We start from the raw sequence: 111778 nt of genomic DNA, 5'->3' as shown, positions 1-111778 counted from the left end.
CGTCACCATGATCACGTTGCGCCTCACGGCAGCCCGGGCATGCCTGCTGCTGCCGAACTGGCCCGGCCCGTCCCCGGGTCCGGACGACGCGTCCGACCAGGGCCGGCGGCGGCGCCGCCGCCGCCGTCGCTGAGCCCGTCGCTGGGCCGCCGGGTCACTTCCAGGGGAGTCTGCGTCCCTTGTAGACGGGGTACCTGGTCTCCCAGTACTTCCAGCCCTCGAAGCGGGCCGGCACGTTCGCGATGCCCGAAGCGATCTCGACCTCCCGGCACGTGCTCAGCACCGACCACGCCGACCAGCCGATCCGGTAGCCGAACACCCGGTACCACAGGTTGCCGTACATCCCCGGGCTGATCTCGCGGGTGTACTCGTGCCCCGCGAACACCATGTGACGCTCCTCCAGGTGCGGGATGCCGTTCTTGCGCAGCGCGCGGATCACCTCTCCGGGCTCGATCGGGTTGGTGGTCTGGACCCGCTCCTTCTCCGTCTCCAGGAACGCGAGCACCTCGTGCTCCCTCGTCACCGACACCGTCATCTGGCCGCCGGGGCCGTCGGTGAAGCGGGTGCGCGGAAGGAAGAAGTTGCGCGGCGAGAGGTGCCCGCGCTTGAAGAAGATCCGCGGTGTGCACACGCCTTTGTCATGATCGTGGATGTGCTGGGTGCGGCGGCGGTGGTCACGGTTCTCGTCGTCCGTGTCGTCGCCCGCCCACGCCACCGGAGCCAGGGCGACGGCAAGGACGACCGAGAGCGAGCCGCGGACGGCGGTTGTCCGCATAACGCGGCGAAGGTGAATGGGCGCGAGCATATGCCGTTCCTTTCGGAAATACCTGCTGCACGATGCTCGCAGGAGCCGCGAAACACACCCCATCGCCACACCGGAGCCGAATATCCCATACCCGGCAAGAAATGGTGAAGAAGTATTGAACCCGGGCCGGCGGCGCCGTACGGGTACCATGCCTGCATGCCGCCCACCCGCGAACACGCCGAGCTGAAGCTGCGGCCGCTGCCGCAGGCGGGCCGGTCGCTCGCCGAGCAGGTGATCTCCGAGGTGCGCAGGGCGGTGCACACCGGCGCGATGGTCCCGGGCCGGCTCTACTCCGTCTACCAGGTGGCCGAGCAGCTCAACGTCTCCCGCAGCCCGGTGCGCGAGGCCATGCTGCGCCTGGCGGAGGCCGGGCTCGTGCAGGTCGAGCGCAACCGCGGGTTCCGGGTCGTGCTGCCGCACCCGCGCGAGATCGTCGAGATCTTCGGGGTCCGGCTCGCGCTGGAGCTGCCCGCCGTGCGGCGCGCGGCGGGGGCCGGGCCCGCAGGGCTGGGCGCGGCGCTGCGGGAGACGATGCGGCGGATGGCGGCGGCGGTCGAGGCCGCCGACGAGGAGCTGTTCTTCCAGCTCGACCAGGCGCTGCACGACCGCGTCCTCGCCGCGGCGGGCAACGGGCGGGCCCGCGCGATCGTCGGCGACCTGCGCGACACCATGCGCATCCTCGGCACCTCCACCGACGACGCCTCCCGCACGCTGCGGCAGGTGCACGAGGAGCACGAGCCGATCGTGGCGGCGGTGGCCGCGGGCGACGCCGGGGGCGCGGTGCGGGCGATGCGCGCCCACCTGACCAACACCGGGCTCATCCTCGCCGGGCAGGCGGCCCGCGCCCAGGGCGAGCCGGTGGACGTGGCCGCACTGTGGGCCGCCGTGGTCGAGGAGCCCCCGCCCAGCTGACCCCGCCCAGCTGACCCCGCCCGGCTGACTGGGCCCGGCTGACTGGGCCCGGCTGACTGGGCCCGGCTGACTGGGCCCGGCTGACTGGGCCCGGCTAGCTGAGCTCGCCGGGCAGGCCCAGTTCCTCCCGCACGCGGGCCAGCGACTCGGCACGGATCGCGGCGTACAGCTCGTACGGGTCGTGCAGGGTCCGCCCCAGCACCCCGGCCAGCTCGTCGGGCCCGAGGTCGGCGCCGGCCGCCGTGACGTCCTTGGCCCCGTCGGAGGTGAGGTTCGACTGGAAGATGCCGGCCGCCGAACGCGGCAGGAAGTCCTCGTACACGATGGGCCGCGCGCTCACCCAGCCGCCGGCCAGCAGCTCGGCGAGCCCGGCCGGAGGCGGTCCCGAGGGCCGGTCCGCGGCGGTGTGGAAGGTGAAGTACGCGAGGTCCCGCGCCGCCAGCTCCGCCTCGGTGCCCGGCACCCGCGCCTCCCACAGCCCGGCGGCCACGGCGTTGCGTTCCTCCGCGTCCACCCGCCGCCCGGCGAGGGCGTCGTCCAGCGCGGCGGCCAGCTCGTCGTAGAGCGCCCGCCCGGCCGGGGTCACCGCGATCCCCCGCGCCTCGACCTCGCCGAAGCGCACCCGCAGGTCGTCCTCGGCGATCCGGCCGTCGTCCTCGCGGAACAGCCGGGGTTCGGCGAGCGCGCGGAAGGAGGTCTGGCGCAGCAGCAGGTCGGGGCCGGACCAGCGGGGCGGGCCCTGGATGGCGTCGATCATGGTGATGCCGCGCCCGGACATGCGGGCGTAGAGCGCGTCGATGTCGAGCACGCGCGGGGTCAGGTGGTTGACGTGCGTGCTCGGGACGCCGCCGATGTCGGCGGCCACGGAGGAGACCCGTTCCAGCTCGGCGTACCAGCCGCGCGAGACCGGCTCGCGCGACAGCTCGAACGAGCGCGTGGCGAGTGTCAGGAACTCCTCGGCCGCCGCGTCGTCCAGCCCGCCCTCGGCCTCGGCGCGGTCGGCCAGCTCCAGCAGCCGCGGCGGGAACAGCCGCCGGGCGCCGAGGAACGCCTCCAGCCTCCGCCGCAGGTCCTCGCCGAAGAACCGCCGGTCGCCGGTGACCAGCATGGACGTGAAGACACGGAACGGGTTGGCGGCCAGCTCGGCGGCGGTCACGGGCCGGAACGCCGTCGAGACCACCGGCACCGAGCTGCCCGCCGCCTCCCGCAGGTCGTAGAAGCCGACCGGGCGCATCCCCATCGCGCCGAAGATCCGCGCGACCTGGGCCAGCTCGGCGGGGGTGCCGACGCGGATCGCGCCGTGCCGCTCGGCGGTGACCCGGCCGATCGAGCCGAGCCGTTCGGCGTCCGCGCCCGTCCGGGCCAGGACCTCGCGGTTCACCTCCTGGGCGACCTCGACGAGCGTGGTGTAGGCGGGGACCTCGGCGCCGTACATGGCCGACAGGCGCCGGGCGAAGGCCGCCCGCAGCGCGGTCGCGTCCATCATCATGCCGTCCCTTCTCGCGGTCCTGCTGAGCTGGCATGGTACAGGGGTCGCATGTAACATGCTACGCATGGACCGAGCCGCGGCTCTCGCGAGCGACCTGCGCCGGCGCGGCGTCGCCGACGTGCTGACCGACGGCACCACGCGCGCGGTCCACTCCTCCGACGCCTCCCTCTACCGGGTGCCGCCCCTGCTGGTCGCCCGGCCCAGGACCGCCGAGGACGTCCAGGCCGCCGTCGAGCTGTGCGCCCGGCACGAGATCCCGCTGACGGCGCGCGGCGCGGGCACCTCGATCGCCGGCAACGCCGTCGGCCCCGGCCTGGTGCTCGACTTCAGCCGGCACATGGACCGGGTGCTCGCCCTCGATCCCGAGACCCGCACGGCGGTGGTCCAGCCCGGCGTGGTCCAGGCGGCGCTCCAGCGGGCGGCGGCCCCGTACGGGCTGCGCTTCGGCCCCGACCCCTCCAGCCACACCCGCTGCACGATCGGCGGGATGATCGGCAACAACGCCTGCGGCTCGCGCGCCCTCGGCTACGGCCGCACCTCCGACAACGTGACGGCGATCAAGGCCGTCGCCGGCGACGGCACGCCGCTGGACCTGCCCGGCCAGGCCGGACCGGCCGCGCTGCGCGACCTCGTGGCGGCGAACCTGGCGACGATCCGCACCGAGTTCGGCAGGTTCGGCCGCCAGGTGTCCGGCTACGCGCTGGAGCACCTGCTGCCGGAGAACGGCTTCGACGTGACCCGGCTGCTGGTCGGCAGCGAGGGCACGCTCGCCGTGCTCACCGAGGCGACGGTCCGGCTGGTCGCCGATCCCGCGCACCGCGCGCTGGTCGTGCTCGGCCACGCCGACATCGCCGAGGCCGGGGACGCCGCGCCCGGCGTGCTCGCCTTCCTGCCCACCGCGTGCGAGGGCCTCGACGCCCGCATCGTGGACGTGGTCCGCGCCCGCCGCGGCCCCGGCGCGGTGCCGCCGCTGCCGGGCGGGGCCGCCTGGCTGTTCGCCGAGATCGCCGGCGACGACCCGGCCGAGGTGCGCGAACGGGCCGCCCGCCTGGCCGCCGGCCACCCGGACGCGCTCGTCGTCACCGACCCTGCCGAGGCCGCGGCGCTCTGGCGGATCAGGGAGGACGGCGCGGGCCTGTCCGGCCGCAGCCCGGCCGGGCGGCCGGCGCACGCCGGCTGGGAGGACGCCGCGGTGCCGCCCGCGATGCTCGGCCGCTACCTGCGCGACTTCGAGGAGCTGATGGCCGGGCACGGGCTGACCGGCCTGCCGTACGGGCACTTCGGCGACGGCTGCCTGCACATCAGGATCGACCTGCCGCTCGACCGGCCCGGCGGGCGTGAGGTGCTGCGCGAGTTCCTGGTCGCCGCCGCCACGCTCGTCGCCGGCTACGGCGGCTCGCTGTCCGGCGAGCACGGCGACGGCCGCGCCAGGAGCGAGCTGCTGCCGCTCATGTACTCCCCCGCCGCGATCCGCCTGTTCGAGCAGGTGAAGGGCGTCTTCGACCCGGCCGGGACGCTCAATCCCGGCGTGCTCGTCCGGCCCCGCCCGTTCGACGCCGACCTGCGCGTGCCCGCCGCCCGTCCGGCCCCCGGCCCGCTCGCCCTGGCCTACCGGCACGACGGCGGCGACTTCACCCAGGCGGTGCACCGCTGCACCGGCGTGGGCAAGTGCCGGGCCGACAACACCGGGACCGGCGGCGTCATGTGCCCCTCCTACCTGGCGACCAGGGAGGAGAAGGACTCCACCCGGGGCCGGGCGCGCGCCCTCCAGGAGATGCTGAACGGCGGGGACGTCTCGGGCGGCTGGCGTTCGCCCGAGGTGCACGAGGCCCTGGACCTGTGCCTGGCGTGCAAGGGCTGCGCCTCCGACTGCCCGACCGGCGTGGACATGGCGGCGTACAAGGCGGAGGTGCTGCACCAGAGCTACCGGGGGCGGCTGCGCCCGGCCTCGCACTACGCGCTGGGCCGGCTGCCGCTGTGGGCGCGGCTGGCGTCCCGGATGCCGCGCGCGGTCAACGCGGCCCTGCGCGCGCCCGCGCTGCGCCGCCCGGCGCTCGCGCTGGCGGGGGTGGACGCCCGGCGCACGCTGCCCGCGTTCGCGCCGCGCACGTTCCGCTCCTGGTTCGCGCGCCGGCCGCGGCCGGCGGCGGGCGAGTCGGTGCTGCTGTTCGTGGACACCTTCACCGACCACTTCGCGCCCGAGGTCGGCCGGGCCGCCGTCGCCGTGCTGGAGGCGGCCGGCTACGCGCCCCGCGTCACCGCGCGGCGCGGCTGCTGCGCGCTGACCTGGATCTCCACCGGCCAGCTCGACCAGGCCCGGCGTATCCTCGGCCGGACCGTGCGCGACCTCGCGGCGGAGGCCGGGGACGGCGTGCCGATCGTGGGCCTGGAACCGTCCTGCACGGCGGTCCTGCGCTCGGACGCCCTGGAGCTGCTGGACGAGGCCGCCGCCGCGCCGGTCGCCCGCGCCACCAGGACCCTCGCCGAGCTGCTGACCGCCACCCCCGGCTGGCGGCCGCCGCCGCTGGACGACGTGCGCGTGGTGGCGCAGCCGCACTGCCACCACCACGCCGTCATGGGCTGGGAGCCGGACCTGCGGCTGCTGCGGGAGGCGGGCGCCGAGGTGCGCAGGCTCGGCGGCTGCTGCGGTCTCGCCGGCAACTTCGGCGTCGAGAAGGGCCACTACGAGGTGTCGGCGGCGGTCGCCGGGCAGCAGCTCCTGCCCGCGCTGGGAGAGGCCGCGCCCGACGCGGCCGTGCTCGCCGACGGCTTCTCCTGCCGCACCCAGATCGCCGACCTGTCCCCCAGGCGCGGCGTCCACCTGGCTCAGCTCCTGGCCGACCGGCTCACGCCAGAAAGGACCTGATCGATGGGACGAGAACTGCCCCGGCGCGCCTCGGCGGTCGTCATCGGCGGCGGCGTCATGGGGGTCAGCATCGCGTACGAGCTGGCCGCGGCCGGGGTGCGCGACGTGGTGCTGCTCGACAAGGGGCCACTCGGCTCCGGCTCCACCTGCAAGGCGGCCGGAGGCGTGCGGGCGCAGTTCTCCGACCGGGTCAACATCGAGCTGGCCGTGCGCAGCCTGGAGACGTTCGAGCACTTCGCCGAACGCTTCGGGCAGGAGATCGACCTGCACCGCCCCGGCTACCTGTTCCTGCTGGACGCGCCGGAGGCGGTCGCGGAGTTCGAGCGCAACGTCGCCGTCCAGAACGACCTCGGCGTGCCCAGCCGGATGATCTCGGTGCGCGAGGCCGCCGAGCTGTCGCCGCTCATCGCCACCGACGGGCTGCTCGCCGCCGCCTTCTCCCCCAGTGACGGCCACTGCACGCCCGAGTCCGTGGTGCTCGGGTACGCGGGCGCGGCCCGGCGGCTCGGCGCGCGGCTGCTGCCCGGCTGCGCGGCGACCGGCATCGAGCTCGCGGACGGGGCCGTCACGGCGGTGCTGACCGAGGGCGGCAGGATCGAGACCGGCACCGTGATCTGCGCGGCCGGGGCCTGGTCGCGCGAGGTGGGGGCGTGGGCGGGCGTGGACCTGCCGGTGACGCCGCTGCGCCGGCAGATCCTGGTGACCGAGCCGGTGCCCGATCTGCCGCCGACCGCGTTCACCATCGACTTCGGCACCACCTTCTACTTCCACCGGGAGGGGCCGGGGCTGCTGCTCGGCATGTCCGACCCGGACGAGACGCCCGGCTTCAAGCTCGACCGCTCCGACGCCTGGCTGCCGCGCCTCGGCGAGGCCATGGCCCGCCGCGCGCCCGCGCTGATGGAGACCGGCATCGCCACCGGCTGGGCCGGCCTGTACGAGGTGACGCCCGACCACAACGCGCTCATCGGCGTCGCCCCCGGCGTCGAGCGGTTCCTCTACGCGACCGGCTTCTCCGGCCACGGCTTCCTCATGGGCCCGGCGGTCGGCGAGGTGGTGCGCGACCTCTACCTGGGGCGGGAGCCGTTCACGGACGTGTCCGGCTTCGACGCGCGCCGCTTCGCGCGGTCCGCGGCCCGTCCCGAGCTCAACATCGTGTGATTCACGGACAAGAAGGAGCCTTTCCCATGGTGACGACGCTGCCGAGCGCCGCCGAGCTGGCCGCGACCGCGCGGGAGACCGCGAAACGCTGCGGGGTGGACGTGGACGCCCTCGGCGCCGGCGTCACCACGGTCTCGCCGGTCAACGGCGCGCCGCTGGCCCGCGTCGGCTGGGCCGGCCCCGAGGCGGTGAACGAGGCCGTCGCGCGGGCGCGTGCCGCGTTCCTGGCCTGGCGGGTGACGCCCGCGCCGGTGCGCGGCGCGCTGGTGAAGCGGTTCGGCGAGCTGCTGACGGCGCACAAGGCCGACCTGGCGACGCTGGTCAGCCTGGAGGTCGGCAAGATCACCTCCGAGGCGCTGGGCGAGATCCAGGAGATGATCGACATCTGCGACTTCGCCGTGGGCCTGTCCCGCCAGCTCTACGGCCGCACGATCAGCTCGGAACGGCCCGGCCACCGGCTCATGGAGACCTGGCATCCGCTGGGCGTGGTCGGCGTCATCAGCGCCTTCAACTTCCCGGCCGCGGTGTGGTCGTGGAACACCGCCATCGCCCTCGTCTGCGGCGACCCCGTCATCTGGAAGCCGTCCGAGCTGGCGCCGCTGACCGCGCTGGCCTGCTCGGCGCTGCTCGACCGGGCCGCCGCCGAGCAGGGCGCGCCCGCGCACCTCGGCCAGGTCCTGCTCGGCGGGCCCGACCTCGGCGAGGCGCTGGTCGACCATCCCGGGATCGCGCTGGTCAGCGCCACCGGCTCGACCCGGATGGGCCGTGAGGTCGGGCCGCGCGTGGCCGCCAGGTTCGGCCGCGCGCTGCTGGAGCTCGGCGGCAACAACGCCGCCGTGGTGTGCCCGTCGGCGGACCTGGACCTCGCGGTGCGGGGCATCGTGTTCTCGGCGGCGGGCACGGCGGGCCAGCGGTGCACCACGATGCGGCGGGTCATCGCGCACACCTCTGTCGTGGACGCCCTGACCGAGCGGCTGGCGGACGCCTACGCGCGGCTGCCGATCGGCAACCCGCTCGCCGCCGGCACGCTCGTGGGGCCGCTCATCTCGGGGCGGGCGTACGAGGCCATGACGGAGGCGCTGCGGGAGGCGCGCGAGCAGGGCGGCACGCTGGTCGCCGGGGGCGGGCGGCGCCTCGCCGACCAGGCGCCGGACGCCTACTACGCCGAGCCGGCGCTGGTCCGGGTGGGCGGGCAGGTGCCGGTCGTGACGCGCGAGACGTTCGCCCCCATCCTGTACGTGATGCCGTACGAGCAGCTGGAGGAGGCGATCGCGCTCAACAACGCGGTGCCGCAGGGGCTGTCGTCCAGCATCTTCACCCGCGACCAGGGCGAGGCCGAGCTGTTCCTGTCTCCCGAGGGCTCCGACTGCGGCATCGTCAACGTCAACATCGGCACCTCGGGCGCGGAGATCGGCGGCGCGTTCGGCGGCGAGAAGGAGACCGGGGGCGGCCGGGAGTCAGGGTCGGACGCGTGGCGCGGCTACATGCGGCGCGCCACGAACACGATCAACTACTCCGGTGAGCTGCCGCTGGCCCAGGGCGTCGAGTTCACCGTCTGACCGGCCGGAGTGCCGGTCAGGAGGCACGCAGGCGGTCCGGGACCGGAGTCAACGCCTCACGGACGGTAGGGTGCGGGTCATGGCGAGCAGCGAGCCGAAGAAGCGCATGCCCGGCACGGCCCGCCGGGCCCGGATCATCGAGGCCGCTCTTGGCGTCTTCGCCGCGCGCGGCTACCACGCCGGCGCCATGGAGGAGATCGCCTCCGCCGCCGGGGTGACCAGGTCGGTGCTCTACGACCACTTCCCGTCCAAGCGGGTGCTGCTGATCACCGTCCTCCAGGAGCAGAACGCCCGGCTCGTGGCCCACGTCGGCGCCCGCATCACGGGCAGCGGGTCGCCGGGCAGGCGGCTGCGCGCCACGCTGGACGCCTACTTCAGCTTCGCCCAGGACCGCCCGGCCGCCCGCCGGCTGCTGTTCGACCACACCGACGAGGACGACCCCGAGATCAAGGCGGTGCGCTGGGGCATCAGGGAGGCCCGCACCCGCTCGGTGGCCGTCATGCTGGGCCGCGACCTGCGCACCCTCGGCCTCGAACCGGACAGCGAAGTCGCCCAGGCGGTGGTCGAGCTGCTGATCTCCGGCACCGACGGCCTGGCCCAGTGGTGGGAGCGGCACCCGTCGGTGCCGCGCGACCAGCTCGTGGAGGCGGCCATGCTCGTGCTCTGGAACGGCCTGTCCACGCTGCCCAGTCGTGAGGCGCGCTGACCCCTCTCGCCTCGTACCGGCCGTGACCCATATCCATCTCGGCATGTCTTGAGGAACTTGGTCATCCGCGTACGTACCTCCAAACGGCAACTATTCGGTTTCAGGAGGTACGTCATGCACCGCAGAGTCGCCCTGCTCTCCGCCGCCGCGGTCGCCGTGGCCGGCGCCCTCGTCCCGGCGGCCTCGGCCCAGGCGTCCAGCACCACGACCGGCACCACCAGCGGCGCCACCAGCGGCCTCGACCGCAACCCCGTCGGCTGGGCGGGCGCGGACTCGGCGTCGGAGCGCAGGACCGTCCTGTCGTACTGGACGCCCCAGCGCATGCTGGCCGCCCAGCCGTTGGACACGCCCGCGGTCCGCCGCTCCGGCGGATCGGGACCCACCCAGGGAACCCCCTGGGCGACCCGCGGCGCGTCGTTCACCCCGGCGCAGGGCCGCTCGTACGCGGTGCGCCCGGTGTCGGCCCAGCGCCCGGCCGAGGTGCTGCAGAACAGCCCCGGCCTGCGCTGGACCGACGGCGGCGCGGTGATCCGCACCGTCGGCCGGGTCTTCTTCACCACGGCGGACGGCCGCAACTCCGCCTGCTCGGGCACGGCGGTCACCAGCGCCAACGAGAGCGTCGTGATGACCGCGGGGCACTGCGTGAAGCTGAACGGGGCCGCGCACCGCAACTGGGTGTTCGTGCCCGGCTTCGACAACGGCCGCCGCCCGTTCGGGACCTGGGTGGCCACCACGCTGCTGACCACCCAGCAGTGGAACGCGAACGAGAACATCAACTTCGACGTCGCCGCCGCCGTGGTCGCGCCGCTCCAGGGGCGCTCGCTCACGGACGTCGTGGGCGGGCAGGGCGTGGCGTTCAACCAGCCGAGGAGACGGCAGATGTTCTCCTTCGGCTATCCGGCGGCGGCCCCGTTCAACGGCTCGCGGCTCATCTACTGCAGCGGGCGGTCCTTCGACGACACGGTGCAGACCAGGGATCTCGGGCTGCGTTGCGACATGACCGGCGGGTCCAGCGGCGGCCCGTGGTTCGCGGGCTTCGACGGCTCCACCGGGCAGGGCTGGCTCACCTCGGTCAACAGCTTCAAGTACGACTTCGCGCCGAACTTCATGTTCGGCCCGTTCTTCGGCAACGAGGCGATGGCCGTCTACCGCGCGGCGCAGAACGTCGGCGCCCAGTGACCCCCCACCCGGCCACGCCGTGTGGGCCCGGCCGCACGGGGTAGGACCGGGGAGGCCGGCGGGTCAGTCCTGGAGGGCCTTGCGCAGCTTGGCCAGCACGGCGCGCAGGATGCGGGAGACGTGCATCTGCGAGATCCCGAACTCGGCCGCGATCTCGGACTGGGTCATGTTGCCGTAGAAGCGCATCAGCAGGATGTTGCGCTCCCTCTCCGGCAGGGCGTCGATGAGCGGCTTGACCGCGTGCGCGCCCAGCATGTTGTCCAGCGCGTCGTCCTGGGCGGGGATGAAGTCGCCCAGGTCGGCCGCGTCCTCCTCGCCGCCGACCGGCGCGTCCAGCGACAGCGTGTTGTACGCCGACGACGCGTCGAGGGTGAGCAGCACGTCCTCCTCGGAGATGCCCATCTTCGCGGCCAGCTCGGCGACGGTCGGCGAGTGGCCGAGGGTCTGGGTCAGCTCGGCGGTGGCCTTGTTCAGCTCAAGCCGGCGCTCCTGGTAGACGCGCGGCACCCGGATGGCCCAGGTGCGGTCGCGGAAGTGGCGCTTGACCTCGCCGACCATGGTGATCATCGCGTAGCCGCGGAACTCGTGCCCGAGCTCGGGGTCGAAACCGTTGATGGCCTTCATCAGGCCGACGTACGCGGCCTGACGCAGGTCCTCCATGGGCTCACCGCGGTGGTAGTAGCGACGGGTGACCTCGTTGACCAGGCCGCTGTACATGTCCACAAGACGCTCGCGGATCCGCACCTGGTGCAGGTCGGAGGTCTCGGGCCGGTTCATCTCGACCAGAAGCTGCTCGGCCGTCATCTCTTCGAGTGCGATGTCCAGGACTGCCATCTGATACTCCGAGAGTAGATCTGAGGCGCCCCTGCTGACGGCAAAAAAGCCCAGGCAGAGGCACACCACGTTTTTCGCGTGAGCTGAAGCCCTCTGCTGGACTTCGTGAAGGGAGATTCCCAACTAGTTCTGTTTTATCACGGTTCGAGGTAACGAAACCATCACAACCGATCTCGTCCTTGTTGGGACTGAGCCCATCCTACCCCCGGCAGGCCAAGGAAAGGCAAGACCACGGGCGCGGACGTCCCGGCTAGGGGGTGTCCTCGGACGACAGGTCGTGCTGGGTGAACATGTCGATGAGCAGGCGGACCGGCAGGTTGGCCTCGGTCGGATAGCGGAAGGCCAGGTCGAGGTTGAGGCTGTAGTGGTTGCGCCGGCCCACGCGCTCGCGCGCCAGGTAGCCGGCGTCGTGCAGGTCGGACACGATGCCCTGCACCGCCCGCTCGGTGATGCCGATGCTGGCCGCGATGTCACGCAGCCGCGCCTCCGGGTTCCGTGCGATCTCCAGCAGGACCCGGGCGTGATGGGTGAGGAAGGTCCAGGTGGAGGGACGTTCCCGCGAGGCGCTCACCTGATCACATGCTCCCGGCTCGGGCGGTGCCCCAGCCCTGTTCAACGAGACTTGAGGCTCTTCTCCGGAAGATCCTATAACGAACTCTCTTTCCGGTATCAGATCGCGGCCGAGTCTCCTGGGGCCGCCGATGTTTCCGTAGCCGCAGCGCGGTAACACCTTCTTCCGGGACCGAAAGGAGATCCGCATGGAGCGACCGGCGACCGACACGGGCACCAGGCACGTTTCCTGCACCCCCGCTCCGGCCGACCAGCTCTTCGAGATCACCGTGCTCGACCTCGCCGACGGCGACGGCGACGGCCAGGGCGGCTGGCGCACGATCGGCTGGGGCGTCGACCGCCGGCATGCCGACAGCATCGCCGAGTCGTTCGTCACCCGGCCCCTCCGCCCGTACGCGGCCGCGCGCATCCGCCACAACGGCCACCTGGTGGGCGAGCACCGCCGCCCCGGCTAGGTGCGGGGGTCCTGGGCGGACCCCCGCGAGGTCGTCAGGTGCCGTCGATCAGGCGGACGGCGAGGTCCGGGCTGAACTGTCCGGCCGGCGTGCCCGGGGCGATGCCGCAGTTGCCGTCGGAGTCACCGGGGACCTTCACCCACAGCAGCATCTCCGTGCCGCTGTCGCCGCCGAGCTGGGCGGGCGTGCCGAGCTGGCGACCGGCCGGGTTGCACCACTCGCCGTTGGAGCCCTTGCCGTTGCGGCTGGTGTCGATCACCCACTTCGCCCCGCCGCCGAGAGCCGCGTTGACCGAGGACGCGTAGGTGGCCGACTGGGCCGTCGGGTAGTAGTTGGAGACGTTCACGGCGAAGCCGCGGATGTTGCCCACGCCCGCGTTGCCGAGCCGCGTCGCCATCGTCCCGGCCGCGACCCAGCCGGCGTTGCCCGCGTCGAGGTAGGCCCAGGTGTTGGGGGCGCGGTCCCGGAACTGCTCGGTCGCGTACGTCAGCATGCGGTTGCGCGCCTGGACGGCGGCGTCGTCCATGCAGGCGAAGTCGCCCAGGGAGTCGGGCTCGATGATCACGACGGCGGGCCGGTCGCCGATGCCGGACGCGAACGCGGACACCCAGGTCCTGTACTCCGCCTCGCTGCCGGCCCCTCCCCCGGAGTGCCCGCCACAGGCGTCACGGCCGGGAATGTTGTACGCCACCAGGACCGGGAGCTTGTCGGCCGCGTCCGCCGCGGACACGTACGCGGACACGGCCGCGCCGACGTCGCCGCTCCAGCCGCCGATCCAGCGGGCCATCGGCTTGGACGCGATGGACGCCTGGATGCGCGCGGCCCGCGAGTCGCCGGGGTTGGCGCGCACCCAGGCCGCCGGGTTGGAGGCGGGGTCGACGTAGAAGCCGTCGGTCATGGCGACCGGACCCGACGGCGACTGCTCGGTGAGGGAGACGTTGTCGAGGAAGAAGCTGTAGCCGGCGCCGCCGCCGAGCTGGAACGTCACCTGCCCGGCCGGGGTGCCGAGGCCGGAGGTGAAGGGGAAGCTGAAGCGCCTGCTCGTCGTGGAGAGCGAGAGCGACTTGGTGAGCGTGTTGGTGTAGGGGGCGTCACCGAGCTGCACGGTCGTGACCGCGGTGGCCGTGGCCGAGGCCGAGGCGTCGAACGAGAGGGTGTACGACTTGCCCTGGACCAGGGGGATGTCGTTCTGGGCCACCATGGCGTCCCACGGGTTGGCGGTGCCGCCGGTCACGGTGACCCGCAGCCGGCCCGCGTCCACGGCCATCGAGGTGTTCGCCGAGTTCCACCAGGGCGCGGTGCCGGCGGCGAACGTGCCGTTGACCACGAGTTGAGGCGCTGCGGCGGCGGGGGCTGCCGGCAACGCGGTCACGGCCATGGCCACGGCCATCGTCACGGCCGTCACGCGGGTTAACAGTCGCACGAAGTAGTTCCCTTCTGGGCGTCCTGAATGTCGCGATGCCCAATATCACAGAGATCAGCAAATCTCGTGACAAGTCGGGAAAAGTCGCTACGCGCCGGCCCCGGAGGTCATTCTGGGCGGAGCTCCAGAGCCGCGCGCTCGTCCGCCGCCGCGACATAGGCGCCGATCACCGCAACGCGGCCGCACCGCGAGCGGCCGCATAGGCGAGCTGGTCGAGGACGGGCTCCTCGACGACGGCAGGGGCCAGGCCGAGCAGCCACTCGGCCCGCTGCTCCAGCCGGGTCCACAACACGTCGGCGGCGACCCGCCGGCCGGTCCGCGCCTCCTCCACCTCTCCCAGCGGCGCTCCGAGGTCCCCGGCGAGCCCCAGCAACGCCGCCGTCATCGAGGCTCCGTCGGTCGCGCTGACCCACCACACCAGGCAGCCGAGCTCCCGTGCCCGTTCGGCCAGTGCCAGGGCCACCGTCGTCTTGCCCACCCCGCCCAAGCCTGCCAGCACGTGAAAACGGCCGTCCGGCTCTATCAGGCGCTCCTCCAGCTCCGAGAGGAGCTCCTGCCTGCCGTGCAACTGGCCGAGCCTGCCCGTCGGAGCGAGCAGCACCGGCACGGGCTCGCCGGTGGCCACGGCAGGGACATGGTCGATGCGGTCGCGTGGGGTTCGCCGAAGCTGCACCACGGCGACGACCACCGCCGCCACTCCCGCCAGCGTGCCCACCAGGGCCACGGGATCCATGACCACACTGTACGAAGTGACGAGGCCGGATGTCCCTGGGAGCGTCCAGGTCGCAGGCGACGCCTCAGGTCATCGGACGGGAACCCCAGAGGCGGCGGGCACGGGCTTGGTGAGGGTGGCCGTGTCGCGGTCGGAGGACTCCGTGCGGTAGCCCTGGGCCTGGTAGAGGCGGATGTTGCGGCGGCTGCGGGAGCCGGTGGACAGGACGACGCGGCGGCAGCCGGCGTCGGCCGCGGCTTCGGCCTCGCTCAGCAGCCAGCGCCCGACGCCCTGGCCGCGCAGGTCGGGGACGACGCCGAGGCGGCCCACGTGCCAGTCGTCGGCCACGCGGCGGGCGCGCACCATGCCGAGCAGCCGGCCGTCCCGCCACAGGCCCACGGCCTGCCAGGTGGCCAGCCAGTCGCGTACCTGCTCCAGCGACTCCCCCAGTGCGGGGATGGCCAGGGTGTCGTTGGCCAGGGCCTCCTCGACCCAGCAGCAGCGCTGGAGCACCAGGACGTCGGGGGCGTCGTCGGGGGTCAGCGCGCGCACGTACGAGCCAGGCAGCGGCGCGGGCCGCGACGCCGGGCGGGTGCGTTCGCGCATCGGGCGCAGGGCGTGGGCGAGGCGGACGAGTTCGTCGAGCACGCCGACGGCGGTCTCGGCGCGGCGGGCGTCCGGGCGCAGCCGCCCGTCGTCGACCGTGTCGGCGATGCGGAGGGCGAGCGTGGCGCCCAGCGGGACCAGCCGCAGCGTGGTCACCACCTGCTTGGCGTGCTGGACCGAGCGGGTGCCCGCCGAGGTGTTGCCGTAGCTGACGAACCCCATCGGCTTCCACGCCCATTCCCGGCCCAGGTAGTCGAGGGCGTTCTTGAAGGTCGCCGGCATGCCGTAGTTGTACTCGGGGGTGACGGCGATGAAGCCGTCGGCGGCGTCCACCATCGCGCTCCAGCGCTTGGTGTGCTCGTGGCGGTGGACGCCGGAGGCGGGCTCCTCCTCCTCGTCGAGGAACGGCAGGGCGAGGTCGCCGAGGGTCACCGGCTGGAGCTCCACGTCGAGTTCCTTGGCCCGTGGCGTGATCGCGTCGATGAGCCACCGGCCGACGGCCGGGCCGAGGGCGCCGGGACGGGTGCTGCAGACGAGGACGAGGACCCGCACAGGTTTCGTTGACATGTAAACGAACGTAGCTGATATCTTGTTTACATGTCAACGAAGCGATCGGACGAGACCGTGCGCTGGCTCGACGCGAACCAGGAACGCGCCTGGCGCGCCCTGCGCCGCATGATGATCGCGATCCAGACGCGCACCGCCCACGACCTGGCCGCGATCGGCCTGTCCGAGCCCGACTACGAGGTGCTCAGCACGCTCTCGGAACGTCCCGGCCGCACCAGCACGCTGGGCGAGCAGGCCGCCAAGATGGGCTGGTCACGCAGCCGCCTCTCGCGGCACGCCACCCGCATGGAGGCCCGCGGCCTGCTGCGCCGCGAGCCCGACCCCGACGACGGCCGGGGCTGCTACCTGGTCCTGACCGATCACGGGCTGGAGACGCTGGAGGACGCCGCCCCCGCCCACCTGGAGTCGGTCCGCCGCCACGTCATCGACCGGCTCTCGCCCGCCGACCTGTCCGCCCTGGAGGACATCGCCCGCAAACTTGAAGAACCCTCATGAGCAGGTCGCCGGCTAACTGAGCAGACCTCGCCGATAACCCTCGCCGACGGCGGCGGCGCGGTCGCGTACGCCGAGTTTGTCGTAGATGTGCAGCAGGTGGGTCTTGATGCTGGCCTCGCTGATGAAGAGCTTGGCGGCGGCCTGGCGGTTGGAGGCACCGTCGGCGACGAGGGCGAGCACCTGGAGCTCGCGGTCGGTGAGGACGGCCTTGACGACCGGTTTGCGTACCTGGCCCATCAGACGGCCGGCGACCGAGGGAGACAGGACCGGCTCGCCGGCGGCAGCGGCCCGGACCGCGCGCAGGAGCTCCTCGGTGGGGGCGTCCTTGAGGAGGTAGCCCGAGGCGCCGGCCTCGATGGCGGGCAGGACGTCGGAGTCGCCGTCGAAGGTGGTCAGGACGAGGGTCTTGATGTGCGGGTGGGAGCGGCGCAGGGCGGTGATGGCGGTGACGCCGTCCATCTCGGGCATGCGCAGGTCCATGAGGACGATGTCGACCTGGAGCGCGACGGCGCGGTCGATGCCCTCGCGGCCGTTGGCGGCCTCGCCGGCGACGTGGATGTCGGGCTCGGCCTCGAAGGCCGCGTGCAGGCCGTGGCGGACGATGGGATGGTCGTCGACGATGAGGAGGCGGATCATCCGGGGCTTCCCTGGAGCGCGGGGACGGTGGCGCTGACGGCGGTGCCCTCACCGGGCGTGCTCTCGACCTCGAGGGAGCCGCCGACGCCGCGCAGCCGCTGTCTCATGCTGCTGAGGCCGAATCCGCCGCTGCCGGGGTCGTGGATGCCGGTGCCGTCGTCGCGGATGTCGAGCAGGACGACGGCGCCGGTGTAGGAGAGGGTGAGGCCGGCGCGGGTGGCGCCCGCGTGCTTGGCGACGTTGGCGAGGGCCTCCTGGGCGACGCGGAAGAGGGTGACCTCGATGGCGGGGCTGAGGGGGACGCGGTCGCCGGTCACCTCGACGTGCAGCTCGACGCCGGTGGTCTGGGTCCAGTTGCGGGCGAGGGTGGTCATGGCCTCGGGGAGGTGGGCGTCCTCCAGCTGGTGGGGCTGGAGCGCGGCCACGGAGCGGCGGGCCTCGGTCAGGCTGTCCTGGGCGAGGTCGAGCGCGAGTTCGAGGTGGGTGCCCGAGTCCTTGACGCGCTGGGCGGCGCGGAGCTGGGTGATGATGCCGGTGAGACCTTGGGCGAGGGTGTCGTGGATCTCGCGCGCCATGCGCTGGCGTTCGTCGAGGATGCCGGCCTGGTGGGCCTGGGTGAGGAGCTGGGCGTGGAGGTCGGCGTTCTCCTTCAGCGCGGTCTGGAGGTCGCTGACCGCCTTGCGGTATTTGTGCTGCCGGTCCTCGATCCTGATGCCGGCGATGTGGCCGCCGCCGATGGCGACGGTCTGCACGGCGACGATCGCCAGGTGGAAGGCGACGAGCTGGAGGGTGGCCTGGGTCCAGTCGAGCGTCGACCCGTACAGCACGACGGAGGTGGCGGCGACGGCGGCGAAGGTCCACTTGGAGGGGGCGAAGTTGGCGGCGAGGAAGAAGCCGGAGATGCAGTAGATGACGAATATCGGGTTGTGGAGGCTCAGCAGCGCGGCGGTGGCCAGGACGCCGGCGAAGTGAAGGGTGACGACGCCCCTCCTCCGGCGCACGTCAGGCGGGAGGAGGGTGCGGGTGCCGACGATCCAGGCCAGGGCCAGGGCGGTGAGCGCGAGGGTGCGGGGCATCCCGCCCTCGGGCTGGCCGGGCGAGGCCAGGCTGATGACGAGGGAGACGGCGAGGGTGATGTAGGGGACGATCTCGGCGATGCGCTCGAAGCGTCGTTCCCAGGTGGAGGGCGGGAAGGGGTCGTTCATCCGGGGAGTCGCCCCTTCTCTCGGGTACGGATCGGTTTCAGCTGGTGGCGGTAGCCGGCGAGGACGAGCCTAGGCGCATGGGGATGAGGATGGCGTAACCGTACATGAGCAGCCCGAGGGCGATCATGAAGATGATGGTGGGCCATTGCCAGACCGGCGGGAGGTGGAGGGCGAGGAACCACCCGCGGTCCTCGATGCCGACGATCTTCATGACCATGGGGACGAGCCCTTGGGGGAACAGCGGCAGCCAGGCGATGGTCCAGCAGATCGAGACGCCGATGCGGTGCTTGACGGGCAGGTCCGCGGTGGTGGGCTTGTCGGCCTTGGGCGCCGTGCCGTGCTTCATGAGGTTGAGCAGCTCGATGCCGTGGCTCTCCAGCCTGCGGTAGGCGATCCTGCCGAACCCCCAGGCGCTGAGCGCGCCGGTCAGCACCCCGGTGGCGATGCCGGCCCAGGGATCCAGGAGGATGACGCCGGCCGCGGGAAGGGCGATGGCGGGCACCGCGATGAGCACGAGCCAGGCGAGGCTGGTCTCCGCGGTCTCGTCGGCGCCGGTGCTGAGCGGGTTGCCGCCGCGCTTGTGGGGGTCGGTGCCGGGGACGAGCGAGGTGACGGCGAGCATGACGATGAGCCCCGCGCCGCCGCCGAGGAGGGCGGGGAGCAGGCCGAGCACCCACGGCCAGGCCCACGTCTGCCCGCTGACGAAGGTGCCGGCCAGGGAGAGCGCGATGGCGGCAGGGCCGACGACGACGAGCCAGGCGAGCTGCCGGCCGCGTACGTCGGCGCGCTCCGCCCCAGGGGTCATGAGGGTCAGCCACAGAGCGGTCCCGTCGGCGCCGTAGAGGTTGGCCGAGGACGCGGCGGCCATCACGATCGCGACGAGCCCCGCGAAGGGGACCATGACCCAGACGCCGATGGTGACGAGCAGGAGAGGGGTGACGACGCCGTAGGCGAAGGCGGTGGCGAGGAGCTGGATGCGGACGAGGTCGCGCCACCAGGCGCGCAGTTCCTTGGCCGCGGCGACGCGGGCGCCGCTCGTGGCGGGGAAGGGGCGGGGGGCGCCACGGCGGGGCGGCACACCGCCGCGCGCGGCCGACACGACGCGCCGCGACAGCAGGGCGGCCCATGCGGCGAGGAGGAGGGCGATCACGCCGGCGTTGGCGGCGAGGATGGCGAGGGCGAGAGGCCACGGGGCTTCCATTGCTGCCACGCCCCAACCGGAGGGCAGGGCCCGGACGAGGACATGGGACCAGGCGTCGCTGTCGGCGCCCATGGCCACGACGGGCGCCCAGCCGTTGCTGCACAGGGCGATGGCGGTGCCGGTCAGCACGCCGACGGCGGCCGCCGTGGCACGGGACCTGACGAACAGGCCGATGAGCGCCACGATGACGCGGGAGATCATCACCATGGTGACGAGCGTGGCGACCGCCGCGACCAGGCCGATGAGCACGCCGGCCGGGCCGAAGCGCCAGCCGTACACGGGCAGGGACAGCAGGGCGATGAGGTTGACCGCGGGCGCGGGCCCCGCGAAGGCTCCGGCGAGCAGCGCCGCCGCGATCCGGCCCGGCGTCGCCGGGAGCATGGAGAAGTACTCGGGGCGCAGGGCCTCGTTGCCGCCGCCGATGAAGATGGGGCCGAAGATCCAGCCGGAGAGCCACGCGGCCAGGGTGAGGGGCAGGTAGGCGGGCCACAGGACGGCGACGGCGATCGTCCCGAAGGCCAGGATCAGCCCGAGCGAGACGCCGGTGTAGAGGTTGGAGGCGTTGTCGCCGCGCAGGGAGTTGCGCATGAGCGCCAGCCGCATGCGGATCATGTGCCGGGCCAGGACGGCCGGGGCGGGGGTCAGGAGGTCAGCCATGCCAGCCCCTCCGCTCCCCCGGTGCGGGCGCCGACGAGGTCGATGAAGGCGTCCTCCAGGGTTCCGGCGCCGCGTACGTCCTCCAGCGGCCCCGCCGCCACCACGCGGCCGTCGGAGATGACGCCCACGTGGTCGCAGAGCTGCTCGACGAGGGCCATGACGTGACTGGAGATGATCACGGAGCCGCCGTTGGCCGCGAACCTGCGCAGGATGGTCCTGATCGTCGCCGCCGAGACGGGGTCGACGGCCTCGAAGGGCTCGTCCAGGACGAGCAGGCGGGGCGCGTGCAGGAGGGCGACGGCCAGGCCGATCTTCTTGCGCATGCCCGTGGAGTACTCGATGACCAGGGTCCGCTCCGCCGAGTCGAGTTCGAGGATCTGGAGGAGCTCGTCGGTGCGCTCGGCGACGACGGAGGGTTCGAGGCCGCGCAGCAGGCCGAGGTAGGTGAGGACCTCGCGTCCTGTGAGCCGTTCCGGCATGGCGTTGCCGTCGGGCAGCACGCCGATCAGTCCTTTGGCGTGCACGGTGTCGCGCCAGACGTCCACGCCGAAGATCTCGGCGCTGCCGGCGTCGGGGCGGAGCAGGCCGACGGCCATGGCCAGCGTGGTGGTCTTGCCCGCGCCGTTCGGTCCGACGAGGCCGTAGAAGGACCCGGCGGGGACGGTGAGGTCGATGTCGTCGACGGCCAGGTGGTCGCCGAAGGCTTTGCGGAGTCCGGCGGTGCGGAGGGCGGGCTCCCGGTCTGTTGGCATGTCTCCAAGATCCCGTGGGGCGGACGGCGGCGGATCGTCCGGGCGGGGAACGGGATGGTGGATGCCGCATCAACCGATCGGTTGATGCCGGGAGAGGGTGGCCGGCCTGACCGAGGCCGAGCGCGAGGGTGGTGAGCAGCGCGCCGGCCGGGGGCGGCGGCGGCTCTCACGCGGCGTGATCCGGGGACGCCGAGGGGACGGACGAAGGGGTGGCCGAGGGGGTCAGGACCTTGCGGGTGATGCGTTCGGCGATGGCGGCGAGCCGGTCGCCGGAGCGGGCCACCAGGATCACGTCGTGGCCCTGGGCGACGAGCTGGGCGGCGAACTCGGCGCCGAGGCCGGACGACGCTCCGGTGACGAGGGCGGTGCTGTTCATGGTTCCTCCTAGCGGCCGATCTCGACTGGGTGCGCCGGGTCTACTACGCGCTCATCGGGGAGTCCCTGCACGGGAGTGCGGACGGCGCCGACCCGGACGCCCTCGCCGCCCGCATCATCGACACCCTGCTGCACGGCGCCGGCCCGCGCTCCTGGCGGGGGCCTGGTTAAGCCGGCTGCCGGGCGTACGCGACGCTCCTCCCCGGCCGCCAACCGGCCACCAGGACGGCCGCCAGCAGGAGCTCGGCGAGGTCGCCGCCGTAGTACATGATCTCGGCGGCGCCGGTACGCTGCGCGGCCGGCACCGGCAGGTCCACCCAGAGCCCCGCGTACATGAGCTGGGAGAGCCCGGCGTGCGCCGCGACGGCCACGCCCAGCACCACCAGCCGCGCCGGCACCGAAGGGCGGCGCGGCGCGGGATCCGGCCCGGCGATCGCCCACGCGAACAGACATCCCGACACCAGGAAGTGCGCGTGCACCAGCGCGTGCAGCCACGGCGTGACCATGGCGGCGCGGTAGAGCGGCGTGCAGTAGAGCGCGATCATCCCGCCGGTGCTCAGCACGAGCGCGGTGACCGGGTGCGCCAGCAGGTGCGGGACGCGGGCGCGCAGCAGCCGGCCGAGGCGGCGCGCGTACGGGCGGGGCAGCGCGCGCAGAAGCAGGGTCACCGGCGCGCCGAGCACCAGCCCCAGCGGCGCGATCATGGCCACCAGCAGGTGCTGGACCATGTGCCCGCGGAAGTCGGCGGCGGCGTACGCGGCGAGCGGCCCGGTGAGCGCGAACGCGGCCAGCGCCGCCCCGCCGGTGAACGCCGCCGCCCGCCACCGGCTCCAGCCCGGCGTCCGCGCGGCGGCCACGAGGTGGCCGCCGGCGAGCGCCAGGGCGAGCAGCAGCACAGGAACGGCACTTGCGACGGTGGCGGCGTGCTCGTGCTGGTGCGTCACCGCCGGGGGCCGTCCGCCGTGCGCGGCTCGCACAGGTCGACGACCGGCGCCCCGCGCTGCAGGCCCCAGCCGGCGACCACGAGCAGCGCGCCGAACACCAGGAACCCGAGGTCCCAGGCGAGCTGGCCGGGCCCGGTCCGCACGTGGTGGATGCCCAGCAGGTGGTGGTCCACGACGCCCTCCACCAGGTTGAACAGCCCCCACCCCGCGAGGATCCAGCCCCACAGCGCCCGCGAGCGCCACACCCGCCCGCGCGAGGCGGTGACGCGGGAGTACAGCAGCCCGATGCCGGTCAGCACCGCGATCCAGGTGACCGCGTGGAACAGGCCGTCCCAGAGGGTGTTCATCCGGAGCCCGGGCACGGTGGTCACCGGATAGTCGCGCACGCCGATGTTGTCGGTGTCCGTGCTGCTCAGCATGTGGTGCCACTGCAGGATCTGGTGCAGCAGGATCCCGTCGACGAACCCGCCGAGCCCGATCCCGAGCACCACCCCGGGCAGCATGACGCGCCGCCGGTCGTCGCCGGCCCTTCTCTCCTCCGCCATGGCGCCCCGCCTACCCGGCGGGCGGCGGCTCACGCCCCGGAGCGCCCGTCCGGCTCGCCGAACGCGGGGATCCCCGCGAGCCGCATCAGCCGGCCCATCTGGTGGGGGACGTCGCGGACGACCGCGCGGCCCGCCCCGGCGAACGCCGCGAGCGCCCGCACGCCGCTGACGTCGGTGAAGCTGACCCCGCCGACGTCGACGACGAGCTCGTCGTCGATCCGCCGGGCCTGCTCCAGCGTGCGCAGCAGCTCGGCGCCGTTGCTGCGGTCGATCTCGCCGACGATCCGGACCAGCGAGGGGCCGGACCGGACGGCGCAGGTGACGCGGAGGAGGGGATCGACGTGGAGCAGGTGCTCGGCGAGCGTGTCGCCGCTCTCCCGGAGCGGATGCAGCGCCCGCGTCATCACTGCCTCCCTGCCCGCGTCGTAGGACCGGGGGGACCCGGCGGTTCCACGGTAACCGCGAGGAACAATACACGAACGACTTTTCCGTAGAGAAGCTTCGCCGATGCCGTACCCCGGCGCCCCGGCGTAGGGTCTGGGGCGTGATCGATGATCGGACGGCCCCGCTGGCCGGGCTGCGGGTGGTCGAGCTGTCGAGCTTCGTCGCCGCGCCGCTCGGCGGGATGACGCTGGCGCAGCTCGGCGCGGACGTCGTACGGGTGGATCCGATCGGCGGCGGCCCCGACATCGGGCGCTGGCCGCTCGCGCCCTCCGGCCGCAGCCTCTACTGGGCGGGGCTCAACAAGGGCAAGCGCTCGCTCACCGTGGACCTGCGCTCGGCCCGCGGCCGTGAGCTGGTCGCCGGGCTCGCCGCCGCGGCCGGCACGCTGGTGACCAACGCGCCGCCGCGGCCGGGGCTGACGTACGAGGAGCTGCGGGAGCGGCGGCCCGACCTGGTGTACGCGCGGCTGCTCGGGCACCGCGACGGCCGCAGCGCCGTGGACTACACGGTCAACGCCGAGCTGGGTTTCCCGTACGCGACCGGCCCTGAGCGGCACGACGGGCCGGTCAACCACGTGCTGCCCGCCTGGGACGTGGCGTGCGGCCTCTACCTGGCGATCGGCCTGCTGGCGGCCGACCGGCGGCGGGCGGCGACCGGAGAGGGCCGGCACGTCGAGCTCGCCCTGCACGACGTGGCCCTCGCCACCGCGGGCAACCTCGGCTACCTGGCGCAGGCCCAGCTCGGGGAGGCCAGGCCACGCATCGGCAACGACCTGTACGGCGACTTCGGCCGCGACTTCGGCACCGCCGACGGGCGGCGCGTCATGGTCGTCACGCTCACCGCGCGGCACTGGCGCGACCTGGTGGCGGTCACCGGGCTGGGGCGGGTCATGGCGGCGCTGGAGGAGGCGCTGCCGGCCGACTTCGGCCGCGACCGCGACCGCTACACGCACCGGGAGGCGCTGGCCGGGCTGCTCGCACCGTGGTTCGCCGCGCGGACGGCGGCCGAGGCCGGCAAGGCGCTGGCGGGCACGTCGGTGCTGTGGTCGCACTACCGGACGTTCGCGGAGGCGGCGACGGACCTGGCGGGGCAGCCGCTGATGGCCGAGCTGGCGCAGCCGGGCGTCGGCCCGCATCTCGCGCCCGGCTCGCCGCTCGTGCTGGACGGCCGGCAGGCGCCGCCGGAGCCCGCCCCCGAGCTGGGGGGCGACGCGGAGACGGTGCTGGGCGAGCTGCTGGACCTGCCGCCGTCGGAGGTCGCGGCCCTGCGCGCGGACGGCGTGATCGGCTGAGCGCCGCCGAGCCGAGCCGCCGTGCCGAGCGCCGCTGCCGTCAGTCGCGCGGGGTGGCCGCCTCCTCGGTGATCCGCTTGAGGTGCGCGTTGCGGAGCAGGATGAGGCGCGTCAGGTAGCGGCGCAGCACCAGGGCCTCCGCCGCGGCGCCGAGCGGCCCGGCGGGCGCGGCGAAGTCGACGACGTCCCGCATGACCGTGCCCTCCTCGTCGGGCGCGAGAACGAAGTGGTGCGCGTGCCGCCACCGGCGGAACGGGCCCGTCACCTGCTCGTCCATGAAGTACGCGGGCCGGTCGTAGCCGCTGATCAGCGACGTCATCCGCCACGGGACGCCGAAGTGCCTGGCCCGCCAGGTCACCCGGTCGCCGGGGCCGAGCCGGCCGGAGGTGACGCCGGCGACGGCCCGTTCGCGGGAGGCGGTCATGGAGGTGGTGTGGACCTCGACCGACAGCGAGGCGTCGAAGACGAGCTCGGGCGGGGCGTGGATGAGGGTCACGACTTCGAAACACGAAGACACGCCCCCGATGCTACGTTTCGCCCGCTTCGTGGGAGCATCCCGCCGCGGTGCTACGCTCCTCCTCGAACCGATCGGTACCATCGTAGGGAGCACCCGTGGCCGACCCGCTCATCACCGACCCCCTCGACGTGCCCGGCCCGCGCGCGGCCACGGTCCCGCTGACCGTGCACAGCGCGGGCACGCCACTGCCCGGCGTCCTGCACGTGCCCGCCGGGGACGGCCCGCACCCCGTACTGATCCTGCTGCACGGCTTCCCCGGCAACGAGCGCAACTTCGACCTGGCGCACGCCGCCCGCCGGGCCGGGTACGCGTCCCTCGTGTTCCACTACCGCGGCTCGTGGGGCGCCGGCGGATCGTGGTCCTGGGCGCACGTGCTGGAGGACGCAGCGGCGGCCGTGGCGGCGCTCCGCGACCCCGCGACCGCCGCCGCCTGGCGCCTGGACCCCGACCGGCTGGCCGTGGCCGGGCACAGCGCGGGCGGGTTCGCCGCGCTCATGACCGCGGCCGCGCTGCCGGCGGTGGCCGCCGCCGGGTCGATGGCGGGCTTCGACTTCGGGGCGGCCGCCGCCGCCTGCCGCGCCGACCCCGCGCTCGCCGCCTCCTACACCGAGGCGTGGCGGGACGAGCTGCTGCCGCTGGCCGGCACCAGCGCCGAGGACCTGGTGGCCGAGATGCTGGCGGCCGGCGACGCCTACAGCCTGAGGGGCCTCGCCGACCGGCTGGCCGGGCGCCCGGTCCTGCTCGTCGGCGCGGGCCGCGACACCGTCGCCCCGCCCGAGGTCCACCACCTGCCCCTGGTCGAGGCGTACGGGGCCCGGCCCGGCGGCCTGCTCGAACACCTCGTCCTCGACACCGACCACGCCCTCGCCGACCACCGGGTGGCGCTGGCCCGCACCCTGATCGGCTTCCTCGACCGGTGGCTGAGGTGACGCCGCCCCTCCGGCTGATTCAACGCTGGGTGCGCGGGTAGTTGCGGAACGTGATCCCGTGCCGAGAGGGGGCCCCGCGATGCGTTCCATCGCCGTTGCCGTGTCCGTGATGGCCCTGGCGGCCCTGAGCGCCGGATGCACGGTGGCGACCATCGACACCGCGCAGCACGCGCCGCAGAGCGACGGCGCCGACGCCGACGCGAGCCAGACCCTCCACCTGCGCAACATGCTGCTGGTCGGCGCCTCCGACCCGGCCGTGCCCTCCCAGGAGAACCACCTGTACGGAGTGCTCATCAACAACGGGCACAAATCGGCCCAGCTCGAACGCATCACCGTCGAAGGCGGCGGTTCGGTGCAGCTGCCCGGGCCCATCACGGTGCCGCCGAACCAGCCCGTCGGCACCGGCGAGCGGCCCATCGCGACGGTGACCGGGGTGCGCGGCGGCACGGTGGCGATGACGTTCACCTTCACCGGGGCCTCGCCGGTGCGGCTCCAGGTGCCGGTCATGGAGAGGACCGGCACGTACGCCCACCTGACGCCGTCGCCCGGCGTCTCGCCCCCGGGCTCCCCGACCGGCTTCCCTTCCGGCTCGCCCACCGCCTCACCCGCCGCCTCACCCACCGGCACGCTGGGGACCTCGCCGTCGCCCACCTCCTGACCCTCTCGCCGGCCATTGACTTCTCCGGCGAGAGGTCGCAGACTCGGGCGACCAGCCACGGCCCGATCAGCGCCACGCAGGTCGGGACGGCGGCCCGGCGCGAACGTCACCGGGGAGACGGCGGCCGGTCGCAGGGGCAGGTCACGCGAGGCGGGGTGTCCGCGCCGGCTGCGGGGCGCGTCCCCCACCCCGCCGCACCCTGCCCCTGCACCATCACGGAACCACCCCTCGGCGCCGCCCTCTCGGCGCCCGCCTCCTTCACCGTCGCCCGGGCGCCGTCGTGATCCCATCTATACAGTTAACCAAGCGCTTGCTACGCTCCGCCCATGGTGTCCACCGTGATCTGGGGGACCGGCAACGTCGGCCGCGCCGCCATCCGCGCCGTCGAGGCGCATCCCGGCCTTGAGCTGGCCGCCGTCCTCGTCCACGACCCCGCCAAGGCCGGCCGCGACGCCGGACCCCTGAGCGGCCTCGGCCACGATCTCGGCGTGGCGGCGACCACCGACGTGGACGCCGTCCTCGCCGCCCGCCCCCGCGCGGTCGTCTACGCCGCCTCCGGCGACATCCGCCCCGACGACGCGCTGGCCGACGTCCTGCGCGCGGTCCGCGCCGGCGCCGTCGTCGTCACCCCGTCCCTGTACGCCCTGTACGACCAGCGCAACGCCCCGCCCGAGCTGCGCGCGCGGGTGCTGGCCGCGATCGAGGAGGGCGGCGGCTCGCTGTTCGTGTCGGGCGTGGACCCCGGCTGGGGCAACGACGTCCTGCCGCTCCTGATCAGCGGCCTCGGCGCCACCGTGGACGTCGTACGCTGCCAGGAGATCTTCGACTACACCGCCTACGACCAGCCGGACTCCGTCCGCGACCTGGTCGGCATGGGCCGGCCGATGGACTACGAGCCGCCGATGATCGCCCCCACCGTCCCGACCATGGTGTGGGGCGGCCAGGTGCGCCTGATGGCCCGCGCCCCCGGCGGGCGGCGACGGCGCGCACCGGGTGATCATCGAGGGCAGCCCGCGCATCGAGGTGACGGTGGAGGCCACCGACGAGGGCGGCAACCGCGCCGCGGGCGGCAACGCGACCGCCGCCGGCCGCCTGGTCAACGCGATCGACTGGCTGGCGGCGGCCGAGCCCGGCCTGTACGACGCGCTCGACGTGCCGCTCCGCCCCGCGACGGGCCGACTCGGAAGGAAGCGCCCGTGATCGTCGACGTTCCCGAGGGCAAGGACCCGATCGCGTACGTGTGGGGCGAACTGGTCCCCGGCATCGGCCCGGCCGCCGCGGGCTTCTCCCTGGCCGTGTACGCGCACACCACGCTGGGCCTGCGCGAGTTCGAGGCGGCCAGGCTGCGGATCGCCCAGCTCAACGGGTGCGCGTTCTGCCTGGACTGGCGGACCGAGCGGGACGGCGAGAAGGTCGAGGACGGCTTCCTGGACGCGCTGGCCGAGTGGCGCACCACGGACGCCTTCGACGAGCGCACCCGCCTGGCCGCCGAGTACGCCGAGCGCTACGCCCTCGACCACCACGGCCTGGACGAGGAGTTCTGGGCGCGGATGACCGCCCGCTACGGCCAGGCCGAGATCGTCGAGCTGAGCATGTGCATCGGCTCCTGGTGGGCCTTCGGCCGGCTCAACCGGGTGCTCGGCCTGGACACCGCGTGCGTGCTGCCCGGCGCCGGACGGTCCCCCGCCGGCGAGCGTCGTCGAGAGAAGTGAGGCACCCCCATGAGCGACACCTCCTCCTTGCGCCCCTCCTCCGGCGGGCGGCTGTCCCGCCGCGGGTTCATCGCCGGGACCGGCGCCGCGGTCGTCCTGGGCGGGACCGCCCCCGCGCGGGCGTCCGCCGCTGCCGGGCCGATCGCGGACGGGGCGCACGTCCCCGTCCTGGTCATCGGCACCGGCTACGGCGGCGCGGTCGCCGCGCTGCGCCTGGCCCAGGCCGGCGTGGACGTCCACATGGTGGAGATGGGCATGGCCTGGGACACGCCCGGCCCCGACGGCAAGATCTTCTGCAACACGCGTGAGCCCGACTACCGGTCGTACTGGCTGCGCACCCGGACGAAGGCGCCGCTCAACTACTTCCTCGGCTTCCCCATCGACCGGGACATCCCCCGCCACACCGGCGTCCTCGACGCCGAGGAGTTCGCCGGGATCACCGTCTACCAGGGCCGCGGCGTCGGCGGCGGCTCGCTGGTGAACGGCGGCATGGCGGTCACCCCCAAGCGGGAGAACTTCGCCTCCGTGCTCCCCACGGTGAACGCGGCCGAGATGTACGACGTCTACTACCCGCGCGCCAACGCCGCCCTCGGCGTCGGCAGCGTGGACCCGGCCTGGTTCGAGTCGACGCCCTACTACCAGTACGCCCGGGTGGGCAGGAAGCACGCCCAGCGTTCCGGGTTCCCGTTCGTCTTCGTCCCGGACGTCTACGACTGGGACCACATGAAGCAGGAGGAGGCCGGCACCGTCCCCAAGTCGGCGCTGGCCGCCGAGATCCTCTACGGCAACAACCACGGCAAGAAGTCGCTGCAGAAGACGTACCTGGCGCAGGCGAGGGCGACCGGCCGGGTGGCGATCTCGCCGCTGCACCGCGTCACCTCGGTCGCCCCGGCCGGCTCCGGCCGGTACGCGGTGACGATCGAGCAGCTCGGCACGTCCGGCGCGGTCACCGCCACCAAGACGGTCACCGCCGGCCGGGTCTTCTTCGCCGCGGGCAGCGTCGGCACCAGCAAGCTGCTGGTCAAGCTGAAGGCGACCGGCGCGCTGCCGAACCTGAACGGCGAGGTCGGCAAGGGCTGGGGCGACAACGGCAACGTCATGTGCGGCCGGGCGAACCACCTGTGGGACCCGACCGGCGCCCAGCAGTCGGCGATCCCGTGCGCGGGCATCGACAACTGGACGGCCGGGGGCGCGTTCGCCGAGGTCGCGCCGCTGCCGACGGGGATCGAGACGTTCGCCTCCTTCTACCTGTCGATCACCCGCAACCCGCACCGCGCCGAGTTCACCTGGAACGCCGCGGCCGGACGGGTGGACCTGAGCTGGCAGACGGCGTGGAAGCAGCCGTCCATCGACATGGCCAAGACGATCTTCGACAGGATCAACTCCAAGGAGGGGACGATCTACCGGACCGACCTGTTCGGCGTCTACAAGATCTGGGGGGACCACCTGACGTACCATCCGCTGGGCGGCGCGGTCCTCGGCCGGGCCACCGACAACTACGGCCGCCTGTCCGGCCATCCGGGCCTCTACGTCATCGACGGGGCGCTGATCCCCGGCAACACGACCGTCAACCCGTTCGTCACCATCACGGCGCTGGCCGAGCGGAACATCGAGCGCATCATCGCCACCGATCTCTGATCTCGGACAGCCGTCCGTACACCGACCGGACGGAGCCGCCGCCATGACGCCCCCTGCTCGCCGCACCCCGTAACCGCGGCTGGGGCGGGCAGCTCGCCGCCCGCCCCTTCCGCCGCTGTGCGGACAACCCGCCACGACGGTCTAGAGTCGGAGCGGCGGGATCCGAGCAGGGGAGGGCGTTCCATGGCACGTGCTGACACCGGCCCCGACTTCATCGAGGCGCTGGCCCGCGGCCTCGACGTGATCAGGGCCTTCCGTCCTGGCCGGCCGGTCATGTCCCTGACCGAGGTGGCCACCGCGGCCGGCCTCGCCCGGCCCACCGCCCGGCGCATCCTGCTCACCCTCCAGGAGCTCGGCTACGCGCGCGGCGAGGCGGGCGGCTACGCGCTCACACCCCGCGTGCTGGAGCTCGGCGTCTCCTACATCCGGTCGATGGGCCTGTGGGAGGTGGCCAGGCCGCACATGGAGCGGCTGGTGGCGCAGACCCGCGAGTCCTGCTCGATCGCCCAGCTCGACGGCTCCGACATCGTGTACGTCGCCCGCGTCTCCGTCCCCAAGATCGTCACCCTGTCCGTGCAGATCGGCACCCGCTTCCCGGCCCTGCAGACGTCCCTGGGCAAGGTGCTGCTGGCCGCGCTGCCGCCGGACGAGGTCGGCCGGGTGCTGGCCGAGCCGAGCCGGTCCGGCGTCGAGCCGCGCTGGCGGCCCGACGCGGCCGAGCGGGACGCCGCCCTCCGCGAGGTCCGCGCCAAGGGCTGGGCGATCACGGACGAGGAGCTCGCCCTCGGCATCCGCAGCGTGGCCGCGCCGCTGCGCGACGGGCTCGGCAACGTCATCGCGGCGCTCAACGTCAACGCCCACGCCGCCGAGACCTCCGTGGAGCGGCTCGCCGACGAGCACCTGCCGCTGCTGCTGAGGACGGCGAGCGCGATCAGCGCCGACTGGGCGGCGTACGAAACGGTCCCGCACGTCACGGTCCCCTCGTGACGCCGCCCGCGGAGCTGTCGCGGGCCGTGGAGCACTACCTGTCCGTCGCCGACCGCCTGGTTCCCGGGCTGGTCACCGGCTGCTACGTCGTCGGCTCGGCCGCGCTGGGCGACTGGCGGCCGGCCGTGAGCGACATCGACGTGGTCGCCGTCACAGGGCGGGCGGCCGGCGAGCAGGAGCTGCGGCGGTTGTCGCTGCTGCACAAGCTGGGCAACCTGCGGGCCGCCGGGCGGGCGCTCGCGCGCCGGCAGCCGCACCTGCCCGGCACGGTCAACGCCGTCTTCGTCGCCGCCGGCGACCTGGGCCGGCCGGTGACCCGGATCCGGCCGGTGGCCTCGCACAGCGGGCCGAGGTTCCGGCGCGGGCAGGGGTTCGACGTCAACCCGGTGATGTGGAAGGTGCTCGGCGAGCGCGGCATCCCGGTGCGCGGGCCCGCCCCGGCCACGCTGGGGCTCGACCCGGAGCCTTCGCTGCTCCGGCCCTGGACCCTCGGCCAGCTTCGCGGCCACTGGGCCCGCTACGCGGCGCGGGCGCTCTCCGGCCGGCCGCCGCGCAGGCGGTTGCAGTCGCCGCACCGGCTGGCGCTGGCGTACGCGCTGTCGCCGCCCCGGCTGCACCGGACGGTGACGACCGGTGAGGTGATCTCGAAGGAGGCGGCGGGGGCGTACGCGCTGGACACCTTCGGCGCCCGCTGGCACCCGCTCCTCCGGCTCGCCCTCGCCCACCGCCGCGGCGTCCCGGGCCCGGCCCTCGACCCGTCCCGGATCCCCCGCCTGACCGGCGAGTTCATCCAGGAGGTGATCGCCGCCGCCCGCCCGGACGTCAGGGGGTGAGGACCAGGCGGCCGGAGGTCGCGCCGGTGGACTGGCGGTGCCAGGCGGTCGCGGCGTCGGCCAGTGGGACGCGTTCGTGGGTGACGTGGAGACGGCCCTCCAGCGCCAGTGACGCCACGTGGCCCATCGCCGCCGCCCGCTGCTCCCCCGTCAGCTCGTTGTTGGTGTAGCCGAGCACCCGCAGGGACCGGCCGCGCAGGGTCGAGGAGTCGAGCGGGGACGTCTCCCCCGCCGAGCCGCCCAGGTTGACCAGCCGTCCGCCGGCCCGCAGCGTACGGGCGGCGGCCGCGGCCGGGACGCCGTACAGCGGGTCGAGGACCAGGTCCACGGGCCCGTCGCAGGCGGCGGTCAGGCGGGCGGCCAGTCCTGCGACGTCGTCGGCGGCGTCCAGCGCGACGACGGCGTCCGCGCCCGCCTCGGCGGCGCGTTCGCGGGCGGCGGCCGAGCGCGCGGCGGCGACGACCCGGCGGGCGCCGTGCACGCGGGCCAGTTGCACGGCCGCCTGCCCGACCGCGCCCCCGGCGCCCAGGACGAGCACCTGCTCGCCCGCCGCCAGCTCGCCCCGCCAGGTCAGCGCCTGGTACGCGGCCACGGCCGACAGCCCGAGCGCGGCCACCGCGACCGGGTCGGCCCCGGCGGGCAGCTCGACGAGGTCCGCGGCCGGCACGCGGGCCAGCTCCGCCATGCTGCCGTCGCCCGGCGCCATCCCGGCCCGCGTCGGGAACCACACGAGCCGCCCGTCGTCGGCCGTGCCGACGCCCTGGACGCCGGGCACGTACGGCGTCGCGGGCGTCCCGAAGTACGACGTCCCGCTCGCGCACAGCAGGTCGAGCGGGGTGATGGGGGCGGCGAGCACCCGCACCAGCGACTCGCCGGGCCCCGGCTCGGGGTCGGGGCAGTCGGCGACGACGGGCGGCTCGCCGCACGTCACGATCCGCGCGGCACGCATCGCGCATCCTCTCGATCAGGTTGATATGTCCGGATAGGGGAGGCTGTACCCGGACAACCGTTGCCCATACTCCAGCTGGAACCCCAGCGGTTCCGCGTAGTCCCGCTCGAACATCGCGATGAACAGCGTCAACGTCAGGAACGGATGCGCCCCCAGCTCGAACAGCTTCGGGTAGTCGTGCGTGGCCAGCGCCTCCCGTTCGGCGTCGTCGAAGCTCAGCCAGGTCGAGCGCTCGTCGAGGTGCGAGCCGAGGATGCGGCCCGCCTCCTCGGCCTCCCACCACTCGACGGTGGCCCGCGGCTGCTCGCGGTAGCGTTCGACCAGCTCGGGATCGCGATCGACGGTGAACAGGAACTTGTCGAGCAGATACTTGCTCATGCGTGGCCGCCTCCGTCCGGATACCAGGTGAAGTACGCCTCCATGGTGTGGAACAGGTCGTAGGTGTCGGTGTAGTCGGCCTTGCGGCCCTCACCCGCGACCCCCATCATCAGCATGAAGTCCATGAAGCCGTGGGTGGCGTTGCCGGGGTTCCACAGGCTGTCGAGGGTGACCTCCGACAGGCAGCCCTCCAGGTCGCCGGTGGAGATCCACTCGACGGCCTTGCGGTCGAACTCGGGGTCGGGGCCGTGCGGCCCGAACTGGCGCGGCCCGCCGAGCTCCAGCGACAGGTGGCCGGTGCCGATGACGGCGACCCTGCGGTCGTCCGGCCACGACTCGATCAGCTCGCGGATGGCCTGCCCGAGCTGCACGAAGCGCTTGGGCTGCGGCAGCGGCGGGGCGAAGATGTTGGTGTAGACGGGCACGATCGGCAGGTCGTTCTGCGGGCGCAGGGTGATGATCGGGCACGTGATCGAGTGGTCGATCCGCAGCTCGTTGGAGAAGGCCAGGTCGAAGCCGAGGTCGAGGCCGCCGCGCAGGAGGTGGGCCGACAGGTCCTCCTCGCCCTGGCAGGTCATCCGGGGCAGGCCGAACTCGCGTTCCTCGTTGTACCAGTTCGCGTCGTAGAAGGGGGCCTTGCCGACCAGGAACTGCGGCATGTTGTCCAGCCAGAGCTGGTGGAAGTGGTCGGAGCCCACCATGACGAGCACGTCCGGGTTCGCCCTGGTCAGGGTCTCGCGGAAGGCCATGACCTTGCGGACCCACTCGTCGGCGAACGGCGGCCGGTCGGCGCCGGTGGCCGTGGACGCCCGGTAGTAGAAGGGATGGTGGGTGGACGCGATGACCGCGACGATCTCAGCCATGCAGACCTCCGTCGGCGTACGGCTCGGGGGGGATGGACCGGTTGTTGAGGTCCACGGACAGGAAGATGTCGTTGGCCACGGGGTGGCGCAGCTCCTCGGCGAGCTGCCCGATGAGCCCGGCGGTCCGCGCCAGCAGGGCGAAGGCGCGTAGCAGCTCCAGCGGCAGTCCGAGGTCGGCGAGGGCGGCGCCGCACACCCCGGCGCCGTTCAGCGGCAGCGTCCTGCCGAGCACCTGGGGGTGGACCCGGCCGACGGCGGCGAACAGCGACAGGTGCGGGCCGACCAGGCCCTCCTCGGCGGCGATGGCGAACAGCCGGGGCGTGCGCGGGTCGCCGTCCTTGTGCACGTGGTGGCCGAGGCCGGGGATGAGCTCGCGGCGCTCCCTGCGGGCGCGTACGGTCTCCAGGGCGAGCGCGTCCCAGCCGGCGTCGTCGGCCGGCAGCGGCCCTTCGCACGCGCGCAGCACGCCGGCGAGGAACCGGCCGCAGTCCTCGGTGACGCCGAGGAAGCGCGAGCCGCCGCCGAGCAGCCCGGCCGCCAGCGCCCCCTGCACCGAGTCCGGCGCCGACAGGTACGTCAGCCGCGTCACGATCGCGGTCGGCGTGAACCCGTGGTCGGCCAGCGCGGCGAGCACCGCCTCGAACACGCGGGCCTCGCCCGCCGTGGGCCGGCGCTGGGCGGCCAGCCAGAACGCCAGCTCGCCGAAGCCCACGTGGCCCATGACGTCCTCGGCGAGGTCCTGCCCGAGCAGGGTGATCGTCGTCGGGGACGACGCCCCGAGCGCCGTCGGATAGTCGCGCTCGCTCACGCGCTCTCCCCTCCGAGCGGCCGGTCCGGGCCGGCGAGCCACTCGCGCAGCTCCGCGCCGTGCTCGTCGAGCTCGGGCGGCGGCAGCGCGTAGCGCGCGGGCGTGGCGGAGAAGCGGATGGGGTGACGGGTGGTCGGCACCGCCCGCTCGCCCTCGCCCACCTCGACGACCGGGTCCAGCCCGAACCGCTCGGCCATGGCGAAGCCGCCGTCGATGGTCTGGATGGGCCCGCTCGGCACCCCGGCCTCGACCAGCAGCTCGAACCACTCGACCGCGCCCTTGGCGGCCAGCGCCGCCACCAGGATCGGCCGGAGCTCCTCGCGGCGGGCGGTGCGGTCGGCGTTGCGGGCGAAGCGCGGGTCGTCGGCGGTCTCCGGGATGCCGAGCACCTCGCACAGCTTCCTGAACTGGCCGTCGTTGGCGGCGGCGACGATGAGGTCGTCGTCGGCGGTCGGCAGCGGCTCGTACGGGAACACGCTCGGGTGCGCGTTGCCCATCCGGTACGGCACGACGCCGCCCGCCACGTACGCGGAGCTGTGGTTGACCAGCCCGGTGAGCGCCGAGGACAGCAGGTTGACCTCGACGTGCTGCCCCTCCCCCGTGGCCTCGCGGTGGCGGAGCGCGGCCAGGATGCCGATCACCGCGTGGTTGCCCGCCATGACGTCGAAAACGGAGATCCCGGCCCGGTAGGGCGGCCCGCCGGGCTCGCCGGTCAGGCTCATCAGGCCGGACATGGCCTGCACCATGAGGTCGTAGCCGGGCACGCGGGCGCCGGGGCCGGAGCCGAAGCCGCTGATGGAGGCGTACACGACGCCGGGGTTGGCGGCCCGTACGGCGGCGAAGTCGAGGCCGTACTTCGCCAGGCCGCCCGGCCGGAAGTTCTCGATCAGGACGTCGGCGCGCCGGGCCAGCTCGCGGGCCGCGGCGGCGTCGCCGGGGTCGCGCAGGTCGAGCGCGACGGAGCGCTTGCCGCGGTTGACGCCGAGATAGTACGTCGAGACCTCGCCGCGCACGGGCGGCGTCCAGCTCCGGGTGTCGTCGCCCTGGGGGCCCTCGACCTTGACGACGTCGGCGCCCAGGTCGGCCAGCAGCATCGTGGCGTAGGGTCCGGCCAGGACGCGGGAGAAGTCGGCCACCAGCACGCCCTTGAGCGGCCCGCCCCCGTCGTCCACCATGCAGCTCTCCCTCCGTTATACGGACACCTGTCCGCAACCCGGATTCTGGCACATCCCCGGCGACGGGGCATAGGCCCTTGACAGCCGAACGCCCAATCGTAGAGTTACGGCGAACAGCATGACCGTGTAGCGGACAACCGTTCGGAAGATCTAGGAGCCCAGGATGAGCGAGCGGAACGAAGCCGGGGCCGGACGGCCCGTACTGCTGCGCGGCGGCACCGTGCTGCCGATGGAGGGCACCCGCACGGTGCTGGAGGACACCGACGTCCTGGTGACCGGCGACCGCATCGCCGAGGTCGGCCCCGGCCTGCGGGCGCCGGAGGACGCCCTGGTCATCGACGCCACCGGCGGCATCGTGATGCCCGGCATGATCGACACCCACCGGCACATGTGGCAGACCGCGCTGCGCGGCTACGGCGCCGACTGGACGCTCACCCAGTACTTCGTCTGGTTCTACCTGGAGCACGGCAAGCTGTTCCGGCCGCAGGACGTGCACGCGGGCAACGTGCTGGCCGCGATCGAGGCGCTGGACGCCGGCGTCACCACCGTCGTCGACTGGTCGCACGGGCTGCGCACGGTGGAGCACGCCGACGCCGCCGTGGACGCGCTGCGCTCGGTGCCGGGCCGCTACGTGCTCGCCTACGGCAACATCCAGCAGCCGCCCGCCGAGTGGACCACCGCCCCCGAGTTCCGCGACTTCGTCCGCCGCCGGATCACCGGCGACGACCTGCTGGGCTTCCAGCTCGCCTTCGACGTGCTGGGCGACCCGGCCTTCCCGGAGAAGGCCGCCTTCGAGGTGGCCCGCGAGCTCGGCGTCCCGGTCACCACCCACGCCGGGGTGTGGGGCGCGACCAGCGACGAGGGCATCAGGCTCATGCACGAGCACGGCTTCATGACCCCTGAGACGATCTACGTGCACGCGGCCTCGCTGTCGGCCGACTCCTACCACCGCATCGCGGCCACCGGCGGCTCGGTGTCGGTCTCGACGGAGAGCGAGCAGAGCGCCGGCCAGGGGTACCCGCCCACGTGGGCGCTGCGCGCGCACGGCATCCCCGTCTCGCTGTCCATGGACACCAGCGTGTGGTGGAGCGGCGACCTGTTCTCCGCCATGCGCGCCACGCTCGGCGCCGACCGCTCGCGCGAGCACCTGGAGGCGCACACCAAGGGCGAGACCGTCACGCACGCCGGGCTCCGCGCCGACCAGGTCGTGGAGTGGGCGACCAGGGGCGGCGCCCGCGCGCTCGGCCGCGACGACCTCGGCGTGGTGGCCGCGGGCAAGAAGGCCGACCTCGTGCTGATCAAGAACGACCGCTCGCCGGTGTCGTTCCCGGTGCTCAACCCGTTCGGGCACGTGGCGTTCCAGGCGCAGCGCGGCGACGTGCACACCGTCCTGGTGAACGGGCGGGTGGTCAAGCACGAGCACGAGCTGGTCGGCGTCGACCTCGCCGCCGCCCGCCGCCAGGTCGAGGACACCGTCTCCTACCTGCGGGCCGAGATGGGCGAGGAGGCGTGGCGGCAGGGGATGAACCCGGACATCCCGGAGACGAAGATCCTCGACAACCCGTACACGTACACGGACTACCGCAGCGACGCCACCCACCGCCGCTGACCGGACCCTCACGCGTCGGGGCGGTGCAGGGGCAGCAGCACGCGGAACGTCGTCCCCCGCGCGGGCGGACGCCTGGAGCTGCGCGTCGTCGTCCCCCCGAACACGACCGCCACCATCCACCTCCCGCACGACGGCGATGAGGCCGCGCCGATCGTCGCCGGCTCCGGTGAGCACGTCTTCACCTGTGCCTTCCGCGACCCGGCCGACGACCCGGCCCCGCCCGCGCCCCCCGCCCGCGTTCCGTAAAAGCGGCGTCCGCCGCCCGCGCCCATCATGGAAATCTCATGAAGGCCGCCTAGAGTGCGTCCCTGTGTTAACGCAAGAGGTGGCGAGCGGTGCCGCCGCGCGGTCCAGGCCCGTGCGGCGGTGGGCGGGGCGGCTGGCCGTGGCGGTGTCCGTGCTGTTCGCGGCGGGGACGGCCGTGCGGCTCGGCGGCCTGGAGTCCGGGGTGCTATTGGTGCCGCTGGTCTCGTTCACGCCGTACTTCGCGCTCGCCGCGCTGCTGACGCTGGGGCTGGCGGTCGCCGTCAGGAGCAGGGCGGCGACCGCCGTCATGCTGGCCGTGTGCGTCTGCCTGGCCTGGTGCGTCGTCCCGCGCGCCGTCGCGGGCGCCGCGCCCGCGGAGGGGCGGCCGCTCCGGCTGCTGACGGCCAACCTCAACGGCGGCCGGGCCGACGCGGAGACGATCGTCGGCCTGGTCCGCGCCCATGACGTGGACGTGCTGAGCCTCCAGGAGCTCACCTTCTCCGCGCAGGAGCGGCTGCGGGCGGCCGGGCTGGAGAGCCTGCTGCCGCACCACGTGGCCAGGCCGGCGACGTGGGGGCCCGTGGGCAGCGGCCTGTACGCCCGCTACCCGCTGCGCGAGCGCACCGGGCTGTTCCAGCCGGTCGGGCACCACATGCCGGTGGCCGAGGTGGCGCTGCCCGGCGGCCGGGCGGTCGAGGTGGTCGTCGTGCACCCGGTCGCGCCGGTGCCCTCGACGGTCCCCGAGTGGCACGCCGGGGTGGCCACGCTGCCGCCCGCGCCGTCCAGCGGGCCGCCGCGCGTCCTGGCCGGCGACTTCAACGCGACGCTGGACCATGCCGTGTTCCGCGGCCTGCTGGACACCGGCTACACCGACGCCGCGGCGGCCACCGGCCAGGGGCTCGTGCCGACCTGGCCGATGCGCCGGCTCCCACCGCTCGTGGCCATCGACCACGTGCTCACCGACGGCCGCGCGGGGGCGGTCGCCGTACGGATCCACGACCTGCCGGGCTCCGACCACCGGGCGCTCTTCGCGGACCTGCGGGTGCGCGGATGAGCCGCCCGCGCGCCGCCGGGCCGATCGGGGATCCTCGCACGGGCCGTGCCGTGCGATGCTCACAACGACAATTCATCAGAAGCGGGTGGATCTGGGTGGCAGCGAACAGCGGGAAGACAATGTGGAGGCGGCCCGCGGGGGCGTTCGCCGCGGCCGCGCTGGCGATGATCGTGGCCGCGTGCGGCACGGGCGGCACCGGCCCTGACGCCGGGCAGCCCACGTCGGGGGCGAGCCCCGAGTCGAGCGCGGCGCAGCAGGCCGGCGCGTCCAAGCCGCCGGCCGTGGACCCCGGCTGGCCGCGCTGGGGCTTCACCCACACCGGCACCAGCGCCAACAACATCACCCCGCGCTTCGAGCAGACCGTCGCCCGCTCGCTCTCGCAGACCCCCATGCTGCAGAACCAGCACATCATGGGCTTCGGCGCGCTCAACCCGCAGCCCCGCCGCCAGGAGTACTTCTGGGAGGACCTCGACAGCCGGACGGGCTTCATCAAGGCGTCCGGAGGCACCCAGATCATCACCCTCTGCTGCGCCCCCGACTGGATGAAGGGCGGTCCCGAGGGCCCGACCTCCGAGGAGGGCTGGGCCGAGCACCTGGAGGACGCCCCCTACCCCCAGCACTTCGACGACTTCGCCAAGCTGGCCGCCACGGTCGCCGAGCGCTACCGCGACGTCGAGTACTTCATGGTCTGGAACGAGTTCAAGGGCTTCTGGAAGGACCACTCCAAGCCCGCCGACTACAAGGGCTACACGCAGCTCTACAACAAGGTCTACGACGCGGTGAAGGCGGTCCGCCCCGACGCCAAGGTCGGCGGCCCCTACCTCGGCTTCGACAGCAACAAGACCGGCCGCTCCGAGCTGCGCGGCGACTGGGGCGTGATCAACCAGAACGTCCTCGACGCCTTCGACTACTGGTACGAGCACAAGAAGGGCGCCGACTTCATCGTCGTGGACGGCGCCTCCCCCACCGACGCCCACGAGCTGCTGCCCGACGAGTTCGGCGCGCTGAGCAAGTTCGGCGCGGTCACCACCTGGCTGCGCGAGAAGACGGGCGACATGCCGATCTGGTGGTCGGAGTGGTACTTCCAGCCCGAGGACGGCACCACCTGGCCCGAGGGCAAACGCCTGGCCGTGCAGGCCGCCTCGATGATGGAGTTCGCGCGCAGCGGCGCCGCCACCGCCCTCTACTGGAACCCGCAGACCAAGGACGCCGGCTGCAACGGCTGCCTGTGGGACCCGCGCACCGGCGCGCCGACCGCCACGCAGCGGCTCGTCGAGAACTTCGTGAAGTGGTTCCCCGCCGGGGCGAAGCTGGACGAGGTCGGCTCCTCCGACCCGAAGGTCCGGGTGCTGGCCCAGCCGGAGCAGCTGCTGCTGGTCAACACCTCCGACGCGCGGGCGTCCACGGAGGTGGACGGCGAGACGTACGACCTGAAGCCGTACGAGATCAGGTGGAGCTCCCGCTGACGCCGCCGTCCGGCCGCGAGGGGCGCCATTCGACGAGCAGGACCGTCGCGTCGTCCTGGAGCCAGCCGCGCTGGTGGTCGAGGATCGTGTTGACCAGCCGGCGCAGGGTCTCGGGAGCGGACACGCCGCCGGCCTCGCGCTTGATGACGAAGTCGATGAACCGCTGCAGCCCGAACAGCTCCCCTTGCGGGTCCTGGGCCTCGATGACGCCGTCGGTGTAGAGGAGCAGCCGGTCGCCCGGTTCGAGCTGGTAGCGGCCCAGCTCGGCGGGCAGGCCCAGACCGAGCCCCATCGGGGCGCCGAACGGGGCGTCGAGGGTGGCGACGAGCTGGCCGCGGCGCAGCACCACCGGCGCGGGATGCCCCCGGTTGGCCCACACCAGCCAGCCGGTCCGCGTGTCCAGGTCGGCGAGGACGCCGGTCGCGAAGCGGGTGGTGGCGAACTGCCGGGCGATGGCGTCGTCCACGGCCTCCCCGGCGGCCAGCACGTCGGCGCCCTCGCGGCGGTGCTTGCGCCAGCAGCCGACCGCGATGGTGGCGGTCAGCCCGGCCGAGGTGTCGTGGCCCATGGCGTCGAAGATCGACAGCCGGAGCACGTCGCCGTTGAGCGCGTAGTCGAAGGCGTCGCCGCCCACCTCGTACGCGGGTTCAAGGGCGGCGCTGACCACCACCCGGTCGTTGGCGAAGGTCGCGCCGGGCATCAGGTTCCACAGCACCTCGGCGGACAGCGCCATCGGCCGGGTGCGGACGAGCTGGGCGTAGCCGTCGCTGAACGCGCGCTTGCTCTGCACGAGCAGGGTGACCAGCCCGGCCAGCCGGGTGAGGCGCGTGAGGACGCCCGCGCCGGCGTGCGGCACGATCACGCCGATCACGCCGAGGCGCTCCGTGCCGCTGGTCAGGGGCGCCCACAGCCGGCGCGGCCCCTCCCCGGTGAACGGCTCGGCGGGCTCGCCCGCGGCGACGGCGGTGCGGGCCTGCACCGGCTCCATCGTGCGGAACGCCAGCCCGGGAATGGTCGTGTCGATCGGGACGCGGTCGAGCGGGGCGCCGGTCTCGTCGCGCTGGCCGGGCAGCGGCAGCAGGAACTGCTGCTGGAGGTCGGCGACGTACAGCATGGGGTGGGCGAGCCCGGCGCGGCCGGCGTGCTCGGTGACGAGCACGGGCAGGTCCTCCAGCGAGGCCAGGGAGCCGGCGCGCAGCAGCGCGCCGAGCATCCCCTCGCCGACCTCGTCGCCCCGCATGACGCCCCACCCCCCGATCACCGGGTCCTACCCGGGCGTGGCGTCTCTCAGACCTGCCGCGAGCAGGTCACCTCCGCCGTGGAGCCGCGCACGATCAGCTCGGTGGCGAGCTCGACGTGATGGGAGTCGATGGGCTCGCCCGCCGCCAGGCGCAGCGCCGTGCGCAGCGCGACGCTGCCCATCTCGCGCAGCGGCTGGCGGACGGTGGTCAGCGGCGGCGAGACCATCCGCGCGATCTGGGTGTCGTCGAAGCCCACGATGCTGAGGTCCTCGGGGATGCGCAGACCCCGCGCGCGGGCCGCCTCCATGACGCCGAGCGCGGTCTCGTCGCAGCCGACGAAGATCGCCGTGGGCGGCTCGGGCAGGTCGAGCACGGCGGCGCCGTACTCCAGCCCGTCCTGGTAGCGGAAGTGGCCGAAGTGCGTGTAGCAGGGCGGCACGGAGACGCCCTCGGCCTCCAGCGCCGCCCGGTAGCCGTGCAGCCGCGCCTGGTTGCAGGCGGCGGAGGGCGGGCCGCCGATGTAGGCGATGCGCCGGTGCCCGAGCCCGAGCAGGTGCTGGGTGGCGGCCAGCCCGCCGGCGAAGTTGGTCGAGCCGACGCTGGTCACCCGGGCGCGCGGCAGGTTGAGCGGGTCGATGACGACCAGCGGCACCCGCGCCCGCGCCAGCGCGGTGAGCTGGCCGCTGGTCAGCTCGCTGGTGACCGCGATGAGCGCCCGCCGTCCCGCGGCGGCCAGCTCGCGCGCCCAGGAGCCGGGGCGGGCCGCCTCCCGCTTGAGGCTGACCACGACGCCGACGCCCAGCTCGACCCCGGTGTTGACCAGGCCCTGGATGAGCTCGGTCGAGTAGGCGTTGATGTAGGAGTCGAACTGCACCTCGACCGTGTCCGTCCCGGCGCTCTCGCCCCGGCGCGGCGACGGCGCCACGTAGTCGTGCTGCCGCAGCAGCGACTCGACCAGTGAGCGGGTCGCCGGGGCGACGTCGCTGCGCCCGTTGAGCACCTTGGACACGGTCGCGACCGACACCCCGGCCGAGGCCGCGACCGTGGCGAGGGTGGCACGCCTAGGACTGGCCGGCATCGATCCCCTCCTGTACGTCCACGGAGACGGGCGTGTCGAGGCGCCGGTCGTGGCCGACGGCCCGGACCGGGCCGGTCAGCCGGACCACGCCGCGGCACGGCAGGTCGGCGGCGGACGTGCCGACGAGCACCTCGACGTCCCCGGGCTCCACGATGCGCCTCAGATCGCGTCCGGTGAAGGCCGTGCGGTCGGCGTGCACGTGGAAGGTGACGCGGGCCGCCTCCCCGGGCTCCAGCCGGACCCTGGCGAACCCGGCGAGCTGCCGCACCGGCCGGGTGACCTGGGCGAGAACGTCGTGCAGGTAGAGCTGGACGACCTCGTCACCGGCCCGCCCGCCGGTGTTGCGCACCCGCGCGCTCACCGTGAACGCGCCGTCGGTCGGCACCTCGGTGTCGCTGATCCGCAGGTCGTCGAGGGTGAAGGCGGTGTAGGAGGCGCCGTGGCCGAAGGGGAACAGCGGCGTCGGGTCGAGGTTGCTGATGCCGTCGCTGTCGGCGCCGAGCGGCGGCTGCAGGTAGGTGCCCGGCTGGCCGCCGTGCCCGCGCGGGATCTGCACCGGCAGCCGGCCCGACGGCTGGACCCGGCCGGACAGCACGCCCGCGATGGCCGCGCCGCCCTCCTCGCCGGGCATGAACGCCTGCACGAGCCCGGCGGCGGCGGCGTGCACCTCGCCCAGCGCGTACGGCCGCCCCGACACGACCACCACGACGACCGGCGTCCCGGTGGCGGCCAGCGCGGTGACGAGGTCCTCCTGCACGCCGGGCAGCCGCAGGTCGTCGGCGTCGCAGCCCTCGCCCGAGGTGCCGTGCCCGAACAGCCCGGCGAGGTCGCCGACGGCCACCACGCACAGGTCGGCCTCGCGGGCGGCGGCGGTCGCGGCCGCGAAGCCGGAGCGGTCGCCGCCCTGCACGTCGCAGCCCCGCTCGTGGACGATCTCGGCGCCGGGCAGCTCGGCGCGCAGCGCGTCGAGCAGGCTCGGGGCCTCGATCCCGAGCCCGAGGCCGGGGTGGCGGGGCAGCACGTGGTTGGGGAAGGCGTAGCAGCCCATGAACGTGCGCGGCTCGTCGGCGCAGGGCCCGACGACGGCCACCCGGCGCGGGGCGGCGCGGCCCTCGTCCAGCAGGGGCAGCGCGCTGCCCGCGTCGAGCAGCACGATCGAGCGCTCGGCCAGCTCGCGGGCGAGCTCCCGGTTGGCCGGCCCGTCGAGGTCCACGGTGGCGGCCCCGGCCACGGACAGCTCCGGCGTCCAGCCGGCGTCGAGCAGCCCGAGCTGCGCCTTCTGGGTGAGCAGCCGGCGCGCGGCGCGGTCGATGAGCTCCTCGGGCAGCTCGCCGCGGCGCACCAGCTCGGCCAGGTGCTGCCCGAAGCCGAGGGTGTCGGGCAGCTCGACGTCGATGCCGGCGGCCAGGGCGAGCGCGCCGGCCTCCTCGGTGCCGGCGGCCACGCGGTGCATGGTGGCGAGGAACGGGACCGCCCAGTAGTCGGAGACGACGGTGCCGGTGAAGCCCCAGTCGTCGCGCAGCACCTCGGTGAGCAGCCAGGGGTCGGCCCCGGCGGGCACGCCGTCCACGTCGGAGTAGGAGTTCATGACCGAGCGGGCCCCGCCGAGCGCGATCGCGGCCTCGAACGGGGGCAGGATCATGTCCATCAGCTCGCGCCGGCCCATCGGCACCGGCCCGTGGTTGCGGGCGGCGCGGGAGGCGGAGTAGCCGGCGAAGTGCTTGAGCGTGGCGATGACGCCGGCGCTCTCCAGGCCGCGCACGTAGGCGGCGCCGAGCATGGAGACGAGGTACGGGTCCTCGCCCATCGTCTCCTCGACCCGCCCCCACCGGTAGTCGCGCACCACGTCGAGGACCGGCGACAGGCCCTGGTGGACGCCGACCGCGGCCATGTCGCGGCCGATCGCCGCCGCCATCCGCTCGATCAGCTCCGGGTCGAACGTCGCGCCCCACGCGATGGCCGCCGGGTAGACGGTCGCCCCGTAGGCGGTGAACCCGGTCAGGCATTCCTCGTGCACGATGGCCGGGATGCCGAACCGCGAGGCCGCCATGACCTCCCGCTGCAACCTGACCACCTCGGCGGCGCCCTCCTCGGGCGTGACGGGGCCGCTGCCGTGCACCCGGGTCAGGTGGCCGAGGCCGTGCCTGACGGCCTCGGCGAGGGGGACGGTGCCGGAGGCGGCGAACACGTCCTGCATGGGGGCCACGTTGATGGCGGCGTCCTCGCCGGGGTCAACCTGATCAACACCGTCGACGCCGGCCGCCGGCTCGGCCTGCATGTCGTTGCCGATCCACCGGCTGCCGAGCTGGCCGATCTTCTCCTCAAGGGTCAGCTCCCGGAGAAGCGCCTCCACCCGGTCCGCCACGGGGAGGGTGGGGTCCTGCCACGGGCGGAGCGCGCCGCCCACCTCGGGAGTCCGCTCGACGGCCGTCATCTGTGCTCCTTAAAAGCCGAATATCAGCGTTAGTTTTTCGAAATGTTTCGACGCCGTCAGCGACCTCTGAGCGAGACCTCCTCGTCACCAGATGCGCAGCTAAGCGCCGCGCCAGCGTACTTTACTCGACCCCTGTTCGAATAGCGAGGGATCGTGGAGCGGCGGTCTTGACAGGCACATTGCCGAAATCTAGATTGGCGTGCCACGCGGCATGTCGCAAATGTTTCGACAAGCTCACCTCGCATCCCTAGTTCAAGGGGCGCGCGCCCACCCCCCCGGCGTTCGAGTACGGAGATCAGCGTGGAGACCAGGACTACTTCCCGCCGCACGTTCCTCAGCCTCTCCATGGGCGTTCCTCTGGGAGCCGCCCTGGCCGCCTGTGGCAGCGACGGGCCCACCAGGCCCGGCACCGCCGCCAGCACCGGCGGCGGAGGAGGCGGCAGCAGCGCGACCTACTGGTACCTGTCCACGCAGCCGCAGGAGGGCGTGCGCACCAGGACCATGGAGCGCTTCAACAAGGCCAACCCCAACGGCACCATCGAAGGCACGACCTTCCAGAACGACGCATTCAAGACGAAGATCAAGACCGCCATCGGCGCCGGCCAGGCCCCCACCCTGATCTGGGGCTGGGGCGGCGGCACGCTGCGCAGCTACGTGCAGGCCGGCCAGGTCGACGATCTCACGCCGTTCTTCGAGCAGAACCAGCAGCTCAAGGACCGGCTCTTCCCCTCCTCGTTCGGCGCGGCCACGATCGACGGCAAGATCTACGCGATGCCGTGCGAGACCATGCAGCCGATCGTCCTCTACTACGACAAGCGGGCCTTCGAGAAGATCGGCGCGCAGCCGCCCCAGACGTGGGGCGACATCATGGACCTGGTGCCGAAGTTCAACGCCAAGGGCATCGCGCCGTTCTCGCTGGGCGGCCAGTCCCGCTGGACGAACATGATGTGGCTGGAGTTCCTCTTCGACCGCATCGCCGGCCCCGAGGTCTTCCAGGCCGTCTTCGACGGCGAGAAGGACGCCTGGTCGCACCCCGCCGCCCTCGACGCCCTGGGCAAGATGCAGGAGCTGATCAAGGCCAACGGCTTCGTCAAGGGCTTCTCCTCGATCACCGCCGACTCCAACGCCGACCAGGCGCTCCTCTACACCGGCAAGGCCGCGATGATGCTGCACGGCGGCTGGACGTACGGCAGCATGAAGACCGACGGCGGCGACTTCGTCTCCGGCGGCAACCTCGGCTACATGAACTTCCCGCCGGTCGACGGCGGCAAGGGCGACCCCGGCAACACCGTGGGCAACCCCGGCCAGTACATGTCGATCTCCTCCAAGGCCACGCCCGAGCAGAAGGAGATCGCCAAGAAGTTCTTCTCCACCGAGCTGGTGAGCGACGAGTCGGTCAAGGACTGGGTGGGCACCGGCGCGGTGCCGATCGTCAAGGGCGCCGACTCGGCGTTCGCCGGCTCCCCCGACGCGGAGTTCCTCAACTTCGTCTACGGCATCGCGGTCAACGCCAAGTCCTTCGCGCAGTCCTGGGACCAGGCGCTCAGCCCGACGGCGGCCGAGGTGCTGCTGGACAACATCTCCAAGCTGTTCCAGCTGTCGATCTCGCCGCAGCAGTTCACCTCGAACATGAACGCGGTCATCGGCAAGTGAGCGTCATCCCCCTCCCGTCCGGGCGGAACGTTCCCCCGGCCGCCGCGCCCGGCGGCCGGGGGGCCTCGGCGCTCCCCTGGCTCGCGGTGCCGGCCCTCGTGTTCTTCGTCGGTTTCGGCGTGATCCCGCTCATCGGGGTGCTCCTGCTCAGCTTCACCTCGTGGGACGGGCTCGGCGACATCAGCGTCACGGGCTTCGACAGCTGGCGGGCGGTGCTGGCCGACCCCGGGCTGCCGCACGCGCTCTGGGTGACGTTCCTGGTCATGGCCCTGTCGTGGCTGGTGCAGACGCCGGCGAGCATCCTCATCGGCGTGTTCCTGGCCGGGCAGCAGCGCTACCGCGCGGTGCTCGCGGTGCTGTACTTCATCCCGCTGCTGCTCAGCTCGGCGGCCATCGCGATCACCTACAAGGCGCTGCTCGACCCGAACTTCGGGCTCGGCGCCGGGCTGCAGATCGACGTCCTGGTGCAGGACTGGCTCGGCGAGCCCGCCCTGGCGATGGGCGTGGTGATCTTCGTGGTGTCGTGGCAGTTCATCCCGTTCCACTCGCTGATCTACCAGGGCGGCGTGCGGCAGATCCCCCGCTCGATGTACGAGGCGGCCGAGCTGGACGGCGCGGGCCGGGTGCGCAAGTTCTTCAGCATCACGCTGCCGCAGCTCAAGTACACGGTCATCACGTCCTCGACGCTCATGGTCGTCGGCTCGCTGACGTTCTTCGACCTGATCTTCGTGCTGACCGCGGGCGGTCCCGGCGACGCCACCCGGGTGCTCGCCCTCGACATGTACAAGCGCGGCTTCCAGGCCAACCTCATGGGCCCGGCCAGCGCGATCGCCTGCATCCTGGTTCTGGTGGGCCTGGTCCTGGCGCTCCTGCTGCGCCGGCTCGGCGGCCGGGACGCGAGCGCCAGCCAGCTGGAAGGGGCCTGACATGGCGACGACGCTGACCAAGGGGCCGTCGCAGACCGCGGCCCAGCACGCCCGCCCGTCCAGGCGCCGCATCGGGGAGCGGCCCAACTGGCTGGGCGGCGCGATCAGCTGGCTCTGGCTGCTCGTCGTGATCGTGCCGATCTACTGGATCGTCATCACGAGCTTCAAGTCGCAGAGCAACTACTACGCCGAGAACCCGTTCGCGCCGCCGTCCGAGCCCACCCTGGCCAACTACCAGATGGTCATCGAGGCGGACTTCATCCGCTACTTCGTCAACAGCCTGGTGGTGGCGGTCGGGGCGGTGGCGCCGGCGGTCGCGGTGTCGTTCATGGCGGCGTACGCGATCGTGCGCGGCGGCGGGAGCCGCTTCCTGCGCTCCACGAACTCGCTGTTCCTCATGGGGCTGGCCATCCCGCTCCAGGCCACGGTCATCCCGATCTACCTGATCATCATCAGGCTGCACCTGTACGACACGCTGCTGGCGCTGATCCTGCCGTCGATCGCGTTCGCGATCCCGCTGTCGGTGCTGGTGCTGTCGAACTTCATCAGGGACGTGCCGAAGGAGCTGTTCGAGTCGATGCGGCTGGACGGCGCCAGCGAGTGGGGCACCCTGTGGCACCTGGCGCTGCCGCTGACCCGCCCGGCCGTGGTGACGGTGACCATCTACAACGCGCTCACCATCTGGAACGGCTTCCTGCTGCCGCTGATCCTGACGCAGAGCCCGGAGCAGCGCACGCTGCCGCTGGCGTTGTGGAGCTTCCAGGGCCAGTACAGCATCAACGTGCCGGCGGTGCTCGCCTCGGTCGTGCTGACCACGCTGCCCATCCTCGTGCTGTACGTGCTGGGCCGCCGCCAGCTCCTCGCGGGCCTCACCGCCGGGTTCGGCAAGTAGCCTGGGCGCGTGCACGACGAGATCACCCGCTGGCTCGCCGGGCGGGCGGTCCCGCTCGACGGGCTCGCCCCGTTCCGCGCCGCGCTGGACGGCGTCCGGCTGGCCGGGCTGGGCGAGGCCACGCACGGCAGCGCCGAGTTCTTCTCCCTGCGCCGCCGCCTCACCGAGTTCCTGGTGCGGGAGCTGGGCTTCACCACCGTCGCGATCGAGGCGAGCGCGGCGGCGGCGCGGGCCGTGGACGAGCACGTGCGCACCGGCCGCGGCGACGCCAGGCAGGCGGTCGCCGGGCTGGGCTTCTGGACGCTGGACACCGCGGAGATGCTGGCCGTGGTCGAGTGGCTGCGCGAGCACAACCGCACCGCCGAGCGGCCCGTGGGGTTCGCCGGCGTCGATCCGCAACATCCGGGCGCGGCGCTGCGGACCCTGCGCGAGCTCCTGGACGGGGCGGCCGGCGACCTGCTCGACCCTCTGGAGGTGCTGGCCCGGTCGCGGTGGGGGCGCGACGAACCCCTGGGGCCCGAGGTAGAGGCCGCGGCACGACGACTGACGGAGCACGTGGCCGAACACATGGCCGGAGGCACGGCCGGGCACACGGCCGAGCACACGGCCGCGGACATGGCCGGGCGCGGCCCCGGCGAGGTCCTCAAGGCGGTCCGCGAGGCCGCGCGCGTCGTCGGCCAGGCCGCCGAGCTGTCGTGCCGTCCCTTCACGCACGCCGACCCGGCGCTGACCCTGGGCGCGGCCCGCGACCGCCACATGGCGGAGAACGCGAGCCTGCTGCTCGCCGAGCCCGGCGCGAAGGTCGTCCTGTGGGCGCACAACGGCCACGTCGGCAAGGGCCGCATCGGCGGGGCACCCACCATGGGACGCCACCTGGCCGACGCGCACGGCGCGGCCTACTACGCCCTCGGCGCCCTCTTCGGCTCCGGCGCGTTCCGCGCCATCCCCAGGTCCCGGCTGCGCCGCCGGCCCCGGTTCCTCCGGTTCGGCTCTCCCCCGCCGGAGGACCGGCCGACGACGCGGACGTTCCGGGTGCCGCCCGCGGGGACGCCGCTCGCCGTGGAGACGCGGCTGGCCGCCGCCTGCCCCGCCGACCACGTCGTGGACCTGCGCGGCGGGGAACGGCCGGCCGCCGTGGCGGAGTGGCTGGCGGGCACCGCGCACCTGAGGGCGTTCGGCGCGGTCGCCGGCCGGCTCACCGCCAAGTTCGCGTTCATGCCGGTGGTGCCGGGCGAGGAGTTCGACGGCCTGGCCTTCGTCCACACCGCCACCGCCTCCACCCCGCTGGCCCAGCTCACCGGTAGGCGGCGGCCTGGAGGGTGTAGAGGTCGGCGTAGAGCCCGCCCCTCGCCATGAGCGCGTCGTGGCCGCCCTGCTCGACGACCTCGCCGTGGTCCAGCACGTAGATGCGGTCGGCGAGGCGGACGCTGGCCAGGCGGTGGGTGATGAGCAGCACCGTGCGGCCGTCCGCGTGACCGCGGATGCGCTCGAACAGCGCGTGCTCGGCGCGGGCGTCGAGCGCCGCCGTGGGCTCGTCGCAGATGAGCAGGTCGGCGTCGCGGTGGAAGCCTCGGGCCACGGCGATGCGCTGCCACTGCCCGCCGGACAGCTCCTGGCCGTCCTTGAACCGGCGGTCCAGCAGGGTGCGGTAGCCGTGCGGCAGCCCGGCGATCACCTCGTCGGCGCCCGCCACCGTCGCCGCCGAGTGCAGGGCCCGCTCGCCCTTGTCCGCGCCCATCGTGATGTTGTAGCGGGCGGTGAGCGGCCAGCGGGTGTGGTCCTGGGCGATCACGGCGGTGCGGGCGCGCAGGGCCTCCGGGTCCACCTCGCGCAGGTCGGTGTCGTCCCAGCGGACGGTCCCCGTGTCGGGCTCGTACAGACCGGCGAGGATCTTGGAGAGGGTGGTCTTGCCCGATCCGTTCTCGCCGACGAACGCGACGATCTCGCCCCGCTTGATCTCGACGGAGACGCCGCGCAGCGCCGGCTTCTCCGCGCCCGGGTAGGTGAAGGTCAGGTCCTCGGCGGTGATGCGGTCGAAGCCCTCGGGGGCGGGCCGCGGGCGGGGCGGCACCAGGCGGCGCTCGGCGTCGGCGCAGAAGCGCAGGAAGTCGGTGAAGTAGAGCCCCTGCTCGTACAGCATGTTGGTGGTGAACAGCAGGCTGGACAGCGAACCCTGGGCCGACCGGATCGCGAGGACCGCCGTGCCGGCCACGGCCAGCGGGATCGCCCCGGCCGCGAGCAGCACGCCGAGCGCGACGTAGACGAGGGCACTGCCGAGGCCGCCGAGCGCCTGGCCGGCCAGCCGGGTGAAGGTCTGCCGCCTGACCAGCTTGAGCATCTCCTCCTGCTCGGCCCGCGCCACCTTGTCGTAGACGCGCAGCAGGAACGCGCGCATGGTGAAGGCGCGGACCTCGGCCGCGCACTCACGCTCGGCCAGCAGGCGGCCGATGATGTACTTGCGCCGGCGGGCCGGGACGAGCCCGTGGACCGTGGTGTAGCGCTGGCGGGCGGCGCGGATCGCGGCCCAGGCGTCGGGCAGCACGGCCAGCGGGAGCAGCGGCAGCAGCGCCGGGTGCAGCACGCCGAGGACGCCGGCCGCCGCCGCGATGCTGACGAGCGAGGTGACGACGTCGACGGCGGCGGACACGACGACGCCGACGACGCCCGCGCCGTGGCCCTCGGCGCGTTCGAGCGCGTCGTGGAACTCGGGGTCGTCGAAGGCGACCAGCTCGACCCGGCTGGTCAGCCCGTACAGCCGTTCCTCCGCGGCCCGTTCGAGCTGCGGGCCGAGCCGCGCCTCGGCCCACCCGGCGCCCGCCTGCAGCAGCGCGCGGGCCACCGCGGCCGCGGCGACCAGGGCCAGGCTGGGCAGGGCGGCCATCACCCGGCCGGGGGTCGGGCCCTCGCTGAGCAGCGCGGTGAGCGCGCCGGTGGTGGCCAGCAGCCCGAACGCGGTGACGATCCCGCCGAGCAGGCTGAGCGTGACGGTGGTGACGGTGTCGCGCGGGCTCGCCGACCAGGCCAGGCGCAGCGCCTCGGCGATGAGCGAGGGCAGCCGCCTGGCGATGGTCAGGAAGCCGATCGCGGCCATGGTGTCGTTGTGGACCTGGAAGGAGTAGGGGGCGACCTCGCCGAGTTCGAGGTCCTGCTCGGTGGCGGGCCGGGAGCGGGGTTCGGAAGGATCTTCGGGCATGACGTGAGTGTGCCCGTCCGGACCGGCCGGCTCCCGGTCGGCGAAGGCCATAACACCGTGATAGGGGCAATCTGACAGGGTGTCGAGGCGCGGGGGCGCGCGTACCGTGACAGCCACCCCCCACCCCCGGAGGATCCCATGCCCCGACGCCTACGTCTCGCGCTCTCCCTCGTCCTCGGCCTCTCCCTGCTCCAGGTCGCCACCCCGGCCCGCGCGACCGCCCTGGTCACGGTGCTCAGGTACGACACGAGCCGGGCGGCCGAGTTCGTCTCCGCCGTGGACCAGGCCGCCCAGATCTGGAACGCGAGCGTGGCGAACGTCCGCCTGGTCAAGGGCACGCCCGCGCACTTCACCGTGATCGCCGACAACGGCTGGCCCCGCGCCCTGCCGACCAGCCTCGGCCGCGGCACGGTCTGGATGGGCCGCCAGGCCACCTCCCAGGGCTACCACCCGGTCCGCATCGCCGCCCACGAGATCGGCCACATCCTCGGCCTGCCCGACCGGCGCACCGGCCTCTGCACCGACCTGATGTCGGGCTCCAGCGCGCCCACGAGCTGCACCAACGCCTACCCGAGCGCCGCCGAGCGGGCGGCGGTGGACCGCGCCTTCGCGGGCTCCGCCGCTCCGCTCGTCGAGTTCGGCCGGCTGCACGAGTTCGACCGGTTGCACGCCGGCCGCTGACGCCTCAACCGCAGCGGTAGCCGTCCGGCAGGCGCGTGTCGCCGGCCGGGCGGCTGCCCTGGAAGCCGAAGGACGTGCTCGCGCCCGGCCCCAGCGATCCGTTGTGCGGGGCGTTCCTGGCGGTGACGGTCTGCCCGCTCGCCGTCAGGGTGGCGTTCCACGAGCCGGTCACCTGGTGGCCCGTGGGCAGCGTGAAGGTCACGGCCCAGCCGGTGAGCGCGCTCGTGCCGGTGTTGGTGACGGTGACCTGGACGACGTACCCGTTGCCCCACTGGCTCTGCACGCTCGCCGTGACCGAGCAGCCGTCCGTCCCTCCGTCGGGGCGGGTGGTCACGGCGACCGTGGCCGAGCGGGGCGAGCGGTTGCCCGCCGCGTCCCTCGCGTACACGGCGAAGGTGTACGCGGTGCTCGCGGCGAGGCCGCTCACCGTCGCGGCGGGCGTGGCGGAGGAGGCCACGGCCGTCTCGCCGGAGCCCGTCACCCGGACCACGTCGTAGCCGGTCACGCCCACGTCGTCGGTGGAGGCGGCCCAGCTCAGCCGCACCGACGACGAGGTGACGTCGGCGGCCGACGGCGTGCCGGGAGCGGTGGGCGGCGTCGTGTCGCCGGGCGTGCCGTCGTAGGTCAGGCCGAACCCGTACGGGAACAGCGGCGTCTTGCCGTCGCCGTCGTTGATCGGCTGCTGGGAGGCGCTGTTCATCCAGGTCATGGGCAGCTTGCCGGTGGGCTTGACCGCGCCGAACAGCACGTCGGCCACCCCCTGGCCCTCGGTGCCCGGCAGCCAGGCGGCGACCAGCGCGTTCCAGCCGGGGAGCTGGGCGGCGACGTCCAGCGGCCGGCCGCTGACCAGCACGACCACGACCGGGACGCCGGCGGCGCGCAGGGTGGAGAGCGTGGCGAGGTCGGTGCTGTCGAGGCCCAGGGAGCCGGGCCGGTCGCCCTCGCCCTCCGCGTACGGCGTCTCGCCCACGACCGCGACCGCCACCCGGTAGGAGCCGTCGACGCCGCCGCCGTCGCGGCTGTAGGTGACGGTCGTGCCGGAGCCCGCGGCGTTCCTGATGCCCTGGAGGATGGTGGTGCCGGGGGTGATCGCGCCGGCCGAGCCCTGCCAGGAGATCGTCCAGCCGCCGCTCTGCAGGCCGATGTCGTCGGCGCTCTTCCCCGCCACGAAGATCTTGCCGCCGGGCGCGAGCGGCAGCACGTTCCCGCTGTTCTTGAGCACGACCTGCGACTTCGCGACCGCCTCGCGGGCGATGGCGCGGTGCGCGGAGGAGCCGACGGTCGCGGTGTAGGAGCGGTCGGTGAGCGGCTTCTCGAACAGGCCGAGCTCGAACTTCTTGGTGAGGATGCGGCGCACGGCGTCGTCGATCCGCGCGGTGCTCACCCGGCCGGCCTGGACCTCGGCCCGCAGCAGGTCGATGAACTGCCGCCAGGAGGTCGGCGCCATCACCATGTCGATGCCGGCGTTGACGGCCGCGCGCACGTCGGAGGCGGAGGCGCCGGGGGCGCCGTCGATCTGGTCGATGCCGTTCCAGTCGGAGACGACGAAGCCGGTGAAGCCCAGCTCGCCCTTGAGCACGGTCGTGACGAGGTACTGGTGGCCGTGCAGCTTGGCGCCGTTCCAGCTGCTGAAGGAGATCATCACCGAGCCGACGCCCTTCTCGACGGCGGCGCGGAACGGCGGCAGGTGGATCGCCCGCAGCTCGGCCTCGGAGAGCTGGGTGTCGCCCTGGTCGGTGCCGCCGGTGGTGCCGCCGTCGCCGACGTAGTGCTTGGCGGTGGCCAGCACGGAGGCGGGGCCGTTCAGTGCCGTTCCCTGGAGGCCGGTGATGAACGTCGTCATCTCGGACGGCAGTGCGGGGGTCTCGCCGAACGACTCGTACGTGCGGCCCCACCGGTCGTTGCGGGCCACGCAGAGGCAGGGCGCGAAGTTCCAGTCCACGCCGGTGCCGGAGACCTCCTCGGCGACCGCGCGGCCGATGCGCTGGACCAGGGCGGGGTCGCGGGCGGCGCCGAGGCCGATGTTGTGCGGGAAGATCGTGGCGCCCACGACGTTGTTGTGGCCGTGCACGGCGTCCACGCCGTACAGGATGGGGACGCCGAGCGGGGTGGCGAGGGCGGCGTTCTGGAATCTGTCGTACATGTCGGCCCAGGACGCGGGCGTGTTCGGCGAGGGCGCGGAGCCGCCGCCGGACAGCACCGAGCCGAGCCGGTAGGCGGTGACGTCGGCGGCGCTCACCGAGCCGCGCTCGGCCTGCGTCATCTGCCCGATCTTGTCGTCCAGCGACATCCGCGACATCAGGTCACCGACCCGGGTGGGCACCGGCAGCGTGGGGTCCTGGTACGGCAGCGCCGCCGCCGCGTACGCCCGCGGCCCGCCGCCCGGCGCTCCGGGCACCTCAGGCACGCCCGGCACGCTCAGCGCCGCGAGGGCGAGCACCGTCACCGCCACCCGCGCCGCCCACTTCCCGCTCGTGCTTCTCATGGCCCTCCACCCTCGGCTGCCTTTTTGGGAGCGCTCCCAAGCGCACTGTAGGTCACCGGCACCGCCGCGCCCATCCAGGCTGCCCGCCCCTCCCCCGGCACCAGCGCGAACGCCCCGGGGAAGGTGAAACTTTCACCTTCCCCGGAGACGGACGGTCCTATGACATCTCCGCTGCCAAGCGGACACAGGCGGGACAGGCCCGAGCCGTCCCCGGTGAGAATGGCAACGACCATCCGCAGATCGGCAGCGGATGTGCCGGCTCGCCGCAGAGACTCGTTCCGCTGTCACCGTGTACGGCATGCTGAACGGCGTCTCGTTCCAGGCCGGACAGTCCCAGCCGGTAGCCGTCTTCGGCGTTTGCCGGCCCGGCGTCCACGGAGTACACCAGCAGGTCATCCCAGTGAATGGGCCAGCGTCGTGCGCCACCGAGCGGTTCGCTGGGCTCGCCGTCGAGTTCCATGAGCGCCAGCGTGCCGTTGAGCAGGATGCCCACCACCGTGCCACGTTGCCCAAGAAGCCACGATGCGTACGCTCGTGTCCTGGCTGGGCTATGGAGCAAGCACCGTTCGTCCCGTAGGTGGGGGTCTACTAAAGGGCCCCGCTTTAGGGGGGCTAAAGTCGAGAGTAGAGCTCTGGCAAGGCCCTCGCAATAGGGGGCCTAAAGTGCGCCGAATGTCGGTCCCTGAGGAGGCAACGCCCGGATGGACTTGAAGACGCTGAGAGAAGTCGCGCAGGTCAACGATCCCGTGGAACGAGCCCGGATGCTCAGCCGACTCATGACCGAGGAGCAGGGATTGGTTACCGAGGCGGCCAAGATGCGCCGACAGGCCATCGCGGAGGCGCGGGAGTCCGGAATGAGCCTGGAAGAGATCGCCGGGCGGCTGGGAGTCTCGCCTGGACGCATTTCACAGATGAGAAAGGGGCCGACGGCTCGTGCGCCGGAGGGTCCTGCCTCGCCTGCCCCTCGGGTGCTGGTGCAGCGGGCGTTGCCGACCGAACCCGCGGTCAGGGGGTCCAAGTCCCTGTTCCTGGCGGAAGCGGAACGGCAGGGGCTCAAAGCTGATCGCCGGATGCTCTACGTCGGGCTCGAACCCGCCGGCGATCATGTCGCGGCCTGTCTGCGGGTCGAACCCGGTACGGACATCGTGGCGCGGCGCAAGATGATGATCGCGAACGACGTGCCCGTACGCATCGCGACCAGCTACTTCCGTGCGGACCTGTTCGGCGACACGAGGATCGCGGAGCCGGAGTTCGTGAAGCCGTCGCTTCAGTCCGCGCTGACCGCGCTCGGTTACTCGTTCGGTCACGCGGAGGAGAACCTGACCGCTCGTCCGCCGACCACCTTCGAGCGTGAGACGCTGGAACTCGAACCCGGTGAGTGGATCATCCAGGTGCTCCGCGCGAGCTACTCCACCGAGGACACTCCCATCCACGTCCTGGAGACGATCTGCGCGGCGAACCGGCACATCTTCTCCATCGGCCAGGTCTCCGGGTACGACGAGTTCTGATTGACGGCACAAGGGGAAACCCCCGCCCGGCGGGAGGCCGGACGGGGGTTTCAGGGGTCGAGCGTGATCAGCCGGTGAAGCCGATCGCCGTGTAGTCCAGCGTCTTGTAGCCGCGGGCACCCCAGTTGGCCAGCGTCTTCTTCGTCGCCTGGATGTCGGGGCGCTGGTACAGCGGAATCGTGTGCACCATGTCCCAGATGAGCTTGTCCGCGGCGTTGGCCAGCTCGATGGCCTTGGCCGGGTCCATCTCGTCCACCGCGGCCTGGATGGCGGCGTCGAGAGCCGGGTCACTGCCCTTGGGGAAGTTGCTCTCGGAGCCCGTCTTGTAGATCTGGGACAGGCTGCCGATGGGCAGCGGCGTGCCGATCCAGGAGAACGGCACCAGGTCGAAGTCGCCCTTGATGATGTAGTCCGTGAAGAACTTGTCGACCGGGACCGGACGGATGTTGACCTTGACGCCGGCTTCCTTCAGCATGGCCTGGACCAGCTCGCCCTCGGACTGCGAGACCGGGGTGCCGGTGGGGATGACGAAGGCCAGCTCGAGGTCCTTGCCGTCCTTCTTGCGGTACTCACCCTCCTGCTTCCAGCCGGCCTGGTCGAGGAGCTGCTTGGCCTTCTCCAGGTTGTACTTGCCGAGGTCGCCGGAGTTGTCGACGTAGCCCTTGTGGTTGTTCATGAAGACGTGGTTGCCGAGCGTCTGCAGCGGCCAGTCCATGTCCTTGAGGTCGGACTGCGTGATCACGTCACGGTTGATGCCGTACGCGATGGCCTGGCGGACGACCTTGTCCTTCAGGTTCGTGCTCTGGTTGTTGACCGTGATGTGCCGCCAGTTCGGGCTGAGCGCCTTGCGGATGTCCACGTTCGGGACCTCCTTGGCGCGCTTCAGCTCGGCCGGGGCGCCGGACGGGATCTCGACGCCGTCGATCTCGCCGTTGGCGAAGGCGTTGACCTGCGCCTCCGGCGACTCGATGCCACGGAAGATGATCTTGTCGAGCTTGGCCTTCTGGCCCCACCACTTGTCGTCACGCACGAGCGTGAGCGTCTTGGTGCCCTCGTTGATGGACTCGACCTTGAAGGGGCCCGCGGTGACCGGGATCTTCTGCAGGTAGTCCTCTTCGTACGCCTTCGCGCTCTCCATGTGCTTGGCCGGGAAGAGCCATGCGGTGGCGCGGGTGAACAGGCCCTGCCACTCGGGGTAGGGCTTGGTGAAGGTGATGACCGCGACCTTGTCCGAGTCGCCCTTCTCGACCGACTCGATCTTGTCCCAGCCGTCGGTGGAGGCCGGCTTGAACTTCTTGTCCTTGCCGCTGTTGGCCTTCCACTGCGCCTGAAGGTCCTTGTAGGTGATCGGCGTGCCGTCCGACCACTGCGCCTTCTCGTTCAGCGTGTAGGTGATGACCTGCTTGCCGGACGACATGTCGTTCTTGACGTCGGTCACGTAGTTCGGGTTCGGCGTCCACTGCGCGCCCTCGTCCGCCACCATCAGCTCAGGCATGATCGGGTCGAGCATGTCCGCCGTGTCGGCCTGGTTGCCGTCCACGTGGTTGCCGTTCCACTGCGTCGGCCACTGGCCGACGGCCAGGGTCAGCGTGCCGCCGTCCTTGACCTGCTCGTACGGCACCGGGTTGATGCTGATGGCCGGAGTCTGCGACATCTGCTCCTGAGCCTGCTGCGACTGCTCGGCGCTCGGCTTCTTGGCCTCGCCGCCACCCCCGCCACAAGCCGCGACGGCCAGGGCCAGAACCGCGATCCCCGCGGACGCCCGGTAACGAACCTTCACTTTTCCTCCTGATCGTCCGAGGCCGTGATGACCTCGATCTCCTCCGCGTAGTGGCAGGCGGCGCCGTGATCCACGGCGTTCGCCAACCGAGCAACCGAGGGCTCTTCGTCCACGCACCGCTGCCGCTCGGCCTCGCTCAGCCGGCCGGCGAACTTGGGGCAGCGGGTGCGGAACCGGCAACCCGTGGGCGGGTTCGCCGGGCTGGGCAGGTCGCCTTCGAGCAGAATCCGCTTCCGGGTGCGTTCCCTCTCGGGGTCCGGAAGCGGAATCGCCGACAGCAGCGCCTGCGTGTAGGGATGCGCGGGGTGGTCGTAGACCTCCTCGACCGTGCCGATCTCGGCGATCTTGCCGAGGTACATCACGGCCACCCGGTCGGCCAGGTGCCTGACCACGGCCAGGTCGTGGGCGACGAAGAGGTACGACAGCCCCAGGGTGTTCTTCAGCTCCTCCAGCAGGTTGATGACACCCGCCTGGATGGAGACGTCGAGTGCCGAGACCGGCTCGTCGAGGACGAGCAGCTTCGGCTCCAGCGCGAGCGCGCGGGCGATGCCGATGCGCTGGCGCTGGCCTCCGGAGAACTGGTTCGGGTAGCGCTCGGCGTGCTCCGGCGACAGCCCGACCAGCTCCAGCAGCTCCGCGACCCGGGCGCGCACGTCCTTGCGGCCGTGGGCGCGCAGCGGCTCGGCGATGATGTCCTGGACCGGCATGCGCGGGTCGAGCGCGGCCATCGGGTCCTGGAAGACGATCTGCACGTCGCGGCGGAGCTCCCGGCGCATGGCCTTGTCGATCTTGGCGCTGTCCTTGCCGAGCACCACGACCCGGCCGCCCTCCGGCGGCGCGAGCTGCATGATCTGCTGCAGCGTGGTGGTCTTGCCGCAGCCCGACTCGCCGACCAGGGCCAGTGTCTCGCCCTCGGCGATGTCGAGGGTGATGCCGTCCACGGCGTAGACCGTTCCGACCCGGCGCTTCATCACCGCGCCCTTCATGAGCGGGTAGTGCCGGATCATGTCCTCCAGCTCCAGGACCGTCGCGCGCTCGGCGCGCGGCACCCGGACCACCTCGCTCGGCGGGATCACCGGCACGGGGAACACGTCGGCGCCGGTCAGGCCCTTGTGCTCGATCTCGTGGGAGCGGATGCAGGCCACGCTGCGCCCGCCGCCCGGACCGAACGGGATGAGCGGCGGCTCCTCGTCGTCGCACATGTCCACCCGCATGGGGCAGCGCGGCGCGAACGGGCAGCCGGGCGGCAGCGCCGACGGCGAGGGCGGGTTGCCCTCGATCGGCACCAGCGGCCCCTCCTCGCCGTCCACGCGCGGGATCGAGGCGAGCAGGCCCATCGTGTACGGCATGCGCGGCCGGTAGTAGAGGTCGTCCACCGGCCCCTGCTCGACCGGCCGGCCCGCGTACATGACGAGCACCCGGTCGGCCATGCCGGCGATGACGCCGAGGTCGTGGGTGATCATCACGATGCCGGCGCCGGTCTCCTGCTGCGCGGTCTTCAGCACCTCCAGCACCTGGGCCTGGATGGTGACGTCGAGCGCCGTGGTCGGCTCGTCGCAGATGAGCAGGTCGGGGTCGTTGGCGATGGCCATGGCGATCATCGCGCGCTGCCGCATGCCGCCGGAGAACTCGTGCGGGAAGGCCTTGGCGCGCACGTCCGGGTGCGGGATGCCGACCAGGTCGAGCAGCTCGACGGCCCGCTTGGCCGCCTTGTCCTTCGGCATCCGCTGGTGGATGCGCACGGCCTCGGCGATCTGGTCGCCGATCGTGTAGACGGGCGTGAACGCCGACAGCGGATCCTGGAAGATCATGCTGATGGCCTTGCCGCGGATCTTGACCAGCTCGTCGTCGTCCATGCCGATGAGCTCGCGGCCGTGCAGCTTCGCCGAGCCGCTGACCACGGCGTTCGGCGGGAGCAGGCCCATGACCGCGAGCGAGGTCACCGACTTGCCGGAGCCGGACTCGCCGACGATGCCGAGCACCTCGCCGCGCTCGACCTCGTACGACACCCCGCGCACGGCCTGGACGCCGCCGGGGAAGGTGACGGTGAGGTCCTTGACCTCCAAGATGCTCACGAGTTGCTCCCGGGGTCGAGGGCGTCGCGCAGGCCGTCGCCGATGAGGTTCACGCTGAGCACGAGGAGCACCAGCGCGCCCGCGGGGAAGGCGAACAGCCAGGGGTAGCCGGTGGCGTTGCCGGAGCCGGCCGCGATCAGCGTGCCGAGCGAGACGTCCGGTGGCTGGATGCCGAAGCCGAAGAAGGACAGCGCCGCCTCACCGATGATCGCCGAGGAGACGTTGAGCGTCGCGTCGATGATCAGCAGCGAGGACAGGTTGGGCACGATGTGCCGGAAGATGATCTTCCAGCGCGGGATGCCCATGTAGACGGCGGCCAGGACGTACTCGCGCTCGCGGAGCGAGATCGTCATGCTCCGCACCACCCGGGAGGTGATCATCCAGGAGAACGCCGCGAGCAGCACGACGAACCAGAGCCACGAGCCGCCCGCCTTGAGGCGCGGCGAGATGATGGCGATGATCAGGAAGCTGGGCAGGACGAGGAGCAGGTCCACGCCCCACATGAGGATCCTGTCCGCCCATCCACCGAAATATCCGGCGAACGCGCCGACGATCGCGGCCAGCCCCGTCGAGATCAGCGCCACCAGGAGGCCGATCACGATCGACTTCTGCATGCCGCGCAGCGTGATCGCGTACATGTCCTGGCCGATCGAGGTGGTGCCCCACCAGTGGTCGGCGTCGGGCGGCGACAGGAAGGCCAGGAAGTCCTTCTCCGTCCAGGCGTACGCGCCGAAGTACGGGCCGATGTAGGCGGCCAGCACCAGCAGCAGCAGGGCGATGGAGCCGTAGCGGGCCTGCCGGTTGGCCATCAGGCGCCGCAGGACGACCTTGGAACGCATCTCAGCTCACCCGCACCCTCGGGTCGAGCGCCGCCACCAGCAGGTCCGACAGGAAGGCGGCGAACAGGACACAGATCGCGGTGAAGAAGGTCACCGCGGCGACGGAGTTGACGTCCTGGGCGTTGATCGCGTCGACCAGCCAGGCTCCCATGCCGTGCCAGGCGAAGATCTTCTCGGTGAAGGTCGCTCCCGTGAACATCGTCCCGAACGCGAAGGCGAAGTACGTCGCGGACGGGATCAGCGCGGTCCGCAGCGCGTGCTTGGTGAGCGCCGCCCTGCGGCGCAGGCCCTTGGCCCGCGCGGTGCGGACGAAGTCCTGGCCGAGCACGTCGAGCATCATGTTGCGCTGGATGCGGCTGTAGAAGGCGATCGAGCCGAGGCTCAGCGAGATCGTCGGCAGGATCAGGTGGTTCAGCCGGTTGAGGAACTGGTCCCAGCCCGTCAGCTGGGGGTTGTACTCGCCGGTGTACTCGATGAGCGTGAACCCGAGCCCGCGGTTCAGGTTGTACGTCGCGATCGCGAGCAGGGTCGCCAGCACGAAGACGGGGATCGCCAGCACCACGAAGGAGGAGACGCCTATTAACCGGTCGGTGAACTTGTACTGTTTCACCGCTGAGATGGCTCCCAGCCCGATGCCCACCGCGAAGCCGACCAGTGTGCCGATCAGCAGCAGCCGGAGGCTGACGAAGATCCGCCGGCCCATCTCGTCGTTGACCGAGCCGCCGTTCCAGGTCTTGCCGAAGTCCCCCTGCAGGACGCCCGTGGCCCAGGTCGCGTAGCGCTGGAGCACGGGAACCTTGTCGTTGAGGTTGTACATGTCGAGCGTGGCGTCGATCGTCGCTTCGGGGATCGGAGGCTGGCGGCCCTGGTACGCGGCCCGAGGGCTCATCGTGCTGGCGGCGAGCATGTACGCGAGACTGGCCGCCACGGCGACCAGGACCACGTTTATCGCCAACCTGCGTAGCAGGTACTTGCCCATTACTCTCCGTTCGCGCTGACGGGGGGCGCACCTCGGGGTGGAGAGGCGCCTCCGCAACGTAAAGCCGTCCGCCATCGGGAAATGACACTGACCGTGCAGACGGCGATCAAGGCGCAGAATATGGCCAAAAATATAACAGTCAGAAACTAGGTCACATAACGGTCAGATCACCAACAATAGATCGTGACACTTCTTGGACACTCCCTCCACACCCCCTCTGACCTGCGGAGACACCGACAAATTCGGCGCCCCAAAGGGCGTCGGGCGAGAGTTGTGTCACAGAATCCGGACATGAATTGCCGGGCGCCAAAGTGATCCACGTCATGGGGTCACGGCCGGGAATGTGCGGTCTCTCACGTCGCCTCCGCGCCCGCGACGCCGCCGGCCCACGGGAGCGGACGCGCGCGGAGGGCGGGGCGGCGCCGGCGAGGGGGTCCAGAAAGGGTCTTTGGTCCCTACCTGGCGTCCCAGGGGAGGCGGCACGATGGAAGGGTGATGTGTAACTCGATGGGCGGTTCCGGATGACGACGGCACGCGACCTCAAGGAACTGTCCGAGGCCGAGGCCCTGCGACGGCTGGCGTCCGTACCGTTCGGACGGGTCGTCTTCACCCTGCACGCACTCCCCGCGGTACGCCCGGTGAACCACGTCGTGGCCGACGGCCGGGTGGTCATCCGCACCAACCCCGGCACGGTGCTGGGCAAGGAGGTCGCGCCCGCCGCGGCCGTGGTCGCGTTCGAGGCCGACGACCTGGACCCGTACGAGCGGGTGGGCTGGAGCGTGATCGTCACCGGCATCGCCAGGCCGGTGACCGACCCCGAGGAGGCGGAGCGGTTCAAGGAGCTGCTCCAGCCGTGGGTACAGGGCGGCATGGACCAGGTGATCAGCATCCAGCCGGAGATCGTCAACGGCTTCGAGCTGGTCCCGGTCGACGACGCCTCCTGAGGTTCGCGCCCCGCCGTCCCGGCGGGGCCAAGGTCCCGTCCCCGGCGGGACGAAAGTCCCTGGCCTGGTGATCACCGAGGTCAGAGGGTGGTAGCACCAACCGAACGCGATCAACGCGAAGAAGGTGCTCGCCCATGAGGCACAGGCCCATCGCTCTCGACCCCGCCGACGTGCAGATCAAGATCCGTGGCGGGGTCCGGCCCGGTGACGTCAGGCGCGCCAGGCAGACCGTGGCCGAGCTGACCCGCCTCGCGCACGAGCCGGTGCTCGGCGCGAGGATCACGCTCGCCAGCGCGCCCGGCCCCGAGGAGCGCCGCACGGCGGAGGCCGTCCTGGACGTCCAGGGACGGCTCATCAGGGCCCGGGCCGGCGCGACCTCCACGCGCGCCGCCATCCACCTGCTCGGCGACCGGCTGCGTACGCGGCTGCTGGAGAGCGCCCGCGACTGGGAGAACCGCCGGGGACGCCACCACCAGAAGCCCCAGACCGTCCGGAGCGCCCCCGAGCCGCGGATCGTCCGGATCCTGTCGGCGGTGCGCGCCGTCCCCGACGAGGCGGTCGTGGAGATGGACCAGCTCGACCACGACTTCCTGCTCTTCGTCGACCCCGTGACCGATCAGGACTGCCTCGTCCACCGGACCGGCGACGGCTACCGGCTGGTGCGGCTCGACCCGCGGCCCGAGCTGCCCCCGCCGACCTGCGCGGCGATCTCGGTCGCCACGGAGCCCGCGCCCCGCCTGACCGTCGCCGCCGCCGTCGAGCGACTGGAGCTGGGCGGGTTCCCGTTCGTGTTCTTCGCCGACGCCGGCAGCGGCGCCGGGCGGGTCGTCCACCGCCGCGCGGACGGCACGTACGGCCTGACCGCCACCCTTCACACCTGACCGGGAGGCGCGCCTCCCTCACAACCGAGCACTGCCCGGTGTGGACACCCACACCGGGCAGTTCTCGTCCGGCCGGCCGGATCCTGAGCACCGGACAGCTCCCCGCCCTCCCCACCGCCCTGGTCAGCCCGCCCGGGGACCCCCGCACGCGGTACCCGGACAGCAGTGATGCCCGGCCCCTTCGAGGGGCCGGGCACCGGTGGGGCGGGGAGTCACTTGAGCCATGCGTTCTCGCGGACGATCCGCAGGTTGCCGAGGCCGAGGGTGGCGCCGGCGTTGGCGAGGGCCAGACCGGCCATGACGATCGCGTAGATGATGTGCTCGTCCATGAACGGGTTGGTGGTGAGGGGCAGCTCCGCCGCCCACATGAGGGCCATCATCAGGGCTCCCGCGACGGCCGCGATCCTGGTGCCGACGCCGAGGACGAGCGCGGCGCCGATGCCGAGCAGGCCGAGCATGAACAGCCAGTCCACCCAGACCTGTCCGGCCAGCGCGCTGAAGAAGCCGCCGAGGGCGTTCTCGCCGGTGCCCTTGAGGAAGCCGGTGGTGGGGCTGCCGCCGTTGACCCAGGCCTTGGCCGCCGGGGTGGCGAAGCCCCAGCCGAAGGTCTTGTCCAGGAAGGCCCAGAGGAAGACCCAGCCGATCGCGATGCGGGCGGCGGCCCAGACGTACTGGACGGGGTTCTTGGCGGGGGTGTCGGTGGTGGCGACGATTTCGGGGTGAGCGGCGCGGGGGTGGAAGATGGTCGCCATCGTGGGCTCCTCTGGGGGATCCGGCCTTTCGGACCGGTGTCTCTCTGACATCTCTATGACACCGTTTCCGCCGCCGAGATCGCAGAGCACTAGGGCCCGAAGCCCAGGGGACCTTGGGCAGGGACCTTGGTCATCCAGCGGCCTGGGGCAGCTTGTACGCCCGGCGGGCGGAACCCGCGAAGACCTCGGCCCGCTCCCCCTCCGTCAGTGCCGCGCACAGCTCGCCGGCGGCCTCCGCCACCTGCGCGTACTCGGCGGCCAGCAGGCAGACCGGCCAGTCGGAGCCGAACATCACCCGCTCCGGCCCGAACGCCTCCAGCACGACCTCCGCGTACGGCCGCAGGTCCCCGACCTTCCACGCCGTCCAGTCGGCCTCGGTCACCATGCCGGACAGCTTGCAGAAGACGTTGGGCAGCGCGGCCAGCTCCCTGACCCGGCTCCGCCACGGCTCCAGCTCGCCCGAGGCGATCGGCGGCTTCGACAGGTGGTCCAGCACGAACGTCAGCCCCGGCAGCGCCCGTACGGTGTCGATGGCGGCGGGAAGCTGGTGCGGCAGCGTGAGCAGGTCGTAGGCGAGCCCCGCGCCCTCGACGGCGGCGAGACCGCGCCGCACGTCCGGCCGGCCGAGCCAGGCGGGGTCCGGCTCGGACTGCACGCCGTGCCGCACCCCCACCAGCCCCGGCGGCAGCTCGGCGAGCGTGCCGGCCACGTCGGGGGCGGTCAGGTCCACCCATCCGACCACGCCCGCCACCAGGTCAGAACCGGCGGCCAGGCCCAGGAACTCGCGCGTCTCGTCCAGGTCCGCCAGCACCTGCACGAGCACCGTACGGCTCACCCCCGCGGCGGCGGCCGGCCCGGCCAGGTCGCCGAGCGTGAACGTACGCCGCACGGGCGCCATCGGCTCCGGATCGAGCCAGTCGTGCGGCCGGGCGGCGAGATCCCACACGTGGTGGTGCGCGTCGATGCGGTCCATGAGCGGCAACGTAACAGACGTCCCATGTCTGGGCCAGCGCGAGCGAGGCTTACCAGGGGTTTTCGCTCTTCGCGGGAAGATACGTCCTACGTTCGTGCCTTGGGCCGGGAAAAACAGAGGGCGTGATCAACATGATCACGCCCTCTGGGGGGCCGAAGCCCCGGAGTAGTCTTCGCCGCCCTCGACGGCAATTTCATGCTACCTCAATCACGCTGCGTACGACACCCTTATGCTTTGAGTAGTCGGTTGGCGCTCAGCCCAACCGGGTTCCCCCTTCGTACCCTCGAGGTCGCAGCATGCTGATCACGCCTTATGGGCGCGACTCCGCCTCCCCCTACTCCCGCCATATCGCCGCTCGTCTGCAGGACTTCTGCAACCAGAGGGCACCCTGGACACTCCGCCTGTGGGACGTCAGCGCCTTCCTCTCCCTGGAGGAGTTGCACGAGGCGGGCGGCTGGGTGGAGCGGCGGGTGCTGTCGCAGGCGGCGCTCGACTGGCAGCGGCACGAGCTGGAGCGGCTGCTCGGCGACGACCCGGCGCTCGGCACGAAGGTCTTCCGCCGCCGGCTCCAGGAATGCCTGCGTACGACGTTGACCGTGGCGAGCGACGGCCGCAGGAAGCTGCGCCACCTGATCGACGTCGGCCGCCCCGGCTATCTCGACCGCTGGGCGGCGTGCGTCGCCGGAGCGGACCCGCCTCCGCCGGAGAAGGTCGCCCGCGCGGTCGCCTCCCACCTGCTCGACAGCGGACACAGCATGGACGGCCTCAGCCGCTGGCTTCGCGACGGCAGGCTCGGGCTGTCGGCCGTGGACCTGATCACCGAGGCCGCGGCCCTGCTGACCCGGCCGCCGACGTCCTGGAAGATCGTCGTCCCGTTCGCCGACCTGCACGGCCGGGAGCTGACCGCCGGGCTCCCCAACTGGGTCGGCAGGCGTGAGGCGGCCGACCTCCTGGCCGAGGCGGGGACGAAGACCACCGCTCCGATCATCGGCGCTCTCTCCTACGAGGTCGAGGCGCGGGACGCCGAACGCGCCCTGGAGATCGTCTCGGACGTCGTCGAACGGCTCCAGGCCCGCGCCCGCTTCGCCGCCACCGGTTCGGTGTCCCCCTTCGACACCGCCGTCGTGCTGAACCAGCGCCGGGCGATGCCGCTGCGGATGCCCGCGCGCGGCGCGCGGGTTCTGTCCCTGGCGGCCGAGCGGCAGCTCTACGTGGTCGGCGCACAGCCGCAGCGCCTCGATGACCGGCGGCGCAGCGCGGTGGACGACGCGCTGGAGATCGCCTCGGCGCTCAATCACGGCCCCCTCGCTCCGGCCGTCGCCGGCGGGTGGAGCGCCCTGGAGTCGTTGCTGACCGAGGCCCGCGATCCGGACGAGCGCGAACGGGTCGTCGCCGCCGGCCGCGCCGCGGCGCTCGTGGCCTGTTCATGGCCGCGGGCCGAGCTGACCGCGCTCTCGCACCGCATCCGGCACGTGAGCGACGGCGACCTGGCCGAACGTCTGGATCGCTGCGGTTCCAACCGCGAGCGCGCCACCCTGATCGCCGCCGAGCTGGTCCAGGGCCGTTCCCTGCCGTTGGAACGTTCCTGGCGCCGCCGGAGCGACATCGCGGCGGTCACCAGGATGCACGCGCTGCTCGCCGACCCCGCGCAGGTGCTCGGCCGGGTACGCCGCTACGTCGAGGTCGCGCTGCGCCGCCTCTACCGCAGCCGCAACATCGTCCTGCACGGCGGTTCGACGGGCGGGGTCGCGCTGCAGCCGGCCCTCCGCGTCACCGCGCCACTCGTGGGGGCCGCGCTCGACCGGCTGGCGCACGCCGACCTCGTCGCGAGGGTCCCGCCGCTGGTCCTCGCGTCGCGGGCCGAGACCGCCCTGCACATGGTGGGCGACCAGATGGGCCCGGCCCTCTGCGACCTCATCGAATGACTCACGACTCCACGGGGTTCCCCGTGAACGCGGAACGTGGGCGGAGGCTGCGGCGGGAGTCTCCGGAGCCGGCCGCCTGGCTGGTGGGGATGTGGCTCGACGGCCCCGGCCTGCTCCAGGTGGCGGCGGTGCGGGACTTCGCGCCCGCGCTCGGGCGCGACGGCCTGGACATGTGCGCGCGGCTGGTGAAGGAGCGGCGTTCCGGGGGCGGACGGCGCTCGCCGGCGGTGGAGCGGGGCGTACGGGAGCTGCGTGAGCGGCTCGCCGAGCCGGCCTCCGCCCCCGGCCGCCGGAACGCGGGTCAGCGTTCGGACAGGACGCGGGCCAGGGCGGCCAGGGTCTCCAGGGGCGTGCCGGGGGGCGGGGAGACGCGCAGGACAGGTTCGGTGAGGTCGAGCGGGGCCCTCGCCACCGGGGCCACGGAGACGAGGAGGCCCGCGCGGGCGGCGCGGGTCCTCGCGTCCGCCGCCGAGTCCCCGGGCGGCGGACGGAGGGTGACGAGGGCGGAGGGCTCGTCCAGCGGTTCGCGTACGCGCCAGCCGCCCGCGCCGTCGAGCGTCCGGCGCGCGGTCCGGCCCAGGCAGGCCAGGTGGGCCTGGACGGCGGCGGGGCCGAGCGCCAGGTGCTCCCGTACGGCGGCGCCGAGTCCGGCGCGGGCCGCCATCGCCGCCTCCGCGCCCTCGTAACGGACGGCCCCCGGCAGCGGGACACCGTCCGCGTGGCCGTGGAGGGCGGGGAAAGGGGCGTCCATGGCGGGCGTGAGGCCGGGGACGATCAGGAAGCCGACGCCGCGCGGGCCCGCGAGCCACTTGCGGGACGTCCCGACGTACGCGGTGGCGCCGACGCCGGTGACGTCCACGTGGCCGAACGACTGGCAGGCGTCCAGCACCAGCGGGACCCCGGCGGCCCGGCACAGCGCGCCGATCGCGGCGGCGGGCTGTACGACGCCGTGGTGGGAGGCGAGGTGGGGCACGGTGACCAGGCTCAGGCCCGCCGACAGGTGCCCGCGCAGGCCGTCCAGGTCCAGCCGGCCGTCGGCGTCGGCGGGCAGCTCGACGAGGGTCCAGGAGCGGTCGGCGGCCAGGCGGTGCAGGAGCATGAGCGTGCTGCCGTACTCGGCGCGCAGGTGGCCGACGCGGCTGCCCGGCGGCAGCCGCCAGCCGCCGAGCAGCGCGGCCATGGCGGCGGTCCCGCTCTCGGCAAAGGCGACGTCACCGGCCACCGCGCCGGAGGGCAGCGCCGGGGCAGCGATCGTCAGGGTGGTCAGGGACGTGCGGGCGGTGGTGAGGTCCGGTTCCGCTGGGTAGCCGCCGCGTTCCCGCTCCAGGTGGAGCTGGTTGACGACGGCGTCGAGCGTGCGGTCGGCGGGTACGTTGCAGCCGGCCGCGTCGAGGTGCCCGGGAGGCAGGACGGCGCGGGCCGCCCGCCATGCCGTGCCCGCACACGTCCTGCCTCCCGCGCAGACCCCCGCGCAGGCCCCCGCGCAGGCCGTGCCGGTGCAGGCCGTGCCGGTGGGCGCTGTGCCGGTCGTGGGCGTGGGCGTCATGCCTGGGCGAGGAGCAGGGCGAAGTCGCCGGCCGGGTCGGTGTGGTAGCGGCGGACCGTGAAGCCGGCGGCGGCCAGCTCGGCCCGCAGCCCGGCCGGACGGAACTTGGCGCTGATCTCGGTACGCAGCTCCTCGCCCTCGGCGAAGTCCACGGTCAGGTCGAGCGCGGCGATGGGGACGCGCATCGCGCGGGTGGCCCGCAGGCGCATCTCGATCCACTGGTGGCGTTCGTCGTACAGGGCGACGTGGGCGAAGGCGTCGGGGTCGAAGGCGGCGTCCAGCTCGCGGTTGAGCACCCGCAGCACGTTGCGGTTGAAGGCGGCGGTCACCCCGGCCGCGTCGTCGTAGGCCGCGACCAGCCGGTCCCTGTCCTTCACCAGGTCCGCGCCCAGCAGGAACGTGTCGCCGGGCCGCAGGTTGCCGCGCAGTTCCTTGAGGAAGGCGCGGCGGGCGTCGGGGCCGAGGTTGCCGATGGTGCCGCCGAGGAAGGCGACCATCCGGCGGCCGGTACGCGGCAGCAGGCCGAGGTGGCGTTCGAAGTCGGCGCACACGGCCCGTACGGCGAGCCCGGGATAGCGGGCGGCGAGCCGGCGGGCCGCGGCCAGGAGGGTGACGGCGTCCACGTCCACCGGCGTGTACGTGCGCAGCGTGCCCGCCTCGCGGAGCGCGTCGAGGAGCAGCACGGTCTTCTCGCTGGTGCCCGAGCCGAGCTCGACGAGAGTGTCGGCGCCGCTCGCCGCGGCCAGTCCGGCTGCCTCGGCGCGGAGTATGGCCAGCTCGCGGCGGGTCGGGTAGTACTCGGGCAGCCGGGTGATCCGGGTGAACAGCTCGCTGCCCGCCTCGTCGTAGAACCATTTCGGCGGCAGCGACTTGGGCGTGGCGGCCAGGCCGGCGCGTACGTCCTGTTCGAGCGCCAGGCGCAGGTAGTCGCGGTCGAGGTGGTTGACGAGCTGGACGGTGGACTGGCTGACGGGCACGAGATCTCCCAAGGGCGTGAGCGGACGTCAGAGCGGCTGGACGCGGAGGCCGTCGGCGGTGGCGAGCAGCAGGCTCCGGTCGGGCACCTCCTGCCAGCCGGGGCCGTCGCAGAGCGGCTCGCTGGCCACCAGGACGCCGTCCGGGTGCGGCCGGTGGAACAGGGTGTCGCCCCAGGCGGTCGCGGCGAGGGTGACGCCGTCGCAGGCGAGCAGGTTGAGCCGGGCGTCGGGGTCCTTGGCCGCGGCGCTGGTCACGACCTCGGCCAGCGCCTCCCCCAGCGCGGCCCCGGCCGGGACTGCGGACGTCCCGGAGGCGGACGCCCCGGAGGCGGACGTCCCGGAGGCGGACGTCCCGGAGGCGGACGTCCCGGAGGCGGAAAGCGAGGAGGCGGAAGGCGCGGAGGCGGGTGCGGGGCTGCAGTCGGCGCGGAGGCGGCGGAAGACGGCCGCCGCCAGCCACGCGCTGTCGCAGGCGCTCTCCGCGCCCTCGGCGAGGTCGCGGAGCGCGTCCCGGTCGACCCGCCCGTTGTGGCTGAGCAGCCAGCGCCCCTCCGTGAACGGCGCGGTGGCGCTCTCCTCGACCGGCATGCCGACCGTGGCACACCGTACGGCCGCCAGCAGGCACCCGGACCGGGCGACCCGGGCGAGACCGGGCAGGTTGGCGTCGGCCCACATGGGGATCGAGCGGCGGTACCGGATCGGCTCGGGCGCGGCGAGGCAGGGATCGGGGCCGAGATCGGGGTCGTACCAGCCCATGCCGAAGCCGTCGGCGTTGACCGTCCCGTGGCGTTGCCGCCGCGGCGCGTACGACTGCCTGAGCAGCCCGTGCTCGGGTTCGTGGATCAGCTCGGCGAGCGTGCGGGGAGCGCCGAGCCAGGCGGCGTGCCGGCACATCAGCGTTCCTCCGGCGAGGCGGTCCGCGCGCAGCGGAAGCCGGTGAAGATCTGCCGCCGGATCGGGTAGTCCCAGTTGCGGAACGTGGTGCGGACGGCGGCCGGGTCGGCCGCCCACGACCCGCCGCGCAGCACCCGGTACTCCTCGCCGAAGAACACCTCGCTGTACTCCCGGTAGGGGAAGGCGCGGAAGCCGGGATAGCCGTCGAACCAGGTGGCGGTCCACTCCCACACGTCGCCGACCATCTGCTCGGCCCCGTACGGGCTCGCCCCGCCGGGGTAGGCGCCGAGCGGCGCGGGCCGGGCGGCGCGGTGGCCGAGGTTGGCCAGTTCGGGTGTCGGGTCCTGCTCGCCCCACGGGTACGGCCGGGCCCGTCCGGCGGCGGCGTCCCAGCCGCAGGCCTTCTCCCATTCGGCCTCGGTCGGCAGCCGTTTGCCTGCCCAGCGGGCGTAGGCGTCGGCTTCGTACCAGCAGACGTGCTGCACGGGCTCGTCCATCGGCACCGGCTCGGGCCGCCCGAAGCGGGTACGCCACCACGTGCCGCCGTCCCTCGTCCAGAACAGCGGCGCGAACACGCCGTTCTCCTGCCGCCAGCGCCAGCCCTCGGGCGTCCACCAGCGGGCGTCGTGGTAGCCGCCGTCCTCGATGAACGCGGCGTAGGCGGCGTTGCCGACGGGCAGCCGGTCGATCCAGTACGCGGGCAGGTCCACCCGGTGGGCGGGCCGCTCGTTGTCGTACGCCCAGGGCAGGCTGTCGGTGCCCATGAGGAAATCTCCCGCCGGCACGTACACCTCCTCGGGGCCCTCGGGAAGGCGGCCGGGCGGCAGGTCGCCGTCGCGGACCACACCGGGCCGGCCGGCGAGCTGGAGCGTGGCCAGCATGGTCTCGTCGTGCTGGTGCTCGTGCTGGATGACCAGCCCGAACACGAACCCGTCGCGGCGCAACGGGCTCGGGTCGGCGAGGTCCACGGCGTCGAGCACGTCGAGCACCCGCCCGCGTACGCCGCCGATGTAGTCGCGGGCCTCCGCCGGAGGCAGGAACGGCAGGGACGGGCGGTCCCTGCGCGGGGTCTTGAACGCGTCGTAGATGTCGTCGATCTCGGGACGCAACGGGGTGATCCCGGCGGCTGCCCGCAGCACCCACAGCTCCTCGTAGTTGCCGACGTGCGCGAGGTCCCACACCAGCGGGGACATGAGGGGCGAGTGCTGGTGGACGAGCAGGTCGTCCTCGGCGGCGGTGTAGGTGAGCGACCGGTCGCGCACCGCGGTGAGCTGGGCGGCGATGCGTTCCTTGAGGTCGGTCATGCGTCCTTCCCTTCGGTCAGCCAGGCCGGCGGGTGGCCCGGTCCTCGTGTCACCGTCTCGATCAGGTCGGCGGCCGGCGAGCGGCCCCGGCTCACGTACCGGTCGGCGAACGCCGCCACCTCGCCGGTCAGTACGGGGCCCGCGCCGAGGCGGGGCAGCGCCTCCAGCGCGGCGCGGAAGCACGCCTCCGCGGCGCGGGCCAGCGGGGGCGCGGCGAGGCCGCGGCGGGCGGCCTCGCTCCAGAGGTCGCGGCACGGCTCGGCGGCCTGGAGTGCGGCGTCGGCGGCGCGGTCGTCCATGATCAGCGCGTACGTGACCGCCACGCAGACCGGCCAGGCGTCCGGCCGCTGGGCGTCGAGGTAGCGCAGCTCCAGCCAGCCACGCGGCCGGACCGGCGGGAACACGGTGGTGGCGTGGTAGGCCAGGTCGCCGAGGGTGGGCGGCCGGCCGGGCGTACCGGGGCGGCCGGCGAGCCAGTCGCGGAAGGTGACGCCGCCGCGGGCCGGGCGGCAGCGGTCCGCGCCGTCCCGTACCAGCATGAGGCGGGCGTCGAGCAGGTAGCCCGCCCAGTCCTCGGCGGGGTCGGCGGTGGCGGGGACGGGGGCCGTACGGGTGGGGTCGAGGCGTTCCCAGACGGCCTGGCGGCCGGACATCCAGCCGCAGGGGCGGCCTCCGGCGAGCGGGGAGTTGGCGAAGGCGGCGACGAGCACGGGGCCGAGCAGGTGCGCCCGCTCCCACCGAACGCCGGGCCGCTCCCCCAGGTCCAGGTTGACCTGGACAGAGGCGGTCGAGCACATCATCAGCGGGCCGTAGGGGCCGCCGAGGAACTCGGCCATCGCGTCGTAGCGCGGCAGGCGGAGCTGGCGGCGGGGCGGGCGCACCGGGTCGAGGCCCACTCCGGCCGGGGCGAGCCCGGCGCCGGCGAGCGCCCGGCGGGCCAGGCCGAGGTCGCCGGCCATCGCGGCGACGGCCTCCGCCAGCGGGGCCGCGGGTCCGGAGAGTTCGAGCTGGCCGCCGGGCTCGAACGTCACCTGGCTCCCGCCGGGCAGCGGGGGCAGGGCCCGCGCGATCTCGTCGATGGGGACGTGCCGCTCCGGCGCGGCCCGGTCGTGCACGAGGAACTCCAGCTCGACACCCAGCCGCCCGCCTCCGCCGTCCCGAGCGGGGTCACGGAAGCAGTCGCGGGCGAACTCGGCCACTCCCGCGAAAGACGTCGGGTCCCCTGGCGGATCCGCGGGCGGGTCCCCCGGCGGGTCCCCGGGCAGGGGCGCGGGCAGGGGCGGGATCGCGGGCAGGCGTGAGCGTGCGGCGGGCCTGGCGGTCATCGGGCTCCCCTCGCATGGCGCATGGAGCTACAGATCCGCGAGCCACGCGAACGTTACAGACGACCTCCCGGAAGTCTCAGGCCGACGGGCGCCGGGCCTTGAAGGCCGCCGTTAACCGGTCGCGGACGGGCCGCGAGAGCTGCTCCCGCGGCTGGTCGGCGAGAGCGCGCACGGTGGCGCGGTACTGGTCGAGGTAGCGGCCGCAGTCGGCGCAGCCGGCGAGATGGTCCTCGACGGCGGCGCGGCCGGGCTCGTCGAGCGCGTCGTCGAGGTAGGCGGTGACGACCTCGACCAGTTCGCCGCATGTGAACCGCTTCACGACGCTGCCCGCCTTACCCTCTGTGCCCATGAACCGTTTCACCTATTCTGCCGCCATCACCGACCGGAAGTAGCCCTCCAGCCGGTCCCGGACCACTGACCGGGCGCGGTGCAGCAGCACCCGCTGATTGGCCGGCGAGATGTCCAGGATGTCGCAAACCTCCTCGGACGTGCACCCCTCCACGTCGCGCAGCGTGATCACGATGCGCTGCCGGGGCGGCAGCTCGGCCAGCGCCTCGGCGATGATGCCGCGCGCCTCGGCGGCGAGCGCCTGGTTCTCCGGCGTCGGCCAGGCCGCGGGCGGCACCTTCCAGCTCCCCGGCAGGCCGGCGTCCACGCCGTGGAAACGCGACGGGTCCACGCCCCGCCCGCCGTCGGATTCGAGCGCGCTCCACGGCAGCGTACGGCTCTCCCGCAGGCCGCGCTTCTTCGCGGCGTTGACCAGGATCCGGTAGACCCACGTACGCACCGACGAGCGGCCCTCGAAGTCGTCGATCGCGCCGATCACCGCCAGCCAGGTGTCCTGCACGACCTCCTCGGCCGAGTCGTCCGTGGAGACGTAGGATCGGGCGACCCGCAGCATGCCCCGCGACCAGGTGTCGAGCAACGCGGCGAACATCGCCTCGTCGCCCGCCCGCAGGGCCGTGACGATGACGTGGTCCGGGGGCAGCGCGCCGCCCGCGAAAGACGCCACGATCGTTTCCTCCCCGTTCCGACGCTCTTCGTCATCATCACATCCGGCCGCCGAAGATCGCACCGAGGGGTCGCTCAGCCGACCACGTCCCCGGCTGGCCGGGCCGGGCGCGCCGGGTTACGTTGAGCGGGAGGCGTCCTACCTGCCATCTGCGAAGGAAGTGGTTCCCCATGCTCTACCTGTTCGGCTTCGAACAGATCGGCGTGGCCGTGAGTGACATCTACTTCGTCGATCCCAACCCGGAGCGGGGCCAGGAGGGCGCCGAGCGCGGCGTACGCCTGGAGCTGCGCCGGCTCGAACAGAGCGAGCTCAAGGGCTCCATCTACTCGGCGCGGCCGATCACCGTCGAGCGCCCGCTGTGGCGCGTGGACCTGCTGGAGTCGGTGTCCGGCACGCCCGGCAGCTTCGACCGCACCCACCACCACCCGGGCATGAACGGCTGGGAGCCGGGCCGGCGCGTGTTCGACCACGCGCTGTCGGGCGAACCGCTGAAGTGGCTCGCCGAGCGGCTGACCGACCTGGAGGGCGTGCTGAAGGAGGTCGGCGCCGACCCGGGCGAGGCGACCCCGGCCGACGTGACCGGCCTGCGCGAACGTGCCCCGGAGATCGTCGAGGTCGTCGGACGGCTCCTGGACCGCGTCCGCGCCACCGCCGCCCCCGACGAGGCCACCACCGCCGCCAGCCTCCGCGCCAGTTGGCTCTGACCCCGTCGCCGCGTCAAAGGGCGGGCGGGGCCGGGTGGCGGTGGAGGAGGCCGAAGCGGGTCCACATGGATTCCGCGGCCTCGATCGCCGCCCCCGTACGTGCCGGGTCCACCGCCGCGAGCTGGGTGACCAGCGCCTGCGCCACGGCGATGCCGGCGGTCAGCGACGGGAAGAACGCCTCCCCCTCGGCCGGCACCAGCACCACCTCCTCGGCCGCGGCCGCCAGTGCCGGGCTGGCCGCGTCCGTCACGGCGAAGACGCGCGCCCCGCGCGCCCGCGCCTCGTTGGCGGCCAGGATCGTGTTCTCGTACAGCCGCCAGAAGCTGACGGCGATGAGCACGTCGCCCTCGCCGACGGCGGCCATGGCGTTGGCCAGCTCGGAGCCGGCGGTGACGGCCCGCACGGGGTAGCCGGCGAGCCGGGCGTTGTGCGCGAGCGCCAGGCCGACGGCGGCGTAGCTGCCGTCGGCGACGATCGTGGTGCTCCGGGCGGCGGCGACGGCCTCGGCGATCGTGGCCAGCACGCGCTCGTCGAGCCGCCGGTTGAGCACGGCGAGGTTGTCGAGGTCGCGGCGGAGCGAGCGCGTGCCGGGCGAGCCGGTGCCGCGGGGCTCGGCGGCAACCTGGCCGACGCGGTGCTCGGCCGTGACCTGGCCGGCACGGTGCTCGGCGGCGACCTGGCCGGCGCTGAGCGAGGACAGGTAGCGGGCGCGCAGCTCCTGTTGCAGGGCGGGCCAGCCGGCGAAACCGAGCGCCTGCGCGGTGCGGGTCACGGTGGCGACGTTGACGCCGGCGAGCTGGGCGAGCTCCCCCGCCGACCCGTACGAGGCCCGCCGCGGCTGCGACAGCAGCAGCTCCAGCACCGCGGCCGACTTGCCGCGCAGCCCGCGCTCCGGGGTGCGGCTCCGCAGCCAGCCTTCGAGATCGTCGGTGGCGCGCTCGCTCACGAGTTCCCTCTTCCCCGGCCTCCAGATCCGCCGATCATGCTACGCCCTCCGCCCGCGAGCAATCTGCAAAGACCATTGCAATTGCACTGTTATGCACTATAAATTGCTGCGCGATCGACAAGGAGGCGACGGGATGACGTTCGAGGAGCTGCAGGAGCGCGTGCGCGACGAGGTCGGCGTGCGGCTGTTCACGGTGCTGGCCTGGATACCCGAGCGGCAGGCGCTGCGCCGGGTGCACACCAGCCACCCCGAGCAGTACCCGGTGGGCGGGGAGAAGAGCGTGGAGATCTCCCAGGGCTGGCTGGCCACGTGCATCGAGGGGCGCAGGCCGTACCTCGGGCCGGACCGGGCCGCGGTGCGCGGGATCTTCGCCGACCACGCCCTCATCGAGAGCCTGGGCTGCGGCGCGGTCATCAACGTGCCGGTGGTGGAGGGCGACGAGGTCGTCGGCGTGCTCAACCTGCTCGACGCCGAGGGCGCCTACGACGACGCGTCCGTCGCCGCGGCCGAGAAGCTGGCGCCGCTGGCCGTCCCCGCCCTGCGGGACGCCGTCCGTTGAGCCTGCTGCTGAGGAACGTCCGCGTCCTCGACGTCGAGACCGGCGAGTACGCCGAGGGCGACCTGCGCTGCGCCGACGGCCGCGTCGCCGAGACGGGCACCGGCCTGCGCGCCCCCGACGGGACGCGGGTGATCGACGGCGCGGGCGCGTACGTGGTGCCGGGCCTCATCGACGCCCACGTGCATGTCACGGCGTTGACCGCGGACCTCGGCGCGCTGCCCGCGATGTCCCCGTCGTACGTGACCGCGCACGCCGCCCGCATCATGGGCGAGACGCTGGCCCGGGGCTTCACCACCGTACGCGACAACTCCGGCGCCGACTTCGGGCTGGCCGACGCGCAGGCGGAAGGGCTCATCCGGGGCCCGCGGCTGCTGTTCTGCGGCAAGGCGCTGAGCCAGACCGGCGGCCACGCCGACTTCCGCGGCCGGGGCGAGCACCTGACGGACGACCACCCGTGCTGCGCGGGCGTCGGCCGCATCGCCGACGGCGTCGCCGCGGTCCGCGCCGCCGCCCGCGACGAGCTGCGCAAGGGCGCCAGCCACGTCAAGGTCATGGCCTCCGGCGGCGTGGCCTCGCCGACCGACCGCATCGACTCGACGCAGTACTCGATGGAGGAGCTGCGCGCGATCGTCGAGGAGGCCGAGGCCGCCAACCGGTACGTGGCCGCCCACGCCTACACCGCCCGCGCCGTGAACCGGGCGCTGGAGGCCGGGGTGCGCTCGATCGAGCACGGCAACCTCATCGACGACCGCAGCGTGGAGCTGTTCCTGGAGCGGGAGGCGTTCCTGGTGCCGACGCTGGTGACGTACTGGGCGCTGAAGGAGGAGGGCCGCGCGTTCGGGCTGTCGGCGACGAGCTGGCACAAGGTGGACGCGGTGCTGGAGGCCGGGCTGACCGCGCTGGAGCGGGCCGCGCGCGGCGGCGTCAAACTGGTCTACGGCACGGACCTGCTCGGCGGCATGCAGCGGCACCAGAACCACGAGTTCCGGCTGCGCCGGGAGGTGCAGAGCCCGCTCGACGTGCTGCGGGCGGCGACCACGGGCGCGGCCGAGCTGGTCGGAATGGCGGGCGAGATCGGCACCCTGGCCGTGGGCGCGCACGCCGACCTGCTGGTGCTCGGCGCCGACCCGCTGGAGGACGTCGGCGTGCTGGCCGAGCCCGCCCGCCACCTGCGCCACGTGGTGCAGGCGGGCGACGTGGTCGCCTGACCGGCGGGTCGTGCTCCTGCTGCTGGGCCTGCTGTGGCTGGCCCAGCGGCGGCTGATCCACCTGCCCGGCCTCGGGCCGGTGCCGCCGGCGGGCACGGTGCTCCCCGGCGCCCGCGACGTCTCCTTCACCACGCGCGACGGCCTGCGGCTGTCCGCCTGGTACGTGCCGCCGTGCTGGCCAACCAGGTCGCGACCGGCATCGCCGAGGGCCTCGCCAAGATGGGCGTCGACCCGGCCAAGGCGGCCGCGAGCGGCAGCGGCACGCTGAACATCGCGACGCCACCGGCCACATCTTCCTGATCTCGGCGGGCATCGCCGTGGCCGGCGTGCGCCACCCTGTTCCTCAAGCCGGCCAAGCTCCGCGACAGCGTGGACCTGGCCGAGACGCCGGAGCCGACCGGCGACAAGGCGCCCGTCGCCCCCTGACCGACGGGGCGGCCTCCGGCGGCATTGAGGGTTGACCACCCCCTGACCGGTGGTGGATAACAGTATTCCGACAGGGGGAGTCAACCTGCACTCTTACGGAGACCCCGATGACACGCCTCGCTTCTCCTGGCCTGATCGGACGTGACGCCCAGTTACACGTGCTCCTCGACGCCATCAGCGGTCCGCCGGCCGTCATCCTCGTGCAGGGCGAGGCGGGAATCGGGAAGACCCGGCTGGTCAGGGCCGCGCTCGACCTCCTGCCTGAAGGAGAGCACACGGTCCTGATCGGCCACTGTCACCAGATCCGCGAGCCGTTCCCGTACGGGCCGGTGTTCGACGCGCTGCGTCACGTCGCGGGGGCGCTGCCGGAGACGGCCACGCTCAACCCGGTCACCGGCACGCTCCGCGGCTACCTGCCCGAGCTCGCCGGCCATCTGCCGCCCGCGCCCTCGCCGCCGCCGCTCGACGACCCGCGCGCCGAACGGCACCGCCTGTTCCGCGCCGTGCACGCGCTGCTGGCCGCGGCCGGGCCCGTGGTGCTCGTGGTCGAGGACCTCCACTGGGCCGACGACGGCACCCGCGACCTGCTGCGCTTCCTCACCGACCAGCCGCCCCCAGGGCTGGCGCTCGTGGTGACGTTCCGCAGGGAGGGGCTGCCGGTGCCGGGGCTGCCGTTCGGGCACGCCTACCGGCGGCCGGCGGGGGTGCGCAGCGAGGTGATCACGCTCACGCCGCTCGACGTCGAAGGGGTGCGCAACCTGACCCGCGCGCTGCTCGGCCGGTCGACGCTGACGTCCGACTTCGTCACGAAGCTGCGCGACCGCACGGCGGGGGTGCCGTTCGTGATCGAGGAGGTGGTGCGCTCGTTGCTCGACGACGAGGGCCAGTTGGTCGGCGGCGAGGAGGAGCCCGAGGTCCTGGAGCGCATGGCGGTGCCGCCGCTGCTGCGCGAGGCGATGGCCGAGCAGCTCACCGGGCTCTCGCCCGCCGCACTGCACGCGGTGCACGCCGCCGCGGTGCTGGGCCTCGCCGCCGACGAGCAGCTCATCGCCGCCGTCTCGGGCCACCCGGCCGGTGACGGGCTGAGCCAGGCGCTCAAGGCGGGCGTCCTGCTCGAACACGAGGACGGCCAGTACGGCTTCCGCCACTCCCTCGCCCAGCAGGCCGTCTACGAGGCGATCCCCGGCCCCGACCGGCGGCTCACGCACCAGCGGGCCGTGACCGCGCTGTCGGCGCTCGACCCGCCGCCGCTCGTCCAGCTCGCCTACCACGCCAGGCGGGCGGGCGACTTCGCCGCCTGGCAGCGGCACGGCCCGGCCGCCGCCGACCGCGCCGCCGCGATCGGCGACATCCCGCTCGCGGTCGAGGTGCTGGCCGGGATGCTCGCCGACCCCAAGCTGCCGCACGACGCGCGCGGCCCGCTCGCGCTGCGGCTCAGCCGCGTCGCCGCGATCGGGCTGTCCTACCGGCGCGTGGTGCGCTCCCTGCGCCACCTGCTGGCCGAGGACTTCCTGTCCCGGCACGTACGCGGCGAGGCCCGGCTCAACCTGGGCGTGCTGCTGTCCAACCAGGCCGGCGCGGTCGCCGCGGGACGCCAGGAGATCCTGCTCGCGCTCCCCGACCTGCACGACCGGCCGAGCCTCGCGGCCCGCGGCCTCGCCCTGCTGGCGATGCCGCCCTGGGGCGACGAACCGCTCGCCACGCACGAGGAGTGGATGAACCAGGCCGAGAAGCTGCTCGCCACGGTCGAGGACCAGGACCCCGAGCTGACCGCCGCCGTGCACGCCAACAAGGTGAGCCTCGCCATGATGCTCGGCTCGCCGGACGCGCTCGAGCTGGCCGCGGCCCTGCCCGCCAACGACCCGTCGGCGGCCGTGCGCAGGCAGGTGGCGCGCGGCTACTCCAACCTGTTCGACGCGGCCATCGGGCTCGGCCACTACGCGGCGGCCGAGCGCTTCGCCGACCAGAGCAGGCGGATCGCCGAGGAGACGGGCGCGCTGTACCCGGAGTTCCTGGTGGAGCTGTCGTCGATCAGGCTCGACCTGCTGACCGGGCACTGGGAGGGGCTGCGGGAACGGGCCGTCACGGCGGTCGAGATGACGCCGGATGCGCCGCTGCTCGCCTCCGACGCCCGGCTCGCGCTCGGCATGCTGGCCCTCGCGCGGGGCGAGTGGGAGGAGGCCATCGAGCACCTGGTCGCGGCCGGGGTGAACGACGTCGAGTCCGGGTTCCTGCCGGTCGCGGCCTTCGCCTCCGGCGGCCTGATCGAGCTGCACCTGACCCGCGACTGCCTGGACGAGGCCCTCGCCGAGGCCGACCGCGCGGTGGCCAGGCTGCGGCGCAAGGGCATGTGGGTGTGGGGCGACCAGCTCGTCCCGCCCGCCGTCGAGGCGCTGCTCAAGGCCGGGCGGACGGGCGAGGCGGCCGACCTGGTGGCCGAGTTCGGGGCGGGCATCGAGGGCAGGGACGCGCCCTCCGCGCACGCCGGCCTCGCCACCGCGAGGGGCGCGATCGCCCGCGCCGGGGGCGGGCACGAGGAGGCGGCCCGGTGCTACGCCGGGGCGCGGGCGGCGTACGAGGCGATGCCGCGGCCCTACAGCGTGGCGCGGGCGTCCGAGGCGGAGGCGGGCGCGCGGCTGGCGATGGGCGACCGGGCACGGGCGGCCGACCTGATCGCGGACGCCTGCGAGCGGTACGCCGGGCTCGGCGCGACCCACGACGCGGCCCGCTGCCGCCACCTGCTGCGCGAGATCGGGCCCGGGAGCGCGCCGCGCCGGGGCAGGAAGGGCAGGAGCGGCGTGCTGTCGCCGAGGGAGGCCGAAGTGGCCAGGCTCGTCGCGCTCGGCCGGACCAACAGGGAGATCGCCGAGGTGCTGTTCCTGTCGCGGCGGACGGTGGACACGCATGTCGCGCGGGTGCTGCAGAAGCTCGGCGTACGCACCCGCAACGACGTGAAGGAGCCCCGGCCGGACGACCGGCCGGGGCCCACGTCTCCCGAGTCCGGCGGTTAGACGGTGATGCTCCAGGAGTCCAGGTAGCCGGTGTCACCGGCGTAGACGTCCTCGATGTCGAGCACCCAGGTGCCGGCCGCCTGCTGGCTCACCGGGACCGAGAAGGTCCTGGTGCCGTAGTCGGTGCAGATGGTGCCGCCGTAGGCGTCGACCACGTACCACGTGCCGTTCGGGCCGCGGAGCCAGATGTCCAGGTCCTCGGCGCAGGTGTGGTTGATCGTGATGGACACCTGGACCGGGGAGGTCGCGGCGCCCGTCGCGGTGGACGTGATCGAGCTCTGGGTGTTGGCGAAGTCGTTGATGCGGTAGTCGGTGTCGTTGGTGAACGTCCGGCCGCCCGAGGTGCCCTGGACGGTCAGGTTGTACGTCGTGGTGTGCGTCGTCGTCTCGCCCGTGCCGGTCACGGTGATCGGGTAGGCGCCCGCGGGGGTGGTGGGCGAGGTCGCGATCGTCAGCGTGGACGAGTCGCCCGACGTGATGCCGGCCGGGTTGAAGCTGGCCGTGGCGCCGGTCGGCAGGCCGCTCGCGGACAGGTTCACCGTCTGGGCGGTCCCGTTCGTGGTGGTCGAGCCGATCGTCGTCGTGGCCGTGGCGCCGGCCTGCACGGTGCCCGAGCCGGGGTTCGCCGAGAGCGAGAAGTCACGCGGCTGCGTGGTGCCGCCGACCGCCTGCTTCCAGATCGCGTAGATGGCGGCGTCGGCCGCCCGGTCGAGGATCGTGTCGTTGATGTTGGACGTGGTGTCGCACGAGGAGTGGTAGCAGGAGTCGTAGGCCCGGCCGGACGTGCCGCCCCACTTGGACGCCTGCGCCGACGTCTTGGTCGCGCTCGCGCCCGCCGCGACACCCGAGCTCGGGATGCCGGCGTTGCGGAAGGAGGCGTCGTCGGAGCGGTTGGCGCCCTCGGTGTTCTCCTCGGGCTGCAGGTTCAGCTTGTCGTAGAACTCCTTCAGGTAGGAGGCGCCCGTGGTGGTGATGTTGTTGATGAAGTAACCGCCGTTGGGCGAGCCGGTCATGTCGTAGTTGTAGTAGACCTTGATCTTCGACCGCTCGGTGGAGCTGAGCGAGGCGACGTACGCCTCGGAGCCGTTGAGCCCCTGCTCCTCGTCGGTCCACCAGCCGAACCTCACGTGCTTGGTGAGCGTGGGGTTCTTCTGGGCCAGCGTCAGCGCGACCTCCAGCAGGTTGGCCGAGCCGGAGCCGTTGTCGTTGATGCCGGGTCCCGCGGACACGCTGTCCAGGTGGGCGCCGGACATGATGACCTGGTTGGCGTCGCCACCCGGCCAGTCGGCGATCAGGTTCGGGCCCGCGCCGCTGGTGCAGTAGGAGACGCTGCAGCTCTGCCTGACCACGGTGTACCCGGCCGCCTGCAGCTTCTGCTCGATGTACGAGACCGACTGGAGGTAGCCCTGGCCCGTGGACCTGCGGGTGCCGCCGTTGCTGGTGGCGATGCTCTGGAGCTGCGACAGGTGCGCCTTGACGTTGGTGACGCTGACGTCAGGAACCTGGTCGGTGGGGCCGCCGGTGCCGACCGTCAGCGAGTAGGTCGCGGTGTGCGTGGTCGAGCCGGTGCCCGTGACCGTGATCTGGTACGTGCCCTGCGCCGTCGAGGAGCCGACGTTCAGCGTCAGCGTCGAGGAGTTGCCGGAGGTCACCGACGAGGGGTTGAAGCTCGCGGTGGTCCCGCTCGGCAGCCCGGAGGCGGTCAGGTTGACCGTCTGGGCGCTGCCCGAGGTGGTCTGGGTGCCGACCGTGACCGTCGCGGTGCCGCCGGGCTGCGCGTTGCCCGAGGTCGGGTTGAGCGACAGCGAGAAGTCGGGCTGGGCGGTGCCGCAGGCGGGCTCGCCGGAGGCCGCCGCCACGCTGACCGCGCTCCAGGCCGCCTTGGTGCTGTTGCACTCGGCGCTGTTGGCGCCGTACAGCTCGATGGCCGCGGCCACGGAGGCCGCCCTGATGTTGGTGTAACGCCAGGACGACGTCTTCCGGTTGAGGGCGCCCATGTAGATCTTGCCGGCCTTCTGGATGCTGATGCCGGTCACCGACGACGGGCCGCCGGAGCAGATCGGGCTGGACGGCTTGCCGCCGCCGGGGTTGTTGCCCTCGGCCAGCAGGTAGAACCAGTGGTTCAGCGGGCCGGCCGCCGAGTGCACCTCGGTGTTGGGGATGGAGGAGGAGTAGCAGTTCGGGTCGCCGAGCGCGCCCGGGTTGTACATGTTGCGGATCGGGCCCTGCCCGACGAGGTTGACCTCCTCGCCCACCAGGTAGTCCGGCGGGTCGTTCGGGTTGTTGGCGTAGGCCTCGGTGAGCGCGCCGAAGATGTCGCCGGTGCCCTCGTTGATGCCGCCGTTCTCGTTGCCCGACCCGGCCCCGCCAGGGGTGGTCTGGAAGATCGCGTGGCCGAACTCGTGGGCCACGACGTCGATCGGGGTGGCCTGCTGGGTGTTGGCCTGGTTGTGGCCGAAGTTCGTGTAGCTGCCGTTCCAGTACGCGTTGACGTCGTTCAGGCCGACGCGGGCGGGGAAGCCCCGTCCGCTGCCGTTGATGCCGTTGCGGCCGAGCCAGTCCCTGAGCATGTCCCACTCGCGCTGGACGCTGTAGAGCGCGTCCACGCAGGCGGTCTCCAGGTTGGTGCCCTGGCCGTTGCCCCACGCGTCATCGGTACCGGTGTACGCAGTGCCGCCCTGCCCGCCGCACTGGATACCCGGCCTGGTGGTGTCGGTCATCGAGTACGAGCTGCCCGAGCCGCTCGTGTTGATCGTGACCTGTCCGTTGTAGAAGCCGTTGCCGCTGCCCTCGCGTACGAGCTCGACCGCGTCGGCCACCTTGCCGGTGCGGGCGTCGACGTACACGTTCTGGACGCTCGGCTTGCCGTTCGCGAGGCCGCTGACCTTGGCCTCCCACGCGAGCGTGGGCTGCTCGCCCCAGGCGAGCACGACCAGGCGCGGGGCGGCGCTGTCGTCCACGCGCGAGAGCCTGGACTTGGCCACGGCCGTGGCCTTGGCCGCGCTGATCGTGGCCTTGGTCGGCACGTCGCGGGAGATCGGGCCGGTGGCGGCGACGGTGTCCCTGACGTGGCCCGCCGCGTCGGTGACGACGACGGCGTCGCCGCCGACCATGGGCAGCCCCTTGTAGGTGCGCTCATAGGCGACGTAGAACATCTCGCTCGAACCGGGGGTGACGGCGACGCGGCTGTAGGCCTCGTCGGGCCCTCTGCGCAGCTCGTCGAGCCCGCTCGACACTGCCTTGTCTGCGACTGCTGCCGCGAGCGACGCGGGGTCTGCCGCCGCACGCGCGGACGTGCCGCTGTCCTGGCCCCGGGTGGCCCCGGGAGGCGCGGCGCTCGCGGGTGACGCTTGCAGCGTCAGGGTCGCGGCCGTGGCTAAGCCGACGACCGCCGCGAGTAAGGCTTGGCGTTTCACGCTGTGGTGCTCCTTTCGGCGTTCTCCCTCCGGCCGTTGCCGCCTTTGGGCGCACGCGGGCCACCACGCGGTCAGGGGTCACCTGGATCGCGAGGCATGAGGAAAAGTGGGGGGTGAGAAAGGGTGACGGATGATCGTGCGGACCGTTTCGCCTTGTTGTCGCCAGAGGCTAAGCGCTCGTTCATCGCGGGAAAATACGTATGTTCATCGGTAGGCATACCGACATTTGTGTTACCGCTGGTCACACCCATCCGTACTCGGGTAGTGCGTACGATGCTGGACAGGCGGCGTCATGCAGTTCGGCATCCTGGGGCCGCTGGAGGTGCGTCCGGCCGGAGGCGACCCGGTCGCCGTGGGCGGCCCGCGACCGCGCGCGCTGCTCGCCCTGCTGCTGCTGGAAGCAGGCCGTACGGTCGGGCTCGACCGGATCGTCGACGCCCAGTACGGCGAGCGGCGCGAGCATCGGCGGCCCCGCGCTCGCCTCCTGGCCGACCCGGCGCGGCTTCGACGTCACCGTCGTCGAGAAGGTCCCGACGCTGCGCGAGAGCGGCCAGGCCGTCGACTTCAAGGGCGCGACCCACCACCGCGGTGCTGGACCTGGCCCGCTAGTCGCGGGTGAGGGTGCCCGTGGCGGGCGGCGCGGGCTGGTTGACGAACCCCTGGGGGAACTGGGCGGCGATCAGCTCGTAGCGCAGGTCGCCGTCGTCGTCCAGGGTCAGCTTCACGTCCGCGAGGCTGGAGCAGCCGCCCCCGTCGTACGTCGTCTTCAGCCGCAGCACGATCGGCCCGCCGCCGGCCTCCAGCCAGAGCGCGCCACGGCACGTGTCGCCCTGGGCGCTGAACTGGCCGACCATCCCGCCCAGGGAGCCGGCGGAGATGGTCAGGGTCGTGCTGTAGGAGCCCTGGAGTGGCGGACGCCAGTCGACCTGGCCGCTCCAGGAGCCCCGGTAGTCCTCCGGCACGGCGAGCGCGGGGTCGGGGCCGGGCGGCGTGGTCTCCGGCGGATCGTCCACGGCCGGCGTGTCGTCCACGGACGGGGTGTCGTCCACGGACGGCGGATCCTCGTCGGACGGGGTCACGCTCGTCACCACCGCGGAATCCGTCGGCGACGGGGTCGGCTCGGGGTCGTCGAACCGGCTGACCACCACCGGGATGACGGCCGCGAGGATCGCCGCGCAGGCGCCGATGACCGCGACGACGATCTGGACGCGATGGTCCTTCTTGGGCGGTGGGGGCACCGAGGGCGCTGGGGGCACTGTCACGTTCCAAACCGTCCGTCCCGGAGACCGCGCCGATTATGGAGAACATCCTTCGACGCGCCCCCGGCGTTACTCCCGGCCCTGATCGCCCTCCAGGAGCGCGCGCACCCACGCCTCGTCCGCGCCGAGAGCGGGCGGGCGGCGGCGGTAGGAGGGCGGGGTCTCGGCGAGGCGGATGGGGTTCGCGACCTGGCCGACGCCGTCGAGGTCCACGGCGGGCTCCAGGCCGAGGTCCGCGGCGAGCGCGAACGCGGCGGACAGGTCGTTGATCGGCCCGCACGGCACGCCGGCGGCCGTGAGCAGCTCGAACCAGGCGTCCGCCGGCCGGCCGCGCAGCGCGGCGTTGAGCTCGTCCACCAGATCGGCGCGGGCGGTGACGCGGCCGGCGTTGGTGGCGTAGCGGGGGTCGGCGGCCAGGTCGGGGCGGTCGAGCACGCGGCAGAGAACCTGGAACTGGCGATCGTTCCCCGCGGCGATGACGAGCGGCCGGTCGGCGGTCTCGAACACCTCGTACGGAACGATGCTCGGATGCCGGTTGCCCATCGCCCGCGGCACCACGCCGGCGGCGGCGTACGCGGAGGCGTGGTTGGTGAGCGCCGACAGCAGCGACGACAGGAGCGAGACCTCGACGCGCTGCCCCTCACCCGTACGCTCGCGGTGACGCAGGGCGGCCATGACGCCGAGCGCGGCGTGCAGGCCGGTGATCACGTCCACCAGCGCCACGCCCGCCTTCGTGCCGGGGCCGTCCGGGTCGCCGGTGACGCTCATCAGGCCGCCGACGGCCTGCGCGATGAGGTCGTACCCGGGCAGTTCGGCCCCGGCGCCGGAGCCGAAGCCGGTGATCGAGCAGTAGACGAGCCCGGGATTGAGCTCGCGCAGCGCGTCGTAGCCGAGGCCGAGCCGGTCCATCGTGCCGGGGCGGAAGTTCTCCACCAGGACGTCCGCGCGGGCCGCGAGCGCCCGCGCCACCTCGGCGTCCGCCCGCAGGTCGAGCGCGATGGAGCGCTTGTTGCGGTTGACGCCCAGGAAGTACGTGGCCTCGCCGCCCGGCCCGTACGGCGGCCCCCACTCGCGAGTGTCGTCCCCGGCGCCCGGCCGTTCCACCTTGACGACCTCGGCCCCGAGGTCGGCCAGCAGCATCGTGGCGTACGGGCCGGCCAGCACCCGGCTGAAATCGGCCACCAGCAGCCCGTCGAGGGCGCCCTCCGGAACATTCATGGTCAACGCACCCTAACCGGAGCGCACCGCCCGGCTCGTACCGGGGCACCCGCTAGAAGACCTGCCAGGTCTCCTCCGCCACCCGGCAGGGGCCGCCCCGGTGCACCCGCAGCCGCGCGGCGGGCAGGTCGAGCGCGATCGTGGCGAGCGTCTCCCACCGCTGGTGGATCGGCTGGGTCAGGTCGGGGTGGGCGCAGACGGGGGCGTGACCGGGTGCGTGGCCGAGCATGGCGCGGGCGCGGGCGGTCGGGTCCGCCGCGCTCAGCTCCGCGACGTGGGCGTTGAGGTGCCGCAGCCGCTCGTACGTGGTGGGCCGGTCGCTGGAGTGCCGCTCCTCCTCCGCGAGGGCCGCGTCGAGGAAGTGGTTGCAGTGCTGCAGGACGCCGTCCGGGCCGCTCGGCACGACGGCGACCCCGGCCGGGGACATCTCGATCGAGGCCGCCGCCCGCGCCGTGACGACGGTGATGACGGTGGAGGCCGAGACCGTGGCCGAACGGGCGAGGGCGGCGGCCTCCTCGGCGGTGGCGGCCTCGTCCAGGATGCGGCGGGCGATCAGGTGCACCGGCACGCCGATGCCGTCATGGTCGGAGCGGTGACGCAGGAGGTTGAAGTGGATGCCGAGCCCGGCCGTGTTCACCCCGATCTTGGCCAGCGCCCCGGCCTCGGTGAACGTACGCACCACGTGCCCGGCGAACGGCTCCAGCTCCCACAGCATGGGCGCGTCGCGCAGGTGGTCGTGCCAGTCCCACGTCTGGACGGTCCGCGGCGCGCCGCCGGAGCCGGGCAGCACGACGGAGGTCGAGCACTCCCCCTCGCCGGTCGCGTCCACAGCAGCCAGGATCTCCGTACGGGCGTTGACCACGGCCACCTGCCACGGCTCCAGCCCGGCGCCGGAGGCGATCCCGGCGATCTCCTCGGCCAGCCGCGGCGCCCAGGCCGCGCTGCTGTCGAGCGCCCGCTCACCCCACGCCCGAACCCGCGACGCCCGCGCCCCGGCGGCGGCGAACAGGTCGGCGTAGCCGGCGAAGTTGGCGGCGACGGCCGCGCGCCGGGCCGCGCCGAGCTCCTTGCCGCGGGCGCGGGGGTCGAGCTCGGTGGAGACGAACGTGGGAAAGGTCATGAACGGTCCATCAGGTCGGGCGAGCCGGGGGGCGGTCGGCGGTGAACGCCAAGGCCAGTACCCCGTGCGGCGACCCGGCAACCTCGCGCCCCACACTGGCCCCTGTGCGTCGACGAGATCGGCTCCTACCGGGGCGAGGTGCTGCTCCCGGATGGCACGGTCCTGATCGGTGTTCACGCTGACGGCCGGTGGACGTTCATCAGGCAGTGACCCGTCAATGACGGGGCCAGGGTTGCCGAACCCGGCTCGATACAGGCTCCCTCCCACCCGAGTGACAGACGGGGCGCGTTGGCTCGGCTACCGTCCGGGTATGGGCAAGAGCGAGGATGACGAACCTCCGATCTGCCGAACCTGCCTCGGCGCGGGCGGCGAGTGGATGGAGCTCAACGGCAAGAAGGACCAGGAACGCAGATGGGTACAGTGCGCGACGTGCAGCGGGACCGGCCGTAGGTGACGGATCCCATCGTCTGCCCCGAGTGCGGTGGCGAACGCGGCCAGGTGCTCGGCCCGCTGTTCCTCGCGTGCCGGTTTTGCGGTGGCCGCGGCCAGGTGGGCGGATCGAACGAGCCGGCCGAACGTGGCACCATGCCGCCCCCGGCGCCGCCGCCGGCCTGGAAGCACAAGGTGTGGACGGACCCGTACGTCGCGGCTGCGCTGGGCTGCCGGGCCTGCATGGGCGCGCGGACGGTGGCGCACGTGGACGAGGAGGCCGGGACGCTGGTCACGGCGCCGTGCGGGTGCGTCGAAGAGTGAGTCGAAGAGTGAACCGCCCGGACGCCGGACGCGGCGGACCGCGCCCGGCGGGGGTCTTGCCAGGGGCCGGGGAGGCTCAGCTGAACGTGACGTCGCTGCAGAAGTAGTACGTCTGGTCCATGTGCGAGGCCTTCCAGATCGTGTAGACGACGTGGCGGCCGGTGCGCGAGCCCTTGCCGATCCCGTTGATCATGTACGTGTCGCTGGGGGCGTACTTGCCGGTCTCCTTGATCAGCTCCAGGTGGTTCCAGCCGAGCGGCGTGTTCAGGGCGTTGTAGCCCTGGCGGGTGATGTAGACCCGGATGTAGTCGGCGCCGTGCCTGGCCTGGTCGGTGAGCCGGATGTTGAAGGTGCTGCTCATGGCCGCCGCCGTCCAGGCGCCGGGGGTGTCCATGGAGCGGTAGCGGCCGTCCTGGGTCCGGCCGGCGCTGCAGAGCTGCCCGTTGGGGATGGCGGCCTGGTGGTTGCCGCCGACGTTGTCGCGGTAGAGGCCGTTCCAGTTCCACATGGCGTTGGTGTTGTCCTGCCACGCCTGCCAGCACATCGGGTCGAGCTGGGCCATGGCCGGGTTCTGGAAGTCGCTGCCCCAGCGCAGCCAGCAGCCGTAGTTGCGCGAGGCCGGGTCCACGACCGAGCCGTGCGCGGAGGCGGTCTCGGCCATCGGGACGACGACGATCATCGCCAGGGACATCAGCAGGGCCAGGGCGCGCAGCGCCCAGCGGTTCGGTGCGACTCGGGGCATAGTGCGGTCTCCGTGTTCCGGTCGGGGGGTTCCGGTGTCGAGGAGCGCTCCCGGCCGGACGTTATCTGACCGTGTCGCCCGCCACCAAGTGAGCGCGGTTGTCAGGTTCGGGATGACCGGGGGTGAGCAGCGGAAAGGGCTTTCCAGCTAGGTGAAACTTTCACCGCCGCCAGGTCACCCAGCGTGATCAACTCGGTGAAAACGCATGTGAGCGCGGGCGAGGTCGCGGATACTGCGCACGTGACCACGATGGAGCCGATCGAGCCCGGCTGTCCCCGCGATTCCTCCTGCACAGTCCAGGATCTGCTCACCTTTCCCGACGACGGGAAGCGTTACGAGCTGTGTGACGGGAACCTGCTGGTGAGCCCGGCCTCCACTCCTTACCATCAGCGGTCCATCAGCAATGCGCTGTTCGCCTTGGCGCAGGCCCAGCCGCCGCATCTGACGACCTTGCCGACGGTCAACCTGCGCATCAGCGACAGGGACTTCTACATCCCCGACATCGTCGTCGTGCCGCGCGAGCTCGTGGACACGGTCGGGCTCATGTTCGGCCCGACCGACCTCCTGCTCGCCGTCGAAGTGGGCAGCCCGAGCACCAGGATGCGTGACGAAGAGGTACAAGACCCTCGGCTACGCGCAGGCGCGCGTGCCTGTCTACTGGCGGGTCGAGCCGGACGAGGGGCCCGCGCTCTACGTGTACGAGCTCGACGGCGACGCCTACGGACCGCCCGCCGTGCACAAGGCGGGGTCCGTCGCCGAGCTGAGCCGGCCCTTCCCCCTGGCTGTCGACCCCGCCGCGTTCGCCGCGTGACCTGGACCTCGGCCCTGCCGGCCCCCTCCCGCCGGAAGGACCGAGGCCAGGCGCTTCAGTGGGGTTCGGGAGAGGTGCGGGCGGCCAGCGACGTGTAGATGGTCACCTCGTCGGGCTGGATGAGGCCGTCCTGGATGGCGCAGATGAGCAGCTTCTCCTTGGTGGGGGCGGGCCGGCCGGCGGCGGCGTACTTCACGCGGGCCCGGTCGATGTACTGACGCACGGTCCGTTCCTTGATGCCCATCCGGGCCGCCACCGACGCCTTCGACATCGACTGGAACCAGAACAGCAGCGCCTCGCGCTCCTTGTCGGAGAGCTGCGGCCGGTGGGGGCGCTCGTCGGTGGCGATGGCCTGGGCCATCGGGGGCGTGACGCTGGGCCGGTCGGCGGCGACCTCCAGGATGGTCTCCAGGCACGACTCGCGGGTGGCGCGGCCCTTGCCGATGAAGGCCGAGGCTCCCGCGTCGAGCACGGCGCGCACCGTCTCCGGCTCCTCGTGCTCGGAGAAGACGATGACCCGCTGCCCGCCCTGGCACAGCTCGGAGACCCGGTCGATGACCATCGTGCCGTTGAGGTTGAGGTCGAGCAGCAGCACGTCGGCGGTCACTCCGCGGACGGCCTCGATGGTGGGGCCCTGGGCGACCAGCGCCACCGGGCCCGGCGACGGCCCGAACCAGGAGCGGACGCCGTCCACCACGACCTGGTGGTCCTCCACCAGGGCCACCGTCACCGGCTCGGCACCGGGCTCCGCTGCCAGATGCTGTTGACCCATACCTCCCCTCCCTGCCGCTGATAGGTGACGACCACGCCGCTCGGCTCCCGCACGGGGGTGTGGCTGATCGGCAGGTCGTCGTTGTCGGCCACCACGGCCACGCTCACCATCGTGGACATGGCCGACACCGTTACGCGCGCCCGCGTCCGCGCGCCGTCGAGCGCCCGGACCGGGGCCCGCAGCAGGTCCTCGCGGACGCCGTCCGGCAGGCTCGGCAGGAACTCGCCGAACGGCGGCACCGTCACCATCACCTTGCGCCGCTCGGCCGCCTCGATGCGCTCGCGCAGCGCCGAGACCAGCTCGTCCGGCACGTCCTCGCGCTCGGTGATGAGCCGGCGCAGCCGCATCGCGCCGGCCGTGCAGTCGTCGCGCACCCGGGGGTCGCCGGGGTCGGCGCCGTCGGCGAGCTGCTGCAGCAGCTCCTCGGCGACGTCGCGGATGGCGGCGTACCTGCGCAGCCGGTCGGTGTGGATGCGCTGGGCCGACTCGCGCAGGGCGTCGTCGGCGGCGAGCCGGCGGGCCAGCACGACCGCGTCCTCGGCGCGGGCGCGCAGCAGGTGGCAGCCCCACGTGTAGCCGAGCTGCATGGTGATGCCGCCGACGATGACGACCAGATACTTGGAGACGGAGACGCGGTCGAGCGTGCCGGTGACGGCCATGGCGGCCAGCATGATGGCGGCGTTGCCGGCGAGGAAGGCGATCAGCTCGCCGCGCCAGCCGGGCCGGCCCCACACGAGCATGACGCCGATCCAGCCGACCGAGCCCCACGCCCAGTCGCTGATGCCGAGCAGCTCGTGGGGCGGCAGCGCGGCGATCACCGCGACGTCCAGGGCGAGGGCGGCGACGGCCGGCTCGCGGATCCTGGCAGGGCCGCGCGAGTCGCGGGCCAGCGAGCGCAGGGCGACGGCGAACAGGGCGGTGTAGGCGAGCCAGGCGGCCATGTTGAGCCAGGGCAGGCGGAAGGACTGCCAGCCGGTGAGCGTGACGGTCAGGTCGTAGCCGAGGTGCCAGACGGCCGCGATGACGGCGGCGCCGAGCGCGGTGTAGCGCGCGTAGCGCTGGGCGACCTGCTCGATCTCCTCGGTCATGGCCGCCACCACAGGCTGACGCGGGTGCCCTGGGCGCCGGAGGAGATGCGGGCGCCGCCGTTGGGCAGCGAGCGCATCATGTCGAGGATGGAGCCGCGCACGCCGAACCGGTCGGGCGGCAGCCGGTCCTGGTCGAAGCCGCGCCCGCGGTCGGCGACCTCCACGACGATCTCGCCGCCGCGCCGGGTGGAGACGATCTCGGCCTCCCGTACGCCGGCGTGCAGGGCGACGTTGGACAGGGCCTCGGTGACGGCGCGGGCGAAGCGCTCGGCGACGTCGCCAGGCACGGTCTCGGGGACGAGGCTGGTCCGCACCTCCAGCCCTTTGACGCGCCCGGCGACCTCGTCCAGGAGGGCGTCGAGGGCGATCGGCACGGAGTCGCCGCCGGGGGTGTCGCGCAGCTTCTCCAGCGCCGCGAGGTCGGTACGGACCTGCGCGGCGAGCGTGGGCGTGGGCCGCTCGTAGGTGCCGAGGCCGACCATGCCGAGCGTGTGCAGCGCGGTCTCGTGGATGCTGCCGACCTGCTTGAGCTGGTCCTCGCGGCGCAGCCGTTCGACCATGAGCGCGATCTCGGCGCGTACGCTGCACTCCAGGAAGGCGTCGGTCTCGGCGGACGAGCGGCGCAGCAGCGTCATCAGCATGACGATGGCGAGCAGTTGCACGAGGTGGACGCCGGTGGGCACGACGACGTCCTGCGTGGCGGAGGCGAGGCGCACGCCGGCCGCGAACGCCCCGGCGACGGCGAGGCCGACGGGCACGGCGAGGGCGGGCCGCCAGGCGATGCCGGCGAGGACGATCGTCATCGTGACCAGCCCGGACACCCAGCTCGCCCCGCTGGCGAGGGCCTCCTCGGCGACCAGGAAGCGCTGGGCGAGGCAGAGCGCGAGCGTGACGGCCACATCAGCGGCCACCAGCCGGCGAGGCACCAGCTCCGTACGCCACCACACCCGCGCGTAGCCCGCCGTCAGCACGAGGTGGATCGCCAGCAGCGGCGCCAGCCAGGAGAGCGAGACCGGCGGGACGGCGCCGAAGGAGGCCGCGACCACCGCCACCGCACCCACCGCGCTGCGCGCGCCCGCGGCCGTTCTGGCGGTGGCTTTCTCCAGCTGCCGGGTCGCGGAGTCGTACCTCGTGGAGCGGGGGTGAGACATGGGCCGTCCGCACACGATGGGAGCACAAGACGGGTCTCACGATAACGCAGTTCAAGGTGGGCAAAAAGGATACGTCAGGTGTTCTTCCTGATGACCGGTAAGGCACGTTCCCGGCCGTCGCGGCGTTCGGGGTCAAGGGTCGCATGGCTGTTTTTCCTAGGGCCGGCTCGGTGCGGCGTGCATCGCCCCTCCACACCCTGGTCCGGGCCGCTTTTCCCGGCACGACGGTCGAACAGCCGTCATGTCGACATGTGCCGAAATAGGCCGTCATAACGCTACGACGGCCGATCGGCCGTCAGCCGTCCAGTGTGACGGGAGCGTCTACTGGCGGGTGCCGCGAGGGACGCGGCGGGAGGGGACCTCATGACGTTCTTCGTGATCTCGATCCTGGTCGGGTGCCTGTCCGTGATGACCGTGCAGGGCAGGCGCGGGAAGTGGCCGCCGGGCATGCCGGTGACCAGGCCGCGGCTGGTGGCGGTGGGGGGCACGTTCGAGGGCTCGCACGGGCGGTCGTCGGACGCGTACGTCATCCAGGAGCGGCTGATCGCGGCGGCCGACGGCGGAGCCGGGTCCGGGCCGGGCCAGGTCGCCGCCGCCCTGGCGCTGGCGGCCGTGATCGCGGGGCGTCCGCAGCACGGGGGCACGCGCGAGCAGGACCTGGACGAGCACGTCCAGGCCGCGCATCGCGCGGTACGCAACGCCGCGCTGCGCAACCCGGCCATGCCGGACCTGGCCGGCACCCTGGACGTGATCGTCCTCGACGGCGGTGAGAGCCCGCGCCTGCGCTTCGCCCACGTGGGCAACGGCGCGATCTGGCACTGCCCGCGCGGCGGGGCGCCGGCGCCGCTCACCACGTCGCACTCCTTCGAGGACGGGCCGCCGCTGCGCGCGCTCGGCCGGCCCTCGGCGCTCAACGCCGAGGTCGGCGCGGTGGCGGTGCGGCCGGGCGACCGGGTGGTGATGATGACGGACGGCGTCGTACGGGCGCTCGGCGTCAAGCGCGTGACGGAGCTGCTGACCGGCAGCGCCTCGCCCGTGTCGTGCCTGGACCGGCTCTACGACGAGCTCGCCGCGGTCGAGCCGAAGGAGGACGCCACGGTGGTGATCGCCGACTTCGTGACGGTATGAGGTCATCCGACGGGACAAGCCCCGCCGGGCGAGCTTCTTGATCTAGGATTTCCCGGCATGAGCGCACCACCGGGCATCAATCCCAACATCCCGCACTCGGCCCGCGTCTACGACTACTGGCTGGGCGGCAAGGACAACTTCGAGGCCGACCGCCGGGTCGCGGAGGCCACGATGGCGGCGGTGCCGGGCATCCGCGAGAGCGCCAGGAACAACCGGGCCTTCCTCGGCCGCGCGGTGCGCCACCTGACCAGGCTGGGCGTGCGGCAGTTCCTCGACATGGGGACGGGCATCCCGAGCCAGGGCAACACCCACGAGGTGGCCCAGGCGGAGGCGCCGGAGTCGCGGGTGATCTACGTCGACAACGACCCGATCGTGATGACCCACGCCAGGGCGCTGCTGACCAGCACCGAGGAGGGGCGGACCGCGTACCTGGAGGCGGACGTCCGCGATCCCGCCGCCGTCCTGGAGCACCCCGAGGTACGCGAGATCATCGACTTCTCGCAGCCGGTCGCGCTCATGATGGTCGCCATCCTCATGCACATCCCCGACGCCGACGACCCGGCCGGGCTGGTCAGGACGTACGCCGACGCCCTCCCCACGGGGAGCTACCTCGTGCTCAGCCACCTCACGCTCGACCTCGTGCCGCCGCACGTGGCCGAGGACTACCTGGCCGCCACCTCGAACCAGGCCATGCACCGCACCCCGCGCACCGGCGAGCAGATCGCCCGCTACTTCGACGGGTTCGACCTGCTGGAGCCGGGCCTCGTCGCGGTCTCCGAGTGGCACGACACCCCGCTCTTCCCCGACGACCTCGCCTGGATGTACGGCGGCGTCGGCCGTAAGCGCTGATTGGTCCATCGGACCCGATACGAGGGACTTTGGTCCCTGCCGCCGGCCCGGCCCGCCGCGGGATGGTGATCCCATGTCCGCTGTTACCGCTCTGCCGGGGGTGCCCCGGTGACCGATCCCGGCACGGGCGGCCGTCACGCGCCGGCCGCCACTCTGGAGCCGCCGTTCGCGTCCGTCGCGGACGTGTGCGCGATCGTGGGCGCCGCCGCCGCCGCGCCGTCCGTGCACAACACCCAGCCGTGGCGCTTCCACTGCGCCGACGACGCCACCATGGAGCTGTACGCCGACCTCGACCGGCTGCTGACCGTCACCGACCCGATGGGGCGCGGGCTCGGCCTGAGCTGCGGGGCCGCGCTGTACAACCTGCGGCTGGCGGTGCGGGTGACCGGGCACGACGCCCGCGTCAGGATCCTGCCCGACCCGGCCGAGCGCCCCGACCTGCTGGCCACCGTGCACGCCGTGCCCGGCGCCCCGCCCACGGCGGACGAGCTGCTGCTGCACGCCATGATCCCGCACCGGCGCACCAACCGCTTCCCCTATGACGACCGGCCGGTGCCGCGTGAGATCGTCGTGGGCCTGGTGCACGCCGCGCACGCCGAGTCGGCGACGCTGGTGCCGGTCTCCGGACGCACCGCGCGGCGGGTGCTGGAGCTGGTCGCCATGGCGGACGACACGCTGGCGGACGATCCGGCGTACCGGGCCGAGCTGGCCCACTGGACGGTCACGGACGCGCGCGCCGACGGGGTGCCCGAGCACGCCGCCGGACCCCGGCCGCGCGACGGCCGGCTGCCGATGCGCGACTTCGGCCAGCGGGTCGGAACCGCGGACTTCGAGCCGGAGCCGCAGCTCGCGGCCCTGTTCACGCGCGGCGACGGGCCGCGGGACTGGCTGCGCGCCGGGCAGGCGCTCCAGCGGGTGCTGCTCACGGCGACCTCGCACGGGGTGGCGGCGTCGCTGTTCAGCCAGCCGCTCGACCTGCGTCCGCCGCAGCACCGCGGCGACAACGCGGCCGGCCCGTTCGGGCACGTGCAGATGCTGATCAGGCTGGGCTACGGCCCGCCGGTCCCGCGCGTCCCCCGGCGTCCCGTCGCGGAGGTCCTGGACGGCCTGGAGGCACGGCGTGCCTGACCCGCGGACCTTCCCCGGCCTTCCGGCGCTGATCCAGGGCGGCATGGGGGTCGGCGTGTCCGGCTGGCGGCTGGCCCGCGCCGTGGCCGCGACCGGACAGCTCGGCGTGGTGTCCGGCACCGCGCTGGACGTCACCCTCGCCCGGCGGCTGCAGCGCGGCGACCCCGGCGGCCACCTGCGGCGCGCCCTCGCCTGCTTCCCGGTGCCCGAGGTCGCCGAGCGCGTGCTCGCCCGCTACTTCGTGCCCGGCGGCACGGGCGCCGGGGTGCCGTACCGGCCGGTGCCGCGGCTCGGCCTGCGCGGCAGCAGGGCGGGCGACGAGCTCACCGTGGTGGCCAACTTCGCCGAGGTGTTCCTCGCCAAGGAGGGCCACGACGGGCCCGTGGGCGTCAACTACCTGGAGAAGATCCAGCTCGCCACCCCCGCCGCCGCCTACGGCGCGCTGCTGGCCGGGGTGGACTACGTGCTGGTGGGCGCCGGCATCCCGGCCGAGATCCCGCGCCTGCTCGACGACCTGGCCGAGCACCGCCCCGCGCGGGTCTCCGTCGCCGTGGCCGGCGAGGGCGGCGGGCACACCGTCGGGCTCGACCCGGTCGCGCTGCTGGGCCGCCGCCTGACGCCGCTCGCCCGGCCCCGGCTGCTGGCGATCGTGTCGTCGCACGTGCTGGCCGCGTACCTGGCCCGCTCCCCCGCGACCCGGCCGGACGGCTTCGTGATCGAGACGCCGGTGGCCGGCGGCCACAGCGCGCCGCCGCGCGGCCGGATGACGCTGGACGAGGCCGGCGAGCCCGTGTACGGCCCGCGCGACGCGCCCGACCTGGCCAAGGTGGCGGCGCTGGGGCTGCCGTTCTGGCTGGCCGGCGGCTACGGCACCCCCGGCGGCGTGGAGCGGGCCTGGGCGGCGGGCGCGGCCGGCGTCCAGGTGGGCTCGGCGTTCGCGCTGTGCCGGGAGTCGGGGCTCGACCCGCGGCTGCGGCGCACGCTGCGCGAGCGGGCGGCGGCGGGAACGCTGCAGGTGCGCAACGACCCGCTGGCCTCGCCCACCGGGTTCCCGTTCAAGGTGGCCGAGGTGCCCGGCACGCTGTCGGACCCCGACGTGTACGCCTCCCGTCCCCGGCTGTGCGACATGGGTTATCTGCGCACGCCGTACGAGCGGGCGGACGGCTCGATCGGCTACCGTTGCCCCGCCGAGCCGGTGGACGTCTACGTCCGCAAGGGCCGGCCCGCGGAGGAGACGGAGGGGCGGCGCTGCCTGTGCAACGGCCTGCTGGCCGCCATCGGGCTGGGCCAGCACCGCGCGGACGGCTACGCCGAGCCCGCGCTGCTCACCCTCGGCCAGGACGCGGGCTTCCTCGACGGCCTGCCCGAGGAGCACTCGGCGGCCGACGTGGTGGCCCGTCTCCTGCTCCAGGCCCACGTGTAGACGCGGACCGTCAAGGAGCCGGGCGGCTCACGTTCCCGATCCCGCCGGGTGCTCCGTGGCGACCGGCGTGATGCGGTCCCAGGCGGACAGCGGCAGCATGATGACCGAGGCCGGGAACAGCCCGTGCTCCTCGTGGTCGATGTGCTGGATCAGCAGGTCGAGCGCGGCCGACACGGCGGCCCAGTCGGGCGCGGCCCGGTCCACCGTGCCGAGCACCCCGTGGATGGCGCCGTGCTCGGCGCACAGCCGCTCCACCTCGGCGGTCAGCGTGCCCTCGGCGCGCAGCTCGGCGAAGAGGCCGTCCTCCTCGACCGCGGTGTGCGGGAGCAGCCGGGCGAGCAGCTCGTCCAGAAGGGCGACGGCCTCGGCCTGCCGCCCGGCGCGGACGGCCCTCCGCAGCTCACCGGCGCTCTCCTGGATGTCCCAGTGCTCCTGGGACAGACGGCCGATGAGCGGGAACTCCCGGCAGCCGCAGTAGTTGCACATGTCCTGTCCTCCCCCGCGACGAACGACGTCACCTCTCCGTGCTTCGAGCCTGCCGCACCGGCGACCGGCCGGGCAGGGCCGAAGGTCCTCTGCCCAGGGCCGTGAGTCCTAAGTGCGCTCAGCAGGGCGAACGCCCTGGACCAAAGCGCCGCGCCGGAGGACTTCCGGCCCTGAGGCCGGGCCCTCCCTGCGCGATCCCATGGGAGGGGAGGAAGGAGCAGATCATGATGCGGATCAGCGTGCGGGACGTGATGACCACCCGGGTGGCCGCGGCCGAGGCGGGAACGCCGTTCAAGGACCTCGCCGCGCTGCTGGTGAGCCGCGGGGTCAGCGCCCTGCCGGTGCTGGACGGGGAGCGGCGGGTGATCGGCGTCGTCTCCGAGGCCGACCTGCTGCGCAAGGAGGAGTTCAGGGAGCTGTACCGGGACGAGGGCTACCGGCCGCGGCTGCGGGCCAGGCTGCGCCGGCTGCTGGCCGGGCGCGGCGAGGACGGGCGGCGCAAGGCCGGGGGCGTGACGGCGGCCGAGCTGATGTCGTCGCCGCCGGTCACGGTCGCGCCGGAGACGTCCACGGTGACGGCCGCGCAGCTCATGGACGCGCGCGGGGTCAGGCGGCTGGTGGTCGTGGACGAGGAGGGGCGGCTGCTGGGCGTGGTGAGCCGGCGTGACCTGCTGAAGGCGTACACGCGGGACGACGCCGAGCTCAAGCGCTGGGTCGAGGAGGCCATCCCGGAGCGGTGGACCGACCGGCGCGGCATCGAGGTCGAGGTGCGGGACGGCATCGTGACGCTGTCCGGCCGGACCGCGACCCGCACCGAGGCGGCGGCCGCCGTGCACCTCGCCAAAGGGCTCGGCGGGATCGTGGACGTCCGCCCGTCCCTCGCCTGGCGGAGGGAGCGGCACGGGAGCCCGTCCGCCCGGTGATCCGTCTAAGGTTCAAGCTGTGATCGCATGCGGGGACGGGACGGCGGAGTGAGCACGACGGTCGGAGCCGGGCAGGAGGCGCGCACGGAGCGGCCGGCGCGGCGGCGGCGCAGGCGGTGGATGTCCTGGACGGTCGTCACGCTGCTCGCCTTATGGGCCCTGATCAGGGCCGGCGGGCTGGAGCTGGGGTCGTTCCTGACCCAGCTGATGACCGTGACGCCCTACGGCGCGGCCCTCGCGGCGCTCACGGCGCTGCTGCTGACCCGCCGCAACCGCCCGGCGGCGCTGGTCGCGGCCACGGCCTGCGTGGTGCTGGCCGCCTGCGTCGCGCCGCGGCTGACTTCCGAGGATCAGCCGGCGGCGTCCGGCCCGCTGCTGCGGGTGCTGACGGTCAACCTGTTCGGCAGGGCCGACGACGCGAGCGTGGTCGATCTGGTGCGCCGCGAGGCCGTGGACGTCTTCACCGCTCTGGAGCTGACCCCGGAGCAGGCCGAGCGGCTGGACGCGGCCGGGCTGGCGGAGCTGCTGCCGCACCGGGTGCTGCAGGCGGCGCCGGGCGCGATCGGCAGCGGCATCTACGCCAAGCGCCCGCTGACCGAGCTGCCCGACCTGTTCACGCCGATCGGGCACAACATGCCCGCCGCCGGCCTGACCCTGCCGGGCGGGGCCGCGGTCGAGATCGTCGCCGTGCATCCCAACCCGCCGCTCGGCCGCATGGAGGCGGAGTGGGACGCCGCGCTGCGCGGCCTGCCCGCGCCCGCCGCGACCGGCCCGATGCGGGTGCTGGCGGGCGACTTCAACGCGAGCATCGATCACCGGGCCTTCCGCGAGCTGCTGGAGCGCGGCTACGTCGACGCGGCCGCGCAGGTGGGCAAGGGCCTGACGCCGACCTGGCCGAACTTCCGGACGATGCCGCCGATCATCGCCATCGACCACGTGCTCGCCGACGAGCGGATGGCCGTGCGCCGGGTCGAGATCGTGGACGTGCCGGGCACCGACCATCGCGGCGTGCTCGCCGAGCTCCGGCTGCCCTGATGTCACCTTCAGGTTAGTTCGAAACTGCGTTCGAAGATGGCATCGTCACTCGGGGGCTCAACCAACCGAGGGGACACACCCATGCACTTACGAACCATCCGTCCGGCCGCCGCGCTGCTGGTCACCCTGCTCACGCTCGCCCTCACCGCCGTCCCGGCGCGGGCGGGCGGGCCGACCCTGGTCGTGCGGTGGAACCAGGCGCTGCTGTCGGCCGTGCGCGGCGGCACGCTCGGGCCGCCCATGGTGTCCAGGGCGCTGGCGATCGCGCACACCTGCGCCTACGACGCCTGGGCGGCCTACGACGCCGTGGCCGCCGGCACCGTGCTCGGCGGCGCGCTGCGCCGGCCGCCCGCCGAGCGCACCGAGGCGAACAAGGCCGAGGCCGTCAGTTACGCCGTCCACCTGGCGGCCACCGACCTCTATCCGGGGCAGCGGGCGACGTTCGACGCCCTGATGGCCGACCTCGGCCACGACCCGGCCGTCCCGGACAGCCAGGCGGCGCGGACGGGGCTGGCCGCCTGCCAGGCCGTGCTCGACCAGCGCCACGCCGACGGCTCCAACCAGCTCGGCGGCTACGCCGACACCACCGGCTACGCGCCGGTCAACGCCCCGGTGGTCGTCGCCGAGCCGCTGACGGCGCTCGCGCAGCCGGGCCGATGGGCGCCGCTCACCTACCGCAACGCGGCGGGGGCGCTGGTCACGCCGCCGTTCCTGGTCCCGCACTGGGGGCGGGTGGCCTCCTTCAGCGGGTCGGCGCGGGCGCTGGCCGACGCCGTGCCCGCGCCGGCGCCGTACGGGTCGGCCGGCTGGCGGGCGCAGGCCGCCGAGATCGTGGCCGGGACGGCCGCGCTCGACGACCGGAGCAAGTCGATCGCCGACTACTGGTCCGACGGGCCCGCCAGCGAGACGCCGCCCGGCCACTGGTGCCTGTTCGCGCAGCAGGTCTCGGCCCGCGACCGGCACGGGCTCGACCAGGACGTGAAGCTGTTCTTCGCGCTGGCCAACGCCGGCATGGACGCCGGGATCGCCGCGTGGGAGGTCAAACGCGACCACGACTCCGGGCGGCCGATCACCGCGATCCGCGACCAGTACCGCGGGCAGACGATCCCGACGTGGGGCGGGCGGAGCGTGGACGGGGCGCTCTGGGTGCCGTACCAGCCGGCGACGTTCCCGACGCCGCCGTTCGGCGAGTACGTCTCGGGGCACAGCACGTTCAGCGCGGCCGCGGCCGAGGTGCTGCGGCGCTTCACCGGCAGCGACGCCTTCGGCGGGCAGGCCGTCGTCGCGGCCGGGTCGTCGAAGGTGGAGCCCGGGGTGACGCCGGCGCGGGACGTGACGCTGCGGTGGCGGACGTACACCGAGGCCGCCGAGCAGGCGGGGCTCTCGCGCCGCTACGGCGGCATCCACTTCAGGGCGGGCGACCTGGAGGGCCGGGCGCTCGGCCGGGCGGTCGGCGACGCGGCGTGGAAGCGCGCCGTCGCGTACTGGACGGGCCGCGGCTGACCCCGCAGCGCCCTTGTCATGACGGCGCCCGCCCCCCACGCGGGGAGCGGGCGCCGCCGTTCGTCCGGGAGAGGAGCGGTCAGGCCGCGTTCTCCCCGGCCGCGCGCTCAAGCGTCCCGAGATCGAACGCGCCCGACTTGACCGCCGTGGTGAACGCCTCCCAGTCCCGCCGTGGCACCTCGAACACCACGTCGGGGTGGTCGGCGTGGACGAGCTCCACGTGGTCGTTGATCCGCTTGGCCGCGACGCGGCCGGCGTCCTGGGTCATGCCGCATTCCTTCCTTCCGTGAGCACTGCGGAGGGATCCGCCCCGGCCGCCCGTTCGCAGACCGGCCGGGGCGGTCGCAGCAGCGTCCCATCCCCATGCCGGGCTCGGCCACCGCCCCCGTACGCACTCAGGGTGACAAATCCACCACCAGGAGTGCGTTGTCTCCGCCCGCGGAGCAAGAAAGGCGTCCGGCGGGCCGTCGCCGGATGTCATCGCCCGCGCATGATCCCTGTCATGCCGAGCCGGTGACAGCGGCGACTTATCCGCGGCGCCCTCCCCCGCCCATGCTGGGGCCATGACTTCTCGCCGATTCCCCACGAGCGCCCCGCGCGCGGCCCTGGCCGCCGCGATGGGCGCGCTGCTCGCGGCAGGCACCCTGACCGGACCGGCGCACGCGGCCGGCGGGCCGGACCGGCAGGCGCTCGCGCGGACGCTCGACGCGGTCCGCGACGCCGGCATGTACGGCATCTACTCCGAGGTCCGCGACGGCGGCCGGACGTGGGCGGGCGCGTCCGGCGTGGCCGACGTCGCCACCGGCCGCCGGGTGCGGCCCGACATGGTGCACCGCGTCGGCAGCATCACCAAGACGTTCGTGTCGGTGGCGATCCTGCAGCAGGTCGCGCGGGGCACGATCGAACTGGACGCGCCGGTGGGCCGCTACCTGCCCGGCCTCGTCCCCGGCGAGCGCGGCCGGACGATCACGGTGCGGATGCTGCTCAACCACACCAGCCACATCGCCGACTACATCGCCCCGGCGTTCCCCTCGCTGCTGGAAGGCTCCGGCAAGAGCCTGGACGACCACCGCTTCCGCCGCATCGCTCCCCGGGAACTGGTCCGGATGGGCCTGGCCGGCACCCCGACCGGGGAGCCGGGGGCCGCGCCGGGGTCGTACTCGAACACCAACTACGTGCTCGCCGGCCTGCTGCTGGAGAAGGTGACCGGGAACGACGCCGCCGACCACATCACCCGGCACGTGATCAGGAAGGCGGGGCTGCGGCACACGTCGTTCCCGCGCTCGCCGCACATCCCTGGGCCGCACTCCGGCGCGTACGAGTCGTTGTACGGCCTCTTCGACCCGCCGCGCGACTTCGGCGTCTACGACATGTCGTGGGCGGGCACGGCCGGGGCGATCACCTCCACCATGGACGACCTCAACCGGTTCTACCGCGCCCTGCTGCGCGGCGAGCTGCTGGCTCCCGCGCAGCTCGCCGAGATGCGCAGGACGGTGCCGGTGCTGGCGGGCGGCTTCCCCATCGACTACGGCCTCGGCATCTACGCCCTCGACCTGCCCTGCGGCCGGTTCTGGGGGCACGACGGCGGCGTGTTCGGCATGGCCACGCAGTCGCTGTCCAGCGAGGACGGCGAGCGGCAGCTGTCGTTCGGCGTCAACCGCACGAAGTACCAGCAGATCGAGAACGGCGCCGTGGTGCCGCACGCGATCGACTTCGCCCAGGTCGAGCACCTGCTGGTGGCGCTCTGCGGGGCGGACGCCCCCACCGCGAGGACGGCCGCGGGGACGCCGTTCCTGCCGTTCCCCGCGGACCGGGGGGCGCCGGTCCGGCCGTGACGCCGGGCCGGGAGTGTGTCGTGGGTCACTGCCGTCGTGTGGATTCCTCCACAGAAGATCGCCCGTTGTCTCCGTAATGTCCGTGCTGCCGGACAGCACCCGGCAGCACCGACACGGGGAGGAACCCACGATGCGCAAGACTCTCGCCCTGGCGACCATCGCCGGCTCGATGGCCCTGACCGGCCTCGCCGTCGCCCCCGCCGCCCAGGCGGCCACCACCACGAGCTCCCCCGTGACCACCTGGGGCAAGTTCTTCTCCAGCGACCACAAGGCCTACACCTTCGGCCGGACCTGGAAGCAGCACGGCAAGGTCCACACGAAGTGGTACGGCGTGGACAAGCGCGGCGGCAAGAAGGGCTGGGTGTGGTTCGAGTACTACAAGAACGGCTCCTGGCACCGCTTCAACCACTCCTTCGACGGCAAGGTGGCCGGCGCCTGGAGCGGTCACGGGATCAAGAAGATCTACACGTTCACCTGCTGGGCCGGGAAGTTCGACAACTGCGGCAAGAAGTACCGCATCTACTGATGCCGATCCAGCGGAGGCCCGGCGAACACCCGTTCGCCGGGCCTCCGCCCGTTCGTCAGTGCGTGAACGCCTGGAACTCGGCCGCCCGCACCTGCTCCCGCTGCGGGCTGGCCGTGGCGCAGTCCGTCGCGGAGGTCGGGTCGGCGTCCTGCTCCCCCGCGTACAGCGGGTTGCCGATGCACTGGGTGCTGACCACGCGCAGCATCAGGTGCGTGGCCTTGGCCGGCCGCACGTCGAACGACTTGATCAGCAGGTCCGAGCCGCGCGGACGCGGCAGCGCGGTGCCGAACGCGTCCTTCTGGCTGGTGTGGATCCTGGTGAAGCTCGCCGGGTCGGCGCAGTTCGCGCTGCAGGCCAGCACCTCGAAGGCGCGCAGGGCGGAGAAGCGGTTCTGCCCGCCGGGGTCGGCCGGGTCGTTCGCCGCGGGCCTCAGCATGGCGCTCACCTGGACCCGGCGGACCGTGACGGGCTCGTCGCCCGCGAGGTCCACGACCACCGACTTGCCGGCCGGCGCGCCGGAGAGCGAGGCCCAGTTCGTCGCCTCGGTCTCGTCGATGAGCCTGGCCTGGTTGACGCCGTCGCCGCTCGCCGTCGCGCCGCTCGCCGCCGAGGCGAGGTTGCGGGTCAGCGGCAGGGGCAGCGGCAGCGTCACGCCCGGCAGCACCGCGAACCTCAGCCGCCGGTGCCCGAACCCGCTGCCGGCGACCACGAAGTCGTAGACGCCCGGCGTCATCTCCACGGTGTCGCCGAGCGGGGTGACCGGGTCGGTGTCGGCGACCGGGACCGCGCGGGCCTCGTAGTCGCCGACGTAGAGGCGCAGCGCCGCGTCCTTGGCCTCGCCGAGGGGCTTCAGCCGCAGCGAGCCGTTCTTCCCCGCCGGGTTGACGAAGCTCGGCGTCGCCTCGCCGTCGTTCGGGCCGGTGCTGGCGGCGTCGCGGCCCAGGCCGTGCTCGGCGAACGCGCGCCACATGATGTCCTGGTTCGCGCCGCCGAACCGGATCGCGTCGGCGGCGAGCAGGGCGTCGCGGTGGTCGACGTACGTGACGGCGCCCGAGGCCATCAGCAGCAGCGCGTCGAAGGAGAGCTGCGCCCAGCGGCGGTTGCCCGGGCAGCGCTCGACCGGCGTGCGGCCGTCGGCGCAGGAGCGCTGGAGCTTGCCGGTGCCGAGGCCGTACCGCTTGACGAAGGCCGCGCGCACGTCGAACTGGGTGGCCGACCAGATCTCGCCGTCGGCGTGGACCTGCTGGCCCACCAGGTCGTAGTTGAGGTCGCTGTAGTTGAGCGGCGACTTGGACATGTCGTAGTTGCGGATGCCGCGCTGCTGGTCGCCGGTGACGTAGCCGCCGGTCACGTACGGGGTCGCGCCCGCCGGGCGGAAGCCGTACTCGTAGAGGTACTCCATGGCGAACAGGTCGGAGGTGCTCTCGTTCATGGCGCCCGCCTGGGCCCCGCTCCAGCCGGCGTTCGGGCCGCCGATCATGCGGCCCGAGATGGCGTGCGAGTACTCGTGGGCGATGACCGACATGTCGTAGTCGCCGTCGACGCAGGGCGCGTAGAAGGAGCCCGCGATCGGCTGCCACAGGTACATGTTGGTGATGGGCGCGGTGCCGTCCGGCCCGGTGATCTGGTTGGCGTTGTCGCGTACGGACGCCACCCGCGCCCCCGCCTGGGCGTTGCCCTGCTCGGGGTCGCCGCCGAGGCCGCCGCGCCCGCCGTTGTCGGCCTGCATGTTCCAGGCCGTCTCGGTGAAGCCGAGCCGGTAGGACCAGTCGTGCATGCGGTTGTGCATGGCGTTGAGGTTGGCGATGGCGGCTTCGAGGTCGGCCTCGCCGGGCTGGTCGAGCGCCGCCGGGTCGCACTTGGCGGTGTACCAGGCGTTGCGCCACGGGTAGACGTAGTTCCTGCTCGGGGTGAGCACGTTGGGGCGGGTGCCGACGGTGAACGGGTCGCCGCTGGCGCGGTTCTCGTAGGTGCGGGCGGCGTTGCCGAGGCTCGTGTTCGCCGGCTCACCGGTGGCGTGGTCCACGTCCCACGCCCTGCCGGTCGCCGGGTCGCCGCCGGTGGCGAGGTCGCAGCCGGGGCCGGCGGTGTGGCACCAGGTCTGGCGGGTGTCGGCGGAGGAGTAGTCGCCGCGCGGGGTGGCCGGGAACACCGCCTGCTTCGGATTCTCGGGGTCGAAGTGGTCGACCAGGTTCTCGCGGGTGAGGATCGCGCCGCTGACGGCGTCCACGTGCGTCGTGTACGCCGCCGGCTCGCCGTCCGCGCCGCCGATCAGCACGACCTGGTAGGCCCGGTGCACGCCGTCGGGCGCGGGCACCGCCACCGCCGTGACCTTCTGGGTGGCGGCCGTGGCGAGGTCGATGCCGCCGTCCCTGGCCGCGATCTCCAGCGCCTGCCGCTCGCCGATCGCGGCGGCCGGCGGCTCCTGCGTGGCGCGCGACAGCGAGGAGGTGACGAACCGGACGGCGCCGTTCACCACGCCGACGGAGACCAGTCCGTCCACGCCGGCGGGCAGGCCGCCGAAGCGCTGCCGCAGCAGGACGGCGGCGCCGTCGCCGATGGGGTTGACCGCGACCTTCTCCAGCGCGTCCACGGCCTCGGCGGGCAGGCCGAACACGCTCTCGTTCGCCTTCAGGTAGGCCCGCGCGGCCTGCTCGGGATCGGCGCCGAGTCCCTCGGCGAGGGGTTGCGCGCTGACGACGGCCGCCGGGGTGCCGAGGTTGTTCCAGCGGATCTCGGCGGCGGAGCCGGCCCTGCGGGCGTTCGCGCCGGGCGGCGGCTCGACCCTGCCCTGGCGGTTGTCCACGTCGGGCCTGGCGTGCTGCTCGGCCTGGAAGTCGTGGACGGGAGCCTGCCCGCCGGGTTCGCCCCGGGCCGGTCCCACGGGTGACAGTGCGGCCGCGACCAGTGCGGCGGCGAGGAGGGTGCTGCTGCGTAACCAGGACTTTGACGACACGGTGGTCCTCTCTGGCTGCCGGGAGGGCGCGCGGATCACGCGCGCCCTCCGCAAGAGGTAACACCGTGCTGACTGCCTGACAAGATCCCGGTTCGGAGGGACGGGCGCGGGCCTACGTCGCCGCGGGCAGGCGGACCTGCGGCGCGACGCGGTCGGCCCAGGCGGACACCACCGCCTCCAGATCCGGGAGCTGTGACTCCAGGAAGGCGAGGCCGGGCGTCGGCACCGTGGCGCCCAGCTCGACCAGCAGCGGGCGCAGGTGCACCTCGACCGCCAGCGCGTGCCTGGGGTCGCCCATCACCAGCAGCGGCAGGGCGGTCTTCCCGGCCAGCGCGGCCGGGGGCAGCCGGTCGAGGAACGCCTTCAGCAGCCCCGTGTAGGCGCCCTTGTAGGTGGGGCTGGCGACGACGAGCACGTCCGCCTCCGCCACCAGACCCAGCGCCGCCTCCACCTCCGGGGAGGCGGCGGGGGCGAGCAGGTGGGGGCCGAGCGCAGACAGGTCGGCCGACTCGTGCGGCAGGGACGCGCCGAGCCGGGCGGCGACCGCCTCGGCCGCCGCGACGGCCACGGCCTCGGTGCGCGACCCCGCCCTCGGGTTGCCGACGACGGTGAGAACGGTCATGGGTGCGCCTCCTTGCGCGAGGTGGTGCTCATCCGGCGGCCACCAGGTCATTGGCGTAGCGCGAGGCGGGGCGCGGCAGGCCGTAGTTCTCGCGCAGCGTGCGGCCCTCGTACGCGTGCCGGAACAGCCCCCGGGCCCGCAGCTCGGGCACAACGTGGTCCACGAAGTCGGACAGGCCGTGCGGCAGGATCGGCGGCATCACGTTGAAGCCGTCGGCCGCCCCGCCCTCGAACCACTCCTGGATCTGGTCGGCGATCTGCTCCGGCGTCCCGGCGACGACCCGGTGGCCGCGCCCTCCGGCCAGGCGGGCGAGGAGCCGCCGGACCGTGAGGCGCTCGCGCCTGGCCAGGTCGACGACGAGCTTGCGCCGGCTCTGCGCGCCCTCCGTCTCGACCGGCACGTCCGGCAGCTCCCGGTCGAGGTCGTCCTCGGTGAGCTCGATGCCGGTCAGCTGGCCGAGCTGCGCCAGCCCGTACGCCGGGACGATCAGCTCCTCCAGCTCCTTCTCCAGCAGCAGCGCCTCCCGCTCGGTCGAGCCGATGATCGGCGAGATGCCGGGCAGCACCAGCACCTCCTCAGGGCGCCGGCCGCGGGCGGCGACCCGGCGTTTGAGGTCGGCGTAGAACTCCCGCCCCTCTTCGAACGTCTGCTGGGCGGTGAAGACGGCCTCGGCGTACCGGGCGGCGAAGTCCTTGCCGTCCTCCGACGATCCGGCCTGCACCAGCAGCGGATGGCCCTGGGGCGGGCGGGAGGCGTTGAGCGGGCCGCGGACGGCGAAGTGCTCGCCCTCGTGCTCGATGGCGTGGATCTTGCCGGTGTCGGCGTAGCGGCCGGCGACGCGGTCGCGGACGACGGCGTCGTCCTCCCAGCTGTCCCAGAGCTTGAGCACGACGTCGAGGAACTCCTCGGCGCGGGCGTAGCGGGCGGCGTGCGCGGGGCGTTCGAGGCCGAAGTTGCGGGCCTCGGCCTCGCCTGCGGAGGTGACGATGTTCCAGCCTGCCCGGCCGCCGCTGATGTGGTCGAGCGAGGCGAACTTGCGCGCCACGTGGAAGGGCTCGTTGTACGTCGTCGACACGGTCGCGATCAGCCCGACGTGGTCGGTGACGGCGGCCAGGGCGGCCAGCAGGGTGAGGGGTTCGAGGCCGCCTAGCGCGTTGTGCGCGACGTGCCCCTGAAGGGCGAGCCCGTCGGCGAGGAACACCGAGTCGAGCGTGCCGCGCTCGGCGATCCTGGCCAGCTCCTGGTAGTGCCGGACGTCGGTGAGGCGGGCCGGCTCGGTGCGCGGGTGCCGCCAGGCGGCCTCGTGGTGGCCGACGCCCATGAGGAAGGCGTTGAGGTGGAGCTTTCTCGTCACGTGGTCCTCCAGGTGGAGAAGCGGCGCTCGGCGGCGACCAGGAGCAGGTTGAGCAGCAGGCCGAGGACGGAGATGGTGATGATCCCGGCGTACATGTCGGGGATGCGGAAGCTGGACTGGGTGTCGAGGATGAGGTAGCCGAGGCCGGCCTTGGCGCCGACCATCTCGGCGAACAGCAGCACGAGGATGGAGGTCGCGCCGGCCAGCCGTACGCCGGTGAAGATGGCGGGCACGGCGGCGGGCAGGATGACCTTCTGGAACAGCCGGACGGGCCCGAGGCCCATGGACCTGGCGGACTTGACGAGCAGGGGCTCGACGGTCTTCACGCCGCTGATCGTGTTGAGCAGGACGGGCCACGAGCAGGCGTACAGCACGAAGGAGATCTTGGCGGGCTCGCCGATGCCGAGGATCAGCGTGAACACCGGCAGCAGCGCCACCGCCGAGGTGTTGCGGAACAGCTCCAGCAGCGGCGTCAGCAGGTCGGCGACCGGCCGGTACCAGCCGATGAGCAGCCCGAGCGGGATGGCGAGCACGACGGCCAGGCCGAACCCGGCCAGCGAGCGGCCCAGTGACGCCCGTAGATGCTCGGGGAGGCTGCCGGTGACGAGGAGGTCGTACCAGGCGGCGAGGTCCTCGGAGAGCGGGGGGACGAACACCGGGTCCACGACGCCGGTCCTCGGCAGGATCTCCCAGGCGGCGAGGAGCAGCAGCACGGCGGCCGTGTTGACCCCCGCCCTGCGCAGCCACGCCGGCAGCCACCTCCGCCGCCCGGCGGGGGCCGCCTCCTGCGAGGCACCGTCGTCGGCCTCGTCGGCCTCGTCGTCGGGGAGGTCGTACCAGTGGAGGTCGCCGGGCAGCGCGGCGCGGGCGTCAGCCATGGGAGATCGCCACCTCTCGCTCCTGCACCTGCGCGGCTGCGACCTCGTCGCGCAGGAGCGTCCAGATGTGGTGACGGTACTCGCCGAAGGCCGGATCGGCGCGCAGGTCGCCCTCGCGCGAGTCGAACGCGACCTCCACGACCTCCTTGATCCGGCCGGGCCGCGAGGTCATGACGGCGACCCGCTGCCCCAGGTAGACGGCCTCGTCGATGCCGTGGGTGATGAAGATGACGGTCTTGCCGGTGTGCTGCCAGACGCGGACCAGCTCCTCCTGCAGCGACTCGCGGGTCTGCGCGTCGAGCGCGGCGAACGGCTCGTCCATGAGCAGCACGTCGGGGTCGAAGGCGAGGCTGCGGGCGATGGCGACGCGCTGGCGCATGCCGCCGGACAGCTCGTGCGGGTAGCGGTCCTCGAACCCGGCGAGGCCCACCAGCGCCAGGTGCTCGCGCGCCCGCGCCGCCCGCTCCCGCCTCGGCACGGCCTTGGCCTCCAGGCCGAACTCGACGTTCGCCTGCGCGGTGCGCCACGGGAACAGCGCGTACTGCTGGAAGACCACGCCCCGGTCGAGCCCGGGTCCTGTGACGTGGTCGCCGTCGATGAGGATCTGCCCGGACGTCGGCGGGGTGAGCCCGGCGACCAGGTCGAGCAGGGTGGACTTGCCGCAGCCGCTCGGCCCGACGAGCGCCAGGAACTCGCCCGCGCGCACGTCGAGGTTCACCCCGGACAGCGCGGTGAAGGGCTCGGCGGCGTCCCTGACGTGGAAGGTCTTGGTGACGTCGCGGATGCCGATCTCGGTCATGAGGCGCTCCCTGCGGCGTAGGGGTTGAACGCGTTGGTGTAGAGGTCGGCGGGGTCGACCTGGCCGGGGCGGAGCTCGCCCTCGCGGGTCAGCCAGTCGATCCAGGTGCGGAACTCCTGGGGGGCGATGAGGCCGCCCTTGCCGGCGATGCCGGTGCTCTTCCAGAAGCGGACGGTCTCGGCGCTCTCGCTCCGCCCGCGCTCGGCGATGATCCGTTCGAAGGTGGCGACGACCTCGGCCCGCGAGTGCGTCTGCGCCCAGGCGACGGCCTTGGCGAAGCCGGTCACGAACGTCCTGGTCGTCGTCGGGTTGTCGGCGATGAAGTCCTCGCGCAGCACGATCGAGCCGGCGGTGAACGGGCCGAACAGGTCCACGTCGGTGAACAGCGGCCGGAGGCCGCCGCGTGCGAGCGCCTTGTCCCTGAGCACGCCGCCGAGGGTGCCCGCGTCGAGCTGCCCCTGCCGGACGGCCTGCTCGGTGTTGACCGGCGGGATCACCACGAGCTGGACCTGCTTGATCTCGTCGGGGGTCAGGCCCTCGCGCTTGAGGTATTCCTTGATGACGGCCTCGTGGTGCGCGCCGAGCGTGTTGACGCCGATCTTCCTGCCGATGAGGTCGCGGGCGGTCCTGATCGGGCTGTCGTC

At 73.2% G+C, this 111778-nt stretch carries 103 protein-coding genes and 1 pseudogene (1 of these 104 cut by a window edge); 46 read left to right on the top strand and 58 right to left on the bottom strand.

Features of this window, described 5'->3' with window-relative positions; all coding sequences use genetic code 11:
• Nucleotides 1-154: 154 nt before the first annotated feature.
• The gene (locus Nocox_RS12290) at nucleotides 155-775 is read right to left on the bottom strand and encodes a hypothetical protein (RefSeq protein WP_020546024.1); all 621 of its coding nucleotides are present in this window, start codon (nucleotides 773-775) and stop codon (nucleotides 155-157) included.
• 186 nt (nucleotides 776-961) lie between these two features.
• On the opposite strand from Nocox_RS12290, the gene Nocox_RS12285 reads away from it, so the two are divergent.
• Nucleotides 962-1717 (top strand): GntR family transcriptional regulator, encoded by a 756-nt coding sequence (locus tag Nocox_RS12285; protein WP_020546023.1) that lies wholly within the window; start codon nucleotides 962-964, stop codon nucleotides 1715-1717.
• Nucleotides 1718-1811: 94 nt separating this feature from the next.
• Here the strand turns inward: Nocox_RS12285 and hglS are convergent, their stop codons facing one another.
• Nucleotides 1812-3206, bottom strand: a complete 1395-nt coding sequence (gene hglS / locus Nocox_RS12280) for a 2-oxoadipate dioxygenase/decarboxylase (RefSeq protein WP_211212782.1) — start codon at nucleotides 3204-3206, stop codon at nucleotides 1812-1814.
• A 55-nt stretch (nucleotides 3207-3261) separates the two neighbouring features.
• Between hglS and Nocox_RS12275 the strand changes: the two genes are divergently transcribed.
• The 5 genes from Nocox_RS12275 to Nocox_RS12255 all read left to right on the top strand — a co-directional run bounded on the left by Nocox_RS12275 (nucleotide 3262) and on the right by Nocox_RS12255 (nucleotide 10674).
• Complete coding sequence (locus tag Nocox_RS12275; RefSeq protein ID WP_033410658.1) at nucleotides 3262-6072, top strand: FAD-binding and (Fe-S)-binding domain-containing protein; 2811 nt, start codon at nucleotides 3262-3264, stop codon at nucleotides 6070-6072.
• Between the two features lie 3 nt (nucleotides 6073-6075).
• Complete coding sequence (locus tag Nocox_RS12270; RefSeq protein WP_020546020.1) at nucleotides 6076-7230, top strand: NAD(P)/FAD-dependent oxidoreductase; 1155 nt, start codon at nucleotides 6076-6078, stop codon at nucleotides 7228-7230.
• Between the two features lie 26 nt (nucleotides 7231-7256).
• Complete coding sequence (amaB, locus tag Nocox_RS12265) at nucleotides 7257-8789, top strand: L-piperidine-6-carboxylate dehydrogenase (protein WP_020546019.1); 1533 nt, start codon at nucleotides 7257-7259, stop codon at nucleotides 8787-8789.
• A 79-nt stretch (nucleotides 8790-8868) separates the two neighbouring features.
• Nucleotides 8869-9495, top strand: coding sequence for a TetR/AcrR family transcriptional regulator (locus tag Nocox_RS12260; RefSeq protein WP_033410657.1), 627 nt, complete (start codon nucleotides 8869-8871; stop codon nucleotides 9493-9495).
• A gap of 114 nt (nucleotides 9496-9609) precedes the next feature.
• Entirely contained in the window at nucleotides 9610-10674 is a 1065-nt protein-coding gene (locus Nocox_RS12255; protein ID WP_020546017.1) for a trypsin-like serine peptidase, read from the top strand.
• 63 nt (nucleotides 10675-10737) lie between these two features.
• Here Nocox_RS12255 and Nocox_RS12250 read toward each other — a convergent pair whose 3' ends face one another.
• The gene (locus Nocox_RS12250; RefSeq protein ID WP_020546016.1) at nucleotides 10738-11508 is read right to left on the bottom strand and encodes a SigB/SigF/SigG family RNA polymerase sigma factor; all 771 of its coding nucleotides are present in this window, start codon (nucleotides 11506-11508) and stop codon (nucleotides 10738-10740) included.
• 250 nt (nucleotides 11509-11758) lie between these two features.
• The gene (locus Nocox_RS42990) at nucleotides 11759-12079 is read right to left on the bottom strand and encodes a helix-turn-helix transcriptional regulator (protein ID WP_020546015.1); all 321 of its coding nucleotides are present in this window, start codon (nucleotides 12077-12079) and stop codon (nucleotides 11759-11761) included.
• Nucleotides 12080-12266: 187 nt separating this feature from the next.
• Here Nocox_RS42990 and Nocox_RS12240 point away from each other — a divergent pair, with 187 nt between their 5' ends.
• Complete coding sequence (locus Nocox_RS12240; protein WP_020546014.1) at nucleotides 12267-12533, top strand: hypothetical protein; 267 nt, start codon at nucleotides 12267-12269, stop codon at nucleotides 12531-12533.
• A gap of 34 nt (nucleotides 12534-12567) precedes the next feature.
• Here Nocox_RS12240 and Nocox_RS12235 read toward each other — a convergent pair whose 3' ends face one another.
• The 3 genes from Nocox_RS12235 to Nocox_RS12225 all read right to left on the bottom strand — a co-directional run bounded on the left by Nocox_RS12235 (nucleotide 12568) and on the right by Nocox_RS12225 (nucleotide 15841).
• A complete protein-coding gene (locus tag Nocox_RS12235) occupies nucleotides 12568-13956 on the bottom strand; it encodes a glycoside hydrolase family 6 protein (RefSeq protein ID WP_211212781.1) in 1389 nt (462 codons plus the stop codon).
• 166 nt (nucleotides 13957-14122) lie between these two features.
• The gene (locus Nocox_RS12230) at nucleotides 14123-14689 is read right to left on the bottom strand and encodes a hypothetical protein (RefSeq protein ID WP_020546012.1); all 567 of its coding nucleotides are present in this window, start codon (nucleotides 14687-14689) and stop codon (nucleotides 14123-14125) included.
• Between the two features lie 69 nt (nucleotides 14690-14758).
• Nucleotides 14759-15841, bottom strand: coding sequence for a bifunctional NAD(P)H-dependent oxidoreductase/GNAT family N-acetyltransferase (locus Nocox_RS12225; RefSeq protein ID WP_026214928.1), 1083 nt, complete (start codon nucleotides 15839-15841; stop codon nucleotides 14759-14761).
• A 30-nt stretch (nucleotides 15842-15871) separates the two neighbouring features.
• On the opposite strand from Nocox_RS12225, the gene Nocox_RS12220 reads away from it, so the two are divergent.
• On the top strand, nucleotides 15872-16336 hold the full coding sequence (locus Nocox_RS12220; RefSeq protein ID WP_026214927.1) for a MarR family winged helix-turn-helix transcriptional regulator: 465 nt from the start codon (nucleotides 15872-15874) through the stop codon (nucleotides 16334-16336).
• A 12-nt stretch (nucleotides 16337-16348) separates the two neighbouring features.
• On the opposite strand, the gene Nocox_RS12215 is transcribed toward Nocox_RS12220, so the two are convergent.
• The 5 genes from Nocox_RS12215 to Nocox_RS12195 form a co-directional block, all read right to left on the bottom strand.
• Complete coding sequence (locus Nocox_RS12215; RefSeq protein WP_020546009.1) at nucleotides 16349-16972, bottom strand: response regulator; 624 nt, start codon at nucleotides 16970-16972, stop codon at nucleotides 16349-16351.
• Nucleotides 16969-18177, bottom strand: a complete 1209-nt coding sequence (locus Nocox_RS12210) for a sensor histidine kinase (RefSeq protein ID WP_020546008.1) — start codon at nucleotides 18175-18177, stop codon at nucleotides 16969-16971. The genes Nocox_RS12215 and Nocox_RS12210 overlap by 4 nt, the downstream gene beginning before the upstream one ends.
• A gap of 37 nt (nucleotides 18178-18214) precedes the next feature.
• Nucleotides 18215-20035, bottom strand: a complete 1821-nt coding sequence (locus Nocox_RS12205) for a hypothetical protein (RefSeq protein ID WP_020546007.1) — start codon at nucleotides 20033-20035, stop codon at nucleotides 18215-18217.
• Nucleotides 20020-20787 (bottom strand): ABC transporter ATP-binding protein, encoded by a 768-nt coding sequence (locus tag Nocox_RS12200; RefSeq protein WP_020546006.1) that lies wholly within the window; start codon nucleotides 20785-20787, stop codon nucleotides 20020-20022. Before Nocox_RS12200 ends, Nocox_RS12205 begins: the two co-directional genes overlap by 16 nt.
• Nucleotides 20788-20953: 166 nt before the next feature.
• Nucleotides 20954-21163, bottom strand: coding sequence for an SDR family NAD(P)-dependent oxidoreductase (locus Nocox_RS12195; RefSeq protein ID WP_020546005.1), 210 nt, complete (start codon nucleotides 21161-21163; stop codon nucleotides 20954-20956).
• A 29-nt stretch (nucleotides 21164-21192) separates the two neighbouring features.
• Between Nocox_RS12195 and Nocox_RS12190 the strand changes: the two genes are divergently transcribed.
• Nucleotides 21193-21333: a hypothetical protein gene (locus Nocox_RS12190; RefSeq protein WP_020546004.1), complete on the top strand. Its 141-nt coding sequence runs from the start codon at nucleotides 21193-21195 to the stop codon at nucleotides 21331-21333.
• Here Nocox_RS12190 and Nocox_RS12185 read toward each other — a convergent pair.
• The 3 genes from Nocox_RS12185 to Nocox_RS12175 are packed head-to-tail and all read right to left on the bottom strand — an operon-like array spanning nucleotide 21330 to nucleotide 23055.
• Nucleotides 21330-22106, bottom strand: a complete 777-nt coding sequence (locus Nocox_RS12185; protein ID WP_026214926.1) for a cytochrome c oxidase assembly protein — start codon at nucleotides 22104-22106, stop codon at nucleotides 21330-21332. The genes Nocox_RS12190 and Nocox_RS12185 overlap by 4 nt on opposite strands.
• Nucleotides 22103-22651, bottom strand: coding sequence for a DUF2243 domain-containing protein (locus Nocox_RS12180; RefSeq protein ID WP_020546002.1), 549 nt, complete (start codon nucleotides 22649-22651; stop codon nucleotides 22103-22105). The genes Nocox_RS12185 and Nocox_RS12180 overlap by 4 nt, the downstream gene beginning before the upstream one ends.
• A 29-nt stretch (nucleotides 22652-22680) precedes the next feature.
• Complete coding sequence (locus Nocox_RS12175) at nucleotides 22681-23055, bottom strand: STAS domain-containing protein (protein WP_020546001.1); 375 nt, start codon at nucleotides 23053-23055, stop codon at nucleotides 22681-22683.
• Between the two features lie 140 nt (nucleotides 23056-23195).
• Between Nocox_RS12175 and Nocox_RS12170 the strand changes: the two genes are divergently transcribed.
• The gene (locus Nocox_RS12170) at nucleotides 23196-24386 is read left to right on the top strand and encodes a CoA transferase (protein WP_026214925.1); all 1191 of its coding nucleotides are present in this window, start codon (nucleotides 23196-23198) and stop codon (nucleotides 24384-24386) included.
• A 40-nt stretch (nucleotides 24387-24426) separates the two neighbouring features.
• Here Nocox_RS12170 and Nocox_RS12165 read toward each other — a convergent pair whose 3' ends face one another.
• On the bottom strand, nucleotides 24427-24903 hold the full coding sequence (locus Nocox_RS12165; RefSeq protein WP_033410580.1) for an SRPBCC family protein: 477 nt from the start codon (nucleotides 24901-24903) through the stop codon (nucleotides 24427-24429).
• 95 nt (nucleotides 24904-24998) lie between these two features.
• Here Nocox_RS12165 and Nocox_RS12160 point away from each other — a divergent pair, with 95 nt between their 5' ends.
• The 6 genes from Nocox_RS12160 (at nucleotide 24999) to Nocox_RS12130 (ending at nucleotide 31660) form a co-directional block, all read left to right on the top strand.
• On the top strand, nucleotides 24999-25832 hold the full coding sequence (locus Nocox_RS12160) for an alpha/beta hydrolase family protein (RefSeq protein WP_020545998.1): 834 nt from the start codon (nucleotides 24999-25001) through the stop codon (nucleotides 25830-25832).
• 79 nt (nucleotides 25833-25911) lie between these two features.
• A complete protein-coding gene (locus Nocox_RS12155) occupies nucleotides 25912-26490 on the top strand; it encodes a hypothetical protein (protein WP_020545997.1) in 579 nt (192 codons plus the stop codon).
• Nucleotides 26491-26816: 326 nt separating this feature from the next.
• Nucleotides 26817-28202 carry a hypothetical protein gene (locus Nocox_RS43690; protein ID WP_281426319.1) on the top strand — a complete coding sequence of 462 codons (1386 nt, stop codon included), beginning with the start codon at nucleotides 26817-26819 and terminating at the stop codon, nucleotides 28200-28202.
• A 9-nt stretch (nucleotides 28203-28211) separates the two neighbouring features.
• On the top strand, nucleotides 28212-29840 hold the full coding sequence (locus Nocox_RS12140) for a GMC oxidoreductase (protein WP_020545996.1): 1629 nt from the start codon (nucleotides 28212-28214) through the stop codon (nucleotides 29838-29840).
• A gap of 183 nt (nucleotides 29841-30023) precedes the next feature.
• Nucleotides 30024-30827, top strand: a complete 804-nt coding sequence (locus Nocox_RS12135) for an IclR family transcriptional regulator domain-containing protein (protein WP_020545995.1) — start codon at nucleotides 30024-30026, stop codon at nucleotides 30825-30827.
• Nucleotides 30824-31660 carry an aminoglycoside adenylyltransferase domain-containing protein gene (locus tag Nocox_RS12130; RefSeq protein ID WP_020545994.1) on the top strand — a complete coding sequence of 279 codons (837 nt, stop codon included), beginning with the start codon at nucleotides 30824-30826 and terminating at the stop codon, nucleotides 31658-31660. The genes Nocox_RS12135 and Nocox_RS12130 overlap by 4 nt, the downstream gene beginning before the upstream one ends.
• Here the strand turns inward: Nocox_RS12130 and Nocox_RS12125 are convergent.
• The 5 genes from Nocox_RS12125 to Nocox_RS12105 are packed head-to-tail and all read right to left on the bottom strand — an operon-like array spanning nucleotide 31650 to nucleotide 35833.
• On the bottom strand, nucleotides 31650-32609 hold the full coding sequence (locus Nocox_RS12125) for a quinone oxidoreductase family protein (protein ID WP_020545993.1): 960 nt from the start codon (nucleotides 32607-32609) through the stop codon (nucleotides 31650-31652). The two genes, Nocox_RS12130 and Nocox_RS12125, sit on opposite strands and share 11 nt — an antisense overlap.
• Nucleotides 32610-32624: 15 nt before the next feature.
• The gene (locus tag Nocox_RS12120; protein ID WP_020545992.1) at nucleotides 32625-32987 is read right to left on the bottom strand and encodes a hypothetical protein; all 363 of its coding nucleotides are present in this window, start codon (nucleotides 32985-32987) and stop codon (nucleotides 32625-32627) included.
• The gene (locus Nocox_RS12115; protein ID WP_020545991.1) at nucleotides 32984-33850 is read right to left on the bottom strand and encodes a DODA-type extradiol aromatic ring-opening family dioxygenase; all 867 of its coding nucleotides are present in this window, start codon (nucleotides 33848-33850) and stop codon (nucleotides 32984-32986) included. Before Nocox_RS12115 ends, Nocox_RS12120 begins: the two co-directional genes overlap by 4 nt.
• Nucleotides 33843-34658 carry a citryl-CoA lyase gene (locus tag Nocox_RS12110; protein WP_020545990.1) on the bottom strand — a complete coding sequence of 272 codons (816 nt, stop codon included), beginning with the start codon at nucleotides 34656-34658 and terminating at the stop codon, nucleotides 33843-33845. The genes Nocox_RS12115 and Nocox_RS12110 overlap by 8 nt, the downstream gene beginning before the upstream one ends.
• Nucleotides 34655-35833 (bottom strand): CaiB/BaiF CoA transferase family protein, encoded by a 1179-nt coding sequence (locus Nocox_RS12105; RefSeq protein WP_020545989.1) that lies wholly within the window; start codon nucleotides 35831-35833, stop codon nucleotides 34655-34657. Before Nocox_RS12105 ends, Nocox_RS12110 begins: the two co-directional genes overlap by 4 nt.
• Nucleotides 35834-35996: 163 nt before the next feature.
• On the opposite strand from Nocox_RS12105, the gene Nocox_RS12100 reads away from it, so the two are divergent.
• The 4 genes from Nocox_RS12100 to Nocox_RS12085 all read left to right on the top strand — a co-directional run bounded on the left by Nocox_RS12100 (nucleotide 35997) and on the right by Nocox_RS12085 (nucleotide 40208).
• Entirely contained in the window at nucleotides 35997-37442 is a 1446-nt protein-coding gene (locus tag Nocox_RS12100) for an amidohydrolase family protein (protein ID WP_020545988.1), read from the top strand.
• A 72-nt stretch (nucleotides 37443-37514) separates the two neighbouring features.
• Complete coding sequence (locus Nocox_RS44130) at nucleotides 37515-37688, top strand: hypothetical protein (RefSeq protein WP_169577077.1); 174 nt, start codon at nucleotides 37515-37517, stop codon at nucleotides 37686-37688.
• A gap of 64 nt (nucleotides 37689-37752) precedes the next feature.
• The gene (locus Nocox_RS12090) at nucleotides 37753-38742 is read left to right on the top strand and encodes an endonuclease/exonuclease/phosphatase family protein (RefSeq protein WP_157383347.1); all 990 of its coding nucleotides are present in this window, start codon (nucleotides 37753-37755) and stop codon (nucleotides 38740-38742) included.
• 95 nt (nucleotides 38743-38837) lie between these two features.
• Nucleotides 38838-40208 (top strand): xylan 1,4-beta-xylosidase, encoded by a 1371-nt coding sequence (locus Nocox_RS12085; protein WP_157383346.1) that lies wholly within the window; start codon nucleotides 38838-38840, stop codon nucleotides 40206-40208.
• Here the strand turns inward: Nocox_RS12085 and Nocox_RS12080 are convergent.
• Genes Nocox_RS12080 through Nocox_RS12070 form a run of 3 tightly spaced genes read right to left on the bottom strand, consistent with a single transcriptional unit; the run spans nucleotide 40189 to nucleotide 44961 of the window.
• Nucleotides 40189-41448, bottom strand: coding sequence for a PP2C family protein-serine/threonine phosphatase (locus Nocox_RS12080; protein ID WP_020545984.1), 1260 nt, complete (start codon nucleotides 41446-41448; stop codon nucleotides 40189-40191). The two genes, Nocox_RS12085 and Nocox_RS12080, sit on opposite strands and share 20 nt — an antisense overlap.
• A gap of 47 nt (nucleotides 41449-41495) precedes the next feature.
• Nucleotides 41496-42527, bottom strand: coding sequence for a LacI family DNA-binding transcriptional regulator (locus Nocox_RS12075; RefSeq protein ID WP_020545983.1), 1032 nt, complete (start codon nucleotides 42525-42527; stop codon nucleotides 41496-41498).
• Nucleotides 42511-44961: a glycoside hydrolase family 3 N-terminal domain-containing protein gene (locus Nocox_RS12070; RefSeq protein ID WP_020545982.1), complete on the bottom strand. Its 2451-nt coding sequence runs from the start codon at nucleotides 44959-44961 to the stop codon at nucleotides 42511-42513. The genes Nocox_RS12075 and Nocox_RS12070 overlap by 17 nt, the downstream gene beginning before the upstream one ends.
• Before the next feature lie 300 nt (nucleotides 44962-45261).
• Here Nocox_RS12070 and Nocox_RS12065 point away from each other — a divergent pair, with 300 nt between their 5' ends.
• Genes Nocox_RS12065 through Nocox_RS12050 form a run of 4 tightly spaced genes read left to right on the top strand, consistent with a single transcriptional unit; the run spans nucleotide 45262 to nucleotide 49788 of the window.
• Nucleotides 45262-46614: an extracellular solute-binding protein gene (locus tag Nocox_RS12065; protein ID WP_026214923.1), complete on the top strand. Its 1353-nt coding sequence runs from the start codon at nucleotides 45262-45264 to the stop codon at nucleotides 46612-46614.
• The gene (locus tag Nocox_RS12060) at nucleotides 46611-47540 is read left to right on the top strand and encodes a carbohydrate ABC transporter permease (protein ID WP_020545980.1); all 930 of its coding nucleotides are present in this window, start codon (nucleotides 46611-46613) and stop codon (nucleotides 47538-47540) included. Before Nocox_RS12065 ends, Nocox_RS12060 begins: the two co-directional genes overlap by 4 nt.
• Before the next feature lies 1 nt (nucleotide 47541).
• Nucleotides 47542-48432, top strand: coding sequence for a carbohydrate ABC transporter permease (locus tag Nocox_RS12055; RefSeq protein ID WP_020545979.1), 891 nt, complete (start codon nucleotides 47542-47544; stop codon nucleotides 48430-48432).
• Between the two features lie 9 nt (nucleotides 48433-48441).
• Nucleotides 48442-49788, top strand: a complete 1347-nt coding sequence (locus tag Nocox_RS12050) for an erythromycin esterase family protein (RefSeq protein ID WP_020545978.1) — start codon at nucleotides 48442-48444, stop codon at nucleotides 49786-49788.
• Here the strand turns inward: Nocox_RS12050 and Nocox_RS12045 are convergent.
• On the bottom strand, nucleotides 49727-51625 hold the full coding sequence (locus Nocox_RS12045; RefSeq protein WP_157383345.1) for an ABC transporter ATP-binding protein: 1899 nt from the start codon (nucleotides 51623-51625) through the stop codon (nucleotides 49727-49729). The genes Nocox_RS12050 and Nocox_RS12045 overlap by 62 nt on opposite strands.
• A gap of 138 nt (nucleotides 51626-51763) precedes the next feature.
• Here Nocox_RS12045 and Nocox_RS12040 point away from each other — a divergent pair, with 138 nt between their 5' ends.
• Complete coding sequence (locus Nocox_RS12040; RefSeq protein ID WP_020545976.1) at nucleotides 51764-52306, top strand: snapalysin family zinc-dependent metalloprotease; 543 nt, start codon at nucleotides 51764-51766, stop codon at nucleotides 52304-52306.
• 4 nt (nucleotides 52307-52310) lie between these two features.
• Here the strand turns inward: Nocox_RS12040 and Nocox_RS12035 are convergent, their stop codons facing one another.
• The gene (locus Nocox_RS12035; protein WP_084685843.1) at nucleotides 52311-54791 is read right to left on the bottom strand and encodes a glycoside hydrolase family 3 N-terminal domain-containing protein; all 2481 of its coding nucleotides are present in this window, start codon (nucleotides 54789-54791) and stop codon (nucleotides 52311-52313) included.
• A gap of 157 nt (nucleotides 54792-54948) precedes the next feature.
• Nucleotides 54949-55287 carry a hypothetical protein gene (locus tag Nocox_RS12030; protein WP_157383344.1) on the bottom strand — a complete coding sequence of 113 codons (339 nt, stop codon included), beginning with the start codon at nucleotides 55285-55287 and terminating at the stop codon, nucleotides 54949-54951.
• Nucleotides 55288-55492: 205 nt separating this feature from the next.
• On the opposite strand from Nocox_RS12030, the gene Nocox_RS12025 reads away from it, so the two are divergent.
• A complete protein-coding gene (locus tag Nocox_RS12025; protein ID WP_020545974.1) occupies nucleotides 55493-56299 on the top strand; it encodes a UTRA domain-containing protein in 807 nt (268 codons plus the stop codon).
• A gap of 67 nt (nucleotides 56300-56366) precedes the next feature.
• Here the strand turns inward: Nocox_RS12025 and Nocox_RS12020 are convergent, their stop codons facing one another.
• Genes Nocox_RS12020 through Nocox_RS12005 form a run of 4 tightly spaced genes read right to left on the bottom strand, consistent with a single transcriptional unit; the run spans nucleotide 56367 to nucleotide 61972 of the window.
• Nucleotides 56367-58079, bottom strand: a complete 1713-nt coding sequence (locus Nocox_RS12020) for an ABC transporter family substrate-binding protein (protein ID WP_020545973.1) — start codon at nucleotides 58077-58079, stop codon at nucleotides 56367-56369.
• Entirely contained in the window at nucleotides 58076-60154 is a 2079-nt protein-coding gene (locus tag Nocox_RS12015) for a dipeptide ABC transporter ATP-binding protein (RefSeq protein ID WP_020545972.1), read from the bottom strand. The genes Nocox_RS12020 and Nocox_RS12015 overlap by 4 nt, the downstream gene beginning before the upstream one ends.
• Nucleotides 60151-60993 (bottom strand): ABC transporter permease, encoded by an 843-nt coding sequence (locus tag Nocox_RS12010; RefSeq protein WP_020545971.1) that lies wholly within the window; start codon nucleotides 60991-60993, stop codon nucleotides 60151-60153. Before Nocox_RS12010 ends, Nocox_RS12015 begins: the two co-directional genes overlap by 4 nt.
• A 1-nt stretch (nucleotide 60994) precedes the next feature.
• Nucleotides 60995-61972, bottom strand: a complete 978-nt coding sequence (locus Nocox_RS12005) for an ABC transporter permease (RefSeq protein WP_020545970.1) — start codon at nucleotides 61970-61972, stop codon at nucleotides 60995-60997.
• Nucleotides 61973-62493: 521 nt separating this feature from the next.
• On the opposite strand from Nocox_RS12005, the gene Nocox_RS12000 reads away from it, so the two are divergent.
• Together Nocox_RS12000 and Nocox_RS11995 are read left to right on the top strand one after the other, a co-directional pair.
• On the top strand, nucleotides 62494-62916 hold the full coding sequence (locus Nocox_RS12000) for a pyridoxamine 5'-phosphate oxidase family protein (protein WP_020545969.1): 423 nt from the start codon (nucleotides 62494-62496) through the stop codon (nucleotides 62914-62916).
• 134 nt (nucleotides 62917-63050) lie between these two features.
• Complete coding sequence (locus Nocox_RS11995) at nucleotides 63051-63797, top strand: sigma 54 modulation/S30EA ribosomal C-terminal domain-containing protein (protein ID WP_020545968.1); 747 nt, start codon at nucleotides 63051-63053, stop codon at nucleotides 63795-63797.
• A gap of 212 nt (nucleotides 63798-64009) precedes the next feature.
• Here the strand turns inward: Nocox_RS11995 and Nocox_RS11990 are convergent, their stop codons facing one another.
• Both Nocox_RS11990 and Nocox_RS11985 read right to left on the bottom strand, forming a co-directional pair.
• Nucleotides 64010-64549 (bottom strand): DoxX family membrane protein, encoded by a 540-nt coding sequence (locus Nocox_RS11990; RefSeq protein WP_020545967.1) that lies wholly within the window; start codon nucleotides 64547-64549, stop codon nucleotides 64010-64012.
• Between the two features lie 130 nt (nucleotides 64550-64679).
• Entirely contained in the window at nucleotides 64680-65522 is an 843-nt protein-coding gene (locus Nocox_RS11985) for an amidohydrolase family protein (protein ID WP_020545966.1), read from the bottom strand.
• Nucleotides 65523-65818: 296 nt separating this feature from the next.
• Here Nocox_RS11985 and Nocox_RS11980 point away from each other — a divergent pair, with 296 nt between their 5' ends.
• A complete protein-coding gene (locus tag Nocox_RS11980) occupies nucleotides 65819-67447 on the top strand; it encodes a hypothetical protein (RefSeq protein WP_026214922.1) in 1629 nt (542 codons plus the stop codon).
• A 301-nt stretch (nucleotides 67448-67748) separates the two neighbouring features.
• On the opposite strand, the gene Nocox_RS11975 is transcribed toward Nocox_RS11980, so the two are convergent.
• The 7 genes from Nocox_RS11975 to Nocox_RS11945 all read right to left on the bottom strand — a co-directional run bounded on the left by Nocox_RS11975 (nucleotide 67749) and on the right by Nocox_RS11945 (nucleotide 74505).
• Entirely contained in the window at nucleotides 67749-68993 is a 1245-nt protein-coding gene (locus tag Nocox_RS11975) for an aminotransferase class V-fold PLP-dependent enzyme (protein WP_020545964.1), read from the bottom strand.
• The gene (egtD, locus tag Nocox_RS11970; RefSeq protein WP_020545963.1) at nucleotides 68990-69970 is read right to left on the bottom strand and encodes an L-histidine N(alpha)-methyltransferase; all 981 of its coding nucleotides are present in this window, start codon (nucleotides 69968-69970) and stop codon (nucleotides 68990-68992) included. Before egtD ends, Nocox_RS11975 begins: the two co-directional genes overlap by 4 nt.
• 27 nt (nucleotides 69971-69997) lie before the next feature.
• Nucleotides 69998-70864 carry a class II glutamine amidotransferase domain-containing protein gene (locus Nocox_RS11965; protein WP_020545962.1) on the bottom strand — a complete coding sequence of 289 codons (867 nt, stop codon included), beginning with the start codon at nucleotides 70862-70864 and terminating at the stop codon, nucleotides 69998-70000.
• A complete protein-coding gene (gene egtB, locus Nocox_RS11960) occupies nucleotides 70864-72168 on the bottom strand; it encodes an ergothioneine biosynthesis protein EgtB (RefSeq protein WP_020545961.1) in 1305 nt (434 codons plus the stop codon). Before egtB ends, Nocox_RS11965 begins: the two co-directional genes overlap by 1 nt.
• Nucleotides 72165-73367: an ergothioneine biosynthesis glutamate--cysteine ligase EgtA gene (gene egtA, locus Nocox_RS11955; RefSeq protein WP_020545960.1), complete on the bottom strand. Its 1203-nt coding sequence runs from the start codon at nucleotides 73365-73367 to the stop codon at nucleotides 72165-72167. The genes egtB and egtA overlap by 4 nt, the downstream gene beginning before the upstream one ends.
• 202 nt (nucleotides 73368-73569) lie before the next feature.
• The gene (locus Nocox_RS11950) at nucleotides 73570-73842 is read right to left on the bottom strand and encodes an anti-sigma factor family protein (RefSeq protein ID WP_051112710.1); all 273 of its coding nucleotides are present in this window, start codon (nucleotides 73840-73842) and stop codon (nucleotides 73570-73572) included.
• A gap of 12 nt (nucleotides 73843-73854) precedes the next feature.
• On the bottom strand, nucleotides 73855-74505 hold the full coding sequence (locus Nocox_RS11945; RefSeq protein WP_020545958.1) for an RNA polymerase sigma factor: 651 nt from the start codon (nucleotides 74503-74505) through the stop codon (nucleotides 73855-73857).
• A 170-nt stretch (nucleotides 74506-74675) separates the two neighbouring features.
• Between Nocox_RS11945 and Nocox_RS11940 the strand changes: the two genes are divergently transcribed.
• A complete protein-coding gene (locus Nocox_RS11940; RefSeq protein ID WP_020545957.1) occupies nucleotides 74676-75209 on the top strand; it encodes a hypothetical protein in 534 nt (177 codons plus the stop codon).
• A gap of 13 nt (nucleotides 75210-75222) precedes the next feature.
• On the opposite strand, the gene Nocox_RS11935 is transcribed toward Nocox_RS11940, so the two are convergent.
• Nucleotides 75223-76155, bottom strand: a complete 933-nt coding sequence (locus Nocox_RS11935; RefSeq protein ID WP_020545956.1) for a MurR/RpiR family transcriptional regulator — start codon at nucleotides 76153-76155, stop codon at nucleotides 75223-75225.
• A gap of 133 nt (nucleotides 76156-76288) precedes the next feature.
• Here Nocox_RS11935 and Nocox_RS11930 point away from each other — a divergent pair, with 133 nt between their 5' ends.
• The 4 genes from Nocox_RS11930 (at nucleotide 76289) to Nocox_RS11920 (ending at nucleotide 81359) form a co-directional block, all read left to right on the top strand.
• Nucleotides 76289-76714 (top strand): GAF domain-containing protein, encoded by a 426-nt coding sequence (locus Nocox_RS11930; RefSeq protein WP_020545955.1) that lies wholly within the window; start codon nucleotides 76289-76291, stop codon nucleotides 76712-76714.
• Nucleotides 76711-77922, top strand: a complete 1212-nt coding sequence (locus tag Nocox_RS11925) for a metal-dependent hydrolase family protein (RefSeq protein WP_020545954.1) — start codon at nucleotides 76711-76713, stop codon at nucleotides 77920-77922. The genes Nocox_RS11930 and Nocox_RS11925 overlap by 4 nt, the downstream gene beginning before the upstream one ends.
• Before the next feature lie 171 nt (nucleotides 77923-78093).
• The gene (locus Nocox_RS43685; protein ID WP_020545953.1) at nucleotides 78094-78222 is read left to right on the top strand and encodes a hypothetical protein; all 129 of its coding nucleotides are present in this window, start codon (nucleotides 78094-78096) and stop codon (nucleotides 78220-78222) included.
• Nucleotides 78223-78455: 233 nt separating this feature from the next.
• Nucleotides 78456-81359 (top strand): helix-turn-helix transcriptional regulator, encoded by a 2904-nt coding sequence (locus Nocox_RS11920; RefSeq protein ID WP_033410575.1) that lies wholly within the window; start codon nucleotides 78456-78458, stop codon nucleotides 81357-81359.
• On the opposite strand, the gene Nocox_RS11915 is transcribed toward Nocox_RS11920, so the two are convergent.
• The 5 genes from Nocox_RS11915 to Nocox_RS11895 all read right to left on the bottom strand — a co-directional run bounded on the left by Nocox_RS11915 (nucleotide 81356) and on the right by Nocox_RS11895 (nucleotide 88372).
• Nucleotides 81356-84595: a M28 family peptidase gene (locus tag Nocox_RS11915; protein WP_020545951.1), complete on the bottom strand. Its 3240-nt coding sequence runs from the start codon at nucleotides 84593-84595 to the stop codon at nucleotides 81356-81358. The two genes, Nocox_RS11920 and Nocox_RS11915, sit on opposite strands and share 4 nt — an antisense overlap.
• A 421-nt stretch (nucleotides 84596-85016) precedes the next feature.
• Nucleotides 85017-85343: a hypothetical protein gene (locus Nocox_RS11910; protein WP_020545950.1), complete on the bottom strand. Its 327-nt coding sequence runs from the start codon at nucleotides 85341-85343 to the stop codon at nucleotides 85017-85019.
• Nucleotides 85344-85380: 37 nt separating this feature from the next.
• Nucleotides 85381-86037: a hypothetical protein gene (locus tag Nocox_RS11905; protein WP_157383342.1), complete on the bottom strand. Its 657-nt coding sequence runs from the start codon at nucleotides 86035-86037 to the stop codon at nucleotides 85381-85383.
• A gap of 66 nt (nucleotides 86038-86103) precedes the next feature.
• Nucleotides 86104-87252 (bottom strand): CaiB/BaiF CoA transferase family protein, encoded by a 1149-nt coding sequence (locus Nocox_RS11900; RefSeq protein WP_020545948.1) that lies wholly within the window; start codon nucleotides 87250-87252, stop codon nucleotides 86104-86106.
• 52 nt (nucleotides 87253-87304) lie between these two features.
• Nucleotides 87305-88372 (bottom strand): C45 family autoproteolytic acyltransferase/hydrolase, encoded by a 1068-nt coding sequence (locus tag Nocox_RS11895; protein ID WP_020545947.1) that lies wholly within the window; start codon nucleotides 88370-88372, stop codon nucleotides 87305-87307.
• A 450-nt stretch (nucleotides 88373-88822) separates the two neighbouring features.
• Here Nocox_RS11895 and Nocox_RS11890 point away from each other — a divergent pair, with 450 nt between their 5' ends.
• The gene (locus Nocox_RS11890; RefSeq protein WP_020545946.1) at nucleotides 88823-89125 is read left to right on the top strand and encodes a hypothetical protein; all 303 of its coding nucleotides are present in this window, start codon (nucleotides 88823-88825) and stop codon (nucleotides 89123-89125) included.
• 76 nt (nucleotides 89126-89201) lie between these two features.
• On the opposite strand, the gene Nocox_RS11885 is transcribed toward Nocox_RS11890, so the two are convergent.
• On the bottom strand, nucleotides 89202-89867 hold the full coding sequence (locus Nocox_RS11885; protein ID WP_020545945.1) for a lytic polysaccharide monooxygenase auxiliary activity family 9 protein: 666 nt from the start codon (nucleotides 89865-89867) through the stop codon (nucleotides 89202-89204).
• A gap of 249 nt (nucleotides 89868-90116) precedes the next feature.
• On the opposite strand from Nocox_RS11885, the pseudogene Nocox_RS44125 reads away from it, so the two are divergent.
• Both Nocox_RS44125 and Nocox_RS11875 read left to right on the top strand, forming a co-directional pair.
• Nucleotides 90117-90455 (top strand): annotated as a pseudogene (locus tag Nocox_RS44125) (Uma2 family endonuclease); the annotation flags it as partial.
• Nucleotides 90456-90471: 16 nt separating this feature from the next.
• Nucleotides 90472-90678, top strand: coding sequence for a PDDEXK family nuclease (locus tag Nocox_RS11875; RefSeq protein ID WP_020545944.1), 207 nt, complete (start codon nucleotides 90472-90474; stop codon nucleotides 90676-90678).
• Nucleotides 90679-90733: 55 nt separating this feature from the next.
• Here the strand turns inward: Nocox_RS11875 and Nocox_RS11870 are convergent, their stop codons facing one another.
• Genes Nocox_RS11870 through Nocox_RS11860 form a run of 3 tightly spaced genes read right to left on the bottom strand, consistent with a single transcriptional unit; the run spans nucleotide 90734 to nucleotide 93689 of the window.
• The gene (locus Nocox_RS11870) at nucleotides 90734-91450 is read right to left on the bottom strand and encodes a response regulator (protein WP_026214918.1); all 717 of its coding nucleotides are present in this window, start codon (nucleotides 91448-91450) and stop codon (nucleotides 90734-90736) included.
• Nucleotides 91405-92538 carry a hypothetical protein gene (locus Nocox_RS11865; RefSeq protein ID WP_157383341.1) on the bottom strand — a complete coding sequence of 378 codons (1134 nt, stop codon included), beginning with the start codon at nucleotides 92536-92538 and terminating at the stop codon, nucleotides 91405-91407. Before Nocox_RS11865 ends, Nocox_RS11870 begins: the two co-directional genes overlap by 46 nt.
• Complete coding sequence (locus tag Nocox_RS11860) at nucleotides 92535-93689, bottom strand: sensor histidine kinase (protein WP_020545941.1); 1155 nt, start codon at nucleotides 93687-93689, stop codon at nucleotides 92535-92537. Before Nocox_RS11860 ends, Nocox_RS11865 begins: the two co-directional genes overlap by 4 nt.
• A gap of 363 nt (nucleotides 93690-94052) precedes the next feature.
• Here Nocox_RS11860 and Nocox_RS11855 point away from each other — a divergent pair, with 363 nt between their 5' ends.
• The 4 genes from Nocox_RS11855 to Nocox_RS11840 all read left to right on the top strand — a co-directional run bounded on the left by Nocox_RS11855 (nucleotide 94053) and on the right by Nocox_RS11840 (nucleotide 98217).
• Nucleotides 94053-94817: a PP2C family protein-serine/threonine phosphatase gene (locus tag Nocox_RS11855; RefSeq protein WP_020545940.1), complete on the top strand. Its 765-nt coding sequence runs from the start codon at nucleotides 94053-94055 to the stop codon at nucleotides 94815-94817.
• A 57-nt stretch (nucleotides 94818-94874) separates the two neighbouring features.
• Nucleotides 94875-95666, top strand: a complete 792-nt coding sequence (locus Nocox_RS11850) for an SAM-dependent methyltransferase (RefSeq protein WP_020545939.1) — start codon at nucleotides 94875-94877, stop codon at nucleotides 95664-95666.
• Between the two features lie 108 nt (nucleotides 95667-95774).
• Nucleotides 95775-96794, top strand: coding sequence for an Acg family FMN-binding oxidoreductase (locus Nocox_RS11845; protein WP_020545938.1), 1020 nt, complete (start codon nucleotides 95775-95777; stop codon nucleotides 96792-96794).
• Nucleotides 96787-98217, top strand: a complete 1431-nt coding sequence (locus Nocox_RS11840) for a nitronate monooxygenase (protein ID WP_020545937.1) — start codon at nucleotides 96787-96789, stop codon at nucleotides 98215-98217. The genes Nocox_RS11845 and Nocox_RS11840 overlap by 8 nt, the downstream gene beginning before the upstream one ends.
• 27 nt (nucleotides 98218-98244) lie before the next feature.
• On the opposite strand, the gene Nocox_RS11835 is transcribed toward Nocox_RS11840, so the two are convergent.
• Nucleotides 98245-98703, bottom strand: a complete 459-nt coding sequence (locus Nocox_RS11835; RefSeq protein ID WP_020545936.1) for a hemerythrin domain-containing protein — start codon at nucleotides 98701-98703, stop codon at nucleotides 98245-98247.
• Between the two features lie 224 nt (nucleotides 98704-98927).
• On the opposite strand from Nocox_RS11835, the gene Nocox_RS11830 reads away from it, so the two are divergent.
• The 3 genes from Nocox_RS11830 to Nocox_RS11820 all read left to right on the top strand — a co-directional run bounded on the left by Nocox_RS11830 (nucleotide 98928) and on the right by Nocox_RS11820 (nucleotide 102164).
• On the top strand, nucleotides 98928-99626 hold the full coding sequence (locus Nocox_RS11830) for a CBS domain-containing protein (RefSeq protein ID WP_020545935.1): 699 nt from the start codon (nucleotides 98928-98930) through the stop codon (nucleotides 99624-99626).
• A gap of 48 nt (nucleotides 99627-99674) precedes the next feature.
• Nucleotides 99675-100661 carry an endonuclease/exonuclease/phosphatase family protein gene (locus Nocox_RS11825; RefSeq protein ID WP_020545934.1) on the top strand — a complete coding sequence of 329 codons (987 nt, stop codon included), beginning with the start codon at nucleotides 99675-99677 and terminating at the stop codon, nucleotides 100659-100661.
• Nucleotides 100662-100742: 81 nt separating this feature from the next.
• Nucleotides 100743-102164, top strand: a complete 1422-nt coding sequence (locus Nocox_RS11820; RefSeq protein WP_020545933.1) for a vanadium-dependent haloperoxidase — start codon at nucleotides 100743-100745, stop codon at nucleotides 102162-102164.
• A gap of 79 nt (nucleotides 102165-102243) precedes the next feature.
• On the opposite strand, the gene Nocox_RS11815 is transcribed toward Nocox_RS11820, so the two are convergent.
• Complete coding sequence (locus Nocox_RS11815) at nucleotides 102244-102432, bottom strand: hypothetical protein (RefSeq protein ID WP_020545932.1); 189 nt, start codon at nucleotides 102430-102432, stop codon at nucleotides 102244-102246.
• Nucleotides 102433-102727: 295 nt separating this feature from the next.
• On the opposite strand from Nocox_RS11815, the gene Nocox_RS11810 reads away from it, so the two are divergent.
• On the top strand, nucleotides 102728-103999 hold the full coding sequence (locus Nocox_RS11810) for a serine hydrolase domain-containing protein (protein WP_157383340.1): 1272 nt from the start codon (nucleotides 102728-102730) through the stop codon (nucleotides 103997-103999).
• A 130-nt stretch (nucleotides 104000-104129) separates the two neighbouring features.
• Nucleotides 104130-104525, top strand: a complete 396-nt coding sequence (locus Nocox_RS11805; RefSeq protein ID WP_157383339.1) for a hypothetical protein — start codon at nucleotides 104130-104132, stop codon at nucleotides 104523-104525.
• Nucleotides 104526-104580: 55 nt separating this feature from the next.
• On the opposite strand, the gene Nocox_RS11800 is transcribed toward Nocox_RS11805, so the two are convergent.
• The 6 genes from Nocox_RS11800 to Nocox_RS11775 form a co-directional block, all read right to left on the bottom strand.
• The gene (locus Nocox_RS11800) at nucleotides 104581-107481 is read right to left on the bottom strand and encodes a M36 family metallopeptidase (RefSeq protein ID WP_157383338.1); all 2901 of its coding nucleotides are present in this window, start codon (nucleotides 107479-107481) and stop codon (nucleotides 104581-104583) included.
• Nucleotides 107482-107593: 112 nt separating this feature from the next.
• The gene (locus Nocox_RS11795) at nucleotides 107594-108103 is read right to left on the bottom strand and encodes an NADPH-dependent FMN reductase (RefSeq protein ID WP_020545927.1); all 510 of its coding nucleotides are present in this window, start codon (nucleotides 108101-108103) and stop codon (nucleotides 107594-107596) included.
• 28 nt (nucleotides 108104-108131) lie between these two features.
• The gene (locus tag Nocox_RS11790; RefSeq protein ID WP_020545926.1) at nucleotides 108132-109457 is read right to left on the bottom strand and encodes an LLM class flavin-dependent oxidoreductase; all 1326 of its coding nucleotides are present in this window, start codon (nucleotides 109455-109457) and stop codon (nucleotides 108132-108134) included.
• Nucleotides 109454-110335 (bottom strand): ABC transporter permease, encoded by an 882-nt coding sequence (locus tag Nocox_RS11785; protein ID WP_020545925.1) that lies wholly within the window; start codon nucleotides 110333-110335, stop codon nucleotides 109454-109456. Before Nocox_RS11785 ends, Nocox_RS11790 begins: the two co-directional genes overlap by 4 nt.
• Nucleotides 110328-111134, bottom strand: coding sequence for an ABC transporter ATP-binding protein (locus Nocox_RS11780; protein WP_020545924.1), 807 nt, complete (start codon nucleotides 111132-111134; stop codon nucleotides 110328-110330). The genes Nocox_RS11785 and Nocox_RS11780 overlap by 8 nt, the downstream gene beginning before the upstream one ends.
• Nucleotides 111131-111778 carry the 3' portion of an ABC transporter substrate-binding protein gene (locus tag Nocox_RS11775; RefSeq protein WP_211212779.1) on the bottom strand. Its footprint extends 366 nt past the window's final position, so the window shows 648 of its 1014 coding nt (coding positions 367-1014); its start codon lies off the right edge, out of view; its stop codon occupies nucleotides 111131-111133. Before Nocox_RS11775 ends, Nocox_RS11780 begins: the two co-directional genes overlap by 4 nt.

It is taken from the genome of Nonomuraea coxensis DSM 45129 (assembly GCF_019397265.1).
GTDB classification, from domain to species: Bacteria; Actinomycetota; Actinomycetes; order Streptosporangiales; family Streptosporangiaceae; genus Nonomuraea; species Nonomuraea coxensis.
This window is presented reverse-complemented; position numbering and strand designations above follow the sequence as displayed.

Bases quoted from the DNA above. Each gene is read 5' to 3' on its own strand.
- Nocox_RS43690 (WP_281426319.1), top strand. From the start codon at position 26,817: ATGGTGTCCACCGTGATCTGGGGGACCGGCAACGTCGGCCGCGCCGCC.
- Nocox_RS11815 (WP_020545932.1), bottom strand. From the start codon at position 102,432: ATGACCCAGGACGCCGGCCGCGTCGCGGCCAAGCGGATCAACGACCAC.
- Nocox_RS12035 (WP_084685843.1), bottom strand. From the start codon at position 54,791: ATGAGAAGCACGAGCGGGAAGTGGGCGGCGCGGGTGGCGGTGACGGTG.
- Nocox_RS12105 (WP_020545989.1), bottom strand. From the start codon at position 35,833: ATGGTGGACGACGGGGGCGGGCCGCTCAAGGGCGTGCTGGTGGCCGAC.
- Nocox_RS12080 (WP_020545984.1), bottom strand. From the start codon at position 41,448: ATGCGGGGCGACGAGGTCGGCGAGGGGATGCTCGGCGCGCTGCTGCGC.
- Nocox_RS11975 (WP_020545964.1), bottom strand. From the start codon at position 68,993: ATGACGCCCACGCCCACGACCGGCACAGCGCCCACCGGCACGGCCTGC.
- Nocox_RS12125 (WP_020545993.1), bottom strand. From the start codon at position 32,609: ATGCGTGCCGCGCGGATCGTGACGTGCGGCGAGCCGCCCGTCGTCGCC.
- Nocox_RS12175 (WP_020546001.1), bottom strand. From the start codon at position 23,055: ATGACGCGGGCGCTGCATCCGCTCCGGGAGAGCGGCGACACGCTCGCC.
- Nocox_RS11810 (WP_157383340.1), top strand. From the start codon at position 102,728: ATGACTTCTCGCCGATTCCCCACGAGCGCCCCGCGCGCGGCCCTGGCC.
- Nocox_RS12200 (WP_020546006.1), bottom strand. From the start codon at position 20,787: ATGCCAACAGACCGGGAGCCCGCCCTCCGCACCGCCGGACTCCGCAAA.
- Nocox_RS12100 (WP_020545988.1), top strand. From the start codon at position 35,997: ATGAGCGAGCGGAACGAAGCCGGGGCCGGACGGCCCGTACTGCTGCGC.
- Nocox_RS11950 (WP_051112710.1), bottom strand. From the start codon at position 73,842: ATGGGCACAGAGGGTAAGGCGGGCAGCGTCGTGAAGCGGTTCACATGC.
- Nocox_RS12275 (WP_033410658.1), top strand. From the start codon at position 3,262: ATGCTACGCATGGACCGAGCCGCGGCTCTCGCGAGCGACCTGCGCCGG.
- Nocox_RS12270 (WP_020546020.1), top strand. From the start codon at position 6,076: ATGGGACGAGAACTGCCCCGGCGCGCCTCGGCGGTCGTCATCGGCGGC.
- Nocox_RS11985 (WP_020545966.1), bottom strand. From the start codon at position 65,522: ATGGACCGCATCGACGCGCACCACCACGTGTGGGATCTCGCCGCCCGG.
- Nocox_RS12025 (WP_020545974.1), top strand. From the start codon at position 55,493: ATGGACTTGAAGACGCTGAGAGAAGTCGCGCAGGTCAACGATCCCGTG.
- Nocox_RS11865 (WP_157383341.1), bottom strand. From the start codon at position 92,538: ATGACCGAGGAGATCGAGCAGGTCGCCCAGCGCTACGCGCGCTACACC.
- Nocox_RS12215 (WP_020546009.1), bottom strand. From the start codon at position 16,972: ATGATCCGCCTCCTCATCGTCGACGACCATCCCATCGTCCGCCACGGC.
- Nocox_RS12240 (WP_020546014.1), top strand. From the start codon at position 12,267: ATGGAGCGACCGGCGACCGACACGGGCACCAGGCACGTTTCCTGCACC.
- Nocox_RS12220 (WP_026214927.1), top strand. From the start codon at position 15,872: ATGTCAACGAAGCGATCGGACGAGACCGTGCGCTGGCTCGACGCGAAC.
- Nocox_RS12135 (WP_020545995.1), top strand. From the start codon at position 30,024: ATGGCACGTGCTGACACCGGCCCCGACTTCATCGAGGCGCTGGCCCGC.
- Nocox_RS11820 (WP_020545933.1), top strand. From the start codon at position 100,743: ATGCACTTACGAACCATCCGTCCGGCCGCCGCGCTGCTGGTCACCCTG.
- Nocox_RS12045 (WP_157383345.1), bottom strand. From the start codon at position 51,625: ATGCCCGAAGATCCTTCCGAACCCCGCTCCCGGCCCGCCACCGAGCAG.
- Nocox_RS12005 (WP_020545970.1), bottom strand. From the start codon at position 61,972: ATGGGCAAGTACCTGCTACGCAGGTTGGCGATAAACGTGGTCCTGGTC.
- Nocox_RS11860 (WP_020545941.1), bottom strand. From the start codon at position 93,689: ATGTCTCACCCCCGCTCCACGAGGTACGACTCCGCGACCCGGCAGCTG.
- Nocox_RS11830 (WP_020545935.1), top strand. From the start codon at position 98,928: ATGATGCGGATCAGCGTGCGGGACGTGATGACCACCCGGGTGGCCGCG.
- amaB (WP_020546019.1), top strand. From the start codon at position 7,257: ATGGTGACGACGCTGCCGAGCGCCGCCGAGCTGGCCGCGACCGCGCGG.
- Nocox_RS12180 (WP_020546002.1), bottom strand. From the start codon at position 22,651: ATGGCGGAGGAGAGAAGGGCCGGCGACGACCGGCGGCGCGTCATGCTG.
- Nocox_RS11780 (WP_020545924.1), bottom strand. From the start codon at position 111,134: ATGACCGAGATCGGCATCCGCGACGTCACCAAGACCTTCCACGTCAGG.
- Nocox_RS12140 (WP_020545996.1), top strand. From the start codon at position 28,212: ATGAGCGACACCTCCTCCTTGCGCCCCTCCTCCGGCGGGCGGCTGTCC.
- Nocox_RS12230 (WP_020546012.1), bottom strand. From the start codon at position 14,689: ATGGATCCCGTGGCCCTGGTGGGCACGCTGGCGGGAGTGGCGGCGGTG.
- Nocox_RS12250 (WP_020546016.1), bottom strand. From the start codon at position 11,508: ATGGCAGTCCTGGACATCGCACTCGAAGAGATGACGGCCGAGCAGCTT.
- Nocox_RS11995 (WP_020545968.1), top strand. From the start codon at position 63,051: ATGAGGCACAGGCCCATCGCTCTCGACCCCGCCGACGTGCAGATCAAG.
- Nocox_RS11850 (WP_020545939.1), top strand. From the start codon at position 94,875: ATGAGCGCACCACCGGGCATCAATCCCAACATCCCGCACTCGGCCCGC.
- Nocox_RS11835 (WP_020545936.1), bottom strand. From the start codon at position 98,703: ATGTGCAACTACTGCGGCTGCCGGGAGTTCCCGCTCATCGGCCGTCTG.
- Nocox_RS12285 (WP_020546023.1), top strand. From the start codon at position 962: ATGCCGCCCACCCGCGAACACGCCGAGCTGAAGCTGCGGCCGCTGCCG.
- Nocox_RS12205 (WP_020546007.1), bottom strand. From the start codon at position 20,035: ATGGCTGACCTCCTGACCCCCGCCCCGGCCGTCCTGGCCCGGCACATG.
- Nocox_RS11895 (WP_020545947.1), bottom strand. From the start codon at position 88,372: ATGACCTTTCCCACGTTCGTCTCCACCGAGCTCGACCCCCGCGCCCGC.
- Nocox_RS11965 (WP_020545962.1), bottom strand. From the start codon at position 70,864: ATGTGCCGGCACGCCGCCTGGCTCGGCGCTCCCCGCACGCTCGCCGAG.
- Nocox_RS12195 (WP_020546005.1), bottom strand. From the start codon at position 21,163: ATGAACAGCACCGCCCTCGTCACCGGAGCGTCGTCCGGCCTCGGCGCC.
- Nocox_RS12040 (WP_020545976.1), top strand. From the start codon at position 51,764: ATGCCCCGACGCCTACGTCTCGCGCTCTCCCTCGTCCTCGGCCTCTCC.
- Nocox_RS12070 (WP_020545982.1), bottom strand. From the start codon at position 44,961: ATGACGGCCGTCGAGCGGACTCCCGAGGTGGGCGGCGCGCTCCGCCCG.
- Nocox_RS11980 (WP_026214922.1), top strand. From the start codon at position 65,819: ATGCTGATCACGCCTTATGGGCGCGACTCCGCCTCCCCCTACTCCCGC.
- Nocox_RS12000 (WP_020545969.1), top strand. From the start codon at position 62,494: ATGACGACGGCACGCGACCTCAAGGAACTGTCCGAGGCCGAGGCCCTG.
- Nocox_RS11870 (WP_026214918.1), bottom strand. From the start codon at position 91,450: ATGGGTCAACAGCATCTGGCAGCGGAGCCCGGTGCCGAGCCGGTGACG.
- Nocox_RS12055 (WP_020545979.1), top strand. From the start codon at position 47,542: ATGGCGACGACGCTGACCAAGGGGCCGTCGCAGACCGCGGCCCAGCAC.
- Nocox_RS11930 (WP_020545955.1), top strand. From the start codon at position 76,289: ATGACGTTCGAGGAGCTGCAGGAGCGCGTGCGCGACGAGGTCGGCGTG.
- Nocox_RS12075 (WP_020545983.1), bottom strand. From the start codon at position 42,527: ATGCCGGCCAGTCCTAGGCGTGCCACCCTCGCCACGGTCGCGGCCTCG.
- Nocox_RS11900 (WP_020545948.1), bottom strand. From the start codon at position 87,252: ATGAATGTTCCGGAGGGCGCCCTCGACGGGCTGCTGGTGGCCGATTTC.
- Nocox_RS12225 (WP_026214928.1), bottom strand. From the start codon at position 15,841: ATGTCAACGAAACCTGTGCGGGTCCTCGTCCTCGTCTGCAGCACCCGT.
- Nocox_RS11920 (WP_033410575.1), top strand. From the start codon at position 78,456: ATGACACGCCTCGCTTCTCCTGGCCTGATCGGACGTGACGCCCAGTTA.
- hglS (WP_211212782.1), bottom strand. From the start codon at position 3,206: ATGATGATGGACGCGACCGCGCTGCGGGCGGCCTTCGCCCGGCGCCTG.
- Nocox_RS11940 (WP_020545957.1), top strand. From the start codon at position 74,676: ATGCTCTACCTGTTCGGCTTCGAACAGATCGGCGTGGCCGTGAGTGAC.
- Nocox_RS11885 (WP_020545945.1), bottom strand. From the start codon at position 89,867: ATGCCCCGAGTCGCACCGAACCGCTGGGCGCTGCGCGCCCTGGCCCTG.
- Nocox_RS11855 (WP_020545940.1), top strand. From the start codon at position 94,053: ATGACGTTCTTCGTGATCTCGATCCTGGTCGGGTGCCTGTCCGTGATG.
- egtB (WP_020545961.1), bottom strand. From the start codon at position 72,168: ATGACCGACCTCAAGGAACGCATCGCCGCCCAGCTCACCGCGGTGCGC.
- Nocox_RS12120 (WP_020545992.1), bottom strand. From the start codon at position 32,987: ATGAGCAAGTATCTGCTCGACAAGTTCCTGTTCACCGTCGATCGCGAT.
- Nocox_RS12290 (WP_020546024.1), bottom strand. From the start codon at position 775: ATGCGGACAACCGCCGTCCGCGGCTCGCTCTCGGTCGTCCTTGCCGTC.
- Nocox_RS11805 (WP_157383339.1), top strand. From the start codon at position 104,130: ATGCGCAAGACTCTCGCCCTGGCGACCATCGCCGGCTCGATGGCCCTG.
- Nocox_RS12210 (WP_020546008.1), bottom strand. From the start codon at position 18,177: ATGAACGACCCCTTCCCGCCCTCCACCTGGGAACGACGCTTCGAGCGC.
- Nocox_RS11785 (WP_020545925.1), bottom strand. From the start codon at position 110,335: ATGGCTGACGCCCGCGCCGCGCTGCCCGGCGACCTCCACTGGTACGAC.
- Nocox_RS12010 (WP_020545971.1), bottom strand. From the start codon at position 60,993: ATGCGTTCCAAGGTCGTCCTGCGGCGCCTGATGGCCAACCGGCAGGCC.
- Nocox_RS12155 (WP_020545997.1), top strand. From the start codon at position 25,912: ATGCGTTCCATCGCCGTTGCCGTGTCCGTGATGGCCCTGGCGGCCCTG.
- Nocox_RS12260 (WP_033410657.1), top strand. From the start codon at position 8,869: ATGGCGAGCAGCGAGCCGAAGAAGCGCATGCCCGGCACGGCCCGCCGG.
- Nocox_RS11990 (WP_020545967.1), bottom strand. From the start codon at position 64,549: ATGGCGACCATCTTCCACCCCCGCGCCGCTCACCCCGAAATCGTCGCC.
- Nocox_RS11795 (WP_020545927.1), bottom strand. From the start codon at position 108,103: ATGACCGTTCTCACCGTCGTCGGCAACCCGAGGGCGGGGTCGCGCACC.
- Nocox_RS12255 (WP_020546017.1), top strand. From the start codon at position 9,610: ATGCACCGCAGAGTCGCCCTGCTCTCCGCCGCCGCGGTCGCCGTGGCC.
- Nocox_RS12115 (WP_020545991.1), bottom strand. From the start codon at position 33,850: ATGGCTGAGATCGTCGCGGTCATCGCGTCCACCCACCATCCCTTCTAC.